Genomic DNA, 115,343 nt, shown 5'->3' with positions numbered 1-115,343 from the left:
CGTAAAGAGCCGAATTAATCTATTTATTCAATATAAGGCTTTAACCTATTTTTTCGGCATAGTATGAATCCCGTGACCGCTCAAATTTTCATAGGCTTCGCCAATTCCTTCATTATATGTTGGATGAGGGTGGATGATCGCTGATACTTGCTCCATTGTCAGCTCATTAACGATAGCTGTGGTAAATTCACTAATCATATCTGTTGCTCGATCACACATAAGTTGAGCACCAATGATTTTTTCACTATCAGCTTGCGCTATCACTTTAATAAAGCCTAATGACGTGCCTGCTATGATTGTTTTTCCATTACCAGCCATATTGTACTTACCGACTTTGATAGAAATTCCCTCTTTTTCTGCCTGTTCTTCTGTCATGCCGACGCAAGCAATTTCCGGTGTTGTATAAACGCAAGAAGGAATCACCTCTAAGTTATAGACTTCTTCTTGCTGATTCATTCCTAACACCGCATTCACACCTTGAGCAGAAGCTATATGAGCTAATTGTCCGCCCCGGCTAGCAACATCACCAATAGCGTAAATATCTTTGATTGATGTTTCAAACTGTTCATCTACCCAAATTGCCTGATTTTCTGTTTTCACGACCAATTCTTCGGTGAATAAATCGTCAAAATACGCTTTTCTGCCTGTCGCAATCAAAATCGTCTCTCCAACAACCGTTTGCTCTTTTCCTTTATAGGTAAACGTACAAGTCAGTTGTTCTTCTTTAGTAATACGGGTGACAACTGATTTTGTGTGGATCTTAATTCCTTGTTTTTTTAAGAGCATCGCCATTTTTTTTGAAATCTCAGTATCAAACTGTGGAAGTAATGTATCTGCTGTTTCAATGATTGTGACGTCACACCCAAATTCATTAAAAATCGTAGCAAATTCCACACCAATCACACCACCGCCGATGATAATCAGTTGTTTATATTCTTTTGCCTGGGTCAAAAGCTCATTACTCGTCACAACACCAGGTAAATCACTTCCTGGAATTGGTGGAATAGCAGGTCTTGACCCAGTAGCAATGATAATTTTTTCCGTTTCATATTTTGTCTCTGCAACAGAAACTAAATGAGGACTGAGAATTTTAGCATTCCCAGAAAGCAACTCGATTTTATTTGCCTTCATAAGTCCTTCGATTCCTTGAACGAGCTTATCAACTACTTGATTTTTCTTTGCATAGATTTCTTCAATGTTTACTCTGACATCACTCACATGTATTCCGTGTTCTCCCGCGTCTTTCAGCTCACGAACGGTACTGGCTGATTGTAGTAGCGATTTGGTTGGTATACATCCTCGATTTAAGCACGTACCGCCAACTCGTTCCTTTTCAACAAGGGCTACGCTCATTCCTAATTGCGCTGCTTTAATTGCGGCAACATACCCACCTGGACCTGCTCCTATTACAATTAAATCATACCTCAACTAATCCCTCCGTTCTTACTCCTCTTCAAATCTGTATCGAACAATTGGCTGTCTTGCGGCTCTTACTTCATCTACTCGATGGATTTTTGCATGTAATGGATAGTTATGGAAAGCTTCTGGATTTTCATGCGCTTCTTTGTAAAGTTTGCGATATACTTCAACTGCCTCATCTATACGTTCTTTTGATTCAGTTTCAGGAGGTTCTACCATTAATGCTTCAGGTACAGTTAATGGGAAATACATCGTCGGCGGATACATTTGATGATCTAAAATTCCTTTAGCAACATCAAGTGCTGAAACACCGGTTTCTTTTTTTAGCTGATCTAAGCTGATTACAAATTCATGCATACACGCATCGCCATATGGCACTTCAAACAAATCCTTTAATTGGTGCAGCATATAATTAGCATTCAGCACAGCACCTTTCGATGCCGAAGCAATCCCTTCTGATCCTAAAAATAAAATGTACGTCAAGGCACGTAAAAATACAGAAAATTGCCCATAAAATCCTTTTACCATACCAATCGAATACTCTGGTTTTGTAAAGGTGATTTGATCTTCTTTTTTCACTGGATAATAATTTGGTAAAAATGGTTTTAATAATGATTTACAGCCGACAGCTCCAGAACCTGGTCCACCGCCTCCATGAGGGGTTGAAAAGGTCTTATGCAAGTTTAAATGGATAATATCAAAGCCCATATCTCCTGGTCGAGCAACGCCCATGATCGCATTTAGATTCGCACCATCATAATAATTTAAACCGCCAGCATCGTGAATGATTTTAGTAATTTCTAAAATATTTTTATCAAAAATTCCTGCAGTATTAGGATTCGTCAACATTAATCCTGCTGTATCATCTCCAACAGCTTCTTTTAATGCGTCAATATCAACACAGCCATGTTCATCAGAAGGAATATTCACAGTAATCATGCCTGTCATTGCTACACTTGCTGGATTTGTTCCATGTGCTGAATCTGGTACAATAATTTTATTTCGTTGTCCTTGTCCATTTTTTTCATGATACGCTTTGATCATCAATAAACTGGTGAATTCACCGTGAGCACCAGCTGCTGGTTGGAAGGTAATGGCATCCATTCCAGTAATTTCTTTTAAGAGACTTTCTGCCATGGTGAACACTTCTAAAGAACCTTGAACGGTATGTTCTGGCTGTAACGGATGGATATTCGCAAACGCTGGAAAAGCAGCCATTTCGTCATTGATTTTAGGATTATATTTCATCGTACATGAACCAAGTGGGTAAAAGCCATCATTAATACCAAATGTTGCATTCGCTAATTCTGTGTAATGACGACTGATTTCCGGCTGTGAAAGTGACGGTAAATGCAGTTCTTTTTGTCGTTTCATCTCTTGCGGCATAGGAACAACTGGAACATCACAAGGCGCAATCATGTCATTATGATACCCTTTTACACTGCGTTCAAAAATTAATTTCATTATTTACACGCCTCCTTAACCAGTGCAACAACTTCATCCATTTGTTCTTTTGTATTCATTTCAGTTACACACCAAAGTAAGCCTTGCTTGGTCGGATACCCGCCTAAAATATCCTGTTCTTCTAATACAGCCAATACTTTTTCGTTCGATACAGGCAGCGTTGTCAAAAATTCGTGGAAAAATGGTGCATCATTTCCTAACTCTACCCCTTTAATTTGAGTTAATTGAGCAGCTAAATAATGGGCTTTACTGTAACAGTGTTCAGCTACTTCCTGAATTCCTTGTGCTCCCATTGTACTCATATATACTGCATTGGTTAACGCACACAGCGCTTGATTAGAACAAATATTGGAGGCTGCTTTTTCTCTACGAATATGTTGTTCTCTAGCTTGTAAGGTTAAAACAAAGGCACGATTATTGGCTTCATCAACTGTTTCACCAGCAATTCGACCTGGTAGTTTTCGCATCATTTTTTCCTTTGTTGCGATAAATCCAATATAAGGACCACCAAAAGCCAAAGATAAGCCAAATGGTTGTGAATCTCCTACCGCTATATCTGCGTTAACTTCACCGGCTGTTTTCAATACTGTGCTTGCTACAGGATTTACACTCATAATAAATTTGGCTTTTTTATCATGAACGATGTCTGCCATTTCTTCCACTTGCTCAATACCGCCATAATAATTCGGTTGTTGAACCACAAAACAAGCTGTGGTTTCGTCCAATTGTTCTTTTAAAACAGAGAGATCCGTTAAACCATTTTTTTCTGGAATCATCACCACATCGATTTCTCTTGAACTGAAATACGTCAGTGCCGTCTGAATAGTCATCGGATTCGTTGTTTCCGAAATCAACACTTTTAAACGCTTTTTCTCTAGACACATATTGATTGCTTCTGCTGCGGCTGTTGCACCATCATAAACGGATGCATTCGTTGCATCCATCCCTGTTATTTCACAGATCATTGTCTGATATTCAAAAATAGATTGTAACAAGCCTTGGCTGATTTCTGGCTGGTAAGGGGTATAGGAGGTAACGAATTCCTCCTTTGCCGCTATTTGTTTTACGATTGCAGGAATATAGTGATTATAAGCACCCGCTCCTCGAAATATCGCCGAAAATACTTTATTTTTTCTACCCATTGTTTCTAAAATCTGTCGTACTTCAAATTCTGACTTTCCAGCTGGAATATCAAGATTTTTCACCAACATTTCTTTTGGAATATCTTGATAAAGTTCACTCATATCTTTTAAACCAATCGCTTGTAACATGTCTTGCTGTTGTTTTTGTGTTGAGCCAAGATAATTTCCCATTAATTATTCCTCCTCAGATTCTTCACAGAAGGTTTTATATTCTTCTGCAGTCAGCAAGTCTTCGATTTCTTCTACTCCTTCCACTTCAATGATCCAAGTATCCAATGGCGCTGAGTTGATTAACTCTGGGCTGTCCATCAGTTCTTCATTGATTGCGACAACCGTTGCACTCATTGGGGAATAAACTTCTGAGACCGCTTTAACTGATTCGATATCGGCAAAAGATTCTCCTTTTGTCACTTCATCACCTTCATCTGGTAAATCAATAAAAACAATATCTCCTAACTGTTCTTGCGCATAATCAGAAAGACCTATTTTTACTTTATCTCCGTCAAAAAATACCCACTCATGAGATTTAGAAAATTTCAATTCATCTTGTTTTGCCATCGTAAACCGCTCCTTCTTCCAACTATTTTTTGATAAATGGTAGTGTTGTCACAACTGCTGCAATTTTTTTGCCTCTAACTTCCACTTCAAGAGGCGAATCAACTTCTACAATCCCTGCTTCTACTAATGCCATTGCACAGGCTTTATTGATAAACGGACACATTGTGCCAGAAGTTGTTTGACCAATTTTTTTCCCATTAAAATAAATATCTGCTCCTTCACGAACAATTCCACGTTCGGTTAATTGTAAGCCGATTCGAGTAATCGCCGGTTCACCTTTTGCTTCTAGAGCTTTTTTACCAATAAAATCAGGTTTATTCATTTTTACAGCAAAACTCAAATCCGTTTCAAAAGGGGTGATTTCTTCGTTCATTTCATGACCATATAAAGGCATACCTGCTTCTAATCGCAATGTATCTCTAGCCCCTAAACCACAGGGGATAATGCCATATTCTTTTCCTGCTTCTAAAAGAGTATTCCACAAAGTAATTCCATCTGCTGTTTGACAGTATAATTCGTACCCAAACTCACCTGTATAACCTGTTCTTGATAAGATACACTCTACACCGCCAACAACAGCATGTTCTGTAAAACTATAATATTTTTTAGGAATATCTTCTTCTGAAGTCAGTTTTTCAATAATTTCTTTTGACTTCGGTCCTTGTAAAGCAATTTGAACAAAGTTGTCGGATTGATCAGAAAATTCAACTTCTCCGAATAAATGCTGTGTCATCCAAGCGATATCTTTAGCTCTGTTTGCAGCATTGATAACCAACAAGTATTTTTCATCATTGCATTTATAAACAAGTAAGTCGTCAATCACACCGCCATGTTCATTACACATCAATGTATATCGCACACGCCCTGTTTCTAAGTTGCTGAAATCATTCGTCAATAATTGTTGTAAATTCGCTAAAGCATCTTTTCCTTCATAAACAACTTCTCCCATGTGGGAAACATCAAATAAGCCAACTTGATTGCGAACCGCTAAATGTTCTTTGATTACGCCTGTTTCTTTATATTGAACTGGCAAGCTGTAGCCAGCAAAAGAAACCATTCGTCCCTCGGCTTTCAGATGTGCATCATATAAGGGTGTTTTTAAGTCCATTTTCATACTCCTTCACTTATTTATTTTTACTACCTTTTTTAATGACACCTCCTATGTTTAAAAAGCGCTGCGGCTGCGTGTTGTTCCTTTTTTCGTAGCACGCGTTGCTGAACAATTAAAGCAAGTATATAAAAACAGAGGAATAGGCACTCTAAAAAAGTGCCTATTCCTCTGTACAAAACCTGAGAGATTCCTCTTCTTAGTGAAGAGTTGCTCCTTCGGTGCTTTCGCTTTCCAGAGTGATGTCCAAGTGCGGTCCTTTTACCTGAGATCTTCATAGTAAATGAGTTGCTTCATACTACTATTTATTCCTTCGGTGCTATTATTCAGTCTCTCCCGCAATTTTCTTCCATCAATTCTATTTTATTATTTTAAGCAGTAAAAACACGAATACTCATCAGAAAACCTTTTCAAAAAAAGGTTATTCTTCTGATTTTTGAAGCATTACATGATAGTGTTGTTGATCGTTCAATTTGAAAAACTGTGGCGTTGAATAATCTAACATGCCCTGTTCCAATGATAAGGTTTGAATCATTCGATTCGTATAAAGGTGAATATACATCTTCTTTTCTTCATTATCATAAGCACTAGTGTATTGGGTATATTGTACATCCTTTTCGTTAGTTACTTTAACGACACCTTTAGGAATGTCAAAACTATTCAGAATATGAAAGAGCTGATCAATTGCTTGATCGTCTTCGATAGATTCAGAAAAATGTTTTAAATAGGCGGCTCTAATAAATCTTGATTGTGGGGTAAAGTCGCCTGGAATCCCTCTTAAGCCCGAACCTTTTCCATTTGAAAAAACATGTAGCTCTTCCATCTGAACATCTGGCGCAATTTGATCACTTAATCCAACATAATTTTGTAAATTAGTTAAATGCCAATCAAACTTAGGACTATTCGTAAAAACACCGACGGGGTTATCATAGATTTCATAGCCGCCTTCCACAGAAGGCTCGACAACCACTGATCCTGTGTCATCTTGAAATACGTAATGTTGAGGGATGCAAAACATATTATCAGTAATCGCAATCGCTGTGTCTTGATTCGCCCTTTCTTTGATTTCTTGAACAGATGCATAATTTGTTAACGCATATGTCACAAATTCCGCACCTGCCAACGGAATTTTTCCCGCTGAACGAATCATTTCCGCTTCAATATAACGATTATAGTTTCCAAAATAAAAGGACCCGCCCATCAAACCATTTTCGTTAATGCCATCTATGAGTAAGGGATGCTCTGCAATGGATACCCCCATAGCTGCAAAACGCGTCTGGACATTTTCTAGTGAGAGCGATAGCATATAATTTCTAGGGATGATAGCTCCATCATAATCTAGTAAAAGATTGAATTCTTGCGTCCGTCCCCAGTAACACTTTCCTGCTTTAGATTTAACTGTGATACCTGTACACATTTTCTCACACCCTATTATTTTTTTCAAAATTCTACTCTATAATTTCGATTTTTTTTGTACCATTAACGTAATTGCGCCCGAAATAATAAACGAACTGGCAATAAATAAGAAAGAAGTAAAGAATCCACCTTGGGACATCTGAACCAAAGCCCCAATAATTGTTGGAGCAACAAAACCACCAGAAACCCCGATTGCATTAATCGTCGCATATTTCGCCGAAACTTCATCTGAAGGAAATAAGTTAACTGGAAGGGTCATTAACGTAGCAAAAGTCAAACTGGAACAAACCACTGCCAAGGTTAAACACAGCATACTCAAAATAAAACTACTCACAATTGAAATTAATACGGCAAAAAATCCACCGCCAATCGTCGCAAGAAAAATCACTATTTTTTCTTTACCGATAAAAAATTTGTTTACGATCAAACCACCTGCCATCGCTGCAACCATTGTGAAAAAACCGATGATTGCCGCAACATAAGCTGTTTGTGTTAGTGCTAAACCATGAGCATCTACAAGATAAGTTGCCATCCAGCCATTTAATCCGTATATCGCAGCATTGATAAAAAAAGCAGCGAAAATTAAAATCCAGACATTTCGATCCTTTAAGACCTCTTTAAAAGAAATAACAGGCTTGTTTTTCAGATGTTCTTTGACGCCACCAAACTCTTTAGGTATCACAAAGTACATCAAAACTGCAACCATCATTACAGCTATACCGAGAAAATAATAAGTTTTGTGCCAACCAATCTGGATCAATAAAGGAGCGATTAATAGCGGGCCAACAACAGCTGCAAATCCTGCTGATGCAATCATTGTAGATTGCGCAGGTCCTCGTTTTTCCGTTGGCAACTCTTGTGCAATGAACGTACTAACAGAAGATGGATAACCAGAGTGTGCAACAGCTCCTGTCATAAAACGAATCATAAGCAAGTATAAAAATGAAAAACCAAAACCAAATAATAATAGAAAAATACCTACTAAAAAAACAGAACCAATCATCATTTTTCTCGTTCCGATTTTATTGGATAAATACCCAAAAGGAATTTGAAAAATCGTATATCCTAAGAAAAATGCACTTAACACCAACCCTTTTTGTTGAGGATCAAACCCCATGTCGGTTGCAATAGTAACTAGGGACATGCCAATTGTCGTTTTATCCACATAAATACATGTGTATCCTAAAAAAATAGCAGCAAGCATCCAAAAAATATTCGTTGATTTCTCTTTTTTCATGTCATCACTCCTACTATAAAAAGAAAGCGCTTTCTATCTTTAATTATCCCTAATATTTTAAAAAAGTCAATAAGACAACTCAATTATTTTACATAAAGTAGAAACTACTTTAACTTTTTCTTAATTCAACTAAAAAATAAGCGAACAATCACAAAAATATTTTTCATTTTTTGTGTGATTATTCGCATGTTTCTATAGAGTTTCTACCACACTGCTTCTTCCAATTCCTCGTACCCCGAAGAGAAATGTCATAGCTACACTCTACTAACAACAAAGATATAAATCCTGATTATTTCTTTCGATTTTTTTCTAAGATATTACTCAAACGACCAAATTCTTCTAAAGATAATGTTTCCCCACGGCGTGAAGGATCAATTTCAGCTTCTGCTAAACTGTTTGTTAACCAAGCTTTTGTTTCTTCATCTTTTCCGTAAGAATGAAGCAAGTTATTCCACAATGTTTTACGGCGCAGCTGGAATGAAGCTTTTGTTAATTTGAAAAATTCTTTTTCATCGGTTACTTCAACAGCCGGTTTGTCTCGTTTCGTCAACTTAATGATTGCTGAATCAACGTTAGGTTGAGGAATAAATACTGTTTTTGGAACAATAAACGCAATACTTGCTTCCATAAAATACTGAACGGCAATCGACAGTGAGCCATAAGCTTTAGTAGATGGTTTTGCTGAGATTCGATCCGCCACTTCTTTTTGCATCATCACAATCATTTCCTGAACCTCTAAATCAGATTCTAGAAAATGCATCATAATCGGTGTTGTGATGTAATATGGTAAATTAGCTACCACTTTAATCGGTAATTCCTGTTCAAATACTTCTTTTGTCGTTCCAACTAAATCCGCTTTTAATACATCGTTATGAACCACAGTGACATTTTTATAGGGACTCATTGTGTCTTCTAATACTGGAATCAACCGATCATCAATTTCAAATGCCAACACTTGTGCTGCGTTTTGAGCCAGTTGTTCTGTGAGTGCACCAATCCCAGGGCCGACTTCCACTACATTAGTGTGGGAATCAATTCCTGCTGTTTCCACGATTTTACGCAAAATATTCGGTTCTGTTAAAAAGTTTTGTCCTAAGCTTTTTTTAAATGAAAAGCCATGTTTCTTCAAAATCTCTTTCGTTCTTGAAGGAGTGGCGATTTCTTTATACTCTGTCAAATTGATTCCTCCGATTTTTCATTAGGCAATATATTTAAACTTGTCATCACTTCTGTAAGTTCTTTTTCTGTAATCCGAAACATTTTCAAGCGTTTGGTTAGTTGTTTACTATTAGTATAGCCAATGCGTAGTTCATCACCTAATTTTTCACGACGTTCTTTGGCATGAGCTCCCGCTATTAAACCATATTCGATCAAGGTTTGTCTAGGGATTTCTTGGTAATCATCTGCAATATGGACTGGGGTAACAATTTTTTTCAACGCTTCTAAAATCGCTTCATCACTTGCATGTTCCACACCTAAACTACTGCCTCTTTTTTTTGGTGCAGCTAATCCCCTTGATAGAAAAGCATGTTTCGCATCTGGCACGACATCCATGATTGTTTTACGGATTTTTTCACCTGAATAATCTGGATCCGTAAAAATAATCACACCGCGCGTTTCTTGCCCATGTTCGATTTGCGCTAAAATATCGTCATTAATCGCTGAACCAATTGTTTCAATAGTATCTGCGTCAACCACTTCTTGAATCCGTCTTGTGTCATCTTTTCCTTCAACGACAATAATTTCTTCAATTCTCAGCTTCTCTGTCATTGAGCTAACCTGAATAGACGATGGGCATTATCTGTCGTTTGGTTGGCGATTTCTTCAAAAGAAGTTTCTCGTAATTCAGCAATTTTTTCAACCACATAACGAGTATAGCCAGGCTCATTACGTTTTCCACGATAAGGAACGGGAGCTAAATATGGTGCATCCGTTTCAACTAGTAAACGATCTAAGGGAACAGATTTCGCCACTTCTTGCACATCCAACGCTTTTTTAAATGTCACAACGCCGCTTAATGAAATATGCATCCCCATATCTAAGAATCTTTTCATCCACTCAGGATCACCGCTAAAACTATGCATAATCCCGCCGATATCTCGAATATCTTCTTCTTTTAAAATCTTATACGTATCTTCCATCGCTTCTCTTGTATGAATGCTGATTGGTAGATTCATCTCTTTGGCGATAGCAATTTGACGTCTAAATACACGGTCTTGAACTTCTTTTGGATCTTCCATCCAATAATAGTCTAAACCGATTTCGCCAAGTGCTACTACTTTTGGCGTAGTTAATAGCTGCTGAAGTTTTTTCTCGATCTCAGACGTATAACTTCCAGCTTCTGTCGGATGCCAGCCGATAATACTTTGGATTTCTTTATATTGTTGGCTAAGTTCTAGAGACTTTTCGATCGTTGGTGTATCAAAACCAACCACTGCCATCTCCGTTACACCTAACTCTTTTGCACGTTTAATTGTTTCTGGAATATCTTCATTAAATTGTTCTGCATTTAAATGGGTATGAGAATCAAAAATCAAATAAACCCCTCCTTTGTCTTCTATACTTTATCACATTTTAACCAAAAGCTGAATGGACAGCATCGATAAATTATCAGCTTCTTATAATTGCATTATTAAAAAAAATAGCTTATACTATTCGGTCACGGCAATTCATGTCAGGAGGAACCACTATGTCAAATGACCGCACACAAGAAACCCGTCATCTACACCAGATTTATGAAGAACTAAGTCAAGCAAGAGACACTTATCAAACCGCTATTGATGAAGTCAACGCTACAGGAAAATCAGTACTGGAGCAATTTGGCGGCGATACAAAACTAAATTTTGATAGTTACTCAGATAACTTAGAAACATTTGCCATGATGGAAATGAAAAATCGGGAAATCGATCAGCTAAACATCCAACATGGGACTGCTGAAAAACAATTAGAAAAAGTCGAACGACTGCTGAATGTAGCTTATTTCGGAAAAATCGATGTCACATTTTTAGATGAAGATTCTGATCGAGATGTTTTTTATATTGGGATGAATGACTTCACAAACTTAGAGGGTGAATCACGCATCTATGATTGGCGTTCACCGATTGCTTCTCTTTTTTATAATAATGTTTTAGGTAATAGTCGTTACCATGTCAATAAAGCAGAAATCCCAGTGACCTTGAACTTAAAAAGGCAATTGATCATTGAAGAAGATCGCTTGATTAATTTTTTCGATACTAGTCTTGCTATTCAAGATGATATTTTACTGCATTCTTTGGAGGCCGACTCCTCTCAATATATGAAAGATATCACCACAACGATCCAACAAGAACAAAATGAGATCATCCGGGATGAAAGCCATCCATTGCTTTTGGTCAATGGGATTGCAGGAAGCGGGAAAACTTCGGCGATCATGCAACGAATTGCTTATTTACTTTATAACCATCGGACCAAAATCACAGCTGATGATATCTTACTTCTTTCTCCAAATTCAACATTTATTGATTATATTTCTCAAGTCTTGCCAAATTTAGGTGAGCGGAATCCATTGAATTTAACTTTATTACAGTTCCTTAAATTTACCTTTCGCGAAAAAGCGCCGATTGAAAGTGAAACAGCTTATTTCAAACGAATCACCGCCGAACAAGTCAATGCTCAACAAAGAGTGATTCAATCACAAAAATTTGTTGATTTCATTCAGTCTTTCAAAGATACATCTTTGATTCAGCAAGCATTATTCAAACCCATTTTATTCAAACGTAAACCGATCTTTTCGGCTAAACTGATTTTTGGGTTGTATCAAGAAACACCGACTACTTTATCGATCCGAGACCGACTTTCGGCAACAAAAGAAAAACTATTAAGTTTGTGGAATCGTTATTTGATCAAACAATCAACATCAAAGCAAATGATTGATCAGATACAAGATTTGACAGAAGCGGAACAATTACGCTACTTTGACACAACTTTTGATGCAGAAGACGAGGAACAATTAGCGAAGTTTGCCCTTCAACGGCTAAAACAAAAATACCGCATAGTCATAGATAAGATCGCTGATTTTGCTTGGTTTGATCAGTGGCTACTTTTTGAAGTTTTGTATCAAAATTATCAACAAGATACATATGAAAAAACAACATCAAACTATACTGCTGATGAAGTGGTGGCATTATTACTAATCAAAGATACGTTTATTGAAGATTTATCGAACCGACACATGGCGTTTATTTTGGTTGATGAGGTTCAAGATTATACCGAAGCCCAAATTCTTTTACTACTTAAATTATTCCCAAAAGCGAACTTTACTTTGGCTGGAGATGAAAATCAGGCGATTTTTAATACGTCGATCAGTTTTATGGAATTAAAAGAGTTATTATCTGCTTCTAGCCGTTCAGTTACGTCCTACCAATTATTGAATAGCTACCGATCAAGTAAAGAGATCACTCAGCTCTTTCAGACCTTAGTAACAAATCATGAAAAGCTTAAAATTGTACCCATCCGAAAAGATGGTGAGAAACCGGCGTTTATTAAATGTGAAGATGAATCCGATTATCTTGAGACACTAACCTCACTTTTAAATTCATTGACAAAAGCAGAAGATACCGTGGTGATTACAAAAACAGCTTCAGAAGCAGAATTATTGAAACAGCAACTTCTGCAAAAAAATAGCGCGATTGATACTCAAATTCTTTCAATCGATATGGCTAAAGGACTGGAATTCGATAATGTAATCATTCATGACCCTTCAACCTTGCATTATGGAACAACTGAGCGAGAGAAAAAAATTCTCTATACAGCGATTTCTCGTGGAATGAAACAAGTCTTTTTACCTTATGTACAGACACTTTCTAAATTGTTTGCATCCTCATAATTTATAAAAACCGACTTTAGACCGATGTTTTTTCTACAATTCCGAAGTACACTTAACTCCAGTCTGATGTTCAATTCGATAGGAGTGAGTGCTTTTGAAAAATTTCTTTGAGGAATCTGACTTTCTAAAATCAGCGATCAAAAAAAACGTAACGATTCAGCGAAAACCCCAAGTCAATACGATATGGCACTGGGTATTACTGGTTCTTTTTGGCTTATTAGCTTATGGAACTATGGCACAGCAATTTCTTCTGATTGGGATTTTTGTCTTTATTGCGGCAATCGTAAAAGGACCATTGATGCTTTTGTGGGGAGCCGTTTACTCGGCTCTCATCGCCTTTTTCCCACCGATTGGCATTGTATTGTCTATTATATTTTTCTTAATCAATCTTGGCACCGTGGCAAAAAGTTGGCGAATTTCATTAACCAGCGCTTATTTTTATCTCGTGCCGTTAGTGGGTGGCATCCTCAGAGCTGTTATGAAAAACGAGCCTGCTTATGCTGTTTTTATTTTTGTTTCCCTTAGCATTATTGGGTTACATTTTTTACTTCATTGGCTCTATCAAAACAATAGTTTAAGTCGTAGTTTGGCTTGGTCGATTATTAGTGTACCCTATTCACTATTGATTATACTTTTACCTACTCGTTTCCGCAGATTTAAACCAAATAAAAAATTAAGATTTTAATCAACAGATTCGATAAAAAACGAGGTTGTGAAAGAAGGATTTAACTCCGAGATATAAGAAGGAATTTGCTTCTGCTCTACCCTTTATTCGGATACTAAGAGCCTGAAACATAACTTTTTAGTTATGTCCCAGGCTCGTTTTTACGTTATCCATTTTCTATGCTATTCGTTCTAAGTTAGACAGTCTCACCTTTTAGTGCTTTGTCTAATGCTTCATTTAATTTTTTCATTTGTTCGTCAGTAAAGATATCTTTTACCTTTTCACGGAATTCCTTTACAGATTCTTCTGTGACCATTTCTGGATTTTCTTCGATTTGTTTAATCATTTCGTTTAACTGCTCGTCAATTACTTTTTGAAGTTCTGGATTATCTTTTAAATCGTCAAAGTTCGCATAGTCATCCGCTGTGTTAAACTCATCTGAGGTTGTTTCATCTGTTTCTGCAGGAGCCATACTTGAAAAGATTTTATTTAGTTCATCTTCACTGATGATTTCTTTTTTGCTTGGTACGTTGATTTCTTTTTTATTCTTTTGCGGTGTAACAGAGATTGTCATAACCATTCCAACCGTTGAATCATCTGATTTGTTGTTTGCTGACATAGAAAGTTTTGTATCGACTGCTTTTGTTTTTTGGTTGATGCTCACTTTTAGATCCATTTTTTCGATATCTTTTTTGAATGTTTTAATTGCATCTTTTATCTCTTTTGCATTGCCTGATTTTTTGTAATCTTTGTCTTCTTTGGCAACTTCATCCATTTTTTCTAACATTTGAATGATTTCTGTTTTTGTAAAGGTATGTGTTAGCACATCTTTGTCTTTTTTAAATGATTTTTTATCAAAGCTTTCAATTAGCTTGATCAGTTCTTTACCCATTTTAGAATCTTTCACATTCGTTAATTCTTTATCTTTTAATGGATTTTTTTGATCTAATTTCCCTGAAGAAAGAGTATCTCCTGCTTCAGCAATATCAATATATTTACCTTTAAGTTTGTTCAGTTCACTTTTACTTAATTCAATTGGATAGCCAAATGAATTAGCTAAATCAAGCGCACCTGAAACAAAGCTAGTAGACATATACATCTTATCTTTTTTACTCACCAATTGGATAGGTAATTTTTCACCAAGTACATTTGCAGTAACTTCCAACTCTAAGGCTTCAGCTTTCTCATCATAAGCGTATTTTCCATCAATAGTCACATCTTTTAATTGACTGGCAAACATTTTTACATAGGCGCCGCCTTGATCTCCATCGTAAGTTAGATCATCGATCTTCATTTTAAAGCTTGCCGCATTATATTGCTCACCATTGGCATTCATCATTTCTTTAGCAAATTCTTTTCTTGGGTCTGATCCACACGCCGCCAATAAAAATATAGCGATTCCAGTAAATACAGCTAAAACATACTTTTTCATTTTCATCCTAACATTCTCCTTAATACCCTTTTATTGTGTTTCTAAGCTTTTATCATACAATAAAACTATATTTTTTAATAGCTTTTTCCAGTAAACTTTATTTTTTTTAGATTTTTATACAGAATTCATATAAAAAATAAAAAAAGCCACAGAACAAACGCTTTTCCAGCAATTTCTCTGTGACTTTTCTATAGATTTTAATTTTATTAGGCAATTCCTGCCCCATTTGGCATTTCTTTTGGCGCCTCGACGATTTGTAGTTTTCCTTCAGGTGATTCTGCTGAAAGAATCATGCCTTGGCTGATTTGTCCCCGCATTTTTCTTGGTTTTAAATTAGCAACGATCACTACTTTTTTTCCGATCAAAGCACTTGGATCAGGATAAAATTCAGCAATACCTGATAGAATTTGACGATCTTGCTTGTCTCCTGCATCTAAGCGGAACTGCAATAATTTGTCAGCACCTTTAACCTTTTTACAATCCACAACTTCTGCAACTTTTAATTCTACTTTATCGAAATCTTCGTATTTTATTTGTTTTTCTTTCGTAGAAACCAATTCTGTTTCTTCTGGATTCCACTTGATTTCTTCTGTTGTCGTTTGTTCATTTTGAGTCATTTTCTTTTGGATATAGATGACTTCTGTATCAATTTCTAAACGAGGGAAAATTGGTGTTCCTTTTGCAACAACCTTAATTCCTGTAGGAAATTCCCCAAAATGAATCTCTTCCATATTCATTGTTTCAGGATCCAGCCCTAATTGTTCAAAGATTTTTCTTGGTGTCTCTGTCATCACAGGCTGTAATAAAATGGCTACAATGCGCAAACTCTCTGCTAAATGAACCATTACACTATCTAACTCATTTTTCTTTTCTTCATCTTTAGCTAAAACCCATGGCTGTGTTTCATCAATATATTTATTCGCACGGGAAATCAAGCTCCAAATTTCAGCAATTGCCGTATTGAATTCCATTTTTTCCATTGATTGATGATATTTGCCGATTACATTTGCAGCTGTTGTTGATAATTCACTGTCAAATGGCGTCACTTTTGATCCATAAATCGGTACATGACCGTCACAATACTTATTAATCATCGCAATCGTACGGTTAAGCAAGTTCCCTAAATCATTCGCTAAATCATAATTTAAGCGAGAAACAAAGTCTTCTGGTGTGAAAACACCGTCACTACCAAAAGGAATTGCGCGTAATAGATAATAACGTAAAGCATCTAATCCGTAGCGCTCTACTAAAATTTCTGGATACACAACGTTGCCTTTAGATTTCGACATCTTACCGTCTTTCATCAATAACCAACCGTGACCAAAGATTTTCTTCGGTAGTGGTAAATCTAAAGCCATCAACATAATCGGCCAATAAATCGTATGGAAACGCACGATTTCTTTACCAACCATATGCACATCTGCCGGCCAGTATTTTTGGAACAACTGATCATCTTCTGAGCCATAGCCTAATGCTGTGATATAGTTTGATAACGCATCGATCCATACATAAACAACGTGTTTTGGATCATTTGATAGAGGAATTCCCCAAGAAAAAGTCGTACGCGATACAGCCAAATCTTCTAAGCCAGGCTTAATAAAGTTATTAATCATCTCGTTTTTACGTGATTCTGGCTGAATAAATTCTGGATGTTCATTGTAATAGTCCACTAAACGATCGGCATATTTACTCATACGGAAGAAATAAGATTCTTCTTTTACTAATTCGACTTCGTGACCACTTGGTGCTTTACCACCAATCACGTTGCCTTCTTCATCACGATAAACTTCAGCCAGTTGTGTCTCAGTGAAATACTCTTCATCTGAAACAGAGTACCAGCCTTCGTATTCGCCAAGATAGATATCGCCTTGTTCTAATAAACGATCAAAAATTTGCTGAACCGCTTTTTTATGGTAATCGTCCGTTGTACGGATAAATTTATCATAGCTGATATCAAGGGTTTTCCATAATTTTTGGACATCTGCTGCCATTTTATCCACATACTCTTTAGGTGTAACACCTAATTCTGATGCTTTGTTTTCAATTTTTTGACCATGTTCATCCACACCTGTTAAGTAAAATACGTCAAAGCCCATCAAACGTTTGTAACGAGCCATCGCATCACAGGCAATTGTCGTATAGGAATTGCCGATATGTAGTTGTCCACTTGGATAATAAATAGGGGTGGTGATATAAAATGTTTCTTTTTCTGACATGTAGAAACATCCTCCTTCTAGCATTCTCTTGAATTTACTCCTAAATAGTATACCATACTTGGCTTTATTGAACTAGAAATCCTGATATTTTCTCTATATAAAAAAAGGTTGGGATAAAAGTCGAGTAGATTCGAGTAATTGGAGTAAAAATCGAACAATACGTTTTTGTATTGCTCGATTTTTGCGGAATTGCCGAAAAACCTGACTTTTGGCCACCATTTATTAAGGTTTAGAGTGCGAAACAACACTGATTTTTAGTTTTGTCCCCGCACCCGTCTCATCTTCTTTACGCTCGAATCACACCGTCTTGAACAGCTGCTTCGGCAACTTTTTCAATAATCACATCAACTAAGTCTCGATTAAATGCAGACGGAATAATATACTCACTTGTTAATTCTTCTTCTGGAATCATTTCTGCGATTGCTTTTGCGGCAGCCAATTTCATATTTTCAGTGATTTTTGTTGCTCTTGCTACAAAAGCTCCTTTAAACAATCCGGGAAAAGCCAAGACATTATTTATTTGATTAGGATGATCAGAACGACCTGTTCCAACCACCACCGCTCCTGCATCAATTGCTTCTTGATAATCGATTTCTGATTCAGGATTCGCCATTGGAAATACAATTGCTCCTTTGTTCATTGATGCAACCATTTCTTTTGAAACTAATTTAGGCGCTGAAACACCAATAAAAACATCTGCCCCTACCATTGCCTCACCCAATGTTCCTTTGAAATTTGTTGGATTAGAAATTTCGGCAATTTCTTGCTCTAAAAAGGTCAACGGCTGGTCACTGTCTTTCCTTAATACGCCGTCTATATTAAAAGCAACAATATTTTTTACCCCAAAATGATTAAGCATTTTAATAATTGCACTGCCTGCTGCTCCTGTTCCCGAAACAACAACGCGTATTTCATCGACTTTTTTATCGACAATCTTCAACGCATTAATCAATGCTGCAATCGTAACAATCGCCGTTCCATGTTGGTCATCATGGAACACAGGAATATCCAGTTCTTCCATTAATGTACGTTCAATTTCTACACATCGAGGTGCTGAAATATCTTCTAAATTAATCCCACCAAATGTCGGTGCCATCGCTTTAATAATCGAAATAATCTCTTTTGGGTCTTTTGTATCTAAACAAATCGGAATGGCATCAATTCCGGCAAACTCTTTAAACAGTAGGGCTTTGCCTTCCATAACCGGTAATGCCGCTTTCGGTCCAATATCTCCCAAACCAAGAACAGCCGTACCGTCCGTAACAACTGCTACAGTATTGCCTTTCCAAGTATAATCATAGATTTTATTCGGCTCTTCATAGATTTTTCTACACGGCTCCGCTACACCAGGTGTATAAGCCAATGATAGGTCTTCTTTGGTTTGAACTGTAACTTTTGAATGAATATCGATTTTACCACGCCATTGTTCATGTGCTTTTAGTGCTTTTTCATAAATATTTGTCATTTTCCACATTCCTCTCCAAGCTCATTAAATCTATCTGCCTAACATCTGTTCCGGTTTGACCCAACGATCATATTCTTCTTCTTTTACTAAACCACTTGCGACTGCCGCTTCTTTCAGTGTTGTTTGTTCTTCAAATGCTTTTTTGGCAATCTTTGCTCCATTATCATAACCGATATGAGGATTTAATGCAGTAACCAGCATTAACGATTGCTCTACATACTGTTGCATTTTTATCTGCTCCGCTTTGATTCCTTTTAAGCAATTCTCATTGAAAGAGCGTAAACCATCCGTCAATAATTCAATACTTTGGATCAAATTATACGCCATCACAGGCATATAAACATTTAACTCAAAGTTTCCTTGGGAAGCCCCGATTCCAATCGTTGTATCATTGCCCATAACTTGAATTGCAATCATTGTCAACGCTTCGCATTGGGTTGGATTGATTTTTCCAGGCATAATCGAACTTCCTGGCTCATTCTCCGGAATCGTAATTTCACCTAGCCCGCTCCTAGGTCCACTTGCCATCCAACGAATATCATTAGCCATTTTCATTGCATTAGCAGCAATTGCTTTTAAAGCACCTGAGGTAAAAACGATTGCATCTTTGCTGGCAAGCCCATGAAATTTATTTGGGTCTTCTAAAAATTGATTACCTGTTGCTTCATTTAAATACTGAAGGAATACGTTTATATATTCTTTTGATGCGTTTAAACCAGTTCCTACAGCTGTTCCGCCGATCGCTAACTGTTTTAATTCCGTCAAGGTTAATTCTAACATTCGATACCCATGTGTCATCCCTGAACGCCAACCACTAATTTCTTGTGCAAATGTAATCGGTGTGGCATCTTGTAAATGCGTTCTACCGATTTTTATGATGTTTTCATTCTTAGCTTCTAATGTTTCCAACGTTTTGATTACCTCTCTCATCACGGGAAACAGCTGTTGTTCAATCAATTGTACCCCAGTTACATGCATGGCTGTAGGAAAAACATCATTTGAACTTTGAGACATATTAACATGATCATTCGGATGAACGATCACGTCCTCTTTTGCAGCTAAATGAGCGATCACTTCGTTAACGTTCATATTTGTCTGCGTCCCGCTACCTGTTTGCCACAAAGATAATGGAAAATGATCATCTACCTCGCCTGCTATGATTCTATCTGCCGCATGTTGGATCGCTTGACTGATCATCTGATCTAATTTCCCAGTACATTCATTGGCTTTTGCCGCACTTTTTTTCACTAAAGCTAAACCTTTAATCAAAGCTAGAGGCATTTTTTCCATTCCAATAGTAAAATTTTGACGACTGCGCTGGGTTTGTGCCCCCCAAAGAGCCCCTTTTGGTACACGAACTTCTCCCATAGAATCTTTTTCAATACGATCATTCATGGTGTTGCCCCTTTCCATTTCATTGTTTATTATCACTATACTGTATGACTAAGACAAATCGCAATGAAAATCTTAATTTCGTTACTAAATAAAAAAGAACCCAAACCAAAACGATAAATCTGTTTTGGTTTAAGTTCTGATGCGAATAGATGCGAGAATCCAAAGTGTCTCTTTCAGAAATTCCCATCAATCCCAACTAATTTTTAAATGATTGTTTCTCTTTTCTTTCATTACTATGCTTATATCCATAGGCAAAATAAATCAAGAAGCCTAAAACTAATGCCACAACAAAAGCTTTCCAAGTTGCCGCTTGTAATTGCAGCATCAAACCAATACTTACAATCACCAACAAAATGGGAACAAACGGAACAAATGGAATCTTAAATTCATCCGGCTTAGGATCACCTGCAATTTTTCTCAAACGAATGATTCCAATCGCCATTACGATTAAATACATCAATGTTACAATATTCGTCAATTCAGCCAATAGTTCCATTGGCACAAGTCCTGCAAAAATCATTGAGCAGAATCCTGCTACATAGGTTGCATTTTTAGGCGTACGATGTTTTTCATCAATTTTGCTCATAAATTTAGGAAGTAGTCCATCTTTACTAATCGCGTAAATAATTCGTGCCAGACTATACATCATTGAAATCGTTACTGTCAATAACGTTAAAATAGCGCCCACAGAAATCACACCTGCCACCCCATCACGTTGGACAAAACGCATCGCAAATGCCACAGGATCTTTAACACCAAGCGCATCAAAGGGTACAATCCCCGTTAGAATCAAGGTAACAATCACATATAAAACGGTGGTGATAATGATTGATCCGATGATTCCTCTTGGGATATCTTTTTGCGGATTTTTCACCTCTTCTGACGTCATGCTGACTGCATCAAAGCCTAAAAAGGCAAAAAAGACAACTGCAGCACCACTGACCACACCAGAAAAACCAAAGGGCATAAACGGCTGCCAATTATCTGGTTTAACATAAAAAATACCGACAATTAAAAACAACGCAATAATCCCGAATTTAACAAATACCATCACATTGTTTAAACGCAACGCCGTTTTCGCTTCTAATGAAACCCAAAACGTCACAGCCAACAACACCAGTACAGCAATTAAGTCAACATACGTTCCATTCGCTGGGTTGTATGCCCCACTCAAAGCTTTCGGTAAATCAATCCCTAAACTATTTAAAAACCCATGAACATAACCGGACCAACCTGAAGCAACAGATGAAACCGCTAGGAAAAATTCACAAATCACTAGCCAACCAGTCATCCATGCGACGATTTCGCCAAACACAACATACATATAAGCATATGGCCCGCCAATTGCCGGAATCCTTGAAGCGAATTCCGCATAACATAAACCAGCCAAAATAATCGCACCAGCCGCTACTAGAAAAGAAAGCGCCAAGGCTGGTCCTGCATATTGCTCAGCCGCTACGCCTGTTACCACAAAAATTCCTGTTCCAACGATCGCACCGATCCCCAGCATGATCAAATCCATTGTCTTTAATTCTTTTTTCATAGAACTCGGCTGTGCAGAAACTTCCCGAAGCTCTTTTTTTCGAAACATTGACATTTCTTTTCCTCCAATAAAATAAATCGAATAAATGCTAAAACTTTTTTCATAAAAACAAGCGTAAATGTAACATTTACGCTTTCATGTACCCTAAAAGAATACCACCTAAAATGACGAAAAGGCAACCAAAAATGACGTATTTCATTTCTTTTTTGGTCTTTTGCTCTCCAAGGATAAAAATACCACCTAGCGTGGAGATAATAATCCCCATCTGCGATAAAGAGAAACTAATGGCTAAACCGATTTGACGCATCGTTAGCAACATACAAATATTCCCTAATCCCCATAAAAGACCACAACTCATATTCAACCAAACATAACGATCTAACTTCACTTTCTTAAAAGCAAAGAAGCTAGCGCCAATCAACATCCCTATGCTTTGCGGTAAAATAATCCCCAATGGATCCAAACCAAAAGCATTGATAATAATTGTATATCCACCATATCCTACTGTCGAAGCAATCAAGGCACGAAATCCTTTAGTAAAATTTAACATTGAATTGGTGGTCTTGAGCTCACTATCATCGTCTTGTCTTGCCGTTAAATATGCCCCAAAAACTAATAATGCTAAGGCAATAAATCCTAATGTGAAATCTCGACTACCTTTCCACTCATGAAAGAAAATCGCTCCAGCAATCGTATTTACGATTAACTGCATGCCTGTTGATACCGGCAGACCTACAGATACACCTAAATATTTCATCCCATGAAATTGCTGATTTTGACCCAAACTCCAAAATAGACCAGATAAAACCCCAACTATCATCATCTGAATACTAATAACTGGCTGAACAACCAAAAAGACAACAATTGAAAAAACTAAGGCACCAACAGTCATACCTAACGTTTGCTGATTGGCACTCCCACCAATCTTCCCACTTACTAAACCGATACTGCCCCACGCAATCATCGGGATCAACGCTACTAATATATTCATATTCTGCTCCTATCCATTTCCATTATAGATGAGTTAAGTGTAACAATGAAAGCCTTTACGGTACAACTATAACATATGAAAAAATTCAATAGAGTTTCTCTCATTTTTTGGAAATAAACACGAAAACCAGAAGGACAACATAGTTATTAGGGATTAAAAATGGGCATGATAAGTTCTTAAACTATTTTGTTAACAACAATAAAAGATCAAACATCACTTAGAATGATTGATCTTTTAACTCCAGTTTCTTTCCTACTCACTTTTTTTAAATACAAAATTTTTATCCATAAAAGAAAAGTCATCACTTAAAATCTTCTTTAACTCCTTTAATGTATTTTCTTTATTAAGCTTATTGGGTAGCTCTTCAAGTGAATCTGACTGTAACAAAAAACCTGTTTCGTCTGGAAAAATGAAAAAACGGGAAATAGTAATTTGGGGATACGGACTCTTAACATACGTTAAAACATAGCCATTTTTCACTTCACCAATTTCTTGTTCAATATAAGCTTTAGAAAAAGACCTTTTATCTTCAACAAAACTTTCATTTAGACTATTAACCACATTTTCTGACATATGCAAGCTTACAGATCGTTTCAAAATTTGTCCTGAATAAAAAGAGACATATGCCGCAAAAAAAGAATTCGCATACCTATCGTTTGTTGGTAAAACCGATAGTTCTTCTCTTTCAATTTCTATTTTTGAATCCCCTAGTATTTCTAATTCATAACCTCTATTGGTTAAAAACGTGTGGTTATCAACACTTAACATAAATGGTTTGCTAAAGTCTTTCGTTCCTGTTCCTTTAATACCTGCTTCCTTTAATGGAAGAACATCTACATATTCCTGCGAGTAGTCAGAAAATAAAACTGGGAAAAGGTTCATTTCTTTTATAACAAAAAATGCGATGGCTACAACTATCACGATCAAAGCTGCTAACTTTTTCTTTAAAGAATGCTTTTTACTTTTCACCTTACTCCTTGAAAGGTTATTTTTAATCATTTTTTGCTTTTGAACATTTTTCGGCTTTAACTTGAGGATAAATTTTGTGTAGTTTTGTACACTACTCTTTTTTTTCTTTTTAAAAAGAGGCGGTTTTGAAAATAAAGTATCATATGTATCATAAAAATGTTTTTCTTTCTTATTCATTATTTTCCCTCAATTAATTTTTTAGTTAAGTAAATATCTTCTGAATCTTCTTGAATGATCTCTTCATATTCATCCGTAATACTAGCTGAAATAGAACTAATTGTTTCGATTATCATTGTTTTGGACTTTTTAATTTCTGTTGTTGAAAGCTCGGCATCTTGAATTTGAATGAATTTTTCTGTCGCTTGCACAATACTAGGTAACTTTGTGTATAGAAATTGTTCAAGTTCTGTCATCTCTTTTGGATGTTTCATTAGTTGATCAAACAGCAATTTAGAAGAATGTAATCCTTTTTCTTTTTTCTCAATTTTCATTAAAATGGTTGACTTGCTTGTCATCAATTCTAAACGTATAATTTGTTTTTTGGCTATAAACATTGTCTCTTTGAATAACTGCAACTCATCAGAGGTCAACTGATTGTTTTTCTGATATGTTTTTATTCTTTTTTTATATGTATACAGTCTCCTGAAATACTCTATTCCTTTTAGAAATACAAGAAGTACCAATAATCCTATTATTTTCACACCTATTATCTCCCATTTTTATCTACTTATATTTTGCACGAACGACAAGGAGTGTAGATACCATCTAAAACAGATTTTCTCTACACTCTAAGAATATTATTTAAATGTGCTATCACTTTTCGATCTTTTCTTCTAATAAAGACCTTATACTTTGAATATGTGAAGTATATTTATTCTCTACCTTAAGCTCTCTACCATTTTCCCACTTATCACCATAAACATGATCTAACCTGCCTATATCATCAAAAGTAAAAAACAGTCGAACCTTATTCCCATATCCTATAAATAATATTGGCTCCTCGTTTCTTGAGACTATGATATCATCCTTAACTATATATAAGTCTGTATTAGTTAAATTTTCAGGATGTTCTATCGATAATCTATCATTCACTAGTGAACGTAGATTGTCACTAAAATACTCTTCATATTCTGCTAAATGATCCTGTTTTTTGTCTGAAAATAATATATATTGAATAAAAATTTCTACCGCTTTCTCATAATCGACTATTTTAATAGGAAAATGCACATTTTCATTTAGAAAATCCCATCCATCTCCAAGTAATCCATCAATACTTGGTTTCATATCTCCAGTGTAGTATCTGATTGTACACATTGGGCTGTCTTTATAGCGAATATAAACTGTTTCTATATTTTCGGTGTCTACTTTTTCTTTTGATATAAAAGAGAAGTCTGCCATAGAACTATTTATATATCGTTCAGCTGGAACAAAATCAAGCATTTGTTTTCTTGATACGTCATCATAAATAAAACTTAACCTGAAAATATCTCTCAGTAACGGGTTATCGGTAACATAAAATGTATAAATAAACTTTTCTGCTAATGAATCTAATGGTAAATCTAATTCATCAAATTCTATTAGAGAAAGATACTCCATTCGTTTCCAGCCTTCCCCATAAATACCCCTTAACTTTTTATCAAAAATAGTCTCATCATATATATTAATAGGTTCACCTCGATAGTATATCACCGTCAATTCTTTCTTTTGAATTGAAAAATCACTTAATGATGCATTCTTAAATTTTGGATGAGCACTTAGCTGTATAGCATTTTCAATGGATACTGTATCTTCCATATTATCAATTTGAAATTGTTTCTTTTGTTCCAAATCATTTGACAGATAAAAAGTTTCAATAAACCTTCGATCTAGCTCTTCTTTACTTAAATCCTCTGCTTTATAAATCCCCTCACTCGATGAAGTGCTAGAAGTGTTTGACTGATTCGATGTGTCGTCATTGAATAATCCAACCCATACATAAAGAACGATAATAAAGAGAAAAGAAGCAAACATTATCTTAGTAGATACAGGTACTTTCACTTTCTCCTTTCCAGCTCCATCTTTAAATTTTTTGATTTTAATTTGCAGATTCGAATATTCCTGACTTTTAAAATTCGGTAACTGTTTTTTTATTTTTTTTAATGTGTCATCTAAATAAATTATTTCCTTTAACGGAAGTGTTTTAAATATATCAAATGCTAATAGATATTGATGATTGAAAAAACAGAAATACCCTGTTAATAAAACATATAACTTTTGAGGAATAACCAATTGATCTTTTTTCCATATAATTGCTTCTTGAATTTTTGGATTCGTTAAATTTCCATTCAAAGCCAAAATATAGCTTTTTAAAAATTCTGTTGTCTGATTCTCTTTTGCTCCTTCAGCGTATAGTAGGAGATTATCAATTTTTGCTATAATCAACTTGTTTTTAGGATGCCCATGATACAATTTTAAGATATTAAGAATATACATATTTAATAAATCACTATCATGAGCAACGATACGTTTTGCTTTATCTAATTTTTCCTCTATAAGATGAGTTTCTTCTTCACGTTCAAGCATACAATAAATAGAATAGCGTAGATTAAAATATTCTTCATGACGATCGTTTGGAATATCTTGAGCTATTTCAAACGCAAAAGGAGGAACCCCATAAATTTTATCTTTTAAGATTATAAAATCTTGAGATACATAGTTTTCTTGCCCAATGTAATCACGGAGATCCGATAATTCAAATGTATAAAACAGAAAATGAATAATCTCCCTTGAAATCATTGTAAAGTGATCCACGAGAAATAACTGAATACTGTATGTATTTGCCATAAATTCATCAATCGTCCACTCATCTATAGCCTCTACCAATTTTTCCCAGATATTTATATTATAGGAATAATCTTTTTCATTAACTATTAGCTGTAATTTTAGTGAAAACGGGAGCTCTACGTTAATAAAATCTTCTTCGTAATCAGTATAATTCTCATCAGCCAACTCTGAATCCACTACATTGTCGTCTTCTATAAAGATAATAGGACTTTCACTTTTTGTTTCTTTAGCCATTTTTAGTGCTGTATCAAAAGCAAGTTTTAGTTGTTGAAATGCTTCTGGTTGTTCATCAGGAATAATTGATTTCAACTTTTTAGAGTAAGCTTTCTTTATTTGGCTAACATCTGTTGTTTGTTCAATTTCTAATATTGTCCATGGATTCATAGCCACTCGTCACCTTCAAAATAGTCAATCGTTTTTTTTAGATTTGCTGTATATCGTTTAGTCAAGATTTCATCTTGTTCTTCTAGCACTTGAGTAAACTCAACGATTAACTTTTGAATCTGTTCTCTTTCTATCCCTGTCATTTCAACAAAAAGACGCTCCAACTTTGCCATCAACAATCGGTTTTCTGATCTATCTCTAGGATGTATCTTCAAACGTCTCATTTTATTCAAGCTTTCATTAATCTGTTCATCTGTTAATTTACCACTAGAGCTATCAATAATAAGTTGGCTACTTTTACCATTGTTATCTGTCACATTTACTTCAAGTAATCCATTCGAATCATAGGAAAAGCGACAATCAATCGGTGTATTTTCTTTTGATGGAGGTATCTTGATAGTTATCTCTCCAATTTTAAGATTTTCTTTTACCATAGGATATTCTCCTTGATAAATTGAAAATTCCACTTGTTTTTGATTATCTCTTAGCGTATAAAATGTTTTTCTCTTACTGACTGGGATTGTTGTATTTCGTTCGATAATAGGTACAAAAACGCCGTCAATATAACCATTTGATGTATGACTAACTGCATTAACCCCTAATGTATGTGCACAGACATCTGTTAACATCAATTCATTAACCATGGTTCGATCTTTTTTTAAAGCTCCTTGAATCCCTGCTCCTACTCCAACCGTTTCATCAGGATCAATTTGAGAAAATGGAAGCTTTTGAAATAATTTTGAAAGATAGTTTCTCACTATGGGATTCTTAGTTGCCCCACCTATTAATATTACTTGATTTATTTCATTGATGCTCATCCGAGCATCGTTTAAGACACGACTTATCGGTGCCCTCATTTTTTTTAAAAGCACCTGACATAATTCTTTGTATTCTTCTTGAGCAAGTTCGTAAGTAAATGATTTGTTATCTAGTTCTATTTTGAACGAGGCTGTTGTATTCAACGTAAGTAACTTTTTCAATGACTCTGCTTTTTTGTAAATCATGGAATGATCTTCTGCTGTTAAATCATTAAATTTCAATTCATTCTTTTTAAAGAAATCATTTAGAATCAATTTAGTGAAATCTTCTCCTCCTAAATCACTATCACCGGAAATTGCCTCCACTTGAATGATTCCATCAAACATTTCTAATAAAGAAACATCGAATGTCCCACCACCTAAATCTACAACTAATACAGATTGATCTTCTTTTTTATGAAACCCATACGCCATTGCTGCCGCTGTAGGTTCACTAATTAAATTCTTCACAACAAATCCCGATAATTCAGCTGCTTTTACTGTGGCTTCGCGCTGCAAGTTATTAAAGTAAGCTGGAACGCTAATTACAACCTCTTTGCATTCCTTTTGTAAAAATGTTTCCGCATCTTCTTTTAAACTTCTCAAAACTAAAGAAGACAATTCAACAGGAGTAAATTCATAACTGCCTAATTGATATCTTTTTTCAGTCCCCATAAAACGTTTAAATGTTGCTACTGTTAGTTCCGAATGACTGACCAATCGCTCTTTGGCAATCGAACCAACAAGAATATCACCATTATCATCTATCCCAACAACAGAAGGTGTCAAATTATCTCCAAATCGATTAGGGATGATCTGAATATTTTCCCCATCCCAAAAGGAAACTAAGCTATTTGACGTTCCTAAATCAATACCTAAAATCAAGAACCCTTCCCCCTTTTATCAAATTAATCAATAAAAATTATACCATAGGAGTAGTTTCGCTTTCGTCAATTTATTATATCTACGTAGAAATTATTGATAATAAAAGATAAGTTTATGCTTTCTACCTTTAAAAATTTTATTGTAGTAATTATGATAATAGCGTATTCAAAAAATAAAAACATCAATCGATACATGAAAATTATTTTCTTTTGTTTTCCAAGCAATTCTATCTTTTCCATCAGCTCTTAGAACCCAAACGACATTGTTTCCTTGAATATGAGGGAAATAATTTTTTTCTATTAACTCTTCAAAGAGCTTTATAAATGTAGTTATATATGCTTTTGTGACTTATAACATCATCACCCATACTTACACTCTGTCTATCAATCACAATTTCCATATTTACTCCTTATTTTATTGATTCTTTTTGATACAACTTACTAAACATTTAAAAAATAACTTTTACAAATACATCATACAGTGTATAAACAAACACCAACGCAAAGAAGAACAAAATTCCTATGACACGATTCTTCTGTTTTTTCGTGGCTATTTTAAAATTGAATTGAGTAAATATCATGCACGGAAGAATAAATAGCAAGATTCCAAGATTTACAGTTGTTGAAAGATCATCGTTGCTTGGAAAACTTTCACTTGGTATAGTTATAGTTGGCCAACCTCTATATTTAACAATGTCTAGAATTTTTTGAATAACAAACACTACAACAAAACTAATTGCTACTTGGTCAAGTGTTTTTTCCCCTTCCTTCCACAGTTTCTCTTTTTTATTTTTGTGTTGTCCCATGACAATCTCCTTTAGGTATTCTTTTTGAAAATTTTTTTTAAATGGACTATGATTGCGCTCTATGTTTATGCTACATTTATGCTATAAGCATAAAGAATACTTACATAAACAAAAACCAGTACCCAAAAATAGGCAGTTCATTTGTTGCCAAACCAAATATTGCTACCAGTATTGTTAAAATTGCTGGAAATAGAAACATACAAGGAACTATAATTGTTATTATGTTTTGCTTAACAATGATTGCCTTCTCTTTATTCATTCTTTATTTCCTCCTTTGCGATCGTTTTCGGATCTAATGCATGCAGCTATCGATCCTTTTTGGGATTTATAGATCCTCTTTATTGCCCTACAAAACAAGATTAATCACTAAAACATATACCAACATAAATGTTAAGCTAAAAAACCCGATAAACATTATTGGAATTATTGTTAAATCCCCTCCTGCAGAAGCATAATTTCCTCTTAAACTATCTGATAAGACGCCTACTATAAAAACTCCAATTGTCCAAAAAATTATACTAAGAATTCCTGTCAAATTCATGTTGAGTCTTTTAGATAATTTAATCCGTTTTTTAAATATTTTATATAATAAATAGTGCGTAGGTAATATAACCAACAAAATTATTCCGTACAGTATCATCTACATTAATTCCCCTTCTGATTGACTCTGGTATAAAAACCCTTTACTTTTTATCTGATAAATTCATTCTAGGGAAGTACTCCCATTGACCATCATCCATTTCTCCAATGTCATTTATAAGGATATCTAGATAAAAATTTACTGCATCATTATCGACACCATTATCTATAAGAGTCTTTTTTACTAGTGCCACTTGATCCATTACATTTTTCTTCGTGAACTCCATCTATTTTCTCCTTTAGTTATTGATCGTTTTTAAACACTCCCTATATTACTACAGATTTTGGAGTAATTATTTCAAGTTGATACTGAAGTAAATTGATTTTTTGTTCAAGATACTTTACATGCCCCTTCATTCAATCACCTTTTAGATCGGCAATAAAGAAAATATCCTTAAGCATCTCTAACACCTCATTCAATCCTTTTAAGGAATACTATCTAATTCTTCAACCACTTCGGATAATCGATACTCTCCTTTTTCAGCTGAAAACTATCGCCTTAAGAACTTAGTTCCACCAAAAGATCAATCACTTTTGTATTTACGTCAATTCCTTCAACATGTATTTTTATTTTTTCGCCCACTCATCTAAAAATATCTTCTAACTCTTCCGCTATAATCATTATACTCACTTCCAAAATGGTCTTCACACCAACGTTCTTCTGATAAAATTATAAAATGAGTTGAAAGTTGAAATAAAACTAAACAAATAAACAGATTCACTGACTGCATAATCAATGTACATCCAAAAAAGAATAATAAATAGCCCAAATACATTGGATTTCTCGAATACTGATAAATCCCATATACTCTAAGTGTGTTTGGCTTTTGTTTGGAAAAATCAATTGTCGAAAGTAACAGAACTATTAGCCCTATTAAATATAGTCCAACTCCTAAATAATTAATACCAGATTTAAAATGACTTCGTAAAAATATTGGTAATATAACAAGTAATATCGTTGTTATCTGATAAATATAGTAGAAAAACTTTTCAATCCCTAAAACTGGTGCAAATTTTGCTGCCTCTTTTGCGGCTACAGAGTTAATATTGTTCATTAACAAAAATCTTATTAAAAATATCGGTACCACTATAACAAATCCATTCATTGTTCATCCTCCTTTAGAGTATCTATTTAAGCAATATAAGTATTATATGTTTTAAAGAGCTTAGACCGCCAAGTGTCGGACACTTAGAAAACTTGAATTGAATGAATTCTATATTCAATAGGACTTATTCAGTTCAATCTTCTTTTATTTTTTCATTATACTAACTTATATACTTATCAAACCCTTGAATAAGTCGTCTTTGCTTTCAATATCTTTTAATTAATAATAAAAGTTTTCTTCATTAGTCATCCTTTCTAATCGTTTTTGAAATATAGTCTCTGGAACACTTAAAACTGCTTCTCCTCATGCATCAATAAAGGATAAAGCAAACATCCACTTCTCCACTGAAGATCTTGTAAGAGCTATTTCCAACTCACTATCCACTATTTTTACAATTGATTCATAAAAAATATCATTATCTTCATTACTAGAAACTCCCCGTTTATTAGGTTCCCAGCGATAATAGTCACCATCTTTACCTATTAATTCTTTACTTTGTAAGTGTTCTTTTGTTTCATAAGCTGTATACATTCCATAAAAATCATCTGTAGTAACAAATGCCAATGGTTTCTAAACTAAAAGTTTCACTGCCTCTATAGTCTTTTTGTTGTTTTCAGCTAGAGTTCTTGTAATTTCTATTAAATCACTGTAGTCACTCTAGATCTCTGCTCTTTACACTTTTAAGTCTTTGATATTTTCTATACAAAGAAATAAGAGCGGAAAAAACATTTCTGTTTTCCTCGCTCTCTAAATTATTTTTTGAACAACTTTATTGAACACTTGAAAACATTTTTATAGTTTCTTTTAAAATCTGATTAATCATTTATTATTTTTTGTCACTTTGCAAAATATAACTCTACGTAGATTGTTTTCACCCGTATACATTCGTCTTTGTTCCATACGCCTTCTTTACCGTCTCTCATTAAAATAACTTAAAAACGGAAACAGTAACTTCATCGTCGTGCCTTCACCTTCAACCGATTCCACCGTTAACTGATGGCCTAATTTATCTGCTAAACTTTTAGCCAAATACAGACCCAATCCTGTTGAATGCTGCTCACTGGTGCGGCCATTTTCGCCTGTAAAGCCTTTATCAAAAATACGTCGCTGATCTTCTTTGGGAATACCTAAACCAGTATCCTTTAAAAATAACCATGCACCTTCTTTTGTCCTTGAAAAGGTTACAGTTATACTGCCACCTGCAGATGTATATTTTATTGCATTACTTACTAATTGTTTAAAGATAAATGCCACCCATTTGGCATCCGTCAATACTAATTGATCTTCGCCTTCAATCGAAAAATGTAGATTTTTCTGAATAAAATAACTTCCCTGTGTCCGAATCACAGATTGAACAATTTCTTTTAACGAATATTCTTGTATTAAATAATCTCTTGAAAAACTATCTAACCTTGCATAGTAGAGAACTTGTTCGACATATTCATCGATTTTACTCAGTTCATTTTCCACTAAATAGTACTTTTTTTCTGGAATGTCATCTTCTATTGATTGTAAAATAAGATTTACTGCTGCAAGAGGGACTTTAATTTCATGAACCCATGAGTCTATATAGTCTTTTTGATCTTGTTGATTATTGATTGCTTGTTGCATCACTTGTTGATGCTCTACTAAAAGTCCGTTGATATAATCTTGTACTAGTTTTTCTTCGGTCTTAGAAGCTTCACCTAAATAATCTTGTAAAGAAGGGGGATGCTCTGTGATATCCAAAGATTGCCACCAATGTTTTTTCAATGAATAATCAATCGTCAAAAAAAGGAATAAAAAGAGTCCTTGTAATAATACCAAATAACCAATGACTGACAGATTCACATGCATGTCAGGAGATAGCCACAAAATAAAACAAGTTAAACCAATAAAAAATAACCAGCCGATCAAGAGCAGCCAATGATCTTTTAAATACTTACAAATCGTCATTTTCGTCTCCTATCTACGGAACAATATATCCTTGTCCAACTTTTGTTTCAATATAGCCATCAAGACCTGCCTGTTCGATTTTTTTTCTTAAACGATTGATATTGACCGTCAAGGTATTATCATCTACAAAACGCTCATCTTCCCATAATGCGCGCAATAATTTCTCTCGAGTTAAAATTTTTCCATGCTTCTTAATCAAAATGTACAGCAAGCGATATTCATTTTTACTTAAATCAATGACTTCTCCATTGATTTCCATGCTGCCATTATCCACATTCAGCGTAATACCGTTATGTGACATGACTTCGCTACCGACTTCCGAGTAATTGTAAGAACGACGCAACAGCGCATTGATTTTTGCAATTAATACATCAAGTTGAAAAGGTTTAGTAACAAAGTCATCTGCTCCCATATTCATCGCCATGATCATATCCATATTTGTATTTCGGCTAGAAATAAAAATAATCGGGATTTTAGATGCTTCGCGGATTTTTTGGCACCAATAATAGCCATCAAAAACGGGCAAATTAATATCCAGTAATACTAATTGAGGATCTTCCTTTTGAAAATCTTCCAAAACATTATTAAAGTTCGTTGTACCAAACGTTTCAAACTGCCATCTTTGCAACTCTTCACTAATCAACTCACGAATCGTGGTCTCATCTTCTATAATCATGATCTTTGCCATTTCTTCTCCTCCTGTTGTTCCATCTTATTGTACCTTATCAGAAAAAATGCGTCATTCATATAGGACTTTTAGCCGAAATTTTAATTAAAAAAATAAAGAATCTGAGGTTGGGACAAAAACTTCAAACCTTAGTACTTTAACACACAGAACGTGATGGTTTTTTAAGAAATCGACAAGAAACACAACGAAGGTAGGAGTTGATATGGCTTATTACCTATGATAACTTTGAAAACTCACCCATCCTAAACTTATTTCCTCCCACAAATTAATGATTGCAGACACTCATTCCAAAACAGCAACTCCACTATCAGATATCGCTTTTCCAATAAACAAAAAGACCCCATCTAAAAGTAAAATCGTCATATTCACACCAAAAAAGATCGACAACTTTTCGATTCCTTCCATTTTTTCTTTTGTTTTAAGTACAAAATATAAAATAAAATTACTGCCGTATGTAAAAATCGTCAGCATTATTACTAATTCTATCAACATTTTTCTACCCCCACAATGAACATGTCCTTTTTTGTATACACTTACATTTTACGCTAACTAAACTTTTTTTGAAAGATAAAAATAACTGAGAGATAACTCTATCAGCAATATCTCAGTCTGACAGTCACTGTTTCGATGACCTATTATTTATCCCAACCTCTTTTCGATTTTAACAGTCCATGCATCACTACATTGACTGCCTACTATTTTCCTTAATCCCCCATTATAATGAATTTATTTTATTTTTTTGTAGATATGTTTTCAGTACATCTTTAAAACAATTTAACAATTCAAGTAATTTTTTTCAAACCCTTTATTGACCCTACAAGGGTTTTCCTATAAAATGGAGAATAGATAGAAACGAATAGAATAAAAAAAGCACTTCATAATTTAGCTACCAACTAAATCATGAAGCCCTGAACAGTCAGTGAACACCTGACCAATCAAGTTGCTTAAGCCAATATTTATACATTGACATCTTCCATTTTACTCAATTTTGAAAGAAATTTCTAGAGGTTTATACTAGTTTTTTCTGTTCTTGAAGATGTTTGTGCTTATTTGTTGAACTTACAATGGCGTTGGAATCGTGTCCGACGCCATTTTTTTGTGTATTCGTTTCTATCTGAATGAATGTCTTGCTTACTTTTTAAATTGAAATATATAAAGTCAACCAACCATTGACTATATAAAACGCTGATCCCAACCAGCCTTTTACCCATTCTCCTGGATAATTTAAAAAGTAAGCTCGCATTCTTTTACAAAGTAATAGTCACATACTACTCCCAAGTATTATGTAAGAAAACACAATGATCAAAAAACAATGTAACCTTTTTCAATACTTCCTTTATACGAATATCAAATCATTGTTTGTATTTTCTTTATTAGTGACTATTCGGCTGGAGATAAGTAATCATCTTATCTCCAGCTATTTTTTAACGTAATTTTATCTACAAGAATTGATTATTTGAGCAATTGTTTAAGTACAATTATAAAAAATAGATTGTTTTTAATTTTTCCAACTCCCAATTAGACGTCAAGTCAATAAAAAATGGTATCTGCCATTGTTGTATAACTGTCCCATGTTTGTTTAATCCCGTTACCCATGTTGGGTACACGCGAAGCGCCATTTTTCCTTGCCCCATTTCATTGCTTAATACATTATTTTTTAGCAATATATGTTTAGGAAAAATAAACTGCCCGACTTTCTCCTGATCAAAAATCGTAACAATTAGTTTATCGGGTGCACTAGAAACATCGTATGCTCTATTTTTATTTTCTTCATCTTTCTCCCAAAAAACAACAAAATAACCAGCTTTTTTAGGCGTTATTTTTGCTTTTCTACTTCGAAATGTATGATTTCCTACAGAAAATGTTGCTCCTTCATATGCTTTATTTTGTTCTTCTAACTTTAAGTTTTCCAAAGGATGCTGACTAATTTTCTGAATGATTTTCGTTAAATAGCTGATTGACTCCATGTCGCCTCCTTCTAAATCTCTTTTTTATTGTATCATTATAAAGAGGATAAATCGTTTAAATAATAAATTTTTTAAAAATTTTTATCAAAAAATAGATTGTTACAACAGTCGTGTAAATACGAACAATCATTAGATAAAAAACAAGTCTGGTACCATATCCCTTCTCAAAAAAATTCGAGTGTGGGCCAAAAGTAAAAAGCACTTTTGACTCACACTCTATAACCGAATAAGCGATGGTACAAAAACAGCTCTTGTCCCAACCTCAAACGTTTCTTATACTCACCGAAATACCTGAATTTTTCAAGATTTTATCTTCGTCTCAGATTTTACTCTTCGTACTCATCATCTTCTTCTATTTCCGGTAACTCAATTTTTTCTACTGCATTTTTGCCTATCTCACATAAATAATCTGCCAACTCATCGACGTCTTCACTAGGCGAAACCGACGCTTCAATAACCATCGCTAAGTTTAAGCCTGATATGACACGGAGATGCTGGTAGTTGTTCATTTGCATCATCGCTACATTACAAGGTGTTCCACCTTTTAAATCAGCAATAATCAAAATAGGAACATTTCCCATTTTTTCTAATATAGTAGTTAATTTTTCTACCGTTCCTGACATGCCATCTGTAGCTTCCATGGCTACCACTTCTGCTACAGCTAATTCACCTACGATCATTTTAGCTGACTGTAGTGTTTCTAGAGCCATATTACCATGACTCATTAAAATCAATTTAGGTTTCATTTATATACCTCCAAATTAAAAATACTTGCTATATAATTCTGATCTACGTTCTAAAAATACTTGATTGTTTCGTGTTGGATGAATTCGATTAGTCAACACAATAAGTGCTTCTCCTTCACACGGCTTTAAACCAATAGATGTACCAGTAAATCCAGTATGATAGAGAAACCATTGTCCCGAACTGTTCATTTTTTTCTCCCAACCAAACGTACGATTGAAATAATTTGTTGTTAGTATACTTGCATAAAGACTTTCTGAAAACATCGGCTGGCCATTAGGCAAACGATTTAGTAAAAATGCCGCAACAAACATATTCACATCATTCAAAGTAGAAAAAAGTCCTGCACTGCCGACAGGTTCAGCTAACTGCCACGCCTTGGAATCATGTACGATTCCTTGAATCATTCCTCTGTCTACTGTCTGCTCTGTCGGAACGGCGACTTCTTTTTTTTCTAAATAAAAACTTGTTTGCTTCATTTCTAATGGTTCAAAAATAAACGTTCGAAAACTTTCCTCTAAAGAACACCCATCTATTTCATTAATGACCCATCCTAATAACAGATAACCAAGATCAGAATAAAATATAGCAGATTGCTGATTTATTGAATATTGTTTAAATATTTTTTGTAATTTTGTTTGGTCGAAAGACTGCTTATCTGTTACATCTGCTGGCAGTCCTGAACGATGCAGTAATAAATCTTCAATTGTCATAGTTAGATTGGCGTAGTTAGGTAAAACCTTTGCAACACTCGTTTTTAAGTGTAACTTGCCTTCATCAATTAATTGCAAGATTCTTGTAGTTGTACCTATAACTTTTGTTAAAGACGCTAAGTCGTAATAACAAGAGGCATGTATATCTTGCTGATTAAAAGGTGGTGTGCTTCCCATTTTTCCTTTGTAATGATTTACTATGTCCGTTTGATTGATTGTTGACCACGAGGCACCAGAAATTATTTTTTGTTCCACCATCGTTTCAATCTGTTCATTTATTTTAGTCGTATTCATTTTGTATTCCTTTACTCAAGGTCTTTTAATACGTCAGAAATTCTCTGGTTATGTTTTTCCAATAGTCTCTTTGCTTCGTCCAATTCAATGTTTCCTCTAATCATGACAATGGCCTCTGCCACATGCTGTTCAGCTTTGTCGAGATATTCTTTAGCACCCAATAGATCAATGCCTGTTGCATCATGAATAATATTGATTGAGCGTTGGATTAGTTTTTCATTCGTTGGTTGAACATTGACCATTAAGTTCTGATAAACCTTCCCCGTTTTGACCATAATTCCTGTAGAAAACATATTCAGCACCATTTTTTGAGCTGTACCCGCTTTCATTCTCGTAGAACCTGTAATCACTTCCGGTCCTACAACTGGCGCAATTCCTACCGCTGCTATATTATTCATTTCACTAGAAGCATTGCAGCTAACTGAAACTGTCAATGCTCCTACTTGCTTTGCATACTCCACTGCACCAATCGCGTAAGGGGTTCTTCCGCTAGCCGCTATGGCAATCACAACATCTTCTTTTGTTAAATGGTGCTTCTTTAAGTCCGCTTCAGCTAACTCTTTTGAATCTTCGGCTCCTTCCACTGCATGGAACATCGCATCTGTGCCACCTGCAATTAGACCAAACGCTTTGTCTGGTGACACACTATACGTAGGCGTCAACTCAATTGCATCTAACGTTCCTAAACGTCCGGAAGTTCCTGCACCACAATAAATCAAACGACCACCTTTTTGATAGCGCTCTGCCGCTTGTTCAATAGCCTGAGCAATTTCTGGAAGAACTTTTTCGACAGCCAAGGCGACCTTTTGATCTTCTTGGTTCATTATTTTTACCATATCGATCGTTGATAACTGATCGATATTCATACTCGCTTGATTCCGCGATTCGGTTGTTAACTCGTCCAGTTTCATATTCCATCCCTACTTTTCCTTCAGTTTCTCTACTAATTTCCGTGTATCTAACATATTTTTTTCTATAGTTGTTTCTAGATCGTCTTGAATAGAGCCTAAATACAAAACATCTCCTACCGCCATTGTGGAAGCAATCGAAGCAATCGCACCTACTCTTAATAAATGTTCATTTGAAGGAACCCGCAGCACTTCATCACTTAAGTCCTTTATTCGTTGCTGCTCGTTTCTTGTAATGAAAATCACCTTCAATTGCTTGTGGCGAGCGATTTCACAAGCAACTAACACTTCTTTTGACATCCCACTATATGAAATAGCGATCAATACATCATTGGGCTTAGCATAATTTAAAAACTCAAATTGCATATGAACATCCTGATTAAATATCGCTCGTTTGCCCGCACGATTAAATTTATGATATAGGTCTTGTGCGGTTAGTGCAGAAGAACCGATCCCAATCAAATAAATTGATTCAGCTTTTTTTATGGATTCAATCGATCGTTCTAGTGCTTGTTTATCAATCAAGTCAAACAAATCTTCAATTGAATTATTCAATAACGTTCCAACCTTTGCACATAACGTATCAATGGAGTCATCAACTGCAATAATCGGATCAATCATTTTCGGTGCATTATCTGCTCCTTGTTTCGCTGCAATAGCTAATTTTAACTCTTCCCAACTATCAAAAGTTAGTGATTTAGAAAATCGAGTGACAGAAGCTGGTGATGTTCCGCTATTGGATGCAATTTCATTTGCCGTTAAAGAAAGAACCAAGGTTGGATCTTTCAATATATAATCAGCGATTTTCCGATTCACCTTAGAAAAATCTTTGTATTTTTGTCGAATAATCTTTATTGCATCCATCTGCCTTCAGCTCCTGTTTTTTATTTAATGAATGTTAAAATCGATTCACTTGATTCGGATGGAATCATTTGAGCAGTGATTTTAACGCCCTTTCCATCTAATTCTTTGATTGTTTGAATATCTAGTTCTGTTAAAGCTACTGATTTTTTAATTGGAGTACTGCCTTCTTTTTGAGAAATATTCCCAACGTTAAAGGCCTTCAATGGCACACCACCATTGATTAAATCTGCCATATCTTGAATATCTTTTGTAATTAGGAAGACCTTTTCATCTTCATAATTACCAGCCAAAATTTTTTCGATCGCTTTACGTTTCGATAAAATCGACAATTTTACACCAGCCGGTTTCGCCATTTTTAGCGCACCAATCTGCATTTGATCTTTCACTGCTAGATCATTTACCACCATGATTCTTTGGGCTCCTAATGTATTTGTCCAAACAGTGGCTACTTGACCATGAATTAGACGTTCATCAACGCGTGCATTTTCTATTGACATAATTATTCATCCTTTGTTTTTTAGAATTTTTTAAAATAAATTACCGATCCAAGATGTGATTCCTTGTAGATTACCTAATAGCATTCCTAGTAAAATCAAGACAAAAATCAAGCGAGTTGAATTCATCTTTTTCTTCCCTAATAACCAATAAGACAGCATAACGATAGATAGTGGAACCAGTGCTGGTAAAATTTTATCCAGCATTTCTTGGATAGATAATGTCACTTCGCCCATTTTATACGTCAACTCTAGTTTATAAGTTATGACCGAAGGAATCAATCCTCCAACAACCGTTAGTCCAAGAATAGCTGCAGCTTGTGTTAATACTTTCATTTTGTCGGCAAATTCTGTAGCGATTTTTTTTCCTTGATGATAACCGATCCAAGTAAATTTATAACGTACCCACAATACTGCAATACCTGCGATTAGTGGAATCGCTAATCCGAAAGCTTGTCCGCCTTGAGCCATATAGGCAGCAATGGAAAAGACGATTGCTCGATAAATCGCAATAAACAATGTATCTCCAACGCCGGCAAACGGCCCCATCAATCCCGTTTTCAACCCAGTAATCGCTTGGTCATCTTCAATTCCGATCTCTTCTTCTAGTGCCATATCTGCACCAATAATTAGATGAGACATCGCTGGCGTTGTATTGAAAAAGCCTAATTGCGTTTTAAGTGCTTTTTTCATTTTTTCCGGATCATCTTTATATAAACGTTTTAATGCAGGCATAATTACATATGAATAGCCGAGTCCTTGCATTTTTTCATAGTTCCAACCCCATTGTAAGCTAAACAGATTTCTTAAATAGACTTTATTAATGTCTTTTTTCGTTAATTTGTTAGTCATCAATTTCTACCTCCTCATCGTCTTCATAAACAGTTGTTCCAGTAGATGCTGCCGGGATTTTATTGCTATTCATTACGTAAATTGCAGCTAACGCCAAGCCAATCAATGCAACACCCAAAACAGAGAAGAATTCAGCACCATAAGCAAGTAAAACAAAGCCAATAATAAAATACGGCCAATACGTTTTAATCGGTAAATAACGCATCAAAATCGCAATTCCCATTGCAGGTAAAATAGCTCCTGCTGCTTTCAACCCATTCATCACCCAAACAGGAATCCACTCATTAATAACGGTTACAACTTGTTCACCAAAAGCCAATCCAATAAACACAGGAATCACACGAGAAATCGTCCAAGGAAAAATCCCTAAAATATTGCTTCGCTCTACTCCTTTATAATTTCCCTCTTCAGCATATTTATCCGCTTGATGTTGGAAAAAGGTATTCGTCATTCTGCCAAGAATATCTAATTGTGTCAATAATAATCCAATTGGTACTGCAACGCCGATCCCATATTCAGCACCTTGTCCTGAAATAATCGCATACGCTGTACCCATTACAGCGCCTGAAAGAAAATCTGGCACAGTAGCTCCACCATATGTAGCTACTCCTAGTGTCATCAATTGTAATGTTGCACCAATCATTAAACCTGTTTGAATATCTCCCAAAACCAGACCCGTAAATGTTGCAGCAAATAGTGGCGTATATGGACCGATTTGAATCGAAATTTGGTCAAGCACGCCGACAGCTGTGTAAAGACATAAAATAAGAATAATACCGATAGATATTTCCATTTTGTTCCCTCCTTGAATATAAAAGCCTAATAAGATTTGTTCAGCTCTCTCTAAAAATAGGATTGTGACATTTTTTATCACAGCTATAATTTATCTTTTCTTCTAAAATCTAGCTCATGAAACTAGATAATATAATAGCCAAACTAACTCTTTGTAAAAAAAGAATGCGCTTTCTCTTTACAAGAGAATCATACCATTTATGAAATTCAATTTCAAGTTATTATTAAAAAATATATAAAAAGAAATATAATTTCCTTCAAAAAGCGGTCTACGTCATTACTTATTCGACTTAGACCGCTTTTTTAGGTTAACTGTAATGAATAAGAGAAGTCTTACGTAAATCACAATTATCTGAAGAAATTAACTATTCTTCCTTTTATGAAGCAAAGGACAGTAGCTCTTTTAGCCGAGATTCGGGGATTCTCTTCTGTTTTTTTGATTGCACACAAATTGTGTATGATTAAAAGAGCTATTTTTGTATTCCTAGTGGAAAATTATTCTCTCCACTTTCACCGAGAATGCATAACCCGTTCTACTTTTATCAAGCTTCTCTGCTTTTTGTAAATAACTTTTTGCTTTCACAAAATATTTTTTACATATTATTATTAGGTAACAACCTTGAAAAAACAAAAAAACCTATTACGTATTTTGTGCAACGTAACTGGTTTTTTGATTGACTTCCATCATTTTAAGCTGAAGCTTATATGTAATTCGTGTTAGAACGGTTACATAATTCTTTGAGAAATCGACCATTCTTCATATTCAGGAAGGTCAAATATATACTTTTCTCTATGTGTTTTTTTGTATTCTTGCTCAATTACTTGAATCGTATTGACTGCATCGCCATCTTCCAACGCTGATCCATTAAGGATATAAAAAATAACCAATGTACATTTTTCATCGATAGCCATCAACTTAGGTAAGTTTGCAGCTAATGTATCAGGATTAATCTGCTCAACTAACTGATTGCCTTCTTCTGTCAAGTGTTGATAATACTTGATGAACTCTGGTTCTATCTCAATTGATTGATCCATCGTTGCGATATATTCTTCCAATTGAAGGTTCCATAAAAATGATTCCACAATATCCTCCTCCTATCATAACTGTTTAGGCACTTATTTCTTCAAGAAACGAAAGCACCAACTACTTCAATCTAACCTGATGTCTATACTATTTCTTTGATGGCCTAATATCTTCTAATAAGATATCACAAAACAGTCTTTTTTATCCATTAAAATGACTATATTATTTATATAAAATTAAGAATAATATCTCATTTACCTCTCGGAAAGTTGATTATCACTAGTTTTTGGCAGCTATATAATAAGAATGGATAAACATTTCCACCTCACGTAATTTTAATGATTTGATATGTTTTCTTTTAATAAAATATAAATTCCTCTTATATTCGTCACTTAATGGTTGCCAGTTGATCTTTTCTGTTAATGCCTTTTTTGAGATTAGCGATTGCCCCATTCCTTGTTCTAAGCATCGAAGAATTATTTCATTATTTTTGATCAACATTTTTTCTGGATTCATGTTATGCTCTAAAAGGTAACGTTCCGTATAATGATAAACACCAGATGTTTCTTCTCTAACAAGCCATAAAGACTTAGAAAAGTCACCTGCATGAACCAACTCATCCGTCAGAATTTTTTGTCGGATGAGTTCATTGGTTATCAATGGTTTTTCAATAAAACCAAAGTGAGCTTGATGCTTTTCGATTTTGCTCAGCACTTGTTCAGAGTTGTCCATTTCGAGAATAAACGATACCGTAGGAAATTTAACCGTCAATTGAGCCATCAGCTCTGGTAAATAATACACAGCAATTGTATTTGATGCAGCAATTGTACAAGTTTCTATTGATTGTCCTTCAACATGAAGTGCTTGAATAGCGTCTTTCCAATCATCGGATAAATTCAACAAATGATGATATAAAATATCCGCTTGTTTGGTCGTTGTAATTTCTTGACGTCCATTTCGCATAAAGAGCTCCACACCGAGTTCTTCTTCCAATTGTTTGACTTGATTTGACACAGCTGGTTGGGAAATAAATAAAAGCTCCGCAGCTTTGGAAAAATTTGTTGTTTCATAAACAACACGAAATGTTTTCAGTAATTTAAACATAGAAATCCTTTCCATTCGTTTTTGTTATAGATATCATTTTAACTATTTATTTCTCAAATGCAAATTATTTAGTTATACTACGTGTATAGATAAAACGGAAAGAAGATGAATGAGTGAGTGAAAAACAATAATACAAAACAATCTTATCCCACAGCAGTTAGAGCTATTTTACCAGGATTAGTGGTTTCTTTTAGCGTGGCTGTCATAAGTAAAATCATTGCAATTTGGCTACCTACATTAGGTGCTGCGACAATTGCTATCTTACTTGGTATTTTACTAGGAAATACTTTTTTGAAAAATCCAAGTTTAGAAAAGGGGACCAAGATCGCTGAAGGTAAATTATTAGAGTTTTCAGTTGTTTTATTGGGCGCGACTGTGACTTTTCAAACAATTGCTCAAATTGGAATCAAAGGCGGCCTGTTTATTCTTTTACAAATGGGATTAACAATCATTGCTACATATGTATTAGGAAAAAAAATGTTGTTTTCAGATAATATGTCCTTGTTAATGGCTGGAGGAAATGCCGTATGCGGTTCTTCAGCCATTGCTTCGATCGCTCCTTCCATCCACGCCAAAGAAGAAGAAAAAGGACAAATCATCACACTAGTCAATTTATTAGGTACTATTTTGATGTTGTTATTGCCCTTTATCGGTTCTTTGGTTTATGGATCGAATATTCTACAAAAAAGTGCTTTGATTGGCGGTGTGTTACAATCTGTTGGTCAAGTAGTCGCAAGTGCCAGTATGATCAACGGAGAGGTTGTAGAGCTTTCTATGCTCTTTAAAATCATGCGGATTATGCTACTGGTTGTCGTGGTTTATCTTTTTGGCAAATTTAAACAGCAAAGAACATCAGATACAGCATCATTTGACGCTGCATCAATAAAAAAGAAAAGCGGTTTACCTTGGTATGTCGTTGGATTTGTTTTATTCTGCGTATTCAATAGTTTGGTTCATTTACCAGAACAATTAAGCCAAATCGCGCACTTTTTTAGCGGCTGGTTTGAAATTACTGCTTTAGCTGCCATTGGTTTACGATTAGATTTTCAAAAATTTTTCAAAGAAGGCAAGCGATTTTTGATTTATGGTTTATCAGTTGGCCTCATCCAAGTCGTAGTAGCCATAGGTTTAATCGCTTTATTAACACTTTGAAATAAGAAGAGGCTGAATAGAAGTAGTTAACTTCCATATCAGCCTCTTCTTTTACTTATTTTAACTAAATTTTATCATCTGTCCCATGATTTTTAAATCCCGCATATGATTTATGTCCACTTAGATTCAAAATAAATAAAACAATCACTAGGAATAAAATCGATAGTGCTAATAATAATGTTTGAACGGATTCTCCATGTATTACCATTAACTGCCTTAAAATCGCCGTTATACAAATCAGAATCAAATACCTAATTGGGATATGGTGTCCTTCTTGAATATAGCGAATAACCATCATGATAAACTCAAATAACATGAAAAATGCAACGATTTCTTGCATTACAAGTGATAAATTCTTCGGTGTCATTGGTTTATCAATAAATGTAGCAATGTCAACTAATTGCCGTATCATAAAAATAAGAATAAGGACAGCAAGTAATCCTAACACAACATCCAACGTTAAGTTGACATATTTTTTCATAGTACCAAATCTTTGATCTTCTTTCATCTTTATCCTCCCTTCATTCTCCTCTTGTAGAATCCTTCTAACAATTACAAGAATTCATACTTTATAGAATTAATATAGCATTTTTTTTATACGATGTAAAAATCTAAACCTGAATCAATTGGACAACTACCAACAATAAAACAGCTTTGTGTAGCAAAACCAACTCATTTAATAGCTTTTATAACTGTGATATTATTTTTGCTATTTTAGAAGAAATTTTTTAAGGTTCATTGATTTTAGCATTTCGATAAGATAAAATTAACGTATCGCCTTTTCTTTTTTGAATTTATTATAGTTATTGCCGGGAATGAAAGGGTTTACAAAAAATGCGTTTTTTTCTAATCTTGGTTAATTAATCATCATAAAAAATGGAGTAGGAGTGAAGAAAATGAATCGTTTTTTAGACAAATTACAAGAAAAGCTAGGTCCAATCGCTTACAAGCTTGATTCAAATCGTTACCTATCAGCGATCAAAAATGGTTTTTTCGTGGCAATGCCATTATTAATTATTGGTTCCATATTCTTATTAGTCACACAATTGCCGATCGACGCATATACGAATTTTATGGAATCTATCTTGGGTAAAAATTGGATGTCGCTCTTTTTACAAGTCAACGATATGACGATGAATGTGATGACTTTATTTGTTATTTTAGGGATCTCCAGTGAACTGGCAAAGTATTATTCTGTGGACAGAAGTTCTACACAAGCCATTGCTATGGTTGCCTTTCTTGTATTAACGCCAATCACCCCAACTGATAATGGCGCATTTTTACCACTAGGAAACTTTGGCGCAGCGGGATTATTTGTTGGTATGATCACAGCTATACTAGCGACTGAAATTTTTCGTTGGGTCATTCAAAAAGGCTGGACAATCAAAATGCCTGATTCAGTTCCTTCTAATGTTGCAAAATCCTTTTCTGCACTAATTCCAGGATTCTTTGTAGTTATTATCTTCAATTTGATTCGAATTGGTTTTACCTTTACTTCTTATGAAACTGCTCAAAATTTTATTTTCGAAGTTCTTCAAACCCCTCTCCTAGCTTTAGGAAGTTCCTTACCTGCTACATTGATTATTCTACTATTTGAAGCTTTATTATGGTCTTTTGGTATTCATGGTTCAAATATTGTTGGTGCTGTAATGCAGCCAATCTGGATTGCTTTAACAGTGGAAAACGCTCAAGCCTTCGCTGCAGGCAAAACATTGCCGAATATTGTGAACTATCAGTTTTATAGTAACTTTGTAAAGCTGGGAGGCTCTAGCGCAACGATTGGTTTAGCGATTGCTTGTCTGTTTTTTGCAAAATCCGCTCAATTTAAAACGTTAGGAAAATTATCTTTTGCACCAGCGATTTTTAATATCAATGAACCTTTAGTTTTCGGTGTACCAATTGTTTTGAATCCAATGATGTTGATCCCTTTTGTGATCGCACCATTACTGATGTGTCTCTTAGCTTATACCGCCATGGCCACTGGAATTGTTCCCTTAGCTAATGGCGTAAACCTTCCTTGGACAATGCCTCCTGTAATTGCTGGTTTGATGGTCAGCGGTTGGCGAGGAGCATTGCTTCAAATAGTGCAAATTATACTAAGCTTTTGCTTATACTATCCTTTCTTTAAAATGGAAGATTTGAAAGCCTACACTATTGAAAAAACAGGAAAAGTAGAACAAAATTAAACGGTTGCAGTTGATCAAAGATGAGGCAAGTCCTCTTCATAAAAAGCTATGCCCCCGCACACAAGTGTACGGGGGTTAATTAGTCATGCAACACCTTTTTTCAATTAAATCAGACCAATAGCGATTGCAATTGCAGAAAAAATATTGTTAAAAAAATGAATGGATATGCTAACTTCAAGACGTTTTGTTTTGTAATAGGCAATAGACAAAATCAATCCCATCAATCCGTAAATTAAAAAACTAATCACGTTCGTAGGTCCATGAACTAACCCAAATAAAATCGAACTGATGGCAATTCCAACCATCGGCAAATTCTCAAACCAGAAACCAATAATAGCGCCTCTAAAAATAATTTCCTCCATAATAGGCGCAGAAATACCGATCAATAGCACGATCAGAATAGGATTTTCACCGGTAAAAATCGTTTGAATCGCAACATCATTTGCAGTTGATTCAGCTCCTTGATTGTTTAATAGCAACGTTCCACCAATAGCAATCACCCTTGCTAATAAAAAACCACCTACAATAATGACAATGTTTTTCAAGTTGATAAAATCCCATTTAAATTTAAAAAATCCTAATTTTTTTCCTAAAAATAGTAATAAATAGATATTTCCAATAGTTACAACCATCAAAAGAACTGATATAGCTAATGACAAATTAGCATTTCCCATCTCTTTAGATATCCCTTTTGCCTTAATTTTTTCTCTTATTAACGCCTCTATGGATCTACTACTTTCCCTAGCTTTACGTTGTTCTAAGTCAATTTGTTTCCTTCTTTTCCTTAAGAAATATATCTTTGATTCTCTTTATTATTCTATTTGAAAATGTATTGAATTGATGAGAAATATCTATCCAGCTTTCTATATTCGGCACTTCTTCCTTAGCCCAATAATCAACTAAATACTGATAGATAGTCTGTTTATCTAAGGATTCATTTCTAAAATGCTTCATCACACCATTAGTATATATAAAACGAATTTCTATGGGAATATTCTCATCTAAAGGACTCTGCACTTGCATATATAAACTATTCTTAATAGGTGATTCAGGTTGTAAAACTAAAAAAGAATCTTCTTCTATATTAAAATCATCGATAATTTTTTTAATTAATTGTTCGTTTATCTCTTCATCTTTATAAACGACTCCGGACCAATCCAATGTAAACGTATTAGTCATTTCTTCCTCCTTATCTCTGGTTAGTGGACAGCCTCTATCCCAATTGGATCTCATATATAATGAAAATACTAGCTCTACATATACAAGCCTCTTCAATAGTGGTAAATAAAAAACCCACCAAAAAAGTGGGTTAAAAATTCTAATAAAAGTATTTTAATTATTTTGCTAAAGCACCTTTAGCTTGGTCAGCTAATGCAGTAAATGCTGCTGCATCGTTAACAGCTAAATCAGCTAACATTTTGCGGTTGATATCAATCTCTGCCAATTTCAAACCGTGCATTAATTTAGAATAGCTTAAGCCATTCATACGAGCTGCTGCGTTGATACGAGCAATCCATAATTTACGGAAATCACGTTTTTTCTGACGACGATCTCTGTATGCATAACTATAAGATTTCATTACTTGTTCTTTTGCTGTTCTAAATAAAGTATGTTTTGATCCGTAATAGCCTTTCGCTAACTTAAGGATCTTTTTACGACGTTTACGGCTTACTACGCCACCTTTAACACGTGCCATGGTTAATTCCTCCTAAATATCTGTTGTCTCTATGAGTTATTTTAATTGCTAAGTTAGTACAAGAATCTTTTCAGCGTTCTCAATCTACCTTCATGAGCTAGCCTTTCGGAAAAAAGATAAAATCTGATTGTGGTAAAGAGCACCACTCTCATATTTTCCTATTTTTCAGTCAACGCTAATCGAGCTCATTCAGCTTTTTACTTCATTCTTGCTAATTGTTGGCGAATACGTTTGAAATCGCCTGCTGATACCATTCCTGCTTTACGCAATTGACGGCGTTGTTTTTTTGTTTTACCGTGGAAACGGTGACTTGTAAACGCACGGAATCTTTTTAACCCGCCGTTACCAGTACGTTTGAAACGTTTTGCTGATCCGCGGTGTGTTTTTTGTTTTGGCATGACTAATTTTCCTCCTACATTTTCATTTCGTATACAGTTCAACTAGCTTAGTTGAAAAAGTTGAACTAGCATCCTCAAAAAATTCATTAACTAATTATCAGCTTGTTAGCTTAATTTTCATTCTTCGGTGCCAGCGTTAGAAACATGCTGCGTCCGTCCATTTTCGCTTTTTGTTCCACTGTAGCGATATCTGCAGTTTCTTCCGCCAAGCGATCAAGAACTTTCTGACCAATTTCTTTGTGGGTAATGGCACGGCCTTTAAAACGGATCGAAGCTTTCACTTTGTCCCCTTTTTCTAAGAATTTACGTGCATTACGAAGTTTTGTATTGAAGTCATTTACGTCGATTGTTGGACTTAAACGAACTTCTTTTACGTTGATCACTTTTTGTTTCTTACGAGCTTCACGCTCTTTCTTTTGCGTCTCGAAACGGAATTTCCCGTAATCCATAATTCGCGCAACAGGAGGTTTCGCAGTAGGTGCTACTAGAACTAAATCCAAGTTTGCAGTTTCAGCAATTTGTAATGCTTCTACTTTTGTTTTTACTCCTAATTGTTCTCCGTCTTGTCCGATCAAACGTAACTCGCGTGCACGAATGCCGTCGTTCACCATCATATCCTTTGCTATGGTCATTCACCTCCAAGTTTTTTAAGAGAAAATCATTGCTTAAGCTCTTTTCCTAAACGTCCGTTAGTATAAAAATACAATAAAAAACAGGCTCTGTAATACAGACCCCGCGATTATTCGGACTTATATCAATGATATAAGGAATCCAATATCCAGCCCAGTGACAGTGTCAACTAAGGCGAGAAGCGGGTGCTTCTGCTTTCATTTCTCAACTTTATTAGTATATTCTATTTATTTAGATTTGTCAATGCTTTTTTTGACTAAAGACAGAAACCCTTTATTTTGGGAGATTGGGTTTCTGCCTTCCTTTTCCTCGTTTACATATGGAGTAGTTCTTGTATTTTCAGCAATACACCATTCTCATCATTAGATAAAATAATTTCCTGTGCAGCGACTTTGACTGTGGGTTGCCCATTACTCATAACATAGCTGTATCCTGCATGTTTTAGCATTTCAAGATCGTTTCCGCTATCGCCAAATGCTGCAACTTCATGATTTTTTATCCCCCATAATTCTTGTAATTTCATCAGTCCGTGCGCTTTATGAATACCTGGAATGATTAAATCAATATCCCCATGTCCACTGGATACAGGAATAAGCTTCCCTTCTAATCCATCCTCTAATCGGCCTAACACGTCCGCCACTTGTTCAACAGGAAAACTCAACGCAAATTTAAAAAGAGTGTCCTCTTGTACCTCAAATAAATCAGGAACTTTCTTTAATCGATGGTAATACTTACTACCGTGTTCAATAAACGATTTCGGTTCCTGCTCAGCAACATAGGCACTCTTTTTTCCACAAAGAATCGTATGACCTTCTTTAAAATCCGCTAAAATAGTCAATACTTCATGAACCGTTTCAAGATCAATCTCACCAGTAAATACTTCCTCGCCTTCGCTCACAATGTAAGCCCCATTTTCCGCCACAAATGATAATTCCGCATCAATTTCTGGAAAAAAAGATTTAAGTTGGTAATATTGATTTCCACTTGATATAACAAAACGAATTCCTTTTTGTTTCATCATTTGATACAACTGAGCAAAGGTTTCTCGATCATAATCTTGTTGACTATTTAAAAAAGTGCCATCCATGTCCACCGCAATCATTTTTACTGTCATTTTTTCGCTTCCTTTCATTTTTCATCTATAGGTGATTGACGCATGTCTCTCTTTACTTATCTATATTGTACTATACTTTTTAGGTTACAAAACAAAAAACTTCATTCTATCCTTTAAGCATCTAGTTACTTAAATCGATAAAATGAAGCAATTTTTTATTTTTCATCAACTAATAATTAGTGAACTATCACTAGTCAAACTAGTAATTTCCTAGAAAAAGATAAATGATCGAATAAACGCTATATCTATCTTATATGCCCTAGGCTATCCCTGTAGTCCCTACAGTTCTTTACTTTTTATGTTCGTATATTTTTTAATCCTTGAACTAATACTTGAATACTAGCTGCAGTCTCTGAATCATTTTGTCCTTTTTTAGCATTGATATCCTGAGTAAACATTTGACTTAGCTGTGTATTATCTGAATGTTCAGAACATTTCCCGCATGCAGAAACTTTAATTAATCGTTTGTTATACCAAGATACTTTGTATTCTAGTTTTGATACAAATAATGCCCAAGAGACATCGGAAACCCCTCGATGTAGCTTACTATTTCTAAAAAAATCATTTTGATGGATATCTTCTATGCAAATCAAATCATATTTTCTAACTAGTTCTGTTGTGATTTTATTCAAAAAATCAATACGCTGATTCATTAATTTTTCCCGCATTTTTGCTACTTTCAGTTTTTGCTTCTGATAGTTTTTTTGCTGGGTGATATCAGTTCCTTTTACTTTAGCAATTTCTTTGCGTCGTGTCAATTTTCGTTCTTCTCTAGTGATCCGCTGCTCAAATTCTTTTGTAAATTTATCATTGTCGATACGTCTACCATTAGACAATACAGCGAATTCCGAAGTACCTAAGGTGATCCCGATAGCAGAGTATGTTTTTTCCACTGTAGGTATTTCTGCTTCACACAAGATCGAAACAAAATATTTATTGCTGGGCGATAAAGAAATTGTTGCTGACTTTATTTTCCCTATTATTGGACGGTGCATTTTCATTTTTATCAATGATTTTAGTTTCGGTACTTTTAGATATTTTTCATCAATAATTTTAATCGTGCCGTTTTGATTATTTGTTGTATACGAACTAACAGCATCTTTTTTTTGTTTTAATTTTGGAAACCCCACTGATTTTTCTCTATGAAATTTTTTGAATGCCCGATCCAAATAAACTTGTGCATTTGATAATGCTAAACTATCTACTTCTTTTAAACAAGGGTGTTCTTTTTTAAATTGAGCAGGTGTCGGCATTTTCACTTTTAGTTCAGGTTGTTCTTTCAATGTTTTAAAAAGCTGAATTCTTTCCTGTAATAAAAGATTGTGCACTAGTCGAACGCAAGAAAATGTTTTTTTGATAAAGACTTCTTGCGATAAGGTAGGGTAAAGTCTGTATTTGTACGCTTTTAACACCTTCATTATTTAACCACCTTAACAATGAGCTATGTATTGTTCCCCAAAACGCTAGGCTCATTCGTTACTTCTTGCTTTTCATCCCATTTTTTAAAAAGCCTAGCTAAGAAAAAATGATTCTTTTTTCTTAGCTAGCATTTTATTTCCCAAAGGAATTATTCTTGATTCCCTTTGGCTTTTTTTTCTTCAATTTTTGCACGGTAACCTTCAACTTCATCTTCAGAACAATACACATAATGTTCTGGTGTGATTTCTCTTAGTTTACGTTCTTTATTATCTTCTGGCTGAGGTTTATAAACGATTCGTTTACGCGTACGCTCATAGTCTGGATCAGGTAAAGGAATCGCTGATAATAAACTTTCAGTATACGGATGTACACCAAAGTTATACACATCATCACTTGAACCCATCTCCAATAATCTACCACTGTGCATAACACCGATACGGTCACTGATATGTTTTACCATTGATAAATCATGGGCAATAAACAAATATGTTAGTCCCGCATCTTTTTGTAAGTCTTGCAATAAGTTGACCACTTGAGCTTGAATCGATACGTCTAAGGCTGAAATCGGCTCATCACAAATGATAAAGCGGGGATCGACAGCTAAAGCTCTCGCAATTCCGATACGTTGACGTTGTCCACCTGAAAATTCATGTGGATAACGTGTGCCGTGGCTCGGATCAAGTCCAACAACTTTTAGTAATTCATTGACCTTTGATTCACGTTCAGCAGCATCTTTGGCTAAATTGTTGATGTCGATCCCTTCAGCAATGATATCATTGACTTTCATTCTAGGGTTCAACGAAGCATAAGGATCTTGGAAAATCATTTGCACTTCACGACGAAAGGCCTGCATTGCTGATTTTGAACGAATTTTGCTAATATCGTCACCATCAAAAATGATTTCTCCATCAGTCGGATCATATAAACGGATCACACTACGACCAGTCGTTGATTTTCCACTACCAGATTCTCCAACCAACCCGAATGTTTCCCCTTCATAGATATGAAAACTAATATCGTCAACTGCTTTAACTTCATCAGGACGACCAACGTTAAAATATTGTTTTAGTCCTTTAACATCTAAAAGTACTTTTCTTTTTTCACTCATTATTTAACGCCTCCTGCAGTCGTATTATGGCGTTCAGCATAAATCGCCCAACGTCTTACAATTTCAGCTGGAGGAGTGATTTTTGGCGCTTGAGGCGCTAATAACCACGTTGCAGCTTTATGAGTCGGTGATACTTCAAAGTATGGTGGTGCTTCTTCTGCATCGATTTTCATCGCAAATTCATTACGCGGATAAAAAGCATCTCCTTTTGGTGGGTCCAATAAATCCGGAGGTGAACCAGGAATCGCATAGAGTTTGTCTTCTGTTCCTTCCATCGTCGGCATTGAACCAAGTAGGCCCCATGTATATGGATGTTGAGGATTATAGAAAATTTCTTCTGATGTCCCAACTTCCACAAGACGACCACCATACATTACAGCTACACGATCAGCAACGTTTGCTACTACACCTAAATCATGAGTGATAAAGATGATTGATGTGCTGATTTTTTGTTGTAAGTCTTTTAATAGTTCTAAAATTTGTGCTTGGATCGTTACATCCAAGGCTGTTGTTGGCTCATCAGCAATCAGAACTTCTGGATAACAAATCAAAGCGATCGCGATTACGATACGTTGACGTTGTCCACCTGAAAATTGGTGAGGATAGTTTTTCAAACGTTTTTCAGCGTTTGGAATTCCTACTAATTTCAATAGCTCTAATGCTTGATCCAAGCCTTCTTTTTTGACACTTTATTGTGTTTGATCAATGATTCAGCCACTTGTTTGCCGATTGGCATTGTTGGATCTAAAGATGTCATTGGATCTTGGAAAATCATTGCAATTTCTTTACCACGAATGGTTTGCATTTGTTTTTCCGATTTGTGTACAATATCTTCACCTTTAAACAGAATTTCTCCATTGTCGATGTTTGCATTGCTGCTCAATAATCGCATGATACTTCTAGTAGTTACTGATTTTCCACTACCAGACTCTCCTACGATTGCAAGAGTTTCTCCCTTATACAGATCAAAACTAACACCACGGATAGCATTTACTTTCCCAGCAAACGTATCAAAAGAAATCTGTAAGTCTTTTACTTCTAATACTTTTTCCATAGTCATTCACTCTACTCTTTCATCTTAGGATCGAAGGCATCACGTAGTCCGTCAGCTAACAAGTTGAAACAAATCATTACGACTGACAGTGTTACGGCAGGAATCCACATTAAATATGGAAGGAAACGGAACGTTTTATATCCTTCATTTAATAATGTTCCAAGTGAAGCGGTCGGCGGTCTTAATCCTAAACCGATGAAACTTAGAAACGCTTCGAAGAAAATTGCCGATGGAATACTGAACATCATTTGAACGATGATTACGCTTGAGATGTTCGGCAAAATATGTTTTACGGCGATCTTCATACGAGATTCACCTAATGTTTGAGCAGCTAACACAAACTCTTGATCTTTTAGTTTCAAGGTCTGAGCCCGCACGATTCTGGCCATTGAAATCCAGTTGGTAATAACCATCGCTAAAACGATTGATAAAATACCTGGATCAAAAACAGTCAGCATCAAGATCATAACAACTAAGTTAGGAATACCAGAAAGAACTTCTAAGACACGCTGCATCACTGTATCTACACGACCACCTAATAATCCTGAAATCAATCCATACGTTACACCGATTGTGATATCAAGCAAAGCTGCGATAAACGCAATCAATAATGAAATACGTGTTCCCATGAATAGACGACTTAATACATCGCGGCCTAAACCGTCTGTTCCTAAATAGAAATTCACATTGTCTGGAACTTTGGCTTGTGCATATTTATCTACCATTCTACCAGCAACACTGGCTGTACCGTTAAATCCATTAATACTGTCTAAAAACGGAATACGCGGCGGTAAATTAATATAAGCAACATTTTGCTGTGTCGGATCATGTGGTGACACCCAAATCGTGATAATCGAAATAAAGATGATAATTCCTAAAAACGCTAAGGAAATTACAGCCGCTTTATTCTTTTTCAATCGACGCCAAGAATCTTGTAAAAAGCTTAATGACGGTGTTGCAATACGTTCTCTTTCCTTTGTTGTCGATGTATCCAAAGGTTGGAATTCTTTTGCAGGTATTTCTTTGATTTTTTCTGGGACATTATTTAAGTCAACTGTTTCCATTAACCTTTGGCACCTCCTGAAACACGAATTCTTGGATCAATCAATCCATAAAGTAAGTCAACGATTAAAATAACGAATACTAACAAAGCTGAATAAAGAATCGTTACCGCCATAATCGTTGGATAGTCGTTTGTCATAATTGATTTTACAAACTGTTCACCGATACCTGGAATAGCGAAAATATTTTCAACAACTAATGATCCTGTCATCAAACCAACCGCAAGTGGGCCTAACAACGTAATCAAAGGAATCAAACTGTTTCTAAGTCCGTGTCTAAAAGCAACCTGCCAGCGGCTTAATCCTTTTGCACGCGCTAGCTCTACATAGTCACTATGTAAAACTTCAACCATTTCGGTTCGAATAAACCTAGCGGAATCGGCCATCGGGCTCATCGCAAGAGCAATCGTCGGAAGGATTGTATATGCAAAACCGTTCCACATTGCAATCGGTAAGACTTTTAATTTCATCGCAAATACATATTGTAGTAATACAGCAAAGACGAAGTTAGGAATCGAACGTCCTAAAATAGCCATTAACGTCGCTAATGTATCTACCCAAGTATTTTGGCGCATTGCTGCGATGATTCCTAGAAGAATCCCTACTAATGTACCAAAAATAATTGCTTGTCCACCTAATTGGACGGATGGTCCGATACGACCTGCTAGAAGTTTTGCTACTGGCTGGTTTTTGAATTGGAATGAAATCCCAAAATCACCTACCACAAGATTTTTTAAGTAAATTCCATATTGAACGATTACCGGTTTATCTAAGCCAGACTGCTTGTTCAACATAGCGATTGTTTCTGGACTAAGTTTTTCTTGGTTGGTATAAGGAGTACCTGGTAATAATTGCATTAAGAAAAACGTAATCGTTGCGATCAGCCACAATGTGATGATCATAAAGAAGACCCGTTTAAGAAAATATTTTCCAAAACTGTTCAAGAATGACACCTCCGAGATTATTTTGACTTCATCAGCTTTTTTCGATAAAGTAAGGATAGAAAATTTTAGATAAGGATGAGCACATGAAAAACTTTAAATGGCCCTTGATTACCTCAGCGGTCTCAAGCATCGGTATTTTTACTTACCTATTAATAAAACAGTCACTGACTATCCCTTTTGTATCGGATACCTTCTTCATTGTTTCATTGTTCTTTCTGATTATCGGTGTTGCCCTTTGGATTATGTCCTCAGGATTTTTTGATAATTTCCAACGTTTTATGAAAATGCATTTTCGTTTTAAAAAGAAAAATGAACCGAAAGAATTTATTCCATTTTCAGAGATTGGCAAAGCACATCAGCTTTACTGGCTTGAAACTGGTGGTATCCTGCTGATTGTTTCTTTATTATTTTACTTTTTATGAGCAAAGATAGCAAGAGAGAGAAATATAAACTCCTCTGAATCTGACTAAGCTTGCTTCTATTTTAGGTAAATGGCAAAACAGAAGCAGCTCAGTTAAAATAAGCTGAAATTCACGGAAATTGAAACCCAATTTCCGTGAATTTCTTTTTATTTCTCAGAGCTTAGCACTTCTGTTTCAGCTTCATTTATTGAAAACTATTTAGATTATTCTGAAATGTATGTCCATTTGTAATCATATTGCGCACCTGCTGGATGGAAACCAACATCTTTTACTTTTTCAGCACGTAAGTGAGCTTCTGCTTTTTGGAACAGAGGAATGACACCCATGTCGCCCATGATTGTTTTCTCTGCATCAACTAAGTTTTCCCAACGTTTTTCAGGATCGTTAGCATTTGTCGTTGAAGCTAATTTTAATAGCTTATCGTATTCAGGATTGCTGTAATGACCACGGTTATAAGGCACACCTGTTTGGAATAGATCTAAGAAACTACTTGGATCTACATAGTCAGCTCCCCATCCACCAATAACAGCTTTAAAGTCACCTTTATTTGAACGGTCTAAACGAACTGAGAATGGTACTGGACTTACTGTCACTTTTGTTCCTTCTAAGTTGTCTTGAATTGAACTTTGAACGAATTCTACTGTTTTCTTAGATGAATCAGCATCAGAAGATAAAATATCAATGTCTAATGTTTTAATACCTAATTCTTTCTTCGCTTTTTCCCAATATTCTTTTGCTTTTTCTTTATTGTATTCGATCTTGTCTCCAGCCGCTTTAGTGAAGTCTTCTTTCCCATCTGGGCTTGTTGACATGTCTGCTGGTACTAATCCTTTTGGTTCTACAGAGCCATCACCTAGGATTTTTTCAACTAAAGATTTACGGTCAATTGAATAAGCAATTGCTTTTCTTAGGTTAGCGTTTCTATAAGGTGAATCTTTATCAATTTGGTTTAATTCCATATATTGAGTTGATGCTTCTTTTTGGATAACTAATTGTGGATCGTTTGCCGCTTGTTGTGCTAACTCACCAGTTAATTGAATATCATCAGCTTGACCATCTTGGAATAAATTATATGAAGTTGGTGCTTCTTTTACTACATTTGTTTTAATGGCATCCAATTTGACAGTGTCAGCATCCCAATACTCTTTATTTTTCTTATATGTCCATTCTGTATCAGTTCCTGGTCCATCGAAATCAGCTAAAACAAATGGTCCGTTGTAAACTGCATTGTCACTGTTTGCTGCATAATCTTTACCATATTTTTCCACGATATCTTTTCTTTGCGGGAAGAATGATGGGAACGCTAATAGATAATCAAAATAAGGAGTTGCTTTTTCTAAATTGATTTCTAACTCATAATCTCCCACTGCTTTAATACCTAATTCAGCTTTGTCTTTCTTACCTGCTGCAATATCTCCGCCATTTTTTACTGATTCATAAAGGTAGGCATATTCTGAAGCTGTCGCAGGATCAACTGTCCGTTGCCATCCGTAAACATAGTCTTCTGCTTTTACAGGTTTGCCGTCTGACCATTTAGACTTTTCGTTTAATTTAATTTTGTAAGTAAGTCCATCTTCACTGACTTCTGCTTTTTCAGCAGCTCCAGCAGGTTCTGGCTTATTATCTAAATTTAAACGATAAATCCCTTCATACACATTATTTAATGCAGTAAAACTGATCTTGTCTGTCGCTACTGATAAATCAGCACTTGGCATTTCTTGCAATTCATTGATACGTAAAATTTGCTCGCCGCTTGGTTTGCCATCGGCTGCTTTTGAGCTACCTGAATCGTCTGTTTTTGTGCCTCCATTACCGCACGCTGCTAGTGATAAACTAAATAAAGTGATGAATCCAAAAGCAAATGACTTCTTTAACTTCATTCTTTTTTCCTCCCTAAAAGACCCTAAGTATTTTCTGAAAAATCAGAATTTAATAATTATTTATTGTTCTGAGGTATAGTTTACAATTTTTAGATTAAAAAATCAAGAATAATCTTATTTTTTCTTAATCCCTGCATCATTAAATTATACATTCATTAGAAGTTGTTTCTTAGAATAACATTTTGTAAAGCAGTTGTCTTCCTATAAAAAAGTATGTTAGATTAGTAGTGGTCATTGAAAAACTAAAAATGACGTCATCATCATCAATTTTTAAACCCTAATTACTTCACATTGTTTTTTACTTCTCAACAAATGTCGTTAACCCACGTTTGTTTTGGAACAACGTTTTTTTTGCAACGAATAAACATCAGAAAAAGGAGGATTTAGATGAATCATTCATCTTTTTTCAAAGAATTAATTGTATTTAATAAACCTAAAAAAGCACCATTACGCCTGATTGGTGCTGGGATCTGCATGGCCGTACCATTATTTATTGGTTACTTTTCTAACAATTTATTGATTGGAAGTTTTGGCTCACTTGGCATTTTTACATTCCTTTATTACCAAACACTTCCATTAAAGGAACTCTTGATTCATTTAAGTGCTGTTGGGGCTTTTTTATTTTGTGGTAACCTTATTGGTGTTCTTAGTACCCACATTCCTTGGATGATTCCAATTGCAATTGCTTTGGTTTCATTTTTTGCTCGGATTATTTTTCGCTTGTACAAAATTGCCAAACCTGGGGCTTTTTTTATTGTTATGGTCACCGCAATGGGGAGTGGTACTAAAATTCCATTAGCACACATTCCTATAATGATGAGCTATGTATTGTTAGGAATTGTAACTTCTCTTGTAGTTGCAGTTGTTTTATATCTGGTGGAAGGAGAAACTGCTATTCCTCAAAAGAAAATTTCTTTACAAGAGCGCCTTTATACAGATCCAGCGGCTTTACTTGATGCTTTACATTATGCAGCTATTTTATTTCTAGCAACTTATATTAGTCAGTCCTTGCACTTAACAAATGCTTACTGGATGGTTGTCTCGTGTGCTGCAGTTTTGCAAGGAGATAACTTGCGGGCAATCATGCAGCGAAATGTTCAGAGAATTTTCGGCACGATGATCGGGTTATTGATTGCGGCTTTTTTATTAAACATTTCCTTTACTTCGTTAGAAACCATTTTATTGATTTGTTTCTTTTTTATAATGGTGGAATTTTTCATCAAAAGAAATTATACAATCGCAAATTGTTTCACGACACCAATGTCCTTATTGCTTGCTAATTTGGCTCGCCCACAATATTTAGTGAGTTTGCTGAATTATCGTTTGATTGGGATCGTCTTGGGTAGTCTTTTAGGACTTTTAGGTGCTTTTGTGTTAACTACTTGTTTAACTTTTTACAACCGTGCTTACCAACTAAATGAAAATTTAGATCAAGAAACAGAATAACTTTAGCTAGTCTAGCATTATTACTTGGAGGTTTATTTATGAAAATCAAAAAACCTGTAGCACCTTTACTACCAAAACTGACCGAAACTGATTTCATTTCTATTGATGACGAAATCATTATTGAAGGATTAGCTGTAAAAGAACAAGATTTAAGTTATCAAGATGTCCGAAATCTAGTTTTTCGAGAATGTCACTTTGATAAATTAACGATGAATCGGAATCACCTAGAACGTTTTGAATGCAGTAATGTCCTCTTCGATCATTGTGATTTTTCCAATACAGAGTGGATTGGCGCCAGTTTCCATCAAGTCCATTTTCGCCAATGTAAATTAACGGGAACCAATTTTGCCGAGAGTTATTTAAGAGATTGTCTATTTGAAGATTGTTTAGCTGATTATTCTTCCTTTAGTGTAACCAATCAAAAGGTCGTTACTTTTAAGGAGACTAGTTTGAACGATACCGAATTTGTTGAAGTAAGTTGGAACAATCTGTTGTTTGAACAATGCTCACTCACAGGGAGTAATTGGTTCCATACTAAATTAGCTGGCATGGATTTCACTAAAACGACTTTTGAAAAAATTGCGTTTTCAAAAGAATTACTAAAAGGGTTGATCGTTACTCAAGAACAAGCGATAACAATTGCTGCTGGTTTAGGGTTAATTATTGAAGATTAGTCGCCATTCATTTACTACCAATGGATAAGCTGCCATTCACAAAAATTACTTTTGGATTTTTACGAATGGCGGCTTATTTTAGCGTTTTTTCATGACTAAGTTAAAAAGAAGTTAATTTTTTACTTAAACAGAATCTAAAAATTTTACTTCATGTCTTTTTTTGGTAAACTAACATAAGTTGAGAATTATTCTCAATTAGCACAACGCGTTATGGTTCTGTCTAAAAAAAGCGGTGGTGATTGCAAGAACCATTCATCCGTTCATTTTTGTTCAAACCCTACATTACGCAAAGCTTCATCATTTTAAGGAGGATTTGTCAATGAAAAAAAATCTTATTGAACTTTGGGGCGACCTAGTTGATTTAAAAGATTTGATTATAGCTATTGCTATTTGCAGCGTGACAACTATGGGGAGTTTTTTTTTAGCGCCTGCACAAGATACTACAAAACAATTGTTTTTTGGGCTGGGAGGCGCTGTTCTTGGTTTTATTATCAGTACATTTTTAATCAAGCCCAAACGAACAGTGATTGAGGAGGAGGATAACTGATGGATACTGGATTACTCTTTCAAATGCTTCTAGCTGTTTTAGGCGCAGTTGCTTTATACATTTATCGGTTTTGTTCCGGGTACCGATGAGACGTCTGTTTTGATGCCAGTTACATTAGCCGTCGTTTTAGCAGGTGTTCAACCGATTGTTGTCTTAACCTTCTTTATCTCAGCGATTATTACGTTAAACTTGATGAATGCTATTCCAACAGCCTTGGTTGGCTTGCCAGGTGGTGTAATGTCTACGCCGATGATCGAACACGCATTATATTTAAAAGAGCGAGGAATGGCGGCAATCAGTATAAAAAAAATGGCCACAGGTTCTATTATTGGAACAGCCATTGCCATACCGGTCAGCTTACTGTTAGCCAACATTTTGGCACCATTCTCAGATTCAGTAAAAGAGTATGCTCCTTTATTATTTGTTTTCGGTGCGATCTTTTTATCTTTGATCGGGAAAAATAAATTACTAGCATTAATCAGTATCATTCCTCTTGGGTTACTTTTTCAAGGTCTGCGCTATTTATACTGGGGCGTTGGAGCCGTTCCACAAGAGAAAAATGTAACCGTCTCTTTCTTTTTAGGAATCACAATTGGTCCCTTACTCGTTTCACTGCTAGGTTTATTAAATAAACAAAGTAGAGATACTCTACCTAGACAGGAAGAAAATAACATACGTTTAAATAAAGTTGATGATACACAAGCCTTGCTCCATCCATTTCAAACAATTACGAAAAAAGAAGCTAGCACAAGCGTAATCGTCTCTTTGCTTTCCAACTTTTTGTTCTTTTTAAGTCCAGTCGGTTTAACGATTTTATTTGGTGAAGCTGTCGCAAATAAAGAAAAAGATCCTGTGAAAAAAGCAAGTATGGCGATCACTTCGATGAGTGCATTATCTCATGCAACATATCTTTCCGGCGTGATCATTCCACTAATTGCTTTAGGAATCCCGTTATCACCTGTAGCTGTGGGGCCTGCAAATGCCCTGTTCAATGCGCCGCCTGTTTTTACCTTAGATCGTAATATTCATCATTTATTAAGCACTGGTGAATTTGTTTTTGCCATTCTTTTTGCAGGAATCATCGCTTCTGCTATCACTTATTTTATCGCAATGAAATATGCTCGTCAGATGACCGCTTTTGTTTTGAAAAAAATTCCACATGAAGCAATACTTGGTTTATTTATTGGGTTTATTTTATTATTAGCGTACATGGATGCTGGTTTGATCAATATTTTTGGTGTTTTGCTGGTAGGAATCGTTTGTGGTACTCTAAATAAAATGGGCGTCAATTATGGTGTTCAATTTATGATTCTCTACGCTGCACCATGGATTACAACCCATCTGATTTTTTAAAACGAAGGGCTGTTAGTAAAATGAATAAAGAAAACATCGGTCATGGTCAAGCAACAGGGAAAATCATTTTGTTAGGTGAACATTCAGTCGTGTATGGCAAACCAGCAATTGCTTTTCCTTTTCGGGCAACTGCTCTCTCAACAACGGTTGTTCCAAATTCTGTCTTGACTTTACATTGTCAATATTATTCTGGCGAGCTTGCAAAAGCTCCTCAGCGTTTAAATAGTGTCAAAGAAGTAGTTAAACAAACATTGCTGGCGCTTCAGCAAGAAAAAGTCTCTCTTGATATTACCATCACTAGCACAATTCCTGCCGAACGTGGTATGGGATCAAGTGCGGCGGTCGCAGTATCTATCGTACGTGCACTATATGATTATTTTGACGTTACCTGTCCATCAGAAACGTTGTTGTCTTTGGTAAATCGTGCGGAAAAAATTGCTCACGGTAACCCTAGCGGCATTGATGCAGCAGCTACCAGTGGACATGAACCACTATTTTTCATAAAAGGACAACCCTTAGAAAGCTTTCCGATGAATGTGTCAAATGCTTATTTGATTGTTGCTGACACAGGTATCAAAGGCCAGACTAGAGAAGCAGTTAGCGATGTCGCTCACTTATTTGAAGAAGACAAAGAAAGCACTTCACAACACATCAGTGAACTAGGTCGATTGACTGTTCTTGCTAAACAAGCGATTTTAGCAGATGATTGTCGTGCTTTAGGACAGATTATGAATCAAGCACAAGAACAGCTAGAGGCATTGACTGTTAGTAATGAACAATTGGACAATCTGATCCAAACAGCGCGAAAAAATGGCGCTTTAGGCGCAAAATTAACTGGTGGTGGACGCGGCGGTTGTATGATTGCTTTAACTGATTCTAAAAACAACGCTGAAAAAATCGCCGTATCGTTAGAATCTGCTGGTGCTGTAGCAACCTGGATTCAATCATTAGGAGTGAAAAATTAATGTACGCTGGAAAAGCACGAGCTTACACAAATATTGCTTTAATCAAATATTGGGGCAAAAAAGATGAACAATTGATACTACCAATGAATAGTAGTCTTTCTTTAACCTTAGATGCGTTTTACACTGAAACAAGTGTCTATTTCGGTGAAGCACTGACTGAAGATACATTTTTTTTAGATGGAAAAAAGCAAGACCTTAAACAGACAGCTAAAATTTCTAAATTTTTAGATCTTGTTCGTCAGCAACAAAATATATCACTCTTCGCTAAAGTTGAGAGCCAAAATTTTGTACCAACCGCAGCTGGTCTGGCTTCTTCTGCTAGTGGTTTAGCTGCTTTAGCTGGTGCATGTAGTGTAGCTTTAAATTTGCACTTGAGCAAAACAGAGCTCTCTCGCTTAGCAAGACGGGGTTCGGGCTCTGCTTGCCGTAGTATTTTTGGAGGATTTTCTGAATGGCAAAAAGGAGATTCCAATCAGAACTCATTTGCTCAACAGATTCCTTCCAATAAATGGGAAGACGAATTAGCGATGGTATTTGTTCTAGTTGATGATGGCGTAAAAGATATTTCCAGTCGAGATGGTATGAGGCGCACCGTTGAAACATCGAGCTTTTACTCAGGTTGGCTTGAAACAATTGACACTGATCTGGAAACAGCAAAACAAGCTATCTTAGAAAAAGATTTCATAAGATTAGGAGAAGTTACCGAAGCGAATGGGCTTCGCATGCACGGAACTACATTAGCTGCTGTGCCGCCATTTACTTATTGGTCACCTGAAAGCTTGAACGTCATGCAATTAGTGCGTACAGCTCGCCAACAAGGTCTGCCCTGCTACTTTACAATGGATGCAGGTCCAAATGTTAAAATTTTAGTAGAAAAGAAAAATGTAACTGCGTTAACGCAGTTTTTAGCAGAGCATCTATCTGAAAAACAACTAATCACAGCTTATGCAGGACCAGAAATTGCGTTGATTCCTCTAGAAAGGTTGGAAGAAAAATGATAGAAGTTTCCACACCAGGTAAACTGTTTATCGCTGGCGAATATGCCGTTGTCGAACCTGGACATCCAGCAATTATTGTTGCTGTAGATCAATTTGTGACTGTCACACTTGAATCCGCAGAAAATGTGGGCAGCATTCAATCTGCTCAATTCAGCTCGTTGCCGGTACACTGGACAAGACGAAATAATAAACTCGTTCTAGATATTCGAGAAAATCCCTTTCACTATGTACTGGCTGCCATTCGTCTAACTGAACTATATGCTCAAGAACAGCACAAAGAACTATCTTTTTATCACTTGAAAGTTACCAGCGAGCTGGACAATTCAACGGGGCGAAAATACGGGTTAGGTTCCAGTGGTGCTGTGACAGTTGCAACCGTCAGAGCATTAAGTCTTTTTTATGATTTAAAGATAAAAGAAGAAGAAATATTCAAACTATCTGCATTAGCTCATTTAGAAGTGCAAGGAAATGGTTCTTGTGGAGATATCGCAGCAAGTTGCTATGGCGGTTGGATTGCTTTTTCGACCTTCGATCATCAATGGGTCAAGGAACAAGTTCAAAAACAAGCCTTGACAGCTTTACTGCAAGCAACTTGGCCAAATTTAATGATCCAGCCATTACCTGTTCCTAAAAAACTACGGCTATTGATTGGTTGGACGGGCAGTCCAGCTTCTACCTCTGATTTAGTGGATCAAGTTCACCAATCAAGAGACAGCCAAGAAACCGCCTATCAAGAATTTCTTCAACAAAGCAAACACTGCGTTGAAACAATGATTTCAGGGTTTTATACAGACAATATCTCTTTAATCCAAACACAAATTCAAAAAAATCGCCAACTACTCCAACAATTAACATCAATTACTGGTGTTATAATCGAAACGCCTGCATTGAAAAAACTATGTAATTTAGCTGAGCAATATGGCGGTTCAGCTAAGTCCTCTGGTGCAGGTGGTGGCGATTGCGGTATTGTTTTATTCAAACAAAAATCGGGCATTTTGCCTTTAATGAGCTCTTGGGAAAAAGAAGGAATCACGCCTTTACCATTACATGTATATTTTTACGGAAAGCAGGAACAAGATGAATCGAAAAGATGAACACCTCTCTTTAGCAAAAGCCTTTCATAAAGAAAAGACTAATGACTTTGATCAAATCCGTTTTGTTCACCATTCATTTTCGGAAATAGCCACAGAAGAGGTCGATATCTCTACTTCTTTTCTTAATTTCACCTTTAAACAACCATTTTATATCAATGCTATGACTGGTGGTAGCGCACGTGCAAAAGACATCAATCAACAATTGGGAATCATTGCTAGAGAAACCGGTGTAATGGTGGCAACTGGCTCGGTCAATGCAGCGTTAAAAGATTCTGATTTAGCTGAAACCTACCAAATCATGCGGAAAGAAAATCCAAATGGGATCATCTTAACCAATATAGGCGCTGGTCTTTCTTTGGAAGAAGCTAAAAGAGCTGTTGACCTTTTTCAAGCCGATGGACTACAAATTCATGTGAATATTCCGCAAGAGTTAGTGATGCCAGAAGGAGATCGTGATTTTCATGGCTGGTTGGATACTATTGAAGATATTGTCGCTCACTTATCTGTTCCTGTAATCGTTAAAGAAGTTGGTTTTGGCATGAGCAGTGAAACGATTGAACAATTAATCCAGCGTGGTGTAAAAGCTGTTGATGTCAGCGGTCAAGGCGGCACAAGTTTTACTCAAATTGAAAATGCTCGTCGGAAGAAAAGAGAATTGGACTTTTTAACTGATTGGGGACAATCAACGGTGATTTCACTCTTAGAATCGATGAATTGGCAGCGTGATTTGACGGTTTTAGCTTCTGGCGGCGTGCGACAATCACTGGATATCGTCAAAGCACTTAGTTTAGGAGCTAAAAGTGTGGGAATTGCTGGCACTATTTTAAATCATTTGATGACAAACGGGGTAGATGAAACAATCGAACTTTTTCGCCAATGGGAAGAGGAACTTCAAATGTTGTACACATTGCTCGGGAAGAAAACAACGGCTGAACTTACGACAACAGATATTATTTTTTCTGGCGAGATTATTCATTGGTGTGAAAGCCGTGGGATTGCTTATCAGCGATTTGCTAAGAGAAGTAAATAAAAACGGCTAGGACAGAAGCGTTCAGTCCCAAGAAAGGGAGCGCTTCTGCTCTAGCCGTTTATTCGATTTGTGGGGGTCTAAGATATAATTTTTAGCGCTATGTCCTAGGCCCCTATAAAATAGGTTTCTGTCCTAACCTATCCTTCATACGCTTTCCTCAAAGCAGCTATATCAATCCGTTTCATCTTATACAATTCCTGCATCACACGATATGCTCGATCTGGATCCGAATTATCAAGTAGTTCCTCCATATCCGTTGTAACAGTTTGCCAGCAAACACCATACTCATCTTCCATCCAACCACACGGCCATTCTTTCCCTTTTACAGTGACTGCATCCCACAATCGATCAATTTCTGATTGATCTTTGCAATAGACATAAAAAGACGTCGCCATCGTAAAGGTGAAATCATGTGCCTCACCACTATCCATCACCCGAAATGGCTGACCATGCATTGTAAATAATGCTTGGGCGACAGTACCATCTGGATTTTTTTGGACATATTCTACATTGCCGTCACCAAAAATGTCGATCCACTGATTCATCGCTTCTTCTGCTTTGCCAAATTGGTTTCCAGTAAATAAAAAGCTAGGCGCAATTGACTGTGGTTTATCGCCTAAAACTAATTGCCATGAGACACCATATTGATCATTCAACCACCCATATTTTTTACTGAATGGATATTCCCCAAATTCCATCAATACTTCTCCATTATGACTTAAGGTTTCCCACAACTTGTTAATTTGTTCTTCTGTTTCACATTCTACAAAGAAAGAAATTGCTGGCGTAAACGCAAACTCTGGTCCGCCATTTAACAAAATAATTTCTTGTCCTGCAAGTGTTAGCGAAACCGTCAATACAGAGCCTTTGGGTTGATGCTCACTATCGACATAGTAATCAACTTTATTGATTTTGCCTTGTTCAAACGCATTTACATAAAACTCTGCTGCTTCTTCTACTTTTCCGTCAAACCATAAACATGGAGAAAATTTAGACATCTTTGACCATCCTTTCTTGAGAAAACGACTTTTTTAAGCATCCTTCAATTCCATTGTTCTCTCTTTATTATATAGAGAGTGCGGTAGTTTTAAAACTATTCACCCTTTGAAATTGTAAAGTGGTCGAATCACTTCTCGAATGTCCATTGTGTCTTTTACATCTTCCATTAATTGTTTCATCGGTTTATACGCTTTTGGTGCTTCATCGATTGTTTTCTTTGAAACTGAAGTCGTCCAAACGTGCTTCATGGCATATTGATAACTTTCAAGACTAATTCTTGCTTTCGCTTGGGAGCGACTTAATAATCTCCCTGCACCATGTGGTCCTGACTGATTCCAATCTAAATTTCCCTTTCCTATCGCTAGAATACTGCCATCTTTCATGTTTAAAGGAACAATGATTTTTTCACCAAGCTTAGCTGAAACGGCTCCTTTTCTTAACAGGTTATTTTCTAAATCAATATAATTGTGCGGGCAATCAAATGATTCAATCATCGCTTTCTTCCACTTCATTCCTTTGATGATGGTTTCAGCCATCACTTTGCGGTTCATAGCGGCATATGCTTGAGCGATTTTCATGTCATTTAAATAATTTGTTAACTCATCACCCGTAACATAAGATAATTCATATGGAATTTTGACTAACTCTCGTTTTTGAGTTAGTTTCTCAGCATCTTGAATATTCCCCATTTTCTTGGCAGATGTTGCAGATTGCTTTAAATTTTTTCTTAATTGAGACAATTTTTGATAGGCTACTTCTTGATGATATTCAGCAATCTCTTTACCCAAAATTCGACTACCACTATGAATGACTAAATACAAGCCGTCTGTTCCTTCATTCACTTCAATAAAATGATTTCCTCCACCAAGAGTCCCTAAACTCCTTAGTGCCCAACCTTTATGAATGGGCGCATTGATTTTTCCTAATTCAAAAAAATGCTGGCTTTTCTCATGTGTATGCGAACCACTTGGTATTCTCGTTCGAATAATTCGATCTAGCTTATCAAAATTTGTTTTGATTGATTTATTTAATTTGACTACATGCAATCCACAACCGATATCCACCCCAACTAAATTAGGCACGACTTTATCTTGGATGGTCATCGTTGTTCCAATCACACATCCTGAGCCAGTATGTGTATCTGGCATAATTCTGATTTGACTTTCTTTGGCAAATTCTTGATTGCATAAAGACATGATTTGTCCGATTGTACTCTCTTCTAACATGTCAGTAAAAACTTGTGCTTCGTTGTATTTTCCTTTAATTGTTAACATTCTGATTCCTCGTTCTTTTTTTATTCGGAATGCAAAATGACGGCTGCATTCCTTAGCCGGTTTGTTTTTCTCCTTTTGTTCCACTCATTGGACTCACCTCCATAAAATTTCAAAAAAACCGCCGATCAAAAAATGATCGACGGCTTATCTTTTTAAGAACTCTACTTGATTGGTTCTATACACTGAAAGAGAGAGCAAAAACACATGATTTTTGCACTTGTCTTACGATAAGATAACACTCTACAACCCATTTTTGACAATGACTAGCTGTGAATTGATTCATTTTCATTTTGCTCCCTCCTTTCTTCTTTGTTATTTTTCTATGGTATCATTTTATAATTTATTTTGTCAATATACAATTTTATTCTTTACGATTGCTATTTTTACCCCTCTTAATCAAATAATTTTCTGAAATTCACTTGATTTTTTACTCTTTTATAGCCTTGATGTTCATAAAATTTGTGCGCTTCGGTTCTTTCTACACCTGAATTTAGCCGAATGCCTTTTACACCGGCTTCTTTTGCCCATTGTTCGGCGTGATTAAGCAAAGATTTTCCTAGCCCTTGTCCATGTAACGTTTCATCTACTACTAGAGCCATGACATTCATCAACTTCGGTCCATAAGTACAGACGTATTCACTTAGTTGGATGTAGCCAACTACTTTTCCTTCTGCTTCTTGTACAAATAATTTATTGACAGGTGATGAAAGTATATAACTCAACTGTTCTTTAGCCTCTTCAAATCGATACTCATGATTTAATAGATACGTGTTTAATTGATTGATTGCTTCGATATCTTCTATTTTCGCTTCCCTAATCATCATTATCTATTCCTCCAACTTTGATTACCATCATTATACTCCTTTTCATAAAAAAGAAGTATAACTTTTTAACTACTCTTCTCACTTTATGCAATTAACCATTAGTTTTTGTTATCTTTGAAGCATTTCCCCTCCGAATAGTGTTAATTTTTTATGTTAAAAAGATTTTGGGACAATCGTCCTTTCTCAAAACAAAATCGAACTCGTTTTTGCTATTACGCATAGGTTTCTCTCCATGTATTTAGCTAAATTCCTCAAATTTAGTACCATGAACGCTAAATCAATGGCAACCGTCATTCCCAGTTGACCTCGCAAGTGGAAACAATGGAACGCCAATTGAGTCTTTGTATGATGAACCACACAAGTCATTCTCCCAATCGAAGTAAGAGCATTAAACACTAGCTTATAATTCAATAAACGCTACTATGCGTACTCACTCTTTTTTACTTCTTAATCTCTTATTATGATTACGGCTCTTAAATGTCAAGGATACACACCCAATTCCCAAAAGATAATCGCTTTATATCCCCCTTTTTTAAGAACTTCATATGCGCCTGTTTCCAATTTAAGCCCTTCTTTTCCATCCGACCAATGACGACTAATTTCAAATTCTCCCATTTCTTTAGTATCATTTTTGTAGATAATTATCTGTTGTTCCCCTAAAATTTCTTCTATATCATCACTTTTTTTGTAACGAATAGCCTGTGGTAAGACAATAGATGAATCTTCTTCATGAGTAAGCTTTTGTGTTAATTTCACATTTAACGCCCAATTTGTACGCCGAGAACGTTGATCAGCAACAATCAATGGTGCTGATAATAAAGGCATTTCTACCCTCGTTTTATTTCCAACTGTATGCACCCCGAAATCGATATCTGCGGGAAGTGATGTGATTTCTAAAGCTCCTTGTTTATAGATAAATGTCACTTCTTGAATCAATTCTGTAAATTTACCTGCTGTATTCCCTTGCGCTTCTTGAAAAAAGTAATCGTCGATTTCAGGGGGAGTTACTTGCCAAGAATCTCCTAAATTACCTGTTAATTCTGTAGAATTTTTGATTTTGTTCCCCTTGATATCTTTGTAATGAATAGTAACCGGTTCTCCTTGAGCGATTAATGCATTGAGCGTTAACGTTACATCCATCTGATTTTGATCACGAAGCAAATAATTGTACGTCAACTGCTTCGGTGGTTCACTGTAGGTTCCTGAAATACTAGCTTTTCCAGTAATCTTATCGTATTGCCAGCCAGACTCCTCAATATTTACATTTCCAGCTACTAGCTTAGAAAACTGAGTAAAGTCAATAAACCACCTTCCTTTTTCGTAATATATATCAGCTGTTGCAGCCTGATTGTGAAAATCTGAACTTTTAAAATCAAGTAGTGAATTGTTTGTCACATCTATGCTAGTTAAATGGTTGAACTGAACATAGAGTGAAGACAGTTTAGGATTATTTGTGACATCAAGAACATTTAATTGATTGCTATTTGCTCGCAAATACAATAATTCAGCTTGATTAGTTACATCTAACTCTGTCAAAAAATTCATTCCACAATTAAGTGTTTTTAAAAGTGGTAAATGTTGAATATTAAGTTTCTTTAATTTATTACTATCAACATGCAAGCTACTTAATTGTTTATTATTTTGAGTATCTAGTTCTGTTAATCCATTTCTTCCAACAGTAAGTTCCGACAATTTCGGATTATTAGTAGTATCTAGTTTCATTAACTTATTGTTATCAGCAGTCAATGTAAGTAGCTCCGTGTTATATTTAATATCTAGTTCACTCAAATCATTATTTCCAATTTCTAGTATTTGTAGCTTTAAATTTTGACTTAAATCAATCGTTGTCAGCTTATTTGATCCAACAGACAAGTGTTGAAGTTCAGGATTTTGTGTAACATCAAGCTTTGTTAAACTAATATTTCCAGCTACGAAAGTCTTCAATTTGGGATTTTGTCTTACATCGATTGATTTTATTTTAGTTTTCGTAAGATAAAGTTGAAACAATTTCGGATTGTTTGATACATCTAGTGTGATCAGTGGAGTATTATTAGCTAATATTGTCCCAATAGTAGGATTACTCTTAAGATTCAGTTCTTCTAGTGGATTCGAATCAACATACAGTGTCTGCAGTAGACTATTTTGGCTTAAATCAATCGTTTTTAAACGATTTCTTGAAAAATAAAGCCCGATGAGTTGTTTATTGTTTGATACATCAATCTCATTTATCTGATTGTCTTCAATATACAAGTTTTTTAATCGGGGATTTTGACGTACATCAATCGCAGTTAATTTATTTCCTCTGGCTTCTAGACTGTTTAGGGTTACATTTGCTCGAAGATCCAACTCAGTTAACTGGTTGTTCGAAATCTTTAAGTCTAACAAATATGTATTTTTGGAAAGATCAACTGTTGTTAACCCTAGTCCATTACAATTCAAACTTTCTAAAAACGAAAAAAATTCGATCCCTTTAATGGACTTTATTTTTAACTTACTTAAATTCAGTTCTTTAACCGTTTTGATCATCTCTTGAGTTAAGCTTTCACTGCCTTTAGCAATGGTGTTTTTTACATATTCCTGAAAAATAGGGTCAGGAAAGTTTTGGCTATCAATCGCCACTTCTCCAACAAATAAATGACCCTTGTCATTCGTTTGCGCATCTACACATAGACTGCCATATGGAGAAAAAATAAAAAAACAGCTCAAAAAAACAATCCCCATCCATTCTACTAGTCTCTTCTTCATACCAATTCCTCTTTTCTATCAATTCATACAATACATCTACTATTACTATACTACACAACACAGTTATTTTAAACAGTCTGAAACTACCTAAAAAGCTTTATAAAATAAACAAAAAACCGATATTAACATAAAAATATTAGTTATTTTAAAACAATCAAAACTATAATTTCAAAATAACAATAATAATATCTTTTAAAATACTTTAAATTGTCAAAAAAAAAATAATTGACTCAAAAATTTGAGCCAATTATTTTTCGATTTATTCACTTAACCATTGTAAGCATCAATAATGATTTGTTTCAATTCACTAATTAACGGTTCTTTTGGATTTGCTGTTGTACATTGATCTTCATAAGCAAGTTCTGCCATGTGATCAACCGTTGAGGCAAGCGTTTCTTGTGTTACACCTTGTGCTTTCAAACTCATGTCGATTCCAACAGATGTACCTAAATCGTAAACAGCTTTCGCTAATGCATCCACTAATTCTGCTGTATTTTTTCCTTTAAGACCTAAGAATTTCGCAATATCAGCGTAATCTGTGTCAGCGCGGAAGTAGTCATATTTAGGGAACATTGCATGTTTTGAAGGATCTTTGGCATTGTAACGGATAATGTGCGGTAATAAAATCGCATTGGTACGTCCATGAGGAATGCCATATTCTCCACCAATTTTATGTGCTACTGAGTGACAAATTCCCAAGAATGCATTGGCAAATGCCATACCAGCCATTGTTGATGCGTTATGCATTTTTTCACGACTTTCAGCATCTGGGCGTTTCACTGAGTTTTCTAAGTGTTCAAAGACTAATTTGATTGCTTGTAAACTTAAGCCACGCGTGTAATCAGAAGCCATTACTGAAACATAAGACTCGATGGCATGTGTTAAAACATCCATACCAGTATCAGCTGTTACAGAAGCTGGAACTGACATTACAAATTGTGGATCGATGATTGCAACATCTGGTGTCAATGCATAATCAGCTAATGGGTATTTTACATGTGTGTCGCTATCTGTAATAACCGCAAATGGTGTTACTTCTGAACCTGTACCTGATGTTGTTGGAATACATACAAATTGTGTTTTAACTGCTTTTTCAATTTTATACGTACGTTTACGGATATCTAAGAATTTTTGTTTAGCACCAAAGAACTCTGTATCTGGGTGTTCATAGAACATCCACATGCCTTTAGCTGCATCCATTGCAGATCCCCCACCTAAAGCGATGATTGTATCTGGTTCAAAATCAACCATGACTTTTGTTCCAGCGTACACTGTATTTGTAGATGGATTTGGTTCTACTGCTGAGAATACTTCGATTTGCACGTCGTTTTTACGTTTTTGTAACTCTTTACGAACCGTATCAGCATAACCGAATTGAACCATTCCTGGATCACAAACGATCATCACACGTTCAACGTTTTCCATTTTTTGTAAATATTGTAATGAATTTTTTTCAAAGAAAATTTTTGGTGGTAATTTAAACCATTGCATATTATTTCTCCGTTTCGCTACAGTTTTGACGTTGATCAAGTTAACAGCAGATACGTTTTTAGATACTGAATTTTTACCGTAAGACCCGCAGCCTAATGTTAATGATGGAATCATTTCATTGTAGATATTACCGATTCCACCTTCCGCAGATGGAGAGTTTACTAAAATACGGCACGCTTTCATGCGTAGACCAAATTTCACTTGTAAATCTTCGTCTTCTGTATGGATTACAGCCGTATGTCCTAATCCACCTAATTCAAGCATTGCTTCACATAGGTCGAAGGCATGATCTGTATTTTTTGCTTTCATCATTGCTAATACTGGAGATAATTTTTCACGTGAAAGTGGATATTCAGCACCTGCACCTTCGATTTCAGCAACTAAGATTTTTGTTCCCTTTGGTACTTTGATTCCTGCTAAATCAGCGATATGTTCTGCTGAGTAACCAACAATTGCTGGATTTACGGCATATTTGCCTTCATTCATAACAGCATCTTCTAGTTTTTGTAATTCGTTTGGTTTCACAAAGTACACTTGATGTGCTTCAAATTCAGCTTTTACTGCTGCATAAACTTCTTTGTCTACGATCACCGCTTGTTCAGAGGCACAAATCATCCCGTTATCAAACGATTTAGACACGATCAAGTCATTAACAGCACGTTTGATTTTTGCTGTTTTTTCAATATATGAAGGAACGTTTCCTGGCCCAACGCCTAACGCTGGTTTACCCGTTGAGTATGCTGATTTCACCATACCCGCACCACCAGTGGCTAAAACGATGGCGATTCCAGGGTGATTCATCAAACCTGATGTTGCTTCTAATGAAGGTTGTTCGATCCATTGAACACAGTTTTCAGGAGCTCCTGCTTTAATTGCGGCATCACGGACGATGCGAGCAGCTTCAGCGGAACATTTTTGCGCACTTGGATGGAAAGCAAAGACGATCGGGTTACGTGTTTTGATTGCGATCAATGCTTTAAAGATTGTTGTTGATGTTGGGTTCGTTGTTGGTGTAACACCGCAAACTACACCCACGGGCTCAGCAATTTCGATTAAACCTGTTTGGTCATCTTGATTAATGACACCAACTGTTTTATCGTGTTTGATGCTATTCCAAATATATTCAGAAGCGTACATGTTTTTGATCGCTTTATCTTCGTAAATTCCACGGCCAGTTTCTTCTACAGCCATTTTTGCTAGAGGCATATGTTGATCTAAAGCCGCCATTGCCATTTGGTGCACAATATGGTCAACTTTTTCTTGATCGAAGTCTTCCATTTCTTTTAAAGCAACATTTGCTTTTCTTGCCAACTCATCGATCATCACTGATACATCAGTTATTTTGGTATCTTCTTTCTTCATTGTTTTAGCCATTGTAATCCTCCTAGAAAAATAAATGATTTATTTTTTGTTTGTTAACTATTTCACATGAACATCATACAACAATATTTTTTGCTTGTAAATAGTTTTTTGTGATTTTTTTCACATTTAATAGAAAAAAATTTTTATACATAAAAGAAGCTAAACACATCGGATATGAACCGATAGATTTAGCTTTTTATGATGTATTATGAGCAGCCCTATTATTTTTTGATAAGCTATGGATATTGAACTTATCATTTATATGAGTTTTTTCTTTACATAAAAATACCGCCCCCTGTTAGAATCGGTATTTTTATGGCAAATGAATAATTTAACATAGTACAGTTGGAAACTTATTAGTAGCAAGATTCTTTATCAAATCCTCTTTTGAATCATTTAGGACTCCATCACTCAGTTCTTTTTCTAGTTGTTTATATCTTTCTACTCTATTCTTTCTCGATTGCTCTTTATATATGATGATATTTTCCTTTTCAGAGAATTTTTGAATTGCAATCTTATACGATCCTAAAAAACTTAACTTATCAATAGATTCTAAAAGTGCCTTAGTATCTTCAAGCGATATTAATAAAACTTCCTTATTTCTAGCTATTTCTTCTGCTGCTTTTTTTAGCCTAGTTACTTCATCTTTCTTCAAAGAAAAATGTTGCATCAAATCTTCATCTTTTTTTCTGATAATCTTTTTCATATCTGACCTAATCATACCGCTTATAAATCTTGCAGAATCTAGAATTCTTTTTTCTTAGAAACGAAAAAAGCAATACGAATTTCATTAAAAAATATAATCGCACTCATTTCTAAATCATCTACATACAAAAATGTCACCAAAAATAATAAAATAAAGAAAGTTACAAACATGAATAGCACTGCACCAAAAAATACAAATATAAACATGAAATCACTCCTCTTCAATTTTTGGTTTTAAACGTAAACCTATTTTATCATAAAGACCTATAGTAAGGACAACGAAATGAAAAACAATCGCACAATTATATAAAAACTCACTATCATCTAAATTTTTAAAATTCATTATCAAGAATAAAAGGAACGCTACCGAGATAATGAAAAAAACAAGTACAATTTTAGTGACCATCCAAAAGGCAACCCCTCGAAACTTACTCAAAGTATTGAAAAAATCAAAGCGAATAAAATGCCTTATTAGAATAGGCGCAGAAAAAACAATTAAAAAATATCCTGTATCTAATGTATTAGTGGACAAGTTATGATCGAAAGCACTAATTTTTAACATAGAACTAGTAAACGTCAATACAAACCACAAACATTCGAAATAAAATATCTTGTTTTCCGACCTAGATTTATCACTGAAATAATAGTGTTCTTTACTAATTGATATAATAGGATTAATAATTAAAGTTTTTTCTTTTTCCAAATCGACCAAACACTCCTAACAACTCTTACGTAATAATCATACCATATATTTCCAATATTTAAAATATAATTATTACATTTAGACTAATCGTTAGAATATTTTAATTATATTACAGAACAAAACATTAAGACAATCAATGCTCTCCCAGTTTTCTCCCATTATTTTAGTGAATGCTTCTCAATAACTCGTGGGTGTGGTTGTTTTGCCAACACAAGAATCATATTGAATAAAACAACAACCATATTATATAATACAAAAATAGCTAAAAAAGTATGAAGTAAAATCTATTTCAATTTATGCAACTAAATTAGAATAAATCCGTTAAATCATGCCAATCTTTAATTGTTAAACTACTTGTTTGCGCAATCAATTGTTGGTAATCAAAAAATTCGTTTGGTTCAATATGTAAAATATCCTCTTTACAAGCTTTGATGGAGGATGGAGATTTCTTTTTCCAACGGTAGGAAACAAGATAGTTCATCAATTCGTTTTCATTAACGGATGAATAACCTAGTTGCTGAAAAGATTGGCATTTGGCTTTTAATTCTTTTTTTAGTAAGAACTTTTGATGCCAGGATAGCTTTTCGATGGTTCTCTCCTTCTTTCTAAAAAATAATCTATGTATTTAGGGATACCAGAAAGAAAAAATCCCAGCAAGCTGGAATTTACTCTTTCGTTTCGTCATTTTCAGAAGTCTCTGTTGCAGCTGGTTCTTCTACAACTGATTCTTCTTTCGTTTCAACAACTGTTACGTCGCTGTCATTTGCAACCACAGTACCTGGTTTTACTGTTTTAATCGCCGCGCGATCAAATTCAAGGATAATTCCTTCACAGTCGATCAGTACCGTTCTCTTTTCATTGTCAATTTCAGAAATTACACCGTGTAATCCGCCGATTGTAACAACTTCATCGCCCACTTTCATTGCATCTAAAAGTGTTTGACGTTCATTTTGCTGTTTCTTTTGTGAACGAGTCATAAAAAACATCATTCCTGCTAAAAGAATTAATGGTAAAATAAACGAAATTCCTCCGCCCATTATCTATTCACCTCTCTATCGTATAATCACTAGTTTACTGTAACAAAATTTCTGATACAACACTAGTCTTTTGATCATTTTTTTAGAAACTTTTCGCATTCTCTTTGTTAAAGCCATATTCTTCAAAAAAGGCTTGTCTAAATTCCAATAAATTATCATCCATAATCGCTTGACGGACTTGTTTCATCACGTTCAATAGGAAGTATAAATTGTGGTAAGACGTTAAACGAATCCCGAAGGTTTCATCTGCTTTAATCAAATGACGGATATAGGCACGTGTGTAGTTCTTACATGTATAGCAATCACATTTCTCATCCAACGGACGGAAATCTCTTGCGTATTGCGCATTCTTCACCACTAAACGACCTTTAGAAGTCATACAAGTCCCATTTCTGGCAATTCTAGTCGGCAATACACAGTCAAACATATCAATACCACGAATCACACCATCAATCAGTGAATCTGCTGTTCCTACGCCCATTAGGTATCTTGGTTTGTTATCAGGAATCAAAGGCGTTGTAAAATCTAACACACGGTTCATTTCAGCTTTTGGCTCACCAACAGATAAACCACCAATAGAATACCCTGGAAAGTCCATGCTGATCAAATCTTTCGCACTTTGACGACGTAAATCTTCAAAGCCTGCACCTTGAATGATGCCAAATAGACCTTGACGGTCTGGATTAGCATGAGCTTTCAAGCCGCGTTCAGCCCATCGAGAGGTACGTTCAATCGATTTTTTCACATAATCATAGCTTTCATCAAATGGTGGACATTCATCAAAGCTCATCATGATGTCAGAGCCTAGATTATTTTGAATGTTGATCGCTTTTTCTGGTGAAAGGAATAATTTAGATCCATTTAAATGATGTCTAAAATGAACGCCTTCTTCGGTGATTTTACGCATATCACTCAGTGAGAATACTTGAAAGCCGCCAGAATCGGTCAAAATCGGTTGATCCCAATTCATAAATTTATGTAAGCCGCCTGCTTCTGCAATCAAATCATCTCCAGGGCGAAGCCATAAATGATACGTATTGCTTAAAATTACACCTGCCCCCATCTCTTTTAAATCTTCTGGTGACATTGTTTTAACTGTCGCTAACGTTCCTACAGGCATAAACATTGGTGTTGGGAAAGTACCATGAGGCGTGATTATTTCTCCTAAACGAGCACCTGTATGTTTTTCTTTCTTTATTAAACGATAACGAATGGCTGGTTCTGTCATTCATTCTCCTACTTTCTTTTGTAAATTTACACTTTCCTCATCATACTTTTTTTTGTCCGTATTTGCAAGGTTTTACAGGCTTTCTTTAGGATATCCTTAGACAATAAAACCAGAGACAAGGTAAAAAATCCTTTGTCTCCAGTTCTTTTCATTTTTTCAACTTCACTTATTTGTTACTCATGGCTGTTTCAAGTTCCATCATGGCTGTTTTGACAACTTCTGGCGTAATCGTTTCTTTCATATAATGAATGGTTTCATGAGATTCTGCAGCACGTTTCGCCACTCGGTTATACTCCTCTTGCGACAAATACATCTTCATCTCTTTTAAGGAAATCGGTAAATCAAGACTGTGATAAAACGGAATAAGTTGTTCAATTTCTGACCATTTATTTTCAATTACTAACTGAACTAAAACACCATAAGCAACTTTATTACCATGTAACTGTTGATGACTCTCAGGTAAAATGGTCAGCGCATCATGTATAGAATGAGCTCCTGCCGTGCGGCCATAATCATCACCAAAGCCACCCACCATTCCGCCAAGTAAGATATTCGTCTCTACTACATTTAAAAAGGCTTGATTCATTTCTTGTTCTCTCATAGCATTAAGCGCTTCTTGACTATCTGTAAGCAAAACATCACGACATTTTTTTGCTGCAAATGCAGAGACTTGAATTTCAATTGGCTGTACCGCTAATTGAGAGATCATTGCATCTGCTTCGTACCATTTAGCCAAAGTATCGCCGATTCCTGCGATCATCAGTTCAATCGGTGAAGCCAGTATAACGTTAGGCTCAATCAAAACTAAGGCATTACTCTGTGGAAATACATCATAACGATCCATAGAACCGTCTGTTTTATATATCACACTTAGTGGAGTATACGCAGCACAAGTGGCAGCTAAGGTTGGTAAAATCAAGATAGGGGTATTACATTGATTGGCTACTGCTTTCCCTAAATCTGCAATCTTTCCACCGCCAACCGCTATGATTCCCTCTAGCTCTTTTTGGTCAAAGATCTTTTTCAATTCTGACGTCTTCTCATCTGTACATTCTCCACCATAATCAATAAAATATGCATCTATATTCATTAAAGTAGGAAAATAAGGTTGGGCTGCTTCCCATGACTCTTTCCCATGTAAAATCATCACACGCGTAATCTTTCTTCTACTTAAATGTTCTTCTAAATCATTCCAGGCACCTACTCGACATTCATATTCTTGTGGTGCGCCCCTTACAATCAGCGATTGATTCATTCATCTCAACCTTTCATTTTTACTAATTTTTATGCAAAAGTGAATTTTTGTAAATTCTTTGATAGAATCCACTTTTCCTTTCCCTAAATCTATGATATGATAAAACACATCTAAAAACAATAAATTTTTATACACTTATTCACGTTTTTTAGAATATTTATTGAAAAACACTAGGATAACTCATGGAATCAGAAGAAATCCCTTTACAAATAAGCTTCTGTCTCCATCTCACAACCTATCATAAAGGAGAGAAACAAATGAACATTTGCAAAAAAACATTCGCACTTATCATGCCCTTCCTGCTGGTACTACTCACTTTTCTTCCAGTAAACACTGCACTCGCTGAAGAAAAAGATCCTGTCTATGACAGCATTATGAAACGAGGAGAACTGATCGTTGGTCTATCTGCCGATTATGCACCTTATGAATTTCATGCAGATGTTGACGGAAAAGACAAAATCGTTGGTTTTGATATTTCTATCGCACAAAAAATCGCAGATGATTTAGGTGTGAAATTAAAAATCGAAGAATTGGGTTTTGATGCATTATTAGGTGCTTTGAAAACAGGAAAGATTGATTTAATCATCTCTGGTATGGCACCCACACCAGAACGTCTACAAGAAGTGAATTTTTCTCATCCATACATGACAGTTAAACAAAAAGTTATTGTTAGAAAAGATGACAAAGAGAAATTCAAGTCCACAAAAGATTTCGACGGTGTGAAAGTCGGTGTTCAAAAACAGACGACACAAGAAGAATTAGCGAAGACTGAACTTGTCGGTTCGATTCCAACTTCTTTACAAAAAGTACCAGACATCATTATGAACTTAAAAAATAAAAAAGTAGATGCAGCAGTTTTAGAAGGACCAGTTGCTGAAGCTTATGTTGATCGTGATAAAGAGTTAACGTTCGCTGATGTGACGTTTGAACAAGGAGAAAAAGATGCGGCGGTTGCCATTCCTAAAAATGCAACGATTTTAGAAAAAAAAGTCAATGCGTCCATCCAAACGATCAATGACAATAATTTGCTGGATGGTTATAAAAAAGAAGCGGGTAAACTGATGTTTACTGATGATCAAAGTTTCCTTGGTAAATATGGTAAATTTTACATCAGCGGTGCTGGATACACAATTTTCTTAGCCTTTATGGGCGTATTATTCGGTGCAATTTTAGGTGGTTTGTTAGCCTTAATGAAATTGTCTAAATCAAAAATTTTACGTGGTATTGCAATAGCTTACATCGAATATGTCCGTGGTACACCATTGTTAGTTCAGATTTTCATTGTTTACTTTGGTACAGGAGTTTTAGGTTTGGATTTATCGAAAATCGCTGCTGGTTGTATCGCTCTTTCTCTAAATAGTGGTGCTTATGTAGCTGAAATCGTTCGTGCAGGGATTAATGCTGTTAATAAAGGACAACTAGAAGCAGCACGTTCTCTTGGTATGAATCAACCGCAAGCAATGCGTTATATTATCTTACCTCAAGCAATCAAAAATATTTTACCTGCATTAGGAAATGAATTTGTAACAGTCATCAAAGAATCGTCTGTTGTTTCTGTTATCGGAGTTTCTGAACTGATTTTCCAAGCTGGGAATGTTCAAGGAGCCAGCTTTAAACCATTCTTACCTTATTTAGTGGTATCATTGATTTACTTTGTTTTAACCTTTACGATCTCTCGCCTATTAGGTGTTGCTGAAAGGAGAATGAGCACTAGTGATTAATATTAAAAATTTACACAAAACCTTTGGAAAAAATACGGTCTTAAAAGGCATTGACCTTGATGTAAAAGCAGGTGAAGTAGTTGTAATTATCGGCCCTTCTGGTAGTGGTAAAAGTACTTTTCTTCGTTGTTTAAATTTATTAGAACAACCAACCGATGGAACAATTGAGTTTGAAGGAAAAAATTTATTGGATAAAGAAACGAATATCGATGCTCTTCGTCAAAAAATGGGCATGGTATTCCAAAATTTCAATCTATTCCCTCATAAAACAGTTTTAGATAATCTGACAATCAGCCCCATCAAAGTCAAAAAAGAAGCAGCCGATGTTGCTAAAGAAAAAGCCCTATCATTATTAGAACAAGTTGGGCTAAAGGAGAAAGCCACTAGCTATCCTTCAAGCCTTTCTGGCGGACAACAACAACGGGTGGCAATCGCTCGTGCCTTAGCAATGAATCCTGATGTTATGTTATTCGATGAACCAACTTCTGCCCTTGATCCAGAAATGGTAGGAGAAGTCTTGGCAGTTATGAAAGCTTTAGCAGTTGAAGGGATGACAATGGTGGTTGTTACTCATGAAATGGGCTTTGCTCGTGAAGTTGCCGATCGTGTAATCTTCATGGATGCCGGTATCATTCAAGAAGAAGGCACGCCAGAAGAAATTTTCGGACAACCAAAAAATCCACGAACGCAAGATTTTTTAAGAAAAGTATTGTAAAACGAAGACAACAGACCTACTTTCGAAAAAAATAAGCCACCATTCACGAAAATTGTTTTGCAGATTTTTGTGAATGGTGGCTTATTTCAAAAGTCGATACTTCTTCACCACTAAAAAATAGTATAATAAAAGAAGACAACAAAATACTGGGGGAAAACATATGGATCGTTCAACTATTGCAAAACAGCATCAGCACCCTGCTGAAAATATCTTAATGGACATTGCTACCTTAGCTAAGCAAGTCCCAGATTTATTGGATCTATCCATCGGTGATCCTGATTTGATCACTGATGAAAGCATCATCGAATCAGCATTTACAGATGTAAAAAATGGTCACACAAAATACACGGCATCTGGCGGCAGTCAAGCGTTTATTGACATAGTCATTGACTTTTACCAGAAACAATACGGACTTTCATTTAACCAAACTCAGGTTCGTGCTACAGTAGGTGCTTTACATGGCATGTATTTAACTTTACAAGTGATTCTTGATCCAGAAGATGAAGTTATTATTCATGAACCTTATTTTTCGCCTTACAAGGATCAAGTCCTTTTAGCTGGAGGCAAGCCTGTATTTATCCCAACCTATGAAAAAGACGATTTTCAAATCAATATTGATGTATTAAAATCAGCCATCACAGATAAAACGAAAGCAATTATCATTAATTCACCAAACAATCCAACAGGAGCTGTTTTTTCAAAAGAAACCTTCAAAGCCATTGCCGATTTGGCGATTGAACATGAGTTTTATATTCTTTCTGATGAAGTGTATGAAGCCTTTTGTTTCTACGACGAATTTGTTCCTATGGCGACTTTTGCACCTGAAAATACCATTACGTTTAGTAGTTTTTCCAAAGCCTTTGCCATGACTGGTTGGCGAATAGGTTATATGATTGCTCCTGATTATATCAACGAGGCAGTCAAACTAATCAACGAAAGTATTACCTATTCTGCACCAAGCCCTTCACAGCAGGCAGGAATCTATGCGTTACATCACGCGACAGCCTTAGTGCCGCCTATCGTATCTATTTTTAAAGAACGTTTGGAATATGTTGCTGCACGAGTTGAAGTGATCCCTTTTCTTTCACTCCACCCAGTCAAAGGAAGTATGTATGCTTTTATCAATATTTCTAAAACTGGCTTGACCTCTGTTCCATTTGTGGAAAAAGTCTTGAAAGAAACAAATGTCTTGATGATTCCAGGAAAAGCATTTGGCGAAACAACTGGTGATGACTATGTCCGCTTAGCTGCTACACAAGATATTCATGTATTAAAAGAAGCCTTCGATCGAATTGAGAAGATGAGCTTTTAGATTGAAAAAGAAAGCTAAAGGGTTCAAGCCATAACTCTACAAGTTATATCTTGAACCCCTAAAAATCGAATAAACGCTTCTTTCCCATCTTTTCTTTACAAACTTTCACGCCTGAAACAGACTTCTCGTTGCTTCTCTAATTTTTTGTGCTACATAAGGATTATTCATTGTATACAAATGAATCCCAGCTGCACCTTGTGCTACTAGATCCACGATTTGGTTGATTGCATAAGCGATTCCTGCATCCCGAATGGCTTCGGGGCTATGCTCATAGCGTTCCATCATTTTTAAAAATTTAAGCGGTAACGTCACATTGGACATTTTGACCATCCGTTCGATTTGTTTTTTGTTGACAACTGGCATAATTCCAGCTTGAATCGGCACATCAATATTGGCAATGTCACATTTTTCTTTAAATGTGTAGAAGTACTGATTGTCAAAAAATAGTTGGGTGATTAGCTGATTGGTTCCCGCATCAACCTTTCGTTTTAGATTTTTGATATCCTCTACTGAACTAGCTGCATCCCCATGGGTTTCAGGATAACAAGCACCGATAATATTGAAGCCGCCTTGCTCGTGAATAAATGCAACTAAATCATTCGCGTAGGCAAAATCTTTCTTAGGTTCTTTATCTGGCAAAATGTCTCCTCGTAACGCAAGAATATTTTCAACCTTCTTTTGTTTTAATTCTTTTAAAATTGCCAAAATTTCTTCTTTGGAAAAATTAACAGCTGGTAAATGAGCGACACTTGGAAGAAACTGTTCATCTTGGATTTTTTGGGCAATATCCGCTGTACTTAAATTATTTCCAGCGCCGCCTGCTCCCAATGTAACACTGATAAAATCCGGTTGCTGACCCTTCAAGCGATCCAATGTGTGATAGATCGTATCGATTGGCGCTGTTCGTTTTGGTGGGAAAATTTCATAGGAAAAAACGGTTTTTTCCTTAAATAACGTGTCTGTTCTCATTTAAATCCCTCCACGTACCTTTTTCGCTGCAATGACTAAATTCTTCAAACTTGCTTGAGTTTCTGGTACACCCCGTGTTTTTAAACCACAATCTGGATTGACCCAGACTTTTTCGATTGGAATTTTTTTCAAGATACGATCAATTGTTGTTTCGATTTCTGCTACTGCTGGCACGCGTGGTGAGTGAATATCATAAACACCAGGACCAACTTGGGTTTGAAAATTAATGGCTTTTAAAGCATCTAAAATCTCTAAATTTGAGCGAGAGGCTTCAAAAGAGATCACATCAGCATCCATGTTCTCAATATCTTGGATAATATCTGCGAATTCGCTATAGCACATATGCGTGTGAATTTGCGTTGTCGGTTGTACTTTACTGTGAACAAGACGAAACGCTGGAATCGCCCAATCTAAATATTCACGATGCCAATCGGTTTGACGTAACGGTAATTTTTCGCGTAACGCAGCTTCATCAATCTGGATAATCTCAATGCCACTAGCTTCTAAATCCAACACTTCTTCTTGAATCGCTAAGGCTAGTTGTAGCGTAGACTCTCTTAAACTAATATCTTCACGAGGGAATGACCAGTTTAAAATCGTTACTGGACCTGTCAACATTCCTTTCATCGGCTTGTCTGTTAAGGTTTGGGCATATGTTGAGTAAGCTACTGTGATCGGTTTAGCTCGCGCAACATCTCCCCAAATGATCGGTGGTTTTACACAACGTGTTCCATAAGATTGTACCCAAGCTTTCTCTGTAAATAGATATCCATCTAAGCTTTCACCAAAATACTCTACCATATCATTTCGCTCAAATTCACCATGCACTAAAACATCTAAGCCAATTTCTTCTTGAAATGCCACGCACTCAGCGATTTTGCCTTGATTAAATGCTGTATAGTCTGATTCTGTGATTTCACCTTTTTTAAATTTTGCTCGATTTTGTTTGACTTCTTTTGTTTGCGGAAATGAACCAATCGTAGTGGTGGGTAAAATCGGTAACTTTAGTTTATCTTTTTGAATAGCTGCACGCTTTTCTAAGCTAGGGAAGCGGACAAAATCTTGTTCAGTTAATGCGTGAACTTTTTTGGCTACTTGCTCATTGCGAGAGAAACGACCCTGCTTAAACAACGCGTCATTGGTCGCCAACAGCTCATAGCTTTCTTCTTTATTTGAAAGGATTTTTTTCAACTCATTCAACTCAGTTAATTTTTCAGTCGCAAAAGAAAAATAGCTAGTTACGTCTTCTGTTAACTCAGTCTCGTTTGCTAAAGTATATGGTACATGTAGCAATGAGCAGGACGTATTTAACACGACTTCACCTAATGATTGAAGTTTTTCTACCACTCTTAGTGTTTCTTGATAATTATTTTTCCAGATATTTTTACCATTAACAATCCCTGCAAATAATACTTTATCTTTTGGAAAACCGTGTTCTTCAAGTAAGGTTCCTGTTTTTCGACCTTCAACAAAGTCTAAACCAATACCGTCAAATGGCAATTTAACTATTTCTTGATACCCATCTCGAACGTCTCCGAAATACGTTTGTAATAAGATCTTTAGATTACCTTTTTTCCTTAATAATTTTTGATACAATGTGCTAAATTGTTGGACTTGAACAGGAGATAAATCTAAAACTAATGCTGGTTCGTCGATTTGCAGCCACTCGCAGTCTAATGCTGCGAAGCGATCAAAAATTTGCCCATAGGCTGTGATCACTGCTTCGTAAAAATCTTCTGCTTTTTTTGCGCCATGATAAGTTGCTAATTTTAATAAAGTGAATGGTCCTAAAATGGTTGGTCGCGTAACAATTCCTGCTTCTTTGGCTTCTTTAAACTCCGTAAATAGTTTCTCACCAACGAGTTGAATTTTTGTGTTATCATCGATTTCTGGAACCATGTAATGATAATTAGTATTAAACCATTTTTTCATAGCTAAAGCAGTAACGTCTCCTGACTCGCCTTGATAGCCTCTTGCTAAAGCAAAATAGGTTTCTAATGAGGACAACTGTAACTCTTGATACTTTTTAGGTACAATATTCAATAAAACAGCTGTATCTAACGTCGTATCAAAAAAAGAAAAATCCCCACTTGGAATAAAATCAATCCCTTGATCGTCCAGTAATTGCCAGTGTTTTACTCTTAATTCTTTCCCAATAGCAAGTAAGTCTTCCTCTGTGATTTCTTTGCGGAAATACTTTTCCGTGGCAAATTTTAATTCTCTTAATTCTCCCACTCGTGGGAACCCGATAATTGATGTTTTCATACTTTTCCTCCTTCTGGATAAGTGTTTCAACTACTTTACCACGGTCTATGAATATAGGATAATACTTATTTATACCGTTTTGACATAGTTTTAAACTATAACAAAAAAGATGACTGGACCATCACTCGTAACGTGATAACCCAGCCACCTGAAAACAGAAACAAAAGCGACTCCTATACTCTGTTTCGATCCCATCGAATTTTAACTGTTTTCTTGATCAGCTAAAAATGCTTTTGCCTCTTTGTTTACAGTTTTCATATCAACGCCTTGCTTGGTAGCGGCAAACATACACCCGCAGTAGCATTGACGATAAACATCATATTCCTTACACAATTCGATAGAGCGTTTGTAGCCATTATTCTTCTTAAAATCACTTGGCAAATAATTCGTTGCATAAAACTTTTGAATATCGATACCTATTTCATTGATTAACTGACTATTTTTCTTTGGCGACAAGGTTAATGCGCTGCCGAAATAATCATAGCCTAATTCTTGGGCTTTTTCAGCTACGATATCCAATCGCATTTGAAAGCAAGCAGAACAACGTTTTCCGCCTTCTGGTTCTTCTGTCAATCCTTTTTCTTGTACCATCTGAATAAACGCATTTGGTTCATACGGTGCTGCTAAAAATTGCACTTGGTTATTTGTACGTTCATTAAACGCTTCTACGAATTTCTGCTGCACGATTTCACGTCGTTGGTATTCTGCGCGCGGATGAATATTTGAATTAGCAAAAAAAATCGTCACATCTGCATATTGTGTTAAATATTCCAATGTATACGTACTACATGGTGCACAGCAGCTATGTAGTAAAATCGTTGGACGTACATCTAACTTTTCCCATTCTGAAATGACTTTTTGCAGCACACGATCGTAATTGATTTTTTGGTTTGGAGACATCTTCTCCGTTATTTCTGTTAAGTTGATCAATGAACATCCTCCATCTATTTACATTATTTATTCTTTAATGGCAGTGTTGATAATGCCTCTTTGATGATTTTGACAGAATGCGTCCATGATTCTTGTTCTCGTTCAGTTAGCGGACATTCTACCATTGACTCTACACCAGTGCCTCCGATTACTGCGGGTTGACCAACATACACATTAGAGGATGGATCATATGCTGAAACAGGGACAATTGTTTTTGAATCAGTTAAGATCATTCGAATTAAGCGTGCCCCACATGTGGCAATGCCATAACTAGTATATCCTTTTCCTGCAAAAGCATTCCAACCGCCTTCACGGACTTTTTCATCTAGCTCTTGTAACTCAATATTTTTCGTCCATTCTAAAAGAGGTCGCTCGCCCACCGTTACCGTAGACCACGCAACAAATTGTGAATCTCCATGTTCCCCATATACGTAACCACCAATATTTCGACTATCAACAGAAAGCGTTCGGCCCACAGCTTGCTTCATACGGGCTGTATCCAACATTGTTCCAGTACCAAAGACTTTATTGGTAGGGAATCCTGTGAGTTGCTGCATATAAGCTGCAATTACATCACAAGGATTTGTAATGGTGATTAAAACGCCTTTAAATCCTGATTGTTTAATCTTTGGTGCGACCTCTTCTACCATTCGACTCGTAAGTACTAGTTCTTTAAATCGATCCCCGTCATCTCCCAAGGCGCTGATTTTTCCTGCACAAAAAACAAGCACGTCCGCATCACACAACGCTTGGTAATCTTGAATAATGAGTTTCGTTTTTCCTGTTAAATAAACTTGGGCATCTAGTAAATCATATTCCTCAGACACAGCAATTTTTTCTTCTTTATCAATCAAGACAAGCTCATCAACCAATCCTTCCATTACTAATGTATAGGCAAGAGTTGCTCCTACATGTCCTAATCCGATAATCCCTACTTTGCGCATTTCACCACTCCTTTTTTTCATTTTTTCTTAATCCTAGCTGAATTAAACTTTCCCGTCAATCTTATTTTAAGCATCTATTGATAAATCTTTTATAAACACAAAAGGCGAGAAAAAAGCAACTTCTTCCTTTTCAAGAAATTGCTTTTTTCTTGCCCTTTGTTTGTTTTTTCCGTTCTATTACCTTACATCTACATTCATTATTTATCACTCTTTGTTACTTTAAAATAATCAATATGCGCATGTTCATAATCCATCACTTCAAACGTAAACTCATCAACCATGATCTGATCTCCAACAACAATTTGATTATTCTGTTGTTCGACAATAAACCCAGCTAAGGTTGACATTGCCGATTCTTCAAATACAGGAATTTTAAGTTTAAAGTAGCGTTGAAAGTCATCTAAAGTAATTTTCCCAGAAACGATGTAGGTGTGATCTGCCTCTTTAGCAATCAGCGCATTTTCCAAATCCGTCTCATCTCTGATGTCACCAACTAGCTCTTCTAAAATATCTTCGATTGTTACCATGCCAGTTGTACCGCCATACTCATCTTTTAATATCGCAATATGCTTTCGTTCTTTTCTCATCATGGTTAGTAATGTTTTGATCGGTACCGTCGCTAAAACAATAATTGGCTCTTCGACTAATTCACTGACTTTTTTCTGATCATTCACAAAGGATTCTTTGATCAGTGCTGGCAATGTGACATAACCAAGTACGTTGTCTTTGGATTCCTGAATGATCGGATAGCGTGAATGTCCTTGTTTTAAGGAATGCTGAATGGCCTGTTCAACGGTTTCATCTGCTTCAAAAACCTTCATAGATGTTCTATCTACTTGAATATCTTTTGCTAATGTATCATCAAATTCAAACACATTTTCTAGGTATTGATATTCTTCTTTTGTTAATTCACCTTTTTTATAAGAATCGTCTGCCACATATAACAATTCTTCTTGAGTCAATGTCTCTTCGCCTTCTGAAACTAATTGAATCCCAAATAATTGTCCTAATTTAGCGGCTGAATGGTTTAACAGCCAAATAAATGGATACATCACTTTATAAAAATAATGCAATGGTTTAACGATAGCCAAGACAACCTTTTCTGGTTTTGCAATACTGTAACTTTTAGGGAATAATTCTCCTACAACCACGACAACGTATGTGACAATCACAAAACCTAAAACAACAGAAATCGTACTACTTAAGGCACCACTAATAGGCAAATCACCTAATAACGGATGCAGTAATGCTGCCACTGAGCCTTCTCCTACCCAACCAATAATCAACCCTGTCAATGTAATCCCTAGCTGACTCGTTGACAGATAAGCATCTAAATGATGTGTCACATGAATCGCTAAATCTGCGTTTTTTACACCTTCTTTTTTCAACTGCTCTAATCGCGACATTCGAATCTTCACTAATGCAAATTCACTAGCTACAAAGAACGCAGTGATTACAATCATTAAAAGTAATATTAAAAAATTTATTGCAAGCATTTCTTACACCTCTTTTTATTTTTATATGCTATTTACCATTATACTTGTCTGTTATAAATAGTGCGAATAAGAGCGATCGTTTAAACAGAAAATCTCCAAGCCGCTTAATCGACTCAGAGATTTTCTACTCTATAATGCTACTTTTCTTTCCTTTAATCTCGTTTTCCTTGTATCACCAATGATTAATGGAACAGATTCATATTTTACTTCGCTATATTCTAAACCAAACCAGTTTTCTGGAGACGTCGTTCTTTTTTTGATAGCCAATTTTAATTGCATAATTTGACGATCCCATTTTTTCAATTCTGTCACTTTTGATAGCTCTTCACGAATAATGATAAATTGGAAATCTCCTACTTCACGACCTGGTGTCAACGAATATTTTTGCGGCTGTTTTGGTAGACGTCCTTCTTTCATAAGATCATGAACGATTTGACGAATATAAACATTGACTTCTTGGGCTACATGGAAACCAAGATATAATTGTACTTGGACAATAAAATCTGTCCCCATCATATCTACAGTATATTCTTTTGTAAATGGTTCATCTGTTACCTCAACATTTACAAACCAGTAAACATTTGCTCTTTTTGGTTGTTTATCTAAAATCGAATAAATAATTTGACGACCAATTTCATCTCCAATTTTATCTGGTGTCATAAAAACAACGTTTGTTTGCGATTTTGGAACGGTTGGATCATCTTTTAACATCCGTAATTGTTCCACATATTGTTTAAGTGGAACAGTATCCGATGTTTTCTCTTTGATAATATTGCCCCATTCCCAAATCGTCATAACGGTCAAAATCAACAATGCAATCCCAACAGCAACATAGCCACCATGGAAGAATTTTGCAATACTTGAAACAAAAAAGATCGACTCAATACTTCCAAAGAATAATGTTACTAAGTAAGCTACCCCACGTGGTGCTCCTTTTTGTAGCAAGTAAAACATAAGTAAAATCGTTGTCATCAACATAGTTACTGTAATTGAAAGACCGTATGCAGCCTCCATATGAGTAGATGTTCTAAAGGTAATAACGATCAATGAACACACGATCCAAAGCATCATATTAACCGCTGGAATATACATCTGACCAATATTTGCACCAGGATAGATGATTTTCAATCTTGGTAATAATTTTAATTTAATGGCTTCAGATACTAACGTGAATGAACCTGAAATCAACGCTTGAGAAGCAATCACTGCTGCAACTGTTGCGAAAACAACACCAATCAGCATGATACTATTTGGCATCATTTGGAAAAATGGATTCAAATTATCCATTGCTAAAACAGATGGGTCATTTTTCGCACTCAAAATCCATGCTGCTTGTCCTAAATAATTTAAAACTAAACAAATTTTGATATATGGCCAACTTGCACGAATATTGTGTTTGCCCACATGACCCAAATCAGAATACAACGCTTCTGCCCCGGTAGTTGCTAAGAAGACATTTCCTAATACAAAAAGCCCCAATTTATTTTCCGGACTAGTCAGAAGGTGAAGTGCATAATAAGGATTTAGCGCGCGAATTACAGTCCAATCTTGTCCAAAATTGATCAATCCCATTACACCTAAAAAAGTAAACCATGCAAACATGATCGGCCCAAAAGCTTTACCAACAGCATCAGTTCCAAATCGTTGAACAGAAAATAAAATCAGTATAATTGCCAATGTAATTAGAACAATAATGTTTTGATCACTACCAAACCGATCAAAGAAAACAGGAATTCCTCGTAATCCTTCAATCGCAGTTGTAACCGTTACTGCTGGAGTCAATACACCATCAGCTAGCAGAGCCGCACCACCGATCATTGCTGGAATAATCAAATATTTCCCTTTTTTGCGTACAAGTGTGAATAAAGAAAAAATACCACCTTCACCATGATTGTCCGCATTCAAAGCAATCACAACATATTTGATCGTTGTTAAAATCGTTAACGTCCAAAAAATCAATGATACCGCACCAATAATAAAATTCTCAGAAACATTTTGAAGACCACCATTGTCTCCAACGATCGCTTTCATCACATAAAGCGGACTCGTTCCGATATCTCCATAAACGACACCCATTGCTACCAAAAGACCAGCAGCGGTCAATTTCTGATGATGCGAAACTTTTGAATTCTCTACCACAAGATTCTCCTCCTAAATTTAAAAGCGTAACGGGCTCGATTAGCTCTGACAGAAAAATAGGATACGCCGATTGTGACGCTCCTTGTCACAAACTGAGTTTATCTTTTTTCCGAAGAGCTAGCCCTCAAATGTAAAACAAGAGACCTAAGTGAAACGACACTCGGCCCTTACACTTAGGTCTCGCAATTTCATTCTTAGACCAGTGTCGTAACACTTGCTGTTGATCTAAAAACATAGGTAAACTATGCTGCTACTCCCCTAAGATCTTTACTCGGAAGCCCAAGCAAAAATATCTGGTATTTATAATTAAAATAAAAAAATATCAGTTAGTCACTTTAAAACAACTGATTTCGATAACAACTATAATACTCCTTCACCATTTTAGCAAGTCTTTTATGTAAATAAATTCAATAGTCTTTTCATACAATCTTTTCATTTTGTAGAACAACAAAAAAACAGAACGCCAAAATGCTGAAAAGCCGAGCATTTTGATGTTCTGTTTTCGATTTATTTTAGTCTTCCTCTTCTTCTGGTGAATAATGGAATTTAATCATTTCATTGACAAAAATCGGGATAATCGATAATCCCATCACTAATAACCAGTGATTGATACCGATTGGGACTAAACCGAATAATTCTTGTGTGAATGGCAATAATGCAATCACTGTTGTAATGATAATCGCAAGTACAGCCATTTCAAAAAGAGATTTATTCGTTGATAACTTCACTCTAAAAATCGATTGCGTACTTCTCACGTTAAACACATGCAAAATAGATGAATACGCTAATATTAAAAAGGCGACCGTTTGACCAATTTCATAACTAGCCTCGAAAAAGTAAGAAACAGAATCAACATTCGCTCCTAAATAAAAACCAAATAAGGTGATAACTGTGAATACAAATGCATTAATTCCAACTTTTTGCCATAATCCACGAGCAAAAATCCCTTCGTTTCTAGGAATTGGCGGTTCATCCATAATGCCGTGTTCCGCCGGTTCTTTTCCTAATGCAAATCCTGGAAGTCCATCTGCCACCACATTAACGAACAATAGCTGAACCGCTGTAAATGGTGCGCCCCAACCTAATAACATAGCAATCAGAACGATAAAAATTTCTGAAATATTACAGCTTAATAAAAAGTTCACAGCTTTACGAATATTTCGATACACCGCTCGTCCTTGTGCAACAGCATCGACGATTGTTGCAAAATTATCGTCTGTCAAAATCATATCAGCTGCACCTTGCGCCACATCGGTACCTGTAATTCCCATCGCACACCCTACATCACTTGCTTTCAAAGCAGGAGCATCATTCACTCCATCACCTGTCATAGCAACTACAGCTCCTGTACGTTGCCATGATTTAACAATTCGAATCTTATCTTCTGGTGTCACACGGGCATAAACAGATAGTGACTTCACTCTTGAATCTAGTTCCTCGTCTGACATTTTTTGTAGTTCTGATCCAGTCAAAGCTTCATTTTTGTCTGTTAGAATCCCTAACTCTTTGGCAATCGCTCCGGCTGTCACCACATGGTCACCTGTAATCATGACCGTTTTAATACCAGCTTTCTTAGCTCTGGCAATAGCACCTTTACTTTCTGGTCTTGGCGGATCGATCATTCCAATCAGCCCTAATAGGCGTAGATTCTTCTCTAGAGCTGCTGAAGTGATTTCCTTAGGTTCTTCATCATAAATCGCATAACCGACGGCAATCACGCGTAAAGCGCGTTTTCCGAAACGATCATTCACTACTGCTGCCTGCTCCACATCACCAAAACGAAAGCGAGTTAACAATACATCAAAAGCACCTTTGGTCACTGAAATATATTTTTTCCCCATTTTGTGAACGGTTGTCATCATCTTACGCTCTGAGTCAAAAGGAATTTCTCCGATTCTCGGATATTTTTCTTCAAGTTCTGCTTTCGTATGATAATTTTCTTCTACCGCGCGAACAATCGCAGCTTCCGTGGGATTTCCTTGAATGACCAGATCATCCCCCTCTTTATCAACGATTACATCCGTACAAAGCGAAGCCATCTTTAAAACTTCCATCGCTTCGTCTGTCATAGCATCTTCTGTATCTGTTACTTCATCCCCACGCGACCAGACACGTCTAACACGCATTTTATTTTGTGTTAGTGTTCCTGTCTTATCAGAACAGATCACATTCGCTGTTCCAAGTGTTTCAACAGCGGGTAATCGACGAATGATTGCATGCTTTTTGGCCATTTTCTGCACACCATAGGCAAGGGTCAATGTAACAATAACCATCAATGTTTCAGGTACCGCCGCTACAGCTAGCGACACAGCTGTCATAAACATCTCCAACAGTGGCTCCCCTTGTAATTGACCAATGACAAATACTAACGCCGCAGCAGCTAAAGCAAACAAGCTAATGCGTTTTCCTAATTGATTCAGGCGCTTTTGCAGTGGTGTCTGCTGATTGACATCATCATTCAACAAGCCGGCTATTTTCCCCATCTCAGTTTGCATTCCTATAGCGGTAACAATTGCGCGACCTCGTCCATTAGACACTGTACAGCCTTTAAAAACCATATTAATTTGATCCCCAAGCGCTTGATCTTGGCTTGCTATGTACTCAGAATCTTTCTCCACAGGCTCACTTTCTCCCGTTAACGCTGATTCCTCTACTCTAAGCTGGCTTGATTGAATGATACGAGCATCTGCTGTAATCATCGATCCAGATTCTAAAATAAGTATGTCTCCAACAACAACCTTTTCTGCGTCAATAGTCTCAACCTTGCCATCACGTAAAACTGAACTACTTTGTTTATTCATATCCTGTAAAGCTGATAATGACTTTTCAGCATTGCCTTCTTGAACGATAGCTAAAACAGCATTGATAATCACAATAGCGATAATTAGAATTCCTTCAAAATAATCTCCGTGATCTGTAGCAATCGCTGTATAAAACGAAATAGCTGCGGCAACTAATAAAATAATTGTCGTAAAATCAGACAAACTATGAAGAAACTTCTTTAAGACAGAGTCTTTTTTAGCCTCTTTAAATTTATTTGCTCCATGTTGTTCTAGTCTTTTTTTTACCTCTTGTTCTGTTAATCCAACTTCTTTATTCGTTTTTACTTCCTCAATAATTGTTTCGATAGGCTTTTTGTATGCTTCCATCCTATCCCCCCATTCTTAAATTTTTCCTTCTATTAATATAGTATCTATATTCACTATACCATGTTTTTTTTTCAAACTTCAATAAAAATGGCTATTTTTTCATTTTTTCTTTCTATATTTTAGCCATTTAATAGCATTTTGATAGATTATTAATAAATCAAAAAACTTGCAAGCGTTTACAAAATATGCTAATATACAGTTAGAAGGAAGGAGGTACCATCAGTTGTATTGAAGAATTTCTCGAAGCATGAAGATAATAAACACAAAATTGTTAGCAAAACAAGATTCACCTTTCAAAAGAAGGATATCTGTAAAGTAAAAAAATCATAAAAACATCTTTACAAATAGTGAATATGTGTAAAAAAATTGGATGATTTTATCCCAATAAAACAAAAAACACGTATAAAGATAGTTTGATTAGAAAAATTTTAAATAATGAAATGTAGAAAATGTAATGAGAACAAAATTTGGTTTATGAACAAGAAATTCAACTATTTACTTTGCATCCATATCCAAAAGTAATAAAAATATGATTCAATACACTGATTCCTTCCGGTAATCAAAGCCAAGCTAGTCGAGAAGCTTGGCTTTTTATCTGCAAGTTATTTGTAAGTGAAAGTAAGATATGGTATAGTGACTATGCGCTTTTTATTTGATACATAACTTAGACTATTGGAGGGATTTGCATTGCCAAAAAAGAAGAACTCATCTTTCGAGAGTTCCATTCACGTCTACAGAGCCATGAAACGCATGACCCAACAGGAACTTGCTGATAAGGTAGGGGTATCTAGACAAACAATCATTCAGTTAGAAAGAAATAGGTACAATCCTTCCCTTTTACTGGCTCACGACATAGCTGACGTTTTTGAAGTGCCGATTGAACAAATTTTCACTTTCAAAAAATTAACAGACGACGAGCAAACAAGCGAAGAAACTGACTAACGGAAGGAAAGGATAAATTATGACCGAATCACTTAAATCTTTTTTTGATAGCTTGCCTGTAAATCATTGGTCTAGCTTTTTAATTATTGGACTTTCGTTGATATTTATTATTTACTCAGTCTACTTTTTCTTTAGCAAAGAAGGAAAAGATGAACGAGGAAAGAAAATTATATCAACAGCAAGCTTTATTTCATTTATCGTAACTATGCTAACTATTTTTATTTTAGGCAATTTCTTCTATGATGTTGCTTCTAGTAGTGTTCTTGCTTATTCTTGGCTACTGAACTTTATGCTAGTAATTATTTCTGGATCTAATGTGCTTAGCATCCTTATTTTAAGAAAACTAAATTAAAAAGAATGGGATAAATTTTCTTATCCCATTCTTTTTCTTATGCTTAGAAACAAATAAGACGAGTCCAACCATTTACCGTATTAGCAACGATTGTTTCTGATCTATCTACAGTGTCTTCAGAATTTTTACTTCTTTCAAAAGAAGCACCTACCACAGCATCCACTTTTTTCAAATCTTTTGTTACTTCCATTTTCTCAATTGATAATTTTCTCATGATAATTTTTTCCCCCTTGCGTTAATAATTAAATTATAAGATGTTAGCTCCAATAAGTAAAGTTCTTTTTTCAAGTCGTTTCACTTGAAAAACAACAAGGATTGTATATCGGTAGGATCATAAGCTCTTAGAAGTTGATATCCAATGCCGGACAAACCATTGAAAAGACTGATTGGAAGGCAATCTGGATCACTTTTCAGAAAAAGAGTTTTTTTAACTAATATAAAATTATCACCTAAATAATTATCTACATTTCCATAATATCCATGGCATAAACAATCCTCTTTTTCCGCTTTATACGTCGTTCGACTTTTATCTTTTGGTGATTTTTCTGCTATTAATCGACAAACTTCTTCGATTCCAGTTGTTCCTCGACACCATGATGCATTTGGTAGCTCTTTTGTTTCAAGGAGTTCTTCAAATCTTTTTTGATACCAAGTAATTTTTTCTTCAATCGTTTTATCTTTCAGTACCTGGTTTGCTTGAATCAATCCATACAAGACACCGGCATATCCATGAGCAAAACTGTTATCTTCCATTTTCTGACATTCTATCCGTTGTGCATACTGCCAAAGGAGATCATAGGCTTCTTGTTTTTGATATTTCTGATATACATCCGCTAAAATTGCCAGTAAACTAGCTTTTCCATAAAGCCATTCTTGTTGATTGTTTTCTGATATGGGAGCTGACCCAAGTTCTCTTAAGCTCTCTTGTAAATAGGAATGGTGTTGTTCATCTTTCAATCGCCTAGTCACATAATACGCTGTTGTAAGACGCATACCTTCTCCAAAAAATGCGCTTTCGTATATGTTTTTTTCCTCTTTGGCATAGAAGATTTCTTTTTCCAATAAAAGGATGACTTCTTGGTACTTTTCTTTAGGAACCAATTGATTCAAGTAAACTAAAAATAGATATACACCTGCATTTCCACCGTAAAGATCCGTTTCAGGATAAATAATTGCTACGTCTTCATCCCCTTCTGGCATAACAGACATCCAGTTCACTTCACCAACTGCTTGATTCACAGCTATTTGATCAATAATCATATCTCCAATATCAGCAGCTTTTTGTAGGATATCGGAACCAACTGTTTCGTTTTTAGAAGGAATCGTTATCTCTTGAGTGCTATATTCTAATGTTCCTAAACTTTCCTTTAGTAAAAGATACGAAAAATTACTCGTTGTTTCTGTTATCTGCTCCATATGTGCAATCGTATCTTCAAGAGGTGTATTTTGCAGTAAGTGTGGGAGTTTATGCCCATTTATACATACAGTTGTTGACGATGCATTTGCTGTAACGAGTGGAATATCATGTGTCAACATCGATTCAACTTCAAAAGGAATCAATTTTTCTGGAATAATTTGATTTCCCCATAAATTTTCAATGATTTTTTCTCGTTCAATATAGTTAGACATACACTCTGGATGCAAGGTAAAATTCAATAAATTTCCATAATCCTGTGTGTCTCTGTAAATCAACCGAATCGTGGTATCTGTAAATAATTCTTTGACTTTCTCAATAAATGCAGATTTATTTTTTAATAGCAGCTGATTCATGTCTTTAAAGGCTGTTTGAATTGTTTGACGGTAGAATTGATAATCCACTTCTTCTCCTGCTAAACGAGGAATATTTTGCGCACCATCCATGTAAGCTTCCTCAAGTTGAAAAGCAATATCACTGGAATGATCATTTCGTAGTCTTCTAACTTTTTTTGGTAGCTTTTGTTTTGTTCCAGATAATGCATCCATCTCCAATTCACGTTTCCACTGTTTTTTTTGTGGTAATAAACCTGAAACAATCACTGATTGTTTTTCGATTCGAGTTTGCCTGGATAATTTTTTAGTGAAATGAAACATTTCAGGTCGAATCAACGTTTCTACATCAATCAAGACTGGATGTGCTCCACTAGCAATCAAATTTTCCATATGTAAATCGGTCCCACCTAACCAATAAACAATCGCCAAAAGCTGCCCGTAGCGTCGATAGAACGTACTAACGTCTGTTTCGTCCATACATTCTTGGTACATTACTTTTTCTTCAACCGTAAAAGCTGGCTGAATCATTCGTTTGATTTTATAAAAAGAAAGAGAAGGATTCAGCTCCTCTACGTAAGCCAACAACTCATTAAAACGTTCACCGATTGCTAGATTTTTAAACTTAAAAATCAACGCTTTTTTTTCAGCCTGAAACTGAATAACTGTTTTCCCACGATCATGACTATCACCTTGTCCCAACTTTATTTGGGTAATGTTGATTGGAATAACTAAATCAAATTTTTCCATTAATTGCTCTGCGGAATCATTTATGGAGTGAAAAAACGCTTCTATCATTTCACAAGCAAAGATTAATCTAACTGCAAGAACTCTAGCAAGTGTTGGGTATTCTCCATAAAATAAATACGTACGTTGCTTATCTCCGAGAAACTCTTCAATATACTTAGCGAATTCCTCTTCTTTTGTTTCAGCTTGCAATTGATACTCTTCAATCATTTGGTGGACATCCCAAACCAATGTTTTTTGTGCTATAAAAAAGAACTCCTCTGATAATTGCTCAACTAGTTCATCAATTCCTTTTTTTGGCAATTGAATCAATGGGAATTTTTTTAAAAGGTTTAGAATATGTGTTTCATAATAATGCAAATGAAAACGTAAAGCGGCTTTTAATCCCTGTTCTTTGATTGGAATTTCATTTAAAAATAGAGAATTATGTAATCGAAACCACTCACTCGTTTTAATCATCGGAAGTAATAAGTGCGCCCGTTCCTCGGTAAAGGGTAATAATGCACGACTAAATGCTTTTGGCTCTAAATGATACGATCGAAACATTTTCTCATAATCTGCTGATTTTAATAAACTTTTACGAGCTTGCCATTGATTTAACAGATTATTTGTTTCATTATTGATGTTTTTCCAGCACTGAATTCTTTCCGAAATCGTTGCAGCATAGCTATATGTCAACTCTTCATTCATCGTTTCCACTCCTTGTTTGTTATTCCTCTCTTTATAATAATAAAAAAATAGTAAAAATACTATGTAAATTTTATTCCGATGTGTGCCTTATAAAAAAAGCCTCTATTAAATTTACAAGTAAGATTTTTTGGGGGTAATTCCGATGACTGCATTTTAGTATTCCTTAACTCTGTAATCCTCACACGAAAATAACTTTACTACAACAAATTAATAACATAACAAAGTTTTTTTATTATTTCCGATTACTATCATCCTTTAATCTGCAAAAATAACGATAGTTTGTGAATTTCCAGTTATTTCTATCAATACATAGAAATAAACAGCTATTTTGTAAGCATTTATTTTGTGAATTTTTTACTTTTGGTATATTATAGTTATTAAGAGGTATGTACCAATATTTTCGAAAGGATATGAAAAAATATGTTGAAATTATATACAACAAATAGCTGTACATCATGCAGAAAAGCAAGAAAATGGCTAATTGACCATGATATTCCATTTGAAGAAAAAAACTTTGGAAATACTCCTATCACATTAGATGAACTAAAAAATATATTGATTCTTACTGAAGAAGGAACAGAAGATATTATTTCCATCCGTTCTAAAGTCTTTCAAAAACTAAAAATAGATATCAATGAATTGCCTTTACACGCTTTATTAGAATTAGTAAAAGACAATCCTGGATTACTACGCCGCCCAATTATGATTGATGAGAAACGTTTGCAAATTGGATTTAATGAAGATGAGATTCGTTGCTTCTTACCAAGAGCTGTACGTAAAAGAGAATTATCACAAACATTGCTATTAAGCGGATTATAAATGTTACTACCTCGAATCTAAAAAAATACGAAGAAAAAACTCATTCAATCAAAAAAGAATGAGTTTTTTTATGTTAGAGTCTCTTTATGTCACTTTACGAACATCGCATCTCCAAAACTGAAAAAGCGATAACGCTCCTCAATGGCATGATGATAGGCCGCCAGAGTTAAATCTCTTCCTGCAAAGGCACTCACCAACATCACTAAAGTTGATTTTGGTAAATGAAAGTTTGTTGAAAAAGCTTGAACCACTTTAAATTCATATCCAGGCGTAATAAAAATATCTGTCCAGCCACTATCCGCTTTGATTGCACCATTAAATTTTGTTCCAATCGTTTCCAATGTACGAATAGACGTTGTTCCAACAGCAATGATTCTTCCACCTGCTTGTCGAACGTCGTTTAGTTGTTTCGCTGCTTTTTCTGTTAAACGATAAAATTCACTATGCATTTGGTGTTCAGCGATGTTTTCTACACTGACAGGTCTAAATGTTCCTAAACCGACATGTAAGGTCAAATAAACCAGCTCTACGCCCTTTTCTTTGATCTTAGCAAGTAATTCTTCTGTGAAGTGTAAACCGGCTGTAGGCGCTGCTGCAGAACCATTTTCTTTTGCATAAACCGTTTGGTAGCGATCGGGATCTTCCAAACGCTCTTTAATATATGGTGGTAGCGGCATTTCACCAAGTGATTCTAAAATTTCCAAGAAAATCCCTTCATAATCAAATGTGACAATTCGACCACCATGTTCTAATTCTTCAATAACAGTCGCTGTTAAGCGACCATCCCCAAAGCTAATCTTTGTGCCAATTTTAGCTCTTTTCGCAGGTTTTATTAACGTCTCCCACGTATCTCCTTGTGTGTTGGTTAAAAGGAGAACTTCCAAATGACCACCTGTTTCTGGTTTTTCGCCATATAGACGAGCTGGCAACACTCTTGTATCATTCATTACTAATGCATCACCTGCATTTAATTCATCAATAATTTCGTGGAAATGTCGGTCTTCTATTTCTTTTGTTTCACGGTTCAAAATTAAAAGTCGTGAACTGGTTCGATCTTTCAATGGCGTTTGAGCAATTAGCTCTTCAGGTAAATCAAAGTCAAAATCTTCTGTACTAAGCATATCTGTCACTCTTTCTACTTGATTTGTCTTGGCTATTCTAACATTTTTTATTCTTTCTGGCTATGAAGAAACGAGCTAAATTCTAAAAGCCAACCTATTTGCACCTTTTTGGCAAATAAAAACTAAAAACTGAAACAAGAGAATGGATCTGATAAATAGTTCTATGCTCGCTGGATCGCTAGCGTAAACTATTTCCACTCTCTTATTTCAGCTTGTTTTAAAGAGCGATCAATTAAATAAACTTTCCAAACACTGTGTGCTCTATCTCCAATTAAAATACCTTAAAAAGTATTTTAGTTGAAACTATTTCACATAGGATGGTAAAATCTAATTAGTTTTTCTCACTCTTTTTTTTTGAAGTATCAAAGACTACTTTAGATCAACAGAACATTACCTTTTCAACAATTCTAAATTAATCTAGTTCATCTTTGATCCTTCCAAAATCTCAAAGAGCGTATCTCTTGCGCTTTAGACTGTCGGCTTCAGTCGTTCACTAACAAGAGCACCGTTCTTTGCTATTTTTAGATAGAAACAAAATAAAAAAATGGTGCTGGTAGACTACACCAACACCATTGCATGTTCAATAAATAGGCATCACATTATCCATCTCAAATTCGCAAGAAGAAAGTTCTAGATATTTCTTCAAAAATTGAGTAAAATGGAATATGTCGATGTTACGCATTGACATGGGCAACTTGATTGGTCAGCTTTCTCTGACTTCTCAGGGCTTCATAAATCAGCGCCAACTGATTTGTGAAGTGCCTTTTTATTTTATTCGTTTCTATCTAATACTCATTTTAAAGAAAAACAATTTCATAGTCAACAAAGTGTAAGAAGATTTTTTATTTCTCCTTCTTTATTATTCAGAAAAACGCTTCTCTTTCTACTAATTTGTTATCAAATAAACTCTTTATTTATTAAAATATTTAAAATAAAAATGATTATATGAATTTCCACATCCATACAATCATTTTTTTACTTTTATACAATTGTAGTTTCTAAATAATCCTCATACGACCAATAATCATCTTCTTTTATTTCTTCAGCTGAAGTTCCGTTAGTCTCTTTGTTCTTAGAGGATAGAATTGCTTGATGATCATGATTTTCATCCTCAATTAGGAAGGTCCATGTTTTTCCATCTTTTGTCTGAATAATATTCGTATGATCAATCATATTCTTTTGTAGCCATTTCTGTTTATTTTTTTCGTTTTTTAGCTCTGCATGGAATAATTCTTTTTCCAACAAGACTAATTTTGCTGAAAAATCCATTCCAGCTGCCATTTGATACAAGTTATCTGCTTCTTTAAAGCACAGTGCTTCCTGATAAATATCACCAAGAAAAACCAACGCTCTAAAACAATCGTTTCGTTGAATACCACCATATTTAACACTTGTTTCAACAACTAATTTAAAAAAGTAAACAGCTTGTTGGTAATCCTTTTGGCTCCAAGCTTGTTGACCGAATTTGAACCACTTTTTTATTTTCCTTTTATTAAACATTTTTTCTCCTTATATTCCTTTGTAAAAAAAGAACGTAAGATTGGGATCAAAAAAACCTAGATTATATGTACCAAACAAAATAAGGTCGCCTGTTATTCTATCGTTTAATTACTTCCCAACCCTTCCCTTATTATTAAATAATGAACATACTTCTTTCAAGAAATAATTTTCTTGTGTTTTTTAATCTACTTTTTCAAGAATTTTTATATCACCTGTTTTTGATGAAACATTAATTTTATATTTTTCATCATCAGACGCTTCTGAAAAATCATTTTTGATTTCTCCAGTTCCTGTGCTTGCTTTGATTTTTACAGCCTGGCTCGGGTCTTGCAACCATTTGATGAATCCTGATTGACTAGAAACCATTGCATTTACTTTGCTCTCTTGAATAGCAATCGTAGGTCCTGAACTATTTCTCAATTCCAGCTTCCCTTGATTTTCTTCTGAAACGATTTTTCCTTCTTCGTTAATCAGTCTAAGATCACCTTTTGTCCGCTTAACAATCACTTGACCATCCGTTGCCGTTGCTGTGAGTTTTTTCGCTTCAGAGTCTTCTAAAATCATACGTCCAGAATGATTATTTAAGGTTACTTGATCTGAGCGTAAGAATTTTAAGATAGACAAACCTTGTTCTCCATCGATTGTCAAATTACCCAGCATACCGGTGATAACTGTTTTTCCAGAAATGCTTTTAACTTTTAAATTCATCGCTGACTCTTCGATGATTACATCCCCAGATTTACTATCAATACGCCCTTCATCAGCAATGATATTTTTGGCGTAGACATCTCCTGTCGTTAAGTCTAAATCAAAATTCTTAGTCTGAATATCTAATAACCTTAAATCCCCTTGACTCAATCCTAGATGGAAATTATCCAGTATCGTTCCTTTGGGAATAAAGAAAATCACTTCCGAGCGCCCTGTTCTGGTAAAAGTATCGAAAATATTTTCTTCATCCAAAGATAAATCTACTTTATTTTTATAAGAACTATTCTCGATTTTTTGAATATCACTCTCTTTAAACCTTCCTTTAAGCATCAAGCTTGGTTTTTCTGTGCTGGATACTTCTACGGTTGTGATTTCAACATCCGCATCGGAATCAAAACTAAATGCCGCATGTTTGCTTGATGCAAGACTAATCTCTTTATAATAGTGTCTACCTGTATACATCAATTTTCCTGTTACAGAAAAAAATACGAACAACGCAGTCGCTGTAGCTACCAAACCAATTGTGACACCTGTAATCAATCGTTTTTTTCGAACTAGCCACCCTTTTATTAATTGTAAAATCACTGCGAGTAATACTAAACATAGAATTGTTGGTATTGCAGCTAAATTTCGTTCTTCGTTCAACTCTTTTACTGTATACGTAAAGAAAAAAGCAAATAGAATAAAAAATGCCAACAATAATAATGGTTTTAATACTTTATAGGTCGTTTTGGCAAATTTTTGCATTCTCTTTTTCTGGGATTGGATAAATACATTTTGAATTTCTTCTCTAGGAACAACTGAAGTCTTTGCATTGATCGCTGCATCTAAACTTAGATCTGCATAATAGTCTGCAGCTATTTCTTCTGGAGGAGCCAATCTTTCAATCACTTCTTGCTCTGTTTGACCTTCTTCCAAACAAATCGCTAATTGTTCCAATAAGTCTTCCTTCAACTCATTAAAATACTCAATATCTTCTTCAGCAAAAGCAGCCTTTAGTTGGTTTAAATATTCTTCCATTGTGTTCACTAATCTGCCTCCCTCAGTTTACTAACTTGCTCAACGAATTCATCCCAATCACGTTCTAAAAGCGCCAAATATTCTTTGCCTTTATCAGTCATTTGGTAATACTTTCTTGAAGGTCCGTCTGGAGATTCTTTCGTATAAATGATACAATACGATTCCTTCACTAATCGACGCAGAACTGGGTAAAGCGCCCCTTCCGTAATTGGTATATACTGATTTACTCGTTGCGTTAATTCATAGCCGTATCGATCTTCTTTTTGAATAAAATGAAGTACACACATTTCTAAAGCACCTTTTTTAAATTGGCTAGAAGCCCTCATCGCTCAATCCCCTTATCACAGTTTTGATTGACAAATTACCCACTTTCTCAACAGAAACATTTGAGAACACAATACACGAATCAGGGAAAAGCAGTTACTTTGATGCTTTTTTAAGAGCATTCTAGCAGAAAATCCCAGCTAAAAAATAAAGTCCTTTATCTAAAAGCGTCTTAATCAGCTACACTCCAAATTTTGTATGTTGAAATAAAAAGCTGCTTGTTCCTTTATTCAGTGATTGTTGCGGTAGTAATTCTTTTTCTCTTGAATGATACCTTGACGCTCTTCTGGTGTCAAATTAGGATCGCGTAATCGCTCTCCCCATTCTTGTCCCTTTTGTTTTCTTTCCTGCCAATTACTTGATGCCCCAGAGACAGCATCTGCTCCTTGATCATTACTTGGTGCTTGTTGTTGCTCTTCTGGTACAGCGGTATTTGGCGCATCTTCTTGATTCTCCGTCACTGTATTTGGCGCTGTTTCATGTTCAGCTTTAGCTTCAGCTGCTTTCTCTTCTGCTTCTTTTTTTTCTGTCGCTTTTTTCTCTTCTTCTTTTTGCTTTTGTACTTTTTTTGCTTCTTGTTCTTTTAATTTTGTTTTGATTGACTGTTCGACATGGGCAATTTTTTTGGATACAATTTCAGCCAGTCGTTCTTTTTTTAGCGCAAACCTTGCTTTGACTACCTCGTCTTTGGAAAAAGCTGCATCTGCTGTATCCACTGTTCGGGTGGTTCCAATCCCAATCATTAAAAGAGCAATGCAAAATACTATAAATTTTTTCATTCTAACTTCTCCTTAATCAACATATTTCTTTACTGTACTTATCCTTGAAAAGCATTTAATAATTCAGTAAATCTTTCTTCTTCATCAATAATTTTCCAGTATTTTTTTTCTTTTTTATCTGGTTCTAATTCCAAATGAATCGTTTTGGATTCATTTGAAGCTTTCAGTTCTTTCATTGCTTTTTTTAACGCTTCAAATTGGATTTGATTAAGGTCTTTATCAGTTAGTGCATTCAATTCTTTTAAGATGTTGTTTAGTTGTTGCTCATCAGAAATTTTATCGATGTCATCTAATTGATTTATCGAATCATATCCTTTATTTTTTAAATATTGAACGAGTTCTTCATCTGCTTTTTTATCCAGATTCTGATCAAATGTTTTTTGATCTAACCCTGTGACAAGAATGTCAACTTTCTGTCTTTTTTTATCACTGTCTTTTATTTTTACCGAGAACTTCGTTTCTTTTTCAAGTCTTTCTTGATAAATTAACACTAACTCTTTTGCTTGCTCTTTTGATAATTCAAAAAGCTCAGAAAAATCCTCAATCAGTTCTGCTTGACCAGGTGCATCTAATTGATAAAAATACGTTTCAGCTTTTTCATGATCTTTATCATAAATTATGTTGTTAACAAATACTGCAGCAACATCTTTGGGATCAGCATTTTTTTGGCAACCCGCAAAAATGACAACTGCAAAAGCTAACATAATAATTATTCTCTTATTTTTCATACGTCTAATTGGCTCCTTTTATGACAATAACTGTTGATTTTTTTGTGCATCTTTTCTATTTTTAAAGATGCGTTTCAAAATCGTGTAAAATTTTACTCTGATTGAATGAATATCGCCGATACCATATGTCGTATCTGAATAAATCAGACCCAACCAACGATAGTGATTCTTTCGAGAGAACCTTTTTATCTTAAATGTAATTTCAATTTTTCCTTCTACAGTAATAATACGCGAACGAATCATTTTCACATTTTTTATTTTCTCAAAAGAAAGTAAACTTTCTCCTTGATTTAGTAATAAACTCAAGTATGGATCTTTTTGATCAGTAGTAATGATCACACCTCGTTCTCCCAAATAGCTAATTTGAACAGGAACATACTGATTATCTTTCACGAGTTTGCCTTGATAGTCGACAGGTATATTCATCGGTAAACGAGGGCGTTCATATGCTACGCTTACAGCTACTGTCAAACTGACAATATTATATAAAAGCCAGTAAAGGTTGATAGAAAAAATATTCCACCACTGTAACTGGTTCATATCCAGCTGAAAAATGTAATAGCCTAATGCAAAGCAGTTTGCTCCCAACAAAGCCAACTGAACCTTACAATTCCGCCAATCAAAATAGCCTTTTGAGCCTTGAATTCCTTTGATCGTCACATGAAATTTTTTGTTCTTTTTAGGACTAAACAATGTTTCCTTCCAAACCGCCCAAGAAACTTGAGGGGCGGTCACTAATTCATAAATATTACTGATAAACGAATTGTATTTTTTCCTAGCAACTGACTTATACATTAGACTACCTGATATAAAAGCTGGCAGCCAAAATACCACAAGTTGAGGCAATGTTGTTTTCAAGCTTGAAATATCGAAGACTAGATACAAAAACGGACAAAGTAAATAAATCAATTTATACATCCCCGCATACCAGTACATCACACCATCAATATAAAACCATTTTTGAATAAATGTTAAATTTTTCAATTTTTTTAAAGAATATTTCTTGATTACTTGTACATTTCCGCGTCCCCAACGATCACGTTGTTTTACATAATCTGCCAGCGTTTCTGGTGAAAGACCTGAAGCCAATGCTTCGTTAACAAAGACTCCTTGCCAACCATTATTTTGCAGCAACAATCCTGTTGCCATATCTTCTGTAATCACTCCTGTAGTAAACCCGCCAATCGAATCTAGCGCTTCACGCTTGAATAAAGCATTACTGCCCACATAAAGCACAGCATTAAAACGATCTTTTCCTTCTTCTAAGCTACGCATAAAAAAGTCTTGCTCATTGTTTACTTCCTCATCTAAATACAAGTTATGCTGGAAGATATCCGAATTGAAGAAGGTTTGCGGCGTTTGAATAAAGCCAACTTTTTCTTCTGCAAAATGACCAAGCGTTCGTTGTAGAAACTCTCTTTTTGGCACCATATCAGCATCTTGAGTGACTATAATTTTTCCACTCGTTTTAGTCAGCGCGTAATTTAAATTTCCCGCTTTAGCATGTTCATGCGTTGGTCGAGCGATAAATTTAACTCCGTGTTTTTCGGCTAGTCTTCTAACCATAGGACGATCTCCGTCATCACAAAGATAAATGTTCAATAATTCTTTGGGATAATCAATCGACAAACAACCAATTACCGTTCTTTCCAATATGTCAATATTCTCATTATATGTTGCAACTAAAATATCAACAGTAGGCAATTCACTTAAGTCAGCTAATGATTTTTCAACCCGTTTGTACGGCTTCCAAAATAAAAATACTAAAGTAAATGCCTGAACAAAGCCCATAAATTCAGCAAGATACAACAGACTTCCTGCTATCAGTTCAATAATGCTCCCCTTTGGAATAGTATACAGAATCCGCCAAACCAAATAGACAGCTTGAATGACAACAAAACCAGATAACACAAATTTTCGATAGGTTTCTTGCTTTTTTGAAACAAAGTAAAACAAAAATAAATAACTTAAACTAAATACCAAGTATCCAAACCCAATTTTTTCCATTTCGCTCTCCTTTCTACTTTCTATTATTCATAAAATAGTAGTAGCTATCCAACAATATACTAAGGTTTTCTACTATTGTCAATAGAATAATAGTCAAGAATTTAACCTCTCGCCTATTTCATGATCGTTGTGTTTTTTTGTCCCTTCAACATTTCGACTCTCAGCCTTTTTACTGCCTAAAAAAGAACATCCCATTTGTCCTAAACATCATTTTGTAGCATACTAGTAGTAGGAACGTTTCATTGAAAAGGGTATAGCTCAGGAAACTAGACAAAGAAAAAAAGAATTTGGGGTGAGAAAGTTGATCGAATTTCAACATGTTTCAAAAATTTACAAAGGTGGAAAAATCGCTGTAGATGACGTCAATCTGTCTTTTGATAAAGGTGAATTTATCTGCTTTATCGGAACCAGCGGTAGTGGAAAAACTACTTCTATGCGGATGATCAATCGGATGACGGATCCATCAAAAGGAAAAATTTTAATCAATGGCGAAGATATTCAAGCCATCAATCCTGTTGAGTTACGTAGAAAAATCGGCTACGTAATCCAAAATATCGGCTTAATGCCGCATATGACCATCAGAGAAAATATCGTACTTGTACCAAAACTTTTAAAAGTCGACCTAGAAGAACGAAATAAAATTGCCGAAAAAATGATCGATCTTGTTGAACTACCTAGAGAAATGCTTGATCGTTATCCAAATGAACTTTCTGGTGGACAACAACAACGGATTGGTGTGGTCAGAGCATTAGCTGCTGATCAAGATATTATCTTGATGGATGAACCTTTTGGTGCCTTAGATCCGATCACTAGGGACTCTCTACAAGATTTAGTGAAAGATTTGCAAGAACGCTTAGGCAAAACAATTGTTTTTGTCACTCACGATATGGATGAAGCACTAAAATTAGCTAACCGAATTGCCATTATGAGCGAAGGTAAAGTCATTCAGTTTGACACACCAGACAATATTTTACGTCATCCTGTGAACGAGTTTGTTGAAGAATTGATTGGAGAAGATCGTTTAATTCAGGCTAAACCAGATATTACTACCGTTGGTGAAGTGATGCTGAACAATGCTATCACAATCACGCCAGAAAAATCATTATCTGAAGCAATCAGACTGATGAGAGAAAAACGTGTAGATACACTATTAGTTGTTGATGGCTCAGGCGTTTTGAAAGGCTTTATTGATGTTGAAACCCTTGACCGCCGTAGAAACACCGCAACTAGTGTGAGTGATATTATGAATCCTAAAGTGTTCTTCGTAAAAAAATCTTCCTTATTACGAGATACCTTACAACGTATTTTAAAACGCGGATTAAAATATGTTCCAGTAGTCGACGATCATCAAAAAGTCGTTGGGATTTTAACTCGAGCTTCCCTAGTAGACATTGTTTACGACGTTATCTGGGGTGAAGAGGAAGAAGCTACCGCTATAAGTGAAATAGAATCAACTGATGTCAAACAGCCTCAAGCGGAGGTGTAGAAAAATGAATCAGTTTCTTTTAGAAAGAGGAAATGAACTTGTTACAAAAATTGGTGAGCATATATTTATTTCTGGTGTTGCCCTTGCTTTAGGTATACTTTTTGCCGTACCCATTGGGATTTTGTTAACCAGAACCAAAAGAACTGCTGTAATTATCATTGGTTTGACTAGTGCATTACAGACTGTCCCTTCATTGGCTTTACTAGCGTTGATGATCCCTATTTTTGGTGTAGGAAAAATTCCTGCGATAATTGCTTTATTTATCTACTCCTTATTGCCAATTTTACGAAACACTTATATCGGAATCAAAGAGGTCAGTTCTGATTACAAAGACGCTGCCAAAGGAATGGGCATGACCAATATCCAATCAATTTTTATGGTTGAACTGCCGATTGCAATGCCAACTATTATGGCGGGAATTCGACTATCTGCTGTATATGTGATTGCATGGGCGACCTTAGCTTCTTACATTGGTGCTGGTGGTTTAGGAGACTTTATTTTCAGCGGATTAAACAATTATCAACCTGATTTGATTTTTGCTGGAACAATTCCTGTTACTATTTTGGCTTTAGCCGCAGATTTATTACTCGGTTTGTTGGAGAAAAAATTGACTCCTAAAGCATTAAGGGAGGCAGAATAATGAAACGAACAGTAAAATTATTTCTCATCGCGTTTAGTAGTGTCTTATTATTAGCAGGTTGTTCCTTGCCAGGCTTATCTTCAAATTCCGATGATTCCACCATTTCAATTACAGGAGGAATTACGTCGGAAGCACAAATTTTGGCCAGTTTGGTTGCAGGAATGATTGAGCATTATACCGATGAAAAAACAACAATCATCAATAATTTGGCGACAACAACCATCAATCATCAAGCAATGATGAATGGCGACGCACAAATTTCGGCTGCCCGTTATACAGGAACCGATTTGACGACTACATTAAATATGGAACCAATCAAAGATCCTAAAAAAGCGTTTAAAGCTGTTCAGACAGAATTTGAAAAACGATTTCAGCAACAATGGTTTAATTCTTATGGCTTTGCCAATACCTATGCATTTATGGTCACACAAGAAACAGCTAAAAAATATAATTTAAAAACTATCAGCGATTTAAAAAAAGTCGGTGATCAATTAACTGCCGGTGTGGATACTTCTTGGATTGATCGTAAAGGGGACGGATACAAAGGTTTTACAGAGACATATGGATTTGATTTTAAACGTGTCTTCCCGATGCAAATCGGTTTAGTGTATGATGCTGTAGCAGCCGGAAAAATGGATGTTGTGCTAGGGTATTCTACAGATGGACGAATTGGTAGCTACGATTTGGTCATCTTAGAAGATGATCTACATTTCTTCCCACCTTATGATGCATGCACAGTTGCAACGGATGCTGTGTTAAAAAAATACCCAGAGCTAAAAGGGGTCCTTAGCAAACTAGATGGAAAAATCTCAACAGAAACCATGCAAAAATTAAACTATCAAGCTGATAATGACCTGATGGAACCAGAAACAGTGGCTGAGAACTTCTTGAAAGAACACCATTTCTTTGAAAATGAAGGAGGTGGGAAATAATGCAGAATTTACAAGAGATGAATTTGTTGCAGCAGTTTTTCTATTACTTTGAACAAAATGGCAGCTACGTGCTGAGCCAATTCGTTCAACACTTTCTGATTTCTATTTATGGTGTGTTATTTGCCGCAATTGTTGGTATACCAATTGGCATTTTTATTGCTCGGCGTAGAAAACTAGCTGGCTGGATCATCAGTATCGCCAACTTGATTCAAACGGTTCCTTCCTTAGCCATGCTGTCGATTTTAATGTTAGGGCTAGGTTTAGGAGTAAATACGGTTATAGTAACTGTGTTTCTCTATTCTCTGTTACCAATCATCAAAAATACCTATACTGGCATGATTCAGGTAGACAAAAATATTTTAGATGTCGGAAAAGGTATGGGTATGACAAAATGGCAACGCCTTTACATGGTAGAATTGCCCCTTTCTGTGTCCGTTATTATGGCAGGTATTCGAAATGCCTTGGTGGTCGCTATCGGAATCACAGCTATCGGCGCTTTCGTTGGGGCTGGCGGCTTAGGAGATATCATTATACGAGGAACCAATGCAACTGACGGAACAGCCATCATCCTTGTTGGCGCATTACCTACAGCTTTAATGGCTATCATTACAGACTGGATTTTAGGTATGATTGAACGCCGTTTAGACCCGGCGAGTAAACATTCATAGAAAAGAAAATAAGAGCCTGAGATATAACTCCAAAGTTATGTTTCAGGCTCTTATTTTCTGAATAAACGGTACTACTACGCTTCGCTTCGATCACACCAACCTCTAAATGCAACTAAATCATTCATTCTTAAACTAAAATACCGATCAAATAAAAAACAGGATAGCCAAACATCAACATTGACATGCCTTTAAGTACAAGAGGAAAGGTTTGTTTTTTTATTTGCTGTTGAAAGTAAGGCCGTAATATTATCAAGGTTATTGGTAACAATACTAACAGCCATAAAGTCATCGGTGGTGCTTGCTTAAAGTAGACGGCCACTGGAATCGCTACATAACTTAACACCGTGAAAAAAATAAGCAAATATACACTATTCTTCTTCCCTATATAATAGACAAGCGTTCTCCGCCCATTTTTGATATCTTCTTCAAGATCACAGGTATTATTTGCCAGTAAGTTGTTGAACATACAAAAAAACATTGGCATAAAACCAATCAACATCACCCCAAGTGTTTGGCTCGTCATCTTGATTTCACCGTAATTTGCCAGATAAGCACTTATTATTGGAATCATAAAACCACTTAACATAGCTGGAATCGTTTCAGCTATCGGTAAACTATTGATAGGTCTGCGTCCATAAGAATACCCAAATCCAACATAATAACCCAAAATCCCCAATAAAAAAATCAATAGATCTGTTGAAAAAACTAAAATCATCCCAAAAAATAAAGAACAAATCAGAAAAAATAAAAAGACCTTTTTCACTGTTTTTAAGGAAAGGTTCCATTTACTGATAGTACTTATATGCACTTTATATTGTTCATCCAATGCATTTTTGTAATCCATATAATTGTTAAAAATATTCATCGTAATATGATATAAAAATAAAATAATCAAGAAAATAAGAATACGCCAATTAAAAAAATTTCCATATGAATAAGCGCCATAAGCCATCCCTAACAAAACTAAAAACCAATCTAACGGTGTTGTATAAACCTCTCCTAATTCCCATAAAATTTTAAGTGACATCTTTTTCTCCTATCTGGTTTCGCATTATTTAATGTCAATTATACCTTCTTTTTAGAAAGAAGAATAATATTATCACTTTACAGAACTCCCGATACAATTGGTTACATCAGAGAAAATACCTTATCGATCACTTTAAAAAAGGTATGGGCATAACTCTTGGAGTTACATCCCATACCCTAAACGATGAGAGCAGAAGCCTCGTCCCACGCACGTCTTTTTTCTTATTTTTTCAAATGATAACTATACGTTGCAACCACGATGTTCTCCCGCCAAGATAACCGCAAACGCAAGCGTAGACTCGTCTGATTATGCAAAATATTTTGCCAACGACGATTCGGAACAAATTGTGGAATCAAAACAGTAGTCGTATAATTTCTTTTAGCTGAATTTTTCCCTACCAGATCGACATAGCGGAGAATCGGATTAGTGATCGAACGATAGGAAGAATGGACGACCGAAAAACGAACATCTGGAAAATGTTTTCTGAATTCCTCCTCGATTTCTTTTTCCTTCGCTATATTTTCATCTAAGGATACATGCATCGCAACTACATAATCGCCGATCGATCGAGCATAGTTAATCGCTCCGACATTTGCCTGAGTAGCATTCCCTACCAGAACAATCACTGTATTGCCGTCAAATTCTTGTTGTTGAACGGTCGCTTCTATACGCAACTGTTCCGCAACATTTTGATAATGAGCATGAATACTGTAAAAAATGAAAATCAAGATAGGCATAATAATAAAAAATGGCCAAATATCTCCTAATCGATAGATAAATAAAATAACAATAATTGCATAAGAAATAAACGCTCCGACAATATTGGCAATGGATTTTGACAACCATTTCTTCGTCTCTTTACGCCATTTTACTACCATTCCTGTTTGAGATAAGGCAAACGGAATAAAAACACCAATCGAATACAGTGGAATTAAGCGTTCTGTTGATCCTTGAAAAATCAGCAGCAACACT

103 protein-coding genes, 1 pseudogene and 2 riboswitches (1 of these 106 only partly in view) are annotated in these 115,343 nt (G+C 35.5%); of the genes and pseudogenes, 23 read left to right on the top strand and 81 right to left on the bottom strand.

The window, feature by feature from the left end; genetic code table 11:
* Window positions 1-45 precede the first annotated feature (45 nt).
* From lpdA to A5880_RS11520, 10 genes are all read right to left on the bottom strand, one after another.
* On the bottom strand, window positions 46-1,428 hold the full coding sequence (gene lpdA, locus A5880_RS11565; protein WP_086329191.1) for a dihydrolipoyl dehydrogenase: 1,383 nt from the start codon (window positions 1,426-1,428) through the stop codon (window positions 46-48).
* A 15-nt stretch (window positions 1,429-1,443) separates the two neighbouring features.
* Window positions 1,444-2,883, bottom strand: a complete 1,440-nt coding sequence (gcvPB, locus tag A5880_RS11560) for an aminomethyl-transferring glycine dehydrogenase subunit GcvPB (RefSeq protein ID WP_086329190.1) — start codon at window positions 2,881-2,883, stop codon at window positions 1,444-1,446.
* Window positions 2,883-4,196 (bottom strand): aminomethyl-transferring glycine dehydrogenase subunit GcvPA, encoded by a 1,314-nt coding sequence (gene gcvPA / locus A5880_RS11555; RefSeq protein WP_086329189.1) that lies wholly within the window; start codon window positions 4,194-4,196, stop codon window positions 2,883-2,885. The genes gcvPB and gcvPA overlap by 1 nt, the downstream gene beginning before the upstream one ends.
* Window positions 4,197-4,199: 3 nt before the next feature.
* Window positions 4,200-4,583: a glycine cleavage system protein GcvH gene (gcvH, locus tag A5880_RS11550; RefSeq protein ID WP_086329188.1), complete on the bottom strand. Its 384-nt coding sequence runs from the start codon at window positions 4,581-4,583 to the stop codon at window positions 4,200-4,202.
* A gap of 22 nt (window positions 4,584-4,605) precedes the next feature.
* Complete coding sequence (gene gcvT / locus A5880_RS11545; RefSeq protein ID WP_086329187.1) at window positions 4,606-5,691, bottom strand: glycine cleavage system aminomethyltransferase GcvT; 1,086 nt, start codon at window positions 5,689-5,691, stop codon at window positions 4,606-4,608.
* 169 nt (window positions 5,692-5,860) lie between these two features.
* Window positions 5,861-5,931, bottom strand: a riboswitch (glycine riboswitch).
* A gap of 3 nt (window positions 5,932-5,934) precedes the next feature.
* A riboswitch (glycine riboswitch) is annotated at window positions 5,935-6,040 on the bottom strand.
* 72 nt (window positions 6,041-6,112) lie between these two features.
* Window positions 6,113-7,135, bottom strand: a complete 1,023-nt coding sequence (locus tag A5880_RS11540) for a linear amide C-N hydrolase (protein WP_256924764.1) — start codon at window positions 7,133-7,135, stop codon at window positions 6,113-6,115.
* A gap of 9 nt (window positions 7,136-7,144) precedes the next feature.
* Window positions 7,145-8,344: an MFS transporter gene (locus A5880_RS11535; RefSeq protein ID WP_086329185.1), complete on the bottom strand. Its 1,200-nt coding sequence runs from the start codon at window positions 8,342-8,344 to the stop codon at window positions 7,145-7,147.
* Between the two features lie 289 nt (window positions 8,345-8,633).
* On the bottom strand, window positions 8,634-9,521 hold the full coding sequence (gene rsmA / locus A5880_RS11530) for a 16S rRNA (adenine(1518)-N(6)/adenine(1519)-N(6))-dimethyltransferase RsmA (RefSeq protein WP_086329184.1): 888 nt from the start codon (window positions 9,519-9,521) through the stop codon (window positions 8,634-8,636).
* The gene (rnmV, locus tag A5880_RS11525) at window positions 9,518-10,114 is read right to left on the bottom strand and encodes a ribonuclease M5 (protein ID WP_179190331.1); all 597 of its coding nucleotides are present in this window, start codon (window positions 10,112-10,114) and stop codon (window positions 9,518-9,520) included. The genes rsmA and rnmV overlap by 4 nt, the downstream gene beginning before the upstream one ends.
* Window positions 10,111-10,881, bottom strand: a complete 771-nt coding sequence (locus A5880_RS11520; protein WP_086329183.1) for a TatD family hydrolase — start codon at window positions 10,879-10,881, stop codon at window positions 10,111-10,113. The genes rnmV and A5880_RS11520 overlap by 4 nt, the downstream gene beginning before the upstream one ends.
* Window positions 10,882-11,033: 152 nt before the next feature.
* On the opposite strand from A5880_RS11520, the gene A5880_RS11515 reads away from it, so the two are divergent.
* Both A5880_RS11515 and A5880_RS11510 read left to right on the top strand, forming a co-directional pair.
* Window positions 11,034-13,208, top strand: coding sequence for a HelD family protein (locus tag A5880_RS11515; protein WP_086329182.1), 2,175 nt, complete (start codon window positions 11,034-11,036; stop codon window positions 13,206-13,208).
* Between the two features lie 94 nt (window positions 13,209-13,302).
* On the top strand, window positions 13,303-13,893 hold the full coding sequence (locus A5880_RS11510; RefSeq protein ID WP_086329181.1) for a hypothetical protein: 591 nt from the start codon (window positions 13,303-13,305) through the stop codon (window positions 13,891-13,893).
* 175 nt (window positions 13,894-14,068) lie between these two features.
* Here A5880_RS11510 and A5880_RS11505 read toward each other — a convergent pair whose 3' ends face one another.
* The 28 genes from A5880_RS11505 to A5880_RS11370 form a co-directional block, all read right to left on the bottom strand.
* A complete protein-coding gene (locus A5880_RS11505; protein WP_086329180.1) occupies window positions 14,069-15,310 on the bottom strand; it encodes a hypothetical protein in 1,242 nt (413 codons plus the stop codon).
* Between the two features lie 200 nt (window positions 15,311-15,510).
* The gene (gene metG, locus A5880_RS11500; protein WP_086329179.1) at window positions 15,511-17,520 is read right to left on the bottom strand and encodes a methionine--tRNA ligase; all 2,010 of its coding nucleotides are present in this window, start codon (window positions 17,518-17,520) and stop codon (window positions 15,511-15,513) included.
* A 286-nt stretch (window positions 17,521-17,806) separates the two neighbouring features.
* Window positions 17,807-18,985, bottom strand: coding sequence for an NAD(P)-dependent malic enzyme (locus A5880_RS11495; protein WP_086329178.1), 1,179 nt, complete (start codon window positions 18,983-18,985; stop codon window positions 17,807-17,809).
* A 30-nt stretch (window positions 18,986-19,015) separates the two neighbouring features.
* Window positions 19,016-20,380, bottom strand: coding sequence for a class II fumarate hydratase (fumC, locus tag A5880_RS11490; RefSeq protein WP_086329177.1), 1,365 nt, complete (start codon window positions 20,378-20,380; stop codon window positions 19,016-19,018).
* Between the two features lie 196 nt (window positions 20,381-20,576).
* Window positions 20,577-21,977, bottom strand: coding sequence for an amino acid permease (locus tag A5880_RS11485; RefSeq protein ID WP_086329176.1), 1,401 nt, complete (start codon window positions 21,975-21,977; stop codon window positions 20,577-20,579).
* 73 nt (window positions 21,978-22,050) lie between these two features.
* A complete protein-coding gene (locus tag A5880_RS11480; protein ID WP_086329175.1) occupies window positions 22,051-22,914 on the bottom strand; it encodes a GRP family sugar transporter in 864 nt (287 codons plus the stop codon).
* Window positions 22,915-23,166: 252 nt separating this feature from the next.
* A complete protein-coding gene (locus A5880_RS11475; protein WP_336577146.1) occupies window positions 23,167-24,060 on the bottom strand; it encodes a hypothetical protein in 894 nt (297 codons plus the stop codon).
* Window positions 24,060-24,584, bottom strand: coding sequence for a 5-bromo-4-chloroindolyl phosphate hydrolysis family protein (locus tag A5880_RS11470; RefSeq protein WP_336577145.1), 525 nt, complete (start codon window positions 24,582-24,584; stop codon window positions 24,060-24,062). Before A5880_RS11470 ends, A5880_RS11475 begins: the two co-directional genes overlap by 1 nt.
* Window positions 24,585-24,696: 112 nt before the next feature.
* Entirely contained in the window at window positions 24,697-27,096 is a 2,400-nt protein-coding gene (locus tag A5880_RS11465) for a J domain-containing protein (RefSeq protein WP_143353612.1), read from the bottom strand.
* Complete coding sequence (locus A5880_RS11460) at window positions 27,087-28,772, bottom strand: molecular chaperone HscC (RefSeq protein WP_086329171.1); 1,686 nt, start codon at window positions 28,770-28,772, stop codon at window positions 27,087-27,089. Before A5880_RS11460 ends, A5880_RS11465 begins: the two co-directional genes overlap by 10 nt.
* Window positions 28,773-29,220: 448 nt before the next feature.
* The gene (locus A5880_RS11455) at window positions 29,221-29,577 is read right to left on the bottom strand and encodes a hypothetical protein (RefSeq protein WP_086329170.1); all 357 of its coding nucleotides are present in this window, start codon (window positions 29,575-29,577) and stop codon (window positions 29,221-29,223) included.
* A 100-nt stretch (window positions 29,578-29,677) separates the two neighbouring features.
* On the bottom strand, window positions 29,678-29,836 hold the full coding sequence (locus A5880_RS11450; RefSeq protein WP_179190329.1) for a hypothetical protein: 159 nt from the start codon (window positions 29,834-29,836) through the stop codon (window positions 29,678-29,680).
* Between the two features lie 424 nt (window positions 29,837-30,260).
* A complete protein-coding gene (locus A5880_RS11445) occupies window positions 30,261-30,443 on the bottom strand; it encodes a hypothetical protein (RefSeq protein ID WP_086329168.1) in 183 nt (60 codons plus the stop codon).
* 360 nt (window positions 30,444-30,803) lie between these two features.
* Window positions 30,804-31,322: a methyltransferase family protein gene (locus tag A5880_RS11440; RefSeq protein ID WP_086329167.1), complete on the bottom strand. Its 519-nt coding sequence runs from the start codon at window positions 31,320-31,322 to the stop codon at window positions 30,804-30,806.
* 303 nt (window positions 31,323-31,625) lie between these two features.
* A complete protein-coding gene (locus tag A5880_RS11435) occupies window positions 31,626-31,886 on the bottom strand; it encodes a hypothetical protein (protein WP_086329166.1) in 261 nt (86 codons plus the stop codon).
* Window positions 31,887-32,231: 345 nt separating this feature from the next.
* Window positions 32,232-33,257, bottom strand: a complete 1,026-nt coding sequence (sapS, locus tag A5880_RS11430) for a two-component system sensor histidine kinase SapS (RefSeq protein WP_086329165.1) — start codon at window positions 33,255-33,257, stop codon at window positions 32,232-32,234.
* Window positions 33,258-33,270: 13 nt separating this feature from the next.
* Entirely contained in the window at window positions 33,271-33,945 is a 675-nt protein-coding gene (gene sapR / locus A5880_RS11425) for a two-component system response regulator SapR (RefSeq protein ID WP_086329164.1), read from the bottom strand.
* A gap of 282 nt (window positions 33,946-34,227) precedes the next feature.
* Entirely contained in the window at window positions 34,228-34,437 is a 210-nt protein-coding gene (locus A5880_RS11420) for a hypothetical protein (protein WP_086329163.1), read from the bottom strand.
* Between the two features lie 986 nt (window positions 34,438-35,423).
* Window positions 35,424-35,912, bottom strand: coding sequence for a MepB family protein (locus A5880_RS11415; protein WP_086329162.1), 489 nt, complete (start codon window positions 35,910-35,912; stop codon window positions 35,424-35,426).
* Between the two features lie 326 nt (window positions 35,913-36,238).
* A complete protein-coding gene (locus tag A5880_RS11410) occupies window positions 36,239-36,658 on the bottom strand; it encodes a PTS sugar transporter subunit IIA (RefSeq protein WP_086329161.1) in 420 nt (139 codons plus the stop codon).
* Between the two features lie 15 nt (window positions 36,659-36,673).
* Window positions 36,674-37,663, bottom strand: a complete 990-nt coding sequence (locus A5880_RS11405) for a serine hydrolase domain-containing protein (RefSeq protein WP_086329160.1) — start codon at window positions 37,661-37,663, stop codon at window positions 36,674-36,676.
* 11 nt (window positions 37,664-37,674) lie between these two features.
* Window positions 37,675-38,574, bottom strand: a complete 900-nt coding sequence (murQ, locus tag A5880_RS11400) for an N-acetylmuramic acid 6-phosphate etherase (protein WP_086329159.1) — start codon at window positions 38,572-38,574, stop codon at window positions 37,675-37,677.
* Between the two features lie 9 nt (window positions 38,575-38,583).
* Window positions 38,584-39,435 carry a MurR/RpiR family transcriptional regulator gene (locus tag A5880_RS11395; protein ID WP_086329158.1) on the bottom strand — a complete coding sequence of 284 codons (852 nt, stop codon included), beginning with the start codon at window positions 39,433-39,435 and terminating at the stop codon, window positions 38,584-38,586.
* Between the two features lie 20 nt (window positions 39,436-39,455).
* Window positions 39,456-39,932 (bottom strand): PTS sugar transporter subunit IIB, encoded by a 477-nt coding sequence (locus A5880_RS11390; protein ID WP_086329157.1) that lies wholly within the window; start codon window positions 39,930-39,932, stop codon window positions 39,456-39,458.
* A gap of 30 nt (window positions 39,933-39,962) precedes the next feature.
* Window positions 39,963-40,781, bottom strand: a complete 819-nt coding sequence (locus A5880_RS11385) for a PTS system mannose/fructose/sorbose family transporter subunit IID (protein WP_086329156.1) — start codon at window positions 40,779-40,781, stop codon at window positions 39,963-39,965.
* Window positions 40,774-41,574 carry a PTS mannose/fructose/sorbose/N-acetylgalactosamine transporter subunit IIC gene (locus A5880_RS11380; RefSeq protein WP_086329155.1) on the bottom strand — a complete coding sequence of 267 codons (801 nt, stop codon included), beginning with the start codon at window positions 41,572-41,574 and terminating at the stop codon, window positions 40,774-40,776. Before A5880_RS11380 ends, A5880_RS11385 begins: the two co-directional genes overlap by 8 nt.
* A 725-nt stretch (window positions 41,575-42,299) precedes the next feature.
* Window positions 42,300-42,656: a DUF7006 family protein gene (locus A5880_RS11375; RefSeq protein WP_086329154.1), complete on the bottom strand. Its 357-nt coding sequence runs from the start codon at window positions 42,654-42,656 to the stop codon at window positions 42,300-42,302.
* A 220-nt stretch (window positions 42,657-42,876) separates the two neighbouring features.
* On the bottom strand, window positions 42,877-43,701 hold the full coding sequence (locus tag A5880_RS11370; RefSeq protein ID WP_086329153.1) for a LysR family transcriptional regulator: 825 nt from the start codon (window positions 43,699-43,701) through the stop codon (window positions 42,877-42,879).
* 117 nt (window positions 43,702-43,818) lie between these two features.
* Here A5880_RS11370 and A5880_RS11365 point away from each other — a divergent pair, with 117 nt between their 5' ends.
* Complete coding sequence (locus A5880_RS11365; protein ID WP_086329152.1) at window positions 43,819-44,853, top strand: YeiH family protein; 1,035 nt, start codon at window positions 43,819-43,821, stop codon at window positions 44,851-44,853.
* A gap of 64 nt (window positions 44,854-44,917) precedes the next feature.
* On the opposite strand, the gene psiE is transcribed toward A5880_RS11365, so the two are convergent.
* Window positions 44,918-45,361: a phosphate-starvation-inducible protein PsiE gene (gene psiE, locus A5880_RS11360; RefSeq protein ID WP_086329151.1), complete on the bottom strand. Its 444-nt coding sequence runs from the start codon at window positions 45,359-45,361 to the stop codon at window positions 44,918-44,920.
* Between the two features lie 388 nt (window positions 45,362-45,749).
* Here psiE and celB point away from each other — a divergent pair, with 388 nt between their 5' ends.
* Window positions 45,750-47,039: a PTS cellobiose transporter subunit IIC gene (gene celB, locus A5880_RS11355; protein WP_086329150.1), complete on the top strand. Its 1,290-nt coding sequence runs from the start codon at window positions 45,750-45,752 to the stop codon at window positions 47,037-47,039.
* Between the two features lie 104 nt (window positions 47,040-47,143).
* Here the strand turns inward: celB and A5880_RS11350 are convergent, their stop codons facing one another.
* From A5880_RS11350 to opp1B, 11 genes and pseudogenes are all read right to left on the bottom strand, one after another.
* Entirely contained in the window at window positions 47,144-47,713 is a 570-nt protein-coding gene (locus tag A5880_RS11350; protein WP_086329149.1) for a CPBP family intramembrane glutamic endopeptidase, read from the bottom strand.
* Window positions 47,714-47,801: 88 nt separating this feature from the next.
* Window positions 47,802-48,218, bottom strand: a complete 417-nt coding sequence (locus A5880_RS11345) for a hypothetical protein (RefSeq protein WP_336577144.1) — start codon at window positions 48,216-48,218, stop codon at window positions 47,802-47,804.
* A 157-nt stretch (window positions 48,219-48,375) separates the two neighbouring features.
* Entirely contained in the window at window positions 48,376-48,735 is a 360-nt protein-coding gene (gene rplT / locus A5880_RS11340) for a 50S ribosomal protein L20 (RefSeq protein ID WP_086329147.1), read from the bottom strand.
* 197 nt (window positions 48,736-48,932) lie between these two features.
* Window positions 48,933-49,133, bottom strand: a complete 201-nt coding sequence (gene rpmI, locus A5880_RS11335; RefSeq protein ID WP_010771140.1) for a 50S ribosomal protein L35 — start codon at window positions 49,131-49,133, stop codon at window positions 48,933-48,935.
* Between the two features lie 110 nt (window positions 49,134-49,243).
* Window positions 49,244-49,765, bottom strand: coding sequence for a translation initiation factor IF-3 (gene infC, locus A5880_RS11330; protein ID WP_010763961.1), 522 nt, complete (start codon window positions 49,763-49,765; stop codon window positions 49,244-49,246).
* 311 nt (window positions 49,766-50,076) lie between these two features.
* Complete coding sequence (locus A5880_RS11325; protein WP_086329146.1) at window positions 50,077-50,877, bottom strand: Cof-type HAD-IIB family hydrolase; 801 nt, start codon at window positions 50,875-50,877, stop codon at window positions 50,077-50,079.
* A 296-nt stretch (window positions 50,878-51,173) separates the two neighbouring features.
* Window positions 51,174-52,295, bottom strand: coding sequence for an RNA-guided endonuclease TnpB family protein (locus A5880_RS11320; RefSeq protein ID WP_086329145.1), 1,122 nt, complete (start codon window positions 52,293-52,295; stop codon window positions 51,174-51,176).
* A 149-nt stretch (window positions 52,296-52,444) separates the two neighbouring features.
* Window positions 52,445-53,404, bottom strand: a complete 960-nt coding sequence (locus A5880_RS11315) for an ABC transporter ATP-binding protein (RefSeq protein WP_086329144.1) — start codon at window positions 53,402-53,404, stop codon at window positions 52,445-52,447.
* A pseudogene (opp1D, locus tag A5880_RS11310) lies at window positions 53,404-54,464 on the bottom strand (oligopeptide ABC transporter ATP-binding protein Opp1D). The gene A5880_RS11315 and the pseudogene opp1D overlap by 1 nt, the downstream one beginning before the upstream one ends.
* A gap of 5 nt (window positions 54,465-54,469) precedes the next feature.
* The gene (gene opp3C / locus A5880_RS11305) at window positions 54,470-55,522 is read right to left on the bottom strand and encodes an oligopeptide ABC transporter permease (RefSeq protein ID WP_086329142.1); all 1,053 of its coding nucleotides are present in this window, start codon (window positions 55,520-55,522) and stop codon (window positions 54,470-54,472) included.
* Window positions 55,522-56,463, bottom strand: coding sequence for an oligopeptide ABC transporter permease Opp1B (gene opp1B / locus A5880_RS11300; RefSeq protein WP_086329141.1), 942 nt, complete (start codon window positions 56,461-56,463; stop codon window positions 55,522-55,524). The genes opp3C and opp1B overlap by 1 nt, the downstream gene beginning before the upstream one ends.
* Window positions 56,464-56,546: 83 nt before the next feature.
* Here opp1B and A5880_RS11295 point away from each other — a divergent pair, with 83 nt between their 5' ends.
* The gene (locus A5880_RS11295; RefSeq protein WP_086329140.1) at window positions 56,547-56,885 is read left to right on the top strand and encodes a DUF3899 domain-containing protein; all 339 of its coding nucleotides are present in this window, start codon (window positions 56,547-56,549) and stop codon (window positions 56,883-56,885) included.
* A 203-nt stretch (window positions 56,886-57,088) separates the two neighbouring features.
* Here A5880_RS11295 and A5880_RS11290 read toward each other — a convergent pair whose 3' ends face one another.
* Window positions 57,089-58,765: a peptide ABC transporter substrate-binding protein gene (locus A5880_RS11290; protein ID WP_086329139.1), complete on the bottom strand. Its 1,677-nt coding sequence runs from the start codon at window positions 58,763-58,765 to the stop codon at window positions 57,089-57,091.
* A 387-nt stretch (window positions 58,766-59,152) separates the two neighbouring features.
* On the opposite strand from A5880_RS11290, the gene A5880_RS11285 reads away from it, so the two are divergent.
* The 8 genes from A5880_RS11285 (at window position 59,153) to fni (ending at window position 66,872) form a co-directional block, all read left to right on the top strand.
* Window positions 59,153-60,211 (top strand): FUSC family protein, encoded by a 1,059-nt coding sequence (locus tag A5880_RS11285; RefSeq protein WP_086329138.1) that lies wholly within the window; start codon window positions 59,153-59,155, stop codon window positions 60,209-60,211.
* A gap of 38 nt (window positions 60,212-60,249) precedes the next feature.
* On the top strand, window positions 60,250-60,885 hold the full coding sequence (locus A5880_RS11280; protein WP_086329137.1) for a pentapeptide repeat-containing protein: 636 nt from the start codon (window positions 60,250-60,252) through the stop codon (window positions 60,883-60,885).
* A 319-nt stretch (window positions 60,886-61,204) separates the two neighbouring features.
* On the top strand, window positions 61,205-61,432 hold the full coding sequence (locus A5880_RS11275) for a hypothetical protein (protein ID WP_086329136.1): 228 nt from the start codon (window positions 61,205-61,207) through the stop codon (window positions 61,430-61,432).
* A gap of 102 nt (window positions 61,433-61,534) precedes the next feature.
* Window positions 61,535-62,785 carry a tripartite tricarboxylate transporter permease gene (locus tag A5880_RS11270; RefSeq protein WP_336577143.1) on the top strand — a complete coding sequence of 417 codons (1,251 nt, stop codon included), beginning with the start codon at window positions 61,535-61,537 and terminating at the stop codon, window positions 62,783-62,785.
* 20 nt (window positions 62,786-62,805) lie between these two features.
* Complete coding sequence (mvk, locus tag A5880_RS11265; RefSeq protein ID WP_086330287.1) at window positions 62,806-63,750, top strand: mevalonate kinase; 945 nt, start codon at window positions 62,806-62,808, stop codon at window positions 63,748-63,750.
* Window positions 63,750-64,748, top strand: a complete 999-nt coding sequence (gene mvaD / locus A5880_RS11260) for a diphosphomevalonate decarboxylase (RefSeq protein ID WP_086329134.1) — start codon at window positions 63,750-63,752, stop codon at window positions 64,746-64,748. Before mvk ends, mvaD begins: the two co-directional genes overlap by 1 nt.
* Window positions 64,745-65,842 (top strand): phosphomevalonate kinase, encoded by a 1,098-nt coding sequence (locus A5880_RS11255; protein ID WP_086329133.1) that lies wholly within the window; start codon window positions 64,745-64,747, stop codon window positions 65,840-65,842. Before mvaD ends, A5880_RS11255 begins: the two co-directional genes overlap by 4 nt.
* Window positions 65,826-66,872, top strand: coding sequence for a type 2 isopentenyl-diphosphate Delta-isomerase (gene fni, locus A5880_RS11250; RefSeq protein WP_086329132.1), 1,047 nt, complete (start codon window positions 65,826-65,828; stop codon window positions 66,870-66,872). Before A5880_RS11255 ends, fni begins: the two co-directional genes overlap by 17 nt.
* 137 nt (window positions 66,873-67,009) lie before the next feature.
* Here fni and A5880_RS11245 read toward each other — a convergent pair whose 3' ends face one another.
* From A5880_RS11245 to A5880_RS11190, 12 genes are all read right to left on the bottom strand, one after another.
* Entirely contained in the window at window positions 67,010-67,870 is an 861-nt protein-coding gene (locus A5880_RS11245) for a VOC family protein (RefSeq protein WP_086329131.1), read from the bottom strand.
* 99 nt (window positions 67,871-67,969) lie between these two features.
* On the bottom strand, window positions 67,970-69,145 hold the full coding sequence (locus A5880_RS11240) for an RtcB family protein (protein WP_086330286.1): 1,176 nt from the start codon (window positions 69,143-69,145) through the stop codon (window positions 67,970-67,972).
* Window positions 69,146-69,537: 392 nt separating this feature from the next.
* Window positions 69,538-69,969 (bottom strand): GNAT family N-acetyltransferase, encoded by a 432-nt coding sequence (locus A5880_RS11235; RefSeq protein WP_086329130.1) that lies wholly within the window; start codon window positions 69,967-69,969, stop codon window positions 69,538-69,540.
* Between the two features lie 480 nt (window positions 69,970-70,449).
* Window positions 70,450-72,714 carry a MucBP domain-containing protein gene (locus A5880_RS11230; protein ID WP_086329129.1) on the bottom strand — a complete coding sequence of 755 codons (2,265 nt, stop codon included), beginning with the start codon at window positions 72,712-72,714 and terminating at the stop codon, window positions 70,450-70,452.
* 267 nt (window positions 72,715-72,981) lie between these two features.
* Window positions 72,982-75,579 carry a bifunctional acetaldehyde-CoA/alcohol dehydrogenase gene (gene adhE, locus A5880_RS11225; RefSeq protein WP_086329128.1) on the bottom strand — a complete coding sequence of 866 codons (2,598 nt, stop codon included), beginning with the start codon at window positions 75,577-75,579 and terminating at the stop codon, window positions 72,982-72,984.
* A gap of 319 nt (window positions 75,580-75,898) precedes the next feature.
* Window positions 75,899-76,273 carry a hypothetical protein gene (locus A5880_RS11220; protein ID WP_336577141.1) on the bottom strand — a complete coding sequence of 125 codons (375 nt, stop codon included), beginning with the start codon at window positions 76,271-76,273 and terminating at the stop codon, window positions 75,899-75,901.
* A 38-nt stretch (window positions 76,274-76,311) separates the two neighbouring features.
* Complete coding sequence (locus A5880_RS11215; RefSeq protein WP_336577140.1) at window positions 76,312-76,479, bottom strand: hypothetical protein; 168 nt, start codon at window positions 76,477-76,479, stop codon at window positions 76,312-76,314.
* Window positions 76,480-76,483: 4 nt separating this feature from the next.
* Window positions 76,484-76,975, bottom strand: coding sequence for a hypothetical protein (locus tag A5880_RS11210; RefSeq protein ID WP_086329126.1), 492 nt, complete (start codon window positions 76,973-76,975; stop codon window positions 76,484-76,486).
* Window positions 76,976-77,282: 307 nt separating this feature from the next.
* Window positions 77,283-77,600 carry a post-transcriptional regulator gene (locus A5880_RS11205; RefSeq protein WP_086329125.1) on the bottom strand — a complete coding sequence of 106 codons (318 nt, stop codon included), beginning with the start codon at window positions 77,598-77,600 and terminating at the stop codon, window positions 77,283-77,285.
* A gap of 40 nt (window positions 77,601-77,640) precedes the next feature.
* Entirely contained in the window at window positions 77,641-78,012 is a 372-nt protein-coding gene (gene yajC / locus A5880_RS11200) for a preprotein translocase subunit YajC (protein ID WP_086329124.1), read from the bottom strand.
* 82 nt (window positions 78,013-78,094) lie between these two features.
* Window positions 78,095-79,240, bottom strand: a complete 1,146-nt coding sequence (tgt, locus tag A5880_RS11195; protein ID WP_086329123.1) for a tRNA guanosine(34) transglycosylase Tgt — start codon at window positions 79,238-79,240, stop codon at window positions 78,095-78,097.
* Between the two features lie 166 nt (window positions 79,241-79,406).
* Window positions 79,407-80,495, bottom strand: coding sequence for an iron-containing alcohol dehydrogenase family protein (locus A5880_RS11190; RefSeq protein ID WP_086329122.1), 1,089 nt, complete (start codon window positions 80,493-80,495; stop codon window positions 79,407-79,409).
* A 257-nt stretch (window positions 80,496-80,752) separates the two neighbouring features.
* On the opposite strand from A5880_RS11190, the gene A5880_RS11185 reads away from it, so the two are divergent.
* The 3 genes from A5880_RS11185 (at window position 80,753) to A5880_RS11175 (ending at window position 84,243) form a co-directional block, all read left to right on the top strand.
* On the top strand, window positions 80,753-82,216 hold the full coding sequence (locus A5880_RS11185) for an ABC transporter substrate-binding protein/permease (RefSeq protein ID WP_086329121.1): 1,464 nt from the start codon (window positions 80,753-80,755) through the stop codon (window positions 82,214-82,216).
* Entirely contained in the window at window positions 82,209-82,931 is a 723-nt protein-coding gene (locus A5880_RS11180; protein ID WP_086329120.1) for an amino acid ABC transporter ATP-binding protein, read from the top strand. Before A5880_RS11185 ends, A5880_RS11180 begins: the two co-directional genes overlap by 8 nt.
* 160 nt (window positions 82,932-83,091) lie before the next feature.
* Window positions 83,092-84,243 (top strand): pyridoxal phosphate-dependent aminotransferase, encoded by a 1,152-nt coding sequence (locus tag A5880_RS11175; protein WP_086329119.1) that lies wholly within the window; start codon window positions 83,092-83,094, stop codon window positions 84,241-84,243.
* 105 nt (window positions 84,244-84,348) lie between these two features.
* On the opposite strand, the gene metF is transcribed toward A5880_RS11175, so the two are convergent.
* The 7 genes from metF to A5880_RS11140 all read right to left on the bottom strand — a co-directional run bounded on the left by metF (window position 84,349) and on the right by A5880_RS11140 (window position 96,135).
* The gene (gene metF, locus A5880_RS11170) at window positions 84,349-85,212 is read right to left on the bottom strand and encodes a methylenetetrahydrofolate reductase [NAD(P)H] (protein ID WP_086329118.1); all 864 of its coding nucleotides are present in this window, start codon (window positions 85,210-85,212) and stop codon (window positions 84,349-84,351) included.
* On the bottom strand, window positions 85,213-87,477 hold the full coding sequence (gene metE, locus A5880_RS11165) for a 5-methyltetrahydropteroyltriglutamate--homocysteine S-methyltransferase (protein WP_086329117.1): 2,265 nt from the start codon (window positions 87,475-87,477) through the stop codon (window positions 85,213-85,215).
* A 201-nt stretch (window positions 87,478-87,678) separates the two neighbouring features.
* The gene (locus A5880_RS11160; RefSeq protein WP_179190328.1) at window positions 87,679-88,407 is read right to left on the bottom strand and encodes an epoxyqueuosine reductase QueH; all 729 of its coding nucleotides are present in this window, start codon (window positions 88,405-88,407) and stop codon (window positions 87,679-87,681) included.
* 23 nt (window positions 88,408-88,430) lie between these two features.
* A complete protein-coding gene (locus A5880_RS11155) occupies window positions 88,431-89,351 on the bottom strand; it encodes an L-lactate dehydrogenase (RefSeq protein ID WP_086329116.1) in 921 nt (306 codons plus the stop codon).
* 197 nt (window positions 89,352-89,548) lie between these two features.
* Complete coding sequence (locus A5880_RS11150; protein WP_086329115.1) at window positions 89,549-90,847, bottom strand: hemolysin family protein; 1,299 nt, start codon at window positions 90,845-90,847, stop codon at window positions 89,549-89,551.
* Between the two features lie 129 nt (window positions 90,848-90,976).
* Window positions 90,977-92,923, bottom strand: a complete 1,947-nt coding sequence (locus tag A5880_RS11145; RefSeq protein ID WP_179190389.1) for a KUP/HAK/KT family potassium transporter — start codon at window positions 92,921-92,923, stop codon at window positions 90,977-90,979.
* A 575-nt stretch (window positions 92,924-93,498) separates the two neighbouring features.
* Window positions 93,499-96,135: a calcium-translocating P-type ATPase, PMCA-type gene (locus tag A5880_RS11140; RefSeq protein WP_086329113.1), complete on the bottom strand. Its 2,637-nt coding sequence runs from the start codon at window positions 96,133-96,135 to the stop codon at window positions 93,499-93,501.
* 687 nt (window positions 96,136-96,822) lie between these two features.
* Here A5880_RS11140 and A5880_RS11135 point away from each other — a divergent pair.
* Complete coding sequence (locus tag A5880_RS11135; RefSeq protein WP_086329112.1) at window positions 96,823-97,077, top strand: helix-turn-helix transcriptional regulator; 255 nt, start codon at window positions 96,823-96,825, stop codon at window positions 97,075-97,077.
* Window positions 97,078-97,096: 19 nt separating this feature from the next.
* Window positions 97,097-97,429 carry a hypothetical protein gene (locus tag A5880_RS11130; protein ID WP_086329111.1) on the top strand — a complete coding sequence of 111 codons (333 nt, stop codon included), beginning with the start codon at window positions 97,097-97,099 and terminating at the stop codon, window positions 97,427-97,429.
* Between the two features lie 43 nt (window positions 97,430-97,472).
* Here the strand turns inward: A5880_RS11130 and A5880_RS11125 are convergent, their stop codons facing one another.
* Both A5880_RS11125 and lanM read right to left on the bottom strand, forming a co-directional pair.
* Window positions 97,473-97,643 carry a hypothetical protein gene (locus A5880_RS11125; protein WP_179190327.1) on the bottom strand — a complete coding sequence of 57 codons (171 nt, stop codon included), beginning with the start codon at window positions 97,641-97,643 and terminating at the stop codon, window positions 97,473-97,475.
* An 80-nt stretch (window positions 97,644-97,723) separates the two neighbouring features.
* Window positions 97,724-100,612, bottom strand: coding sequence for a type 2 lanthipeptide synthetase LanM (gene lanM / locus A5880_RS11120; RefSeq protein ID WP_086329110.1), 2,889 nt, complete (start codon window positions 100,610-100,612; stop codon window positions 97,724-97,726).
* A 420-nt stretch (window positions 100,613-101,032) separates the two neighbouring features.
* Between lanM and spx the strand changes: the two genes are divergently transcribed.
* A complete protein-coding gene (gene spx / locus A5880_RS11115) occupies window positions 101,033-101,431 on the top strand; it encodes a transcriptional regulator Spx (RefSeq protein WP_086329109.1) in 399 nt (132 codons plus the stop codon).
* An 89-nt stretch (window positions 101,432-101,520) separates the two neighbouring features.
* Here the strand turns inward: spx and queA are convergent, their stop codons facing one another.
* From queA to A5880_RS11080, 7 genes are all read right to left on the bottom strand, one after another.
* Complete coding sequence (gene queA, locus A5880_RS11110) at window positions 101,521-102,552, bottom strand: tRNA preQ1(34) S-adenosylmethionine ribosyltransferase-isomerase QueA (protein WP_086329108.1); 1,032 nt, start codon at window positions 102,550-102,552, stop codon at window positions 101,521-101,523.
* Between the two features lie 981 nt (window positions 102,553-103,533).
* Window positions 103,534-104,052: a hypothetical protein gene (locus A5880_RS11105; RefSeq protein WP_086329107.1), complete on the bottom strand. Its 519-nt coding sequence runs from the start codon at window positions 104,050-104,052 to the stop codon at window positions 103,534-103,536.
* Window positions 104,053-104,232: 180 nt separating this feature from the next.
* Entirely contained in the window at window positions 104,233-105,780 is a 1,548-nt protein-coding gene (locus A5880_RS11100) for a DUF4097 family beta strand repeat-containing protein (RefSeq protein WP_256924800.1), read from the bottom strand.
* 8 nt (window positions 105,781-105,788) lie between these two features.
* A complete protein-coding gene (locus A5880_RS11095; RefSeq protein ID WP_086329105.1) occupies window positions 105,789-106,106 on the bottom strand; it encodes a PadR family transcriptional regulator in 318 nt (105 codons plus the stop codon).
* Window positions 106,107-106,334: 228 nt separating this feature from the next.
* On the bottom strand, window positions 106,335-106,883 hold the full coding sequence (locus A5880_RS11090; protein WP_179190326.1) for a hypothetical protein: 549 nt from the start codon (window positions 106,881-106,883) through the stop codon (window positions 106,335-106,337).
* A gap of 38 nt (window positions 106,884-106,921) precedes the next feature.
* Window positions 106,922-107,611, bottom strand: coding sequence for a hypothetical protein (locus tag A5880_RS11085; protein ID WP_086329103.1), 690 nt, complete (start codon window positions 107,609-107,611; stop codon window positions 106,922-106,924).
* An 18-nt stretch (window positions 107,612-107,629) separates the two neighbouring features.
* Window positions 107,630-109,618 carry a glycosyltransferase family 2 protein gene (locus A5880_RS11080; protein ID WP_086329102.1) on the bottom strand — a complete coding sequence of 663 codons (1,989 nt, stop codon included), beginning with the start codon at window positions 109,616-109,618 and terminating at the stop codon, window positions 107,630-107,632.
* Between the two features lie 301 nt (window positions 109,619-109,919).
* Here A5880_RS11080 and A5880_RS11075 point away from each other — a divergent pair, with 301 nt between their 5' ends.
* The 4 genes from A5880_RS11075 to A5880_RS11060 are packed head-to-tail and all read left to right on the top strand — an operon-like array spanning window position 109,920 to window position 113,344.
* On the top strand, window positions 109,920-111,104 hold the full coding sequence (locus tag A5880_RS11075; protein WP_179190325.1) for a betaine/proline/choline family ABC transporter ATP-binding protein: 1,185 nt from the start codon (window positions 109,920-109,922) through the stop codon (window positions 111,102-111,104).
* A gap of 4 nt (window positions 111,105-111,108) precedes the next feature.
* A complete protein-coding gene (locus tag A5880_RS11070) occupies window positions 111,109-111,744 on the top strand; it encodes an ABC transporter permease (RefSeq protein ID WP_086329100.1) in 636 nt (211 codons plus the stop codon).
* The gene (locus A5880_RS11065) at window positions 111,744-112,676 is read left to right on the top strand and encodes an osmoprotectant ABC transporter substrate-binding protein (protein ID WP_086329099.1); all 933 of its coding nucleotides are present in this window, start codon (window positions 111,744-111,746) and stop codon (window positions 112,674-112,676) included. Before A5880_RS11070 ends, A5880_RS11065 begins: the two co-directional genes overlap by 1 nt.
* Entirely contained in the window at window positions 112,676-113,344 is a 669-nt protein-coding gene (locus A5880_RS11060; RefSeq protein WP_086329098.1) for an ABC transporter permease, read from the top strand. The genes A5880_RS11065 and A5880_RS11060 overlap by 1 nt, the downstream gene beginning before the upstream one ends.
* A 127-nt stretch (window positions 113,345-113,471) precedes the next feature.
* Here the strand turns inward: A5880_RS11060 and A5880_RS11055 are convergent, their stop codons facing one another.
* Window positions 113,472-114,371 carry a prenyltransferase gene (locus A5880_RS11055; protein WP_086329097.1) on the bottom strand — a complete coding sequence of 300 codons (900 nt, stop codon included), beginning with the start codon at window positions 114,369-114,371 and terminating at the stop codon, window positions 113,472-113,474.
* A gap of 221 nt (window positions 114,372-114,592) precedes the next feature.
* A protein-coding gene (locus A5880_RS11050; protein ID WP_086329096.1) for an APC family permease crosses the window boundary here: on the bottom strand, window positions 114,593-115,343 show its final stretch. Its footprint extends 1,073 nt past the window's final position; 751 of the gene's 1,824 nt are visible here — the last part of the coding sequence; the start codon falls outside the window, past its right edge; its stop codon occupies window positions 114,593-114,595.

Source organism: Enterococcus sp. 4G2_DIV0659, assembly GCF_002140715.2.
Classification (GTDB): Bacteria; Bacillota; Bacilli; order Lactobacillales; family Enterococcaceae; genus Enterococcus_L; species Enterococcus_L mansonii.
This window is presented reverse-complemented; position numbering and strand designations above follow the sequence as displayed.

What these genes read in the sequence shown, in the direction of transcription:
- A5880_RS11280 (WP_086329137.1), top strand. Translation starts at nt 60,250, where the DNA reads ATGAAAATCAAAAAACCTGTAGCACCTTTACTACCAAAACTGACCGAA.
- A5880_RS11220 (WP_336577141.1), bottom strand. Translation starts at nt 76,273, where the DNA reads ATGAAAAAGATTATCAGAAAAAAAGATGAAGATTTGATGCAACATTTT.
- A5880_RS11215 (WP_336577140.1), bottom strand. Translation starts at nt 76,479, where the DNA reads ATGTTTATATTTGTATTTTTTGGTGCAGTGCTATTCATGTTTGTAACT.
- A5880_RS11420 (WP_086329163.1), bottom strand. Translation starts at nt 34,437, where the DNA reads ATGTTGATAGAATTAGTAATAATGCTGACGATTTTTACATACGGCAGT.
- A5880_RS11405 (WP_086329160.1), bottom strand. Translation starts at nt 37,663, where the DNA reads ATGAATACGACTAAAATAAATGAACAGATTGAAACGATGGTGGAACAA.
- A5880_RS11415 (WP_086329162.1), bottom strand. Translation starts at nt 35,912, where the DNA reads ATGGAGTCAATCAGCTATTTAACGAAAATCATTCAGAAAATTAGTCAG.
- metG (WP_086329179.1), bottom strand. Translation starts at nt 17,520, where the DNA reads ATGTCAGAAAAAGAAACATTTTATATCACCACCCCTATTTATTATCCA.
- A5880_RS11240 (WP_086330286.1), bottom strand. Translation starts at nt 69,145, where the DNA reads ATGTTAACAATTAAAGGAAAATACAACGAAGCACAAGTTTTTACTGAC.
- rpmI (WP_010771140.1), bottom strand. Translation starts at nt 49,133, where the DNA reads ATGCCAAAACAAAAAACACACCGCGGATCAGCAAAACGTTTCAAACGT.
- A5880_RS11290 (WP_086329139.1), bottom strand. Translation starts at nt 58,765, where the DNA reads ATGAAGTTAAAGAAGTCATTTGCTTTTGGATTCATCACTTTATTTAGT.
- fni (WP_086329132.1), top strand. Translation starts at nt 65,826, where the DNA reads ATGAATCGAAAAGATGAACACCTCTCTTTAGCAAAAGCCTTTCATAAA.
- rplT (WP_086329147.1), bottom strand. Translation starts at nt 48,735, where the DNA reads ATGGCACGTGTTAAAGGTGGCGTAGTAAGCCGTAAACGTCGTAAAAAG.
- gcvPB (WP_086329190.1), bottom strand. Translation starts at nt 2,883, where the DNA reads ATGAAATTAATTTTTGAACGCAGTGTAAAAGGGTATCATAATGACATG.
- lanM (WP_086329110.1), bottom strand. Translation starts at nt 100,612, where the DNA reads ATGAATGAAGAGTTGACATATAGCTATGCTGCAACGATTTCGGAAAGA.
- A5880_RS11235 (WP_086329130.1), bottom strand. Translation starts at nt 69,969, where the DNA reads ATGATGATTAGGGAAGCGAAAATAGAAGATATCGAAGCAATCAATCAA.
- A5880_RS11285 (WP_086329138.1), top strand. Translation starts at nt 59,153, where the DNA reads ATGAATCATTCATCTTTTTTCAAAGAATTAATTGTATTTAATAAACCT.
- sapR (WP_086329164.1), bottom strand. Translation starts at nt 33,945, where the DNA reads ATGGCAAAGATCATGATTATAGAAGATGAGACCACGATTCGTGAGTTG.
- A5880_RS11095 (WP_086329105.1), bottom strand. Translation starts at nt 106,106, where the DNA reads ATGAGGGCTTCTAGCCAATTTAAAAAAGGTGCTTTAGAAATGTGTGTA.
- A5880_RS11455 (WP_086329170.1), bottom strand. Translation starts at nt 29,577, where the DNA reads ATGGGACAACACAAAAATAAAAAAGAGAAACTGTGGAAGGAAGGGGAA.
- A5880_RS11450 (WP_179190329.1), bottom strand. Translation starts at nt 29,836, where the DNA reads ATGAATAAAGAGAAGGCAATCATTGTTAAGCAAAACATAATAACAATT.
- gcvT (WP_086329187.1), bottom strand. Translation starts at nt 5,691, where the DNA reads ATGGACTTAAAAACACCCTTATATGATGCACATCTGAAAGCCGAGGGA.
- gcvPA (WP_086329189.1), bottom strand. Translation starts at nt 4,196, where the DNA reads ATGGGAAATTATCTTGGCTCAACACAAAAACAACAGCAAGACATGTTA.
- A5880_RS11295 (WP_086329140.1), top strand. Translation starts at nt 56,547, where the DNA reads ATGAAAAACTTTAAATGGCCCTTGATTACCTCAGCGGTCTCAAGCATC.
- A5880_RS11505 (WP_086329180.1), bottom strand. Translation starts at nt 15,310, where the DNA reads ATGAAAATGAAAAAGTATGTTTTAGCTGTATTTACTGGAATCGCTATA.
- tgt (WP_086329123.1), bottom strand. Translation starts at nt 79,240, where the DNA reads ATGACAGAACCAGCCATTCGTTATCGTTTAATAAAGAAAGAAAAACAT.
- rnmV (WP_179190331.1), bottom strand. Translation starts at nt 10,114, where the DNA reads ATGACAGAGAAGCTGAGAATTGAAGAAATTATTGTCGTTGAAGGAAAA.
- A5880_RS11315 (WP_086329144.1), bottom strand. Translation starts at nt 53,404, where the DNA reads ATGAGTGAAAAAAGAAAAGTACTTTTAGATGTTAAAGGACTAAAACAA.
- A5880_RS11125 (WP_179190327.1), bottom strand. Translation starts at nt 97,643, where the DNA reads ATGAGAAAATTATCAATTGAGAAAATGGAAGTAACAAAAGATTTGAAA.
- A5880_RS11175 (WP_086329119.1), top strand. Translation starts at nt 83,092, where the DNA reads ATGGATCGTTCAACTATTGCAAAACAGCATCAGCACCCTGCTGAAAAT.
- spx (WP_086329109.1), top strand. Translation starts at nt 101,033, where the DNA reads ATGTTGAAATTATATACAACAAATAGCTGTACATCATGCAGAAAAGCA.
- A5880_RS11320 (WP_086329145.1), bottom strand. Translation starts at nt 52,295, where the DNA reads ATGAAGGTGTTAAAAGCGTACAAATACAGACTTTACCCTACCTTATCG.
- A5880_RS11245 (WP_086329131.1), bottom strand. Translation starts at nt 67,870, where the DNA reads ATGTCTAAATTTTCTCCATGTTTATGGTTTGACGGAAAAGTAGAAGAA.
- A5880_RS11100 (WP_256924800.1), bottom strand. Translation starts at nt 105,780, where the DNA reads ATGGAAGAATATTTAAACCAACTAAAGGCTGCTTTTGCTGAAGAAGAT.
- fumC (WP_086329177.1), bottom strand. Translation starts at nt 20,380, where the DNA reads ATGAATGATCGTATTGAAAAAGATTCTATGGGAGAAGTTCGTGTACCA.
- A5880_RS11145 (WP_179190389.1), bottom strand. Translation starts at nt 92,923, where the DNA reads ATGGGTGTCGTTTATGGAGATATCGGAACGAGTCCGCTTTATGTGATG.
- psiE (WP_086329151.1), bottom strand. Translation starts at nt 45,361, where the DNA reads ATGAAAGAAGATCAAAGATTTGGTACTATGAAAAAATATGTCAACTTA.
- A5880_RS11080 (WP_086329102.1), bottom strand. Translation starts at nt 109,618, where the DNA reads ATGGAAAAAATTGGGTTTGGATACTTGGTATTTAGTTTAAGTTATTTA.
- A5880_RS11485 (WP_086329176.1), bottom strand. Translation starts at nt 21,977, where the DNA reads ATGTCAATGTTTCGAAAAAAAGAGCTTCGGGAAGTTTCTGCACAGCCG.
- A5880_RS11105 (WP_086329107.1), bottom strand. Translation starts at nt 104,052, where the DNA reads ATGTTTAATAAAAGGAAAATAAAAAAGTGGTTCAAATTCGGTCAACAA.
- A5880_RS11345 (WP_336577144.1), bottom strand. Translation starts at nt 48,218, where the DNA reads ATGACTAATACGTTTACATTGGATTGGTCCGGAGTCGTTTATAAAGAT.
- A5880_RS11055 (WP_086329097.1), bottom strand. Translation starts at nt 114,371, where the DNA reads ATGTCACTTAAAATTTTATGGGAATTAGGAGAGGTTTATACAACACCG.
- A5880_RS11515 (WP_086329182.1), top strand. Translation starts at nt 11,034, where the DNA reads ATGTCAAATGACCGCACACAAGAAACCCGTCATCTACACCAGATTTAT.
- gcvH (WP_086329188.1), bottom strand. Translation starts at nt 4,583, where the DNA reads ATGGCAAAACAAGATGAATTGAAATTTTCTAAATCTCATGAGTGGGTA.
- queA (WP_086329108.1), bottom strand. Translation starts at nt 102,552, where the DNA reads ATGCTTAGTACAGAAGATTTTGACTTTGATTTACCTGAAGAGCTAATT.
- A5880_RS11385 (WP_086329156.1), bottom strand. Translation starts at nt 40,781, where the DNA reads ATGACTAACAAATTAACGAAAAAAGACATTAATAAAGTCTATTTAAGA.
- A5880_RS11495 (WP_086329178.1), bottom strand. Translation starts at nt 18,985, where the DNA reads ATGACAAATATTTATGAAAAAGCACTAAAAGCACATGAACAATGGCGT.
- A5880_RS11440 (WP_086329167.1), bottom strand. Translation starts at nt 31,322, where the DNA reads ATGAATGGATTTGTTATAGTGGTACCGATATTTTTAATAAGATTTTTG.
- metE (WP_086329117.1), bottom strand. Translation starts at nt 87,477, where the DNA reads ATGAAAACATCAATTATCGGGTTCCCACGAGTGGGAGAATTAAGAGAA.
- metF (WP_086329118.1), bottom strand. Translation starts at nt 85,212, where the DNA reads ATGAGAACAGACACGTTATTTAAGGAAAAAACCGTTTTTTCCTATGAA.
- A5880_RS11230 (WP_086329129.1), bottom strand. Translation starts at nt 72,714, where the DNA reads ATGAAGAAGAGACTAGTAGAATGGATGGGGATTGTTTTTTTGAGCTGT.
- A5880_RS11480 (WP_086329175.1), bottom strand. Translation starts at nt 22,914, where the DNA reads ATGAATATATTAGTAGCGTTGATCCCGATGATTGCGTGGGGCAGTATC.
- A5880_RS11350 (WP_086329149.1), bottom strand. Translation starts at nt 47,713, where the DNA reads ATGGGAAATGCTAATTTGTCATTAGCTATATCAGTTCTTTTGATGGTT.
- A5880_RS11065 (WP_086329099.1), top strand. Translation starts at nt 111,744, where the DNA reads ATGAAACGAACAGTAAAATTATTTCTCATCGCGTTTAGTAGTGTCTTA.
- A5880_RS11325 (WP_086329146.1), bottom strand. Translation starts at nt 50,877, where the DNA reads ATGACAGTAAAAATGATTGCGGTGGACATGGATGGCACTTTTTTAAAT.
- A5880_RS11370 (WP_086329153.1), bottom strand. Translation starts at nt 43,701, where the DNA reads ATGTTTAAATTACTGAAAACATTTCGTGTTGTTTATGAAACAACAAAT.
- A5880_RS11130 (WP_086329111.1), top strand. Translation starts at nt 97,097, where the DNA reads ATGACCGAATCACTTAAATCTTTTTTTGATAGCTTGCCTGTAAATCAT.
- A5880_RS11475 (WP_336577146.1), bottom strand. Translation starts at nt 24,060, where the DNA reads ATGAATAAGAAAGAAAAACATTTTTATGATACATATGATACTTTATTT.
- A5880_RS11150 (WP_086329115.1), bottom strand. Translation starts at nt 90,847, where the DNA reads ATGCTTGCAATAAATTTTTTAATATTACTTTTAATGATTGTAATCACT.
- A5880_RS11390 (WP_086329157.1), bottom strand. Translation starts at nt 39,932, where the DNA reads ATGTCAATAGAAAATGCACGCGTTGATGAACGTCTAATTCATGGTCAA.
- A5880_RS11190 (WP_086329122.1), bottom strand. Translation starts at nt 80,495, where the DNA reads ATGAATCAATCGCTGATTGTAAGGGGCGCACCACAAGAATATGAATGT.
- mvaD (WP_086329134.1), top strand. Translation starts at nt 63,750, where the DNA reads ATGTACGCTGGAAAAGCACGAGCTTACACAAATATTGCTTTAATCAAA.
- yajC (WP_086329124.1), bottom strand. Translation starts at nt 78,012, where the DNA reads ATGGGCGGAGGAATTTCGTTTATTTTACCATTAATTCTTTTAGCAGGA.
- murQ (WP_086329159.1), bottom strand. Translation starts at nt 38,574, where the DNA reads ATGAAACTGGACGAGTTAACAACCGAATCGCGGAATCAAGCGAGTATG.
- A5880_RS11275 (WP_086329136.1), top strand. Translation starts at nt 61,205, where the DNA reads ATGAAAAAAAATCTTATTGAACTTTGGGGCGACCTAGTTGATTTAAAA.
- adhE (WP_086329128.1), bottom strand. Translation starts at nt 75,579, where the DNA reads ATGGCTAAAACAATGAAGAAAGAAGATACCAAAATAACTGATGTATCA.
- A5880_RS11155 (WP_086329116.1), bottom strand. Translation starts at nt 89,351, where the DNA reads ATGCGCAAAGTAGGGATTATCGGATTAGGACATGTAGGAGCAACTCTT.
- A5880_RS11085 (WP_086329103.1), bottom strand. Translation starts at nt 107,611, where the DNA reads ATGAAAAATAAGAGAATAATTATTATGTTAGCTTTTGCAGTTGTCATT.
- infC (WP_010763961.1), bottom strand. Translation starts at nt 49,765, where the DNA reads ATGACCATAGCAAAGGATATGATGGTGAACGACGGCATTCGTGCACGC.
- opp3C (WP_086329142.1), bottom strand. Translation starts at nt 55,522, where the DNA reads ATGGAAACAGTTGACTTAAATAATGTCCCAGAAAAAATCAAAGAAATA.
- A5880_RS11270 (WP_336577143.1), top strand. Translation starts at nt 61,535, where the DNA reads ATGCCAGTTACATTAGCCGTCGTTTTAGCAGGTGTTCAACCGATTGTT.
- A5880_RS11380 (WP_086329155.1), bottom strand. Translation starts at nt 41,574, where the DNA reads ATGGAAATATCTATCGGTATTATTCTTATTTTATGTCTTTACACAGCT.
- A5880_RS11395 (WP_086329158.1), bottom strand. Translation starts at nt 39,435, where the DNA reads ATGGATGCAATAAAGATTATTCGACAAAAATACAAAGATTTTTCTAAG.
- A5880_RS11090 (WP_179190326.1), bottom strand. Translation starts at nt 106,883, where the DNA reads ATGAAAAAATTTATAGTATTTTGCATTGCTCTTTTAATGATTGGGATT.
- A5880_RS11070 (WP_086329100.1), top strand. Translation starts at nt 111,109, where the DNA reads ATGAATCAGTTTCTTTTAGAAAGAGGAAATGAACTTGTTACAAAAATT.
- sapS (WP_086329165.1), bottom strand. Translation starts at nt 33,257, where the DNA reads ATGACGATTTGTAAGTATTTAAAAGATCATTGGCTGCTCTTGATCGGC.
- A5880_RS11140 (WP_086329113.1), bottom strand. Translation starts at nt 96,135, where the DNA reads ATGGAAGCATACAAAAAGCCTATCGAAACAATTATTGAGGAAGTAAAA.
- A5880_RS11535 (WP_086329185.1), bottom strand. Translation starts at nt 8,344, where the DNA reads ATGAAAAAAGAGAAATCAACGAATATTTTTTGGATGCTTGCTGCTATT.
- A5880_RS11255 (WP_086329133.1), top strand. Translation starts at nt 64,745, where the DNA reads ATGATAGAAGTTTCCACACCAGGTAAACTGTTTATCGCTGGCGAATAT.
- A5880_RS11410 (WP_086329161.1), bottom strand. Translation starts at nt 36,658, where the DNA reads ATGAAACCTAAATTGATTTTAATGAGTCATGGTAATATGGCTCTAGAA.
- celB (WP_086329150.1), top strand. Translation starts at nt 45,750, where the DNA reads ATGAATCGTTTTTTAGACAAATTACAAGAAAAGCTAGGTCCAATCGCT.
- mvk (WP_086330287.1), top strand. Translation starts at nt 62,806, where the DNA reads ATGAATAAAGAAAACATCGGTCATGGTCAAGCAACAGGGAAAATCATT.
- A5880_RS11060 (WP_086329098.1), top strand. Translation starts at nt 112,676, where the DNA reads ATGCAGAATTTACAAGAGATGAATTTGTTGCAGCAGTTTTTCTATTAC.
- A5880_RS11445 (WP_086329168.1), bottom strand. Translation starts at nt 30,443, where the DNA reads ATGGAGTTCACGAAGAAAAATGTAATGGATCAAGTGGCACTAGTAAAA.
- A5880_RS11185 (WP_086329121.1), top strand. Translation starts at nt 80,753, where the DNA reads ATGAACATTTGCAAAAAAACATTCGCACTTATCATGCCCTTCCTGCTG.